The 113,688-nt window shown below is 67.8% G+C and carries 101 protein-coding genes, 3 tRNA genes and 3 pseudogenes (1 of these 107 only partly in view); 42 read left to right on the top strand and 65 right to left on the bottom strand.

Annotated features, from left to right (window positions below):
• The 4 genes from ACFPJ1_RS28675 to ACFPJ1_RS28660 form a co-directional block, all read right to left on the bottom strand.
• Positions 1-491 carry the 5' portion of an SDR family NAD(P)-dependent oxidoreductase gene (locus ACFPJ1_RS28675; protein WP_380108613.1) on the bottom strand. The gene continues 241 nt to the left of window position 1, outside the view, so 491 of the gene's 732 nt are visible here — the first part of the coding sequence; it begins with the start codon at positions 489-491; its stop codon lies beyond the left edge, outside the window.
• A gap of 217 nt (positions 492-708) precedes the next feature.
• A complete protein-coding gene (locus ACFPJ1_RS28670; RefSeq protein WP_380108611.1) occupies positions 709-1,149 on the bottom strand; it encodes a DUF1707 SHOCT-like domain-containing protein in 441 nt (146 codons plus the stop codon).
• Positions 1,146-1,847 (bottom strand): PadR family transcriptional regulator, encoded by a 702-nt coding sequence (locus ACFPJ1_RS28665; protein WP_380108610.1) that lies wholly within the window; start codon positions 1,845-1,847, stop codon positions 1,146-1,148. Before ACFPJ1_RS28665 ends, ACFPJ1_RS28670 begins: the two co-directional genes overlap by 4 nt.
• A 77-nt stretch (positions 1,848-1,924) precedes the next feature.
• A complete protein-coding gene (locus ACFPJ1_RS28660) occupies positions 1,925-2,647 on the bottom strand; it encodes an LmeA family phospholipid-binding protein (protein ID WP_380108608.1) in 723 nt (240 codons plus the stop codon).
• Positions 2,648-2,724: 77 nt separating this feature from the next.
• Between ACFPJ1_RS28660 and ACFPJ1_RS28655 the strand changes: the two genes are divergently transcribed.
• Complete coding sequence (locus ACFPJ1_RS28655; protein ID WP_380108606.1) at positions 2,725-3,114, top strand: VOC family protein; 390 nt, start codon at positions 2,725-2,727, stop codon at positions 3,112-3,114.
• Here ACFPJ1_RS28655 and ACFPJ1_RS28650 read toward each other — a convergent pair whose 3' ends face one another.
• Both ACFPJ1_RS28650 and ACFPJ1_RS28645 read right to left on the bottom strand, forming a co-directional pair.
• Positions 3,115-3,330, bottom strand: a complete 216-nt coding sequence (locus tag ACFPJ1_RS28650) for a hypothetical protein (protein ID WP_380108605.1) — start codon at positions 3,328-3,330, stop codon at positions 3,115-3,117.
• 26 nt (positions 3,331-3,356) lie between these two features.
• Positions 3,357-4,262, bottom strand: a complete 906-nt coding sequence (locus ACFPJ1_RS28645; RefSeq protein WP_380108604.1) for a LysR family transcriptional regulator — start codon at positions 4,260-4,262, stop codon at positions 3,357-3,359.
• A gap of 76 nt (positions 4,263-4,338) precedes the next feature.
• On the opposite strand from ACFPJ1_RS28645, the gene ACFPJ1_RS28640 reads away from it, so the two are divergent.
• From ACFPJ1_RS28640 to ACFPJ1_RS28630, 4 genes and pseudogenes are all read left to right on the top strand, one after another.
• Entirely contained in the window at positions 4,339-5,253 is a 915-nt protein-coding gene (locus tag ACFPJ1_RS28640; protein WP_380108603.1) for a DMT family transporter, read from the top strand.
• Between the two features lie 153 nt (positions 5,254-5,406).
• Positions 5,407-5,487 (top strand): annotated as a pseudogene (locus ACFPJ1_RS43350) (hypothetical protein); the annotation flags it as partial.
• Between the two features lie 61 nt (positions 5,488-5,548).
• On the top strand, positions 5,549-5,845 hold the full coding sequence (locus tag ACFPJ1_RS28635) for a YchJ family protein (RefSeq protein WP_380108602.1): 297 nt from the start codon (positions 5,549-5,551) through the stop codon (positions 5,843-5,845).
• 76 nt (positions 5,846-5,921) lie between these two features.
• Positions 5,922-8,699 (top strand): AAA family ATPase, encoded by a 2,778-nt coding sequence (locus ACFPJ1_RS28630; RefSeq protein WP_380108601.1) that lies wholly within the window; start codon positions 5,922-5,924, stop codon positions 8,697-8,699.
• Between the two features lie 28 nt (positions 8,700-8,727).
• On the opposite strand, the gene ACFPJ1_RS28625 is transcribed toward ACFPJ1_RS28630, so the two are convergent.
• Positions 8,728-10,857: a DEAD/DEAH box helicase gene (locus tag ACFPJ1_RS28625; protein WP_380108600.1), complete on the bottom strand. Its 2,130-nt coding sequence runs from the start codon at positions 10,855-10,857 to the stop codon at positions 8,728-8,730.
• A gap of 447 nt (positions 10,858-11,304) precedes the next feature.
• Here ACFPJ1_RS28625 and ACFPJ1_RS28620 point away from each other — a divergent pair, with 447 nt between their 5' ends.
• From ACFPJ1_RS28620 to ACFPJ1_RS28605, 4 genes are all read left to right on the top strand, one after another.
• A complete protein-coding gene (locus tag ACFPJ1_RS28620; RefSeq protein WP_380108599.1) occupies positions 11,305-12,603 on the top strand; it encodes a diacylglycerol/lipid kinase family protein in 1,299 nt (432 codons plus the stop codon).
• Positions 12,604-12,706: 103 nt separating this feature from the next.
• A complete protein-coding gene (locus ACFPJ1_RS28615) occupies positions 12,707-13,255 on the top strand; it encodes a phosphatase PAP2 family protein (protein ID WP_380108598.1) in 549 nt (182 codons plus the stop codon).
• A gap of 4 nt (positions 13,256-13,259) precedes the next feature.
• Positions 13,260-13,445 carry a SulP family inorganic anion transporter gene (locus tag ACFPJ1_RS28610; protein ID WP_380108596.1) on the top strand — a complete coding sequence of 62 codons (186 nt, stop codon included), beginning with the start codon at positions 13,260-13,262 and terminating at the stop codon, positions 13,443-13,445.
• A complete protein-coding gene (locus ACFPJ1_RS28605; RefSeq protein ID WP_380108595.1) occupies positions 13,438-14,175 on the top strand; it encodes a DedA family protein in 738 nt (245 codons plus the stop codon). The genes ACFPJ1_RS28610 and ACFPJ1_RS28605 overlap by 8 nt, the downstream gene beginning before the upstream one ends.
• A gap of 4 nt (positions 14,176-14,179) precedes the next feature.
• Here the strand turns inward: ACFPJ1_RS28605 and ACFPJ1_RS28600 are convergent, their stop codons facing one another.
• The gene (locus tag ACFPJ1_RS28600; RefSeq protein ID WP_380108593.1) at positions 14,180-15,133 is read right to left on the bottom strand and encodes an HAD family hydrolase; all 954 of its coding nucleotides are present in this window, start codon (positions 15,131-15,133) and stop codon (positions 14,180-14,182) included.
• Positions 15,134-15,144: 11 nt separating this feature from the next.
• The gene (locus ACFPJ1_RS28595) at positions 15,145-17,499 is read right to left on the bottom strand and encodes an arylsulfatase (protein WP_380108592.1); all 2,355 of its coding nucleotides are present in this window, start codon (positions 17,497-17,499) and stop codon (positions 15,145-15,147) included.
• A gap of 256 nt (positions 17,500-17,755) precedes the next feature.
• On the opposite strand from ACFPJ1_RS28595, the gene ACFPJ1_RS28590 reads away from it, so the two are divergent.
• Positions 17,756-18,316 (top strand): TetR/AcrR family transcriptional regulator, encoded by a 561-nt coding sequence (locus tag ACFPJ1_RS28590; protein ID WP_380108590.1) that lies wholly within the window; start codon positions 17,756-17,758, stop codon positions 18,314-18,316.
• On the top strand, positions 18,313-19,713 hold the full coding sequence (locus tag ACFPJ1_RS28585; protein ID WP_380108588.1) for an MFS transporter: 1,401 nt from the start codon (positions 18,313-18,315) through the stop codon (positions 19,711-19,713). Before ACFPJ1_RS28590 ends, ACFPJ1_RS28585 begins: the two co-directional genes overlap by 4 nt.
• On the opposite strand, the gene ACFPJ1_RS28580 is transcribed toward ACFPJ1_RS28585, so the two are convergent.
• The 10 genes from ACFPJ1_RS28580 to ACFPJ1_RS28535 all read right to left on the bottom strand — a co-directional run bounded on the left by ACFPJ1_RS28580 (position 19,706) and on the right by ACFPJ1_RS28535 (position 28,610).
• Positions 19,706-19,972, bottom strand: a complete 267-nt coding sequence (locus tag ACFPJ1_RS28580; RefSeq protein WP_380108587.1) for a GlsB/YeaQ/YmgE family stress response membrane protein — start codon at positions 19,970-19,972, stop codon at positions 19,706-19,708. The genes ACFPJ1_RS28585 and ACFPJ1_RS28580 overlap by 8 nt on opposite strands.
• 110 nt (positions 19,973-20,082) lie before the next feature.
• Positions 20,083-21,795, bottom strand: coding sequence for a SulP family inorganic anion transporter (locus ACFPJ1_RS28575; protein WP_380108586.1), 1,713 nt, complete (start codon positions 21,793-21,795; stop codon positions 20,083-20,085).
• Between the two features lie 14 nt (positions 21,796-21,809).
• Positions 21,810-23,315 carry a DUF2252 domain-containing protein gene (locus tag ACFPJ1_RS28570; protein WP_380108584.1) on the bottom strand — a complete coding sequence of 502 codons (1,506 nt, stop codon included), beginning with the start codon at positions 23,313-23,315 and terminating at the stop codon, positions 21,810-21,812.
• Between the two features lie 128 nt (positions 23,316-23,443).
• Entirely contained in the window at positions 23,444-23,671 is a 228-nt protein-coding gene (locus ACFPJ1_RS28565) for a hypothetical protein (protein WP_380108582.1), read from the bottom strand.
• A gap of 167 nt (positions 23,672-23,838) precedes the next feature.
• Positions 23,839-25,047 carry a cation:proton antiporter domain-containing protein gene (locus ACFPJ1_RS28560; RefSeq protein WP_380108581.1) on the bottom strand — a complete coding sequence of 403 codons (1,209 nt, stop codon included), beginning with the start codon at positions 25,045-25,047 and terminating at the stop codon, positions 23,839-23,841.
• A gap of 114 nt (positions 25,048-25,161) precedes the next feature.
• Complete coding sequence (locus ACFPJ1_RS28555; protein ID WP_380108580.1) at positions 25,162-25,506, bottom strand: carboxymuconolactone decarboxylase family protein; 345 nt, start codon at positions 25,504-25,506, stop codon at positions 25,162-25,164.
• Positions 25,507-25,614: 108 nt separating this feature from the next.
• A complete protein-coding gene (locus ACFPJ1_RS28550) occupies positions 25,615-26,739 on the bottom strand; it encodes an AI-2E family transporter (protein WP_380108578.1) in 1,125 nt (374 codons plus the stop codon).
• Positions 26,740-26,769: 30 nt separating this feature from the next.
• On the bottom strand, positions 26,770-26,967 hold the full coding sequence (locus tag ACFPJ1_RS28545; protein WP_380108576.1) for a hypothetical protein: 198 nt from the start codon (positions 26,965-26,967) through the stop codon (positions 26,770-26,772).
• Between the two features lie 136 nt (positions 26,968-27,103).
• Complete coding sequence (locus ACFPJ1_RS28540) at positions 27,104-27,631, bottom strand: ion channel (RefSeq protein WP_380108575.1); 528 nt, start codon at positions 27,629-27,631, stop codon at positions 27,104-27,106.
• Between the two features lie 19 nt (positions 27,632-27,650).
• Positions 27,651-28,610, bottom strand: coding sequence for an SCO6745 family protein (locus ACFPJ1_RS28535; RefSeq protein WP_380108573.1), 960 nt, complete (start codon positions 28,608-28,610; stop codon positions 27,651-27,653).
• 150 nt (positions 28,611-28,760) lie between these two features.
• On the opposite strand from ACFPJ1_RS28535, the gene ACFPJ1_RS28530 reads away from it, so the two are divergent.
• Complete coding sequence (locus tag ACFPJ1_RS28530) at positions 28,761-31,007, top strand: winged helix-turn-helix domain-containing protein (protein ID WP_380108571.1); 2,247 nt, start codon at positions 28,761-28,763, stop codon at positions 31,005-31,007.
• A gap of 6 nt (positions 31,008-31,013) precedes the next feature.
• Here ACFPJ1_RS28530 and ACFPJ1_RS28525 read toward each other — a convergent pair whose 3' ends face one another.
• On the bottom strand, positions 31,014-31,394 hold the full coding sequence (locus tag ACFPJ1_RS28525; protein WP_380108569.1) for a carboxymuconolactone decarboxylase family protein: 381 nt from the start codon (positions 31,392-31,394) through the stop codon (positions 31,014-31,016).
• A gap of 167 nt (positions 31,395-31,561) precedes the next feature.
• Between ACFPJ1_RS28525 and ACFPJ1_RS28520 the strand changes: the two genes are divergently transcribed.
• The 3 genes from ACFPJ1_RS28520 to ACFPJ1_RS28510 all read left to right on the top strand — a co-directional run bounded on the left by ACFPJ1_RS28520 (position 31,562) and on the right by ACFPJ1_RS28510 (position 35,639).
• Complete coding sequence (locus ACFPJ1_RS28520) at positions 31,562-33,130, top strand: DUF1254 domain-containing protein (RefSeq protein WP_380108567.1); 1,569 nt, start codon at positions 31,562-31,564, stop codon at positions 33,128-33,130.
• A 104-nt stretch (positions 33,131-33,234) separates the two neighbouring features.
• A complete protein-coding gene (locus ACFPJ1_RS28515; protein WP_380108565.1) occupies positions 33,235-34,803 on the top strand; it encodes a DUF1254 domain-containing protein in 1,569 nt (522 codons plus the stop codon).
• A gap of 335 nt (positions 34,804-35,138) precedes the next feature.
• The gene (locus tag ACFPJ1_RS28510) at positions 35,139-35,639 is read left to right on the top strand and encodes a DUF1269 domain-containing protein (protein WP_380108564.1); all 501 of its coding nucleotides are present in this window, start codon (positions 35,139-35,141) and stop codon (positions 35,637-35,639) included.
• An 82-nt stretch (positions 35,640-35,721) separates the two neighbouring features.
• Here ACFPJ1_RS28510 and ACFPJ1_RS28505 read toward each other — a convergent pair whose 3' ends face one another.
• On the bottom strand, positions 35,722-38,394 hold the full coding sequence (locus tag ACFPJ1_RS28505; protein ID WP_380108562.1) for a helix-turn-helix transcriptional regulator: 2,673 nt from the start codon (positions 38,392-38,394) through the stop codon (positions 35,722-35,724).
• Between the two features lie 88 nt (positions 38,395-38,482).
• Entirely contained in the window at positions 38,483-39,760 is a 1,278-nt protein-coding gene (locus ACFPJ1_RS28500; RefSeq protein WP_380108560.1) for an MFS transporter, read from the bottom strand.
• 370 nt (positions 39,761-40,130) lie between these two features.
• On the opposite strand from ACFPJ1_RS28500, the gene ACFPJ1_RS28495 reads away from it, so the two are divergent.
• Positions 40,131-42,665, top strand: coding sequence for a winged helix-turn-helix domain-containing protein (locus tag ACFPJ1_RS28495; RefSeq protein ID WP_380108558.1), 2,535 nt, complete (start codon positions 40,131-40,133; stop codon positions 42,663-42,665).
• A 17-nt stretch (positions 42,666-42,682) separates the two neighbouring features.
• On the opposite strand, the gene ACFPJ1_RS28490 is transcribed toward ACFPJ1_RS28495, so the two are convergent.
• The 6 genes from ACFPJ1_RS28490 to ACFPJ1_RS28465 all read right to left on the bottom strand — a co-directional run bounded on the left by ACFPJ1_RS28490 (position 42,683) and on the right by ACFPJ1_RS28465 (position 45,522).
• A complete protein-coding gene (locus ACFPJ1_RS28490) occupies positions 42,683-42,928 on the bottom strand; it encodes a hypothetical protein (RefSeq protein WP_380108557.1) in 246 nt (81 codons plus the stop codon).
• Complete coding sequence (locus ACFPJ1_RS28485; protein WP_380108556.1) at positions 42,925-43,167, bottom strand: hypothetical protein; 243 nt, start codon at positions 43,165-43,167, stop codon at positions 42,925-42,927. The genes ACFPJ1_RS28490 and ACFPJ1_RS28485 overlap by 4 nt, the downstream gene beginning before the upstream one ends.
• A 35-nt stretch (positions 43,168-43,202) precedes the next feature.
• On the bottom strand, positions 43,203-43,694 hold the full coding sequence (locus ACFPJ1_RS28480; RefSeq protein WP_380108554.1) for a DUF1269 domain-containing protein: 492 nt from the start codon (positions 43,692-43,694) through the stop codon (positions 43,203-43,205).
• Between the two features lie 356 nt (positions 43,695-44,050).
• A complete protein-coding gene (locus tag ACFPJ1_RS28475; RefSeq protein ID WP_380108552.1) occupies positions 44,051-44,671 on the bottom strand; it encodes a dihydrofolate reductase family protein in 621 nt (206 codons plus the stop codon).
• Positions 44,671-45,177, bottom strand: a complete 507-nt coding sequence (locus tag ACFPJ1_RS28470; protein WP_380108551.1) for an SRPBCC family protein — start codon at positions 45,175-45,177, stop codon at positions 44,671-44,673. Before ACFPJ1_RS28470 ends, ACFPJ1_RS28475 begins: the two co-directional genes overlap by 1 nt.
• Positions 45,178-45,180: 3 nt before the next feature.
• Complete coding sequence (locus tag ACFPJ1_RS28465) at positions 45,181-45,522, bottom strand: ArsR/SmtB family transcription factor (RefSeq protein WP_380108549.1); 342 nt, start codon at positions 45,520-45,522, stop codon at positions 45,181-45,183.
• Between the two features lie 103 nt (positions 45,523-45,625).
• On the opposite strand from ACFPJ1_RS28465, the gene ACFPJ1_RS28460 reads away from it, so the two are divergent.
• On the top strand, positions 45,626-47,047 hold the full coding sequence (locus ACFPJ1_RS28460) for a DUF2252 domain-containing protein (protein WP_380108547.1): 1,422 nt from the start codon (positions 45,626-45,628) through the stop codon (positions 47,045-47,047).
• Between the two features lie 34 nt (positions 47,048-47,081).
• Here ACFPJ1_RS28460 and ACFPJ1_RS28455 read toward each other — a convergent pair whose 3' ends face one another.
• On the bottom strand, positions 47,082-48,473 hold the full coding sequence (locus ACFPJ1_RS28455) for a chloride channel protein (RefSeq protein WP_380108545.1): 1,392 nt from the start codon (positions 48,471-48,473) through the stop codon (positions 47,082-47,084).
• 414 nt (positions 48,474-48,887) lie between these two features.
• Between ACFPJ1_RS28455 and ACFPJ1_RS28450 the strand changes: the two genes are divergently transcribed.
• From ACFPJ1_RS28450 to ACFPJ1_RS28440, 3 genes are read left to right on the top strand one after another with little or no spacing between them, the layout of a single operon-like run.
• Positions 48,888-50,357, top strand: coding sequence for a DUF2252 domain-containing protein (locus tag ACFPJ1_RS28450; RefSeq protein WP_380108543.1), 1,470 nt, complete (start codon positions 48,888-48,890; stop codon positions 50,355-50,357).
• Between the two features lie 52 nt (positions 50,358-50,409).
• Complete coding sequence (locus ACFPJ1_RS28445) at positions 50,410-51,234, top strand: MIP/aquaporin family protein (protein WP_380108542.1); 825 nt, start codon at positions 50,410-50,412, stop codon at positions 51,232-51,234.
• Positions 51,235-51,291: 57 nt separating this feature from the next.
• Positions 51,292-52,020 (top strand): hypothetical protein, encoded by a 729-nt coding sequence (locus ACFPJ1_RS28440; RefSeq protein ID WP_380108540.1) that lies wholly within the window; start codon positions 51,292-51,294, stop codon positions 52,018-52,020.
• A 69-nt stretch (positions 52,021-52,089) separates the two neighbouring features.
• On the opposite strand, the gene ACFPJ1_RS28435 is transcribed toward ACFPJ1_RS28440, so the two are convergent.
• From ACFPJ1_RS28435 to ACFPJ1_RS28420, 4 genes are all read right to left on the bottom strand, one after another.
• Positions 52,090-52,653: a hypothetical protein gene (locus ACFPJ1_RS28435; RefSeq protein WP_380108538.1), complete on the bottom strand. Its 564-nt coding sequence runs from the start codon at positions 52,651-52,653 to the stop codon at positions 52,090-52,092.
• 22 nt (positions 52,654-52,675) lie between these two features.
• Complete coding sequence (locus ACFPJ1_RS28430) at positions 52,676-53,920, bottom strand: DUF2252 domain-containing protein (protein WP_380108536.1); 1,245 nt, start codon at positions 53,918-53,920, stop codon at positions 52,676-52,678.
• 397 nt (positions 53,921-54,317) lie between these two features.
• Positions 54,318-54,581, bottom strand: coding sequence for a hypothetical protein (locus ACFPJ1_RS28425; protein ID WP_380108535.1), 264 nt, complete (start codon positions 54,579-54,581; stop codon positions 54,318-54,320).
• Positions 54,582-54,742: 161 nt separating this feature from the next.
• Positions 54,743-55,264: a hypothetical protein gene (locus ACFPJ1_RS28420; protein WP_380108534.1), complete on the bottom strand. Its 522-nt coding sequence runs from the start codon at positions 55,262-55,264 to the stop codon at positions 54,743-54,745.
• Positions 55,265-55,860: 596 nt separating this feature from the next.
• On the opposite strand from ACFPJ1_RS28420, the gene ACFPJ1_RS28415 reads away from it, so the two are divergent.
• The 3 genes from ACFPJ1_RS28415 to ACFPJ1_RS28405 all read left to right on the top strand — a co-directional run bounded on the left by ACFPJ1_RS28415 (position 55,861) and on the right by ACFPJ1_RS28405 (position 58,127).
• Positions 55,861-56,310, top strand: a complete 450-nt coding sequence (locus ACFPJ1_RS28415; RefSeq protein WP_380108532.1) for a hypothetical protein — start codon at positions 55,861-55,863, stop codon at positions 56,308-56,310.
• Positions 56,311-56,497: 187 nt separating this feature from the next.
• Entirely contained in the window at positions 56,498-57,796 is a 1,299-nt protein-coding gene (locus ACFPJ1_RS28410; RefSeq protein WP_380108530.1) for a S8 family peptidase, read from the top strand.
• 154 nt (positions 57,797-57,950) lie between these two features.
• Complete coding sequence (locus ACFPJ1_RS28405; protein ID WP_380108528.1) at positions 57,951-58,127, top strand: hypothetical protein; 177 nt, start codon at positions 57,951-57,953, stop codon at positions 58,125-58,127.
• Here the strand turns inward: ACFPJ1_RS28405 and ACFPJ1_RS28400 are convergent.
• From ACFPJ1_RS28400 to ACFPJ1_RS28390, 3 genes are all read right to left on the bottom strand, one after another.
• Positions 58,110-58,856, bottom strand: coding sequence for a ParA family protein (locus ACFPJ1_RS28400; protein WP_380108526.1), 747 nt, complete (start codon positions 58,854-58,856; stop codon positions 58,110-58,112). The two genes, ACFPJ1_RS28405 and ACFPJ1_RS28400, sit on opposite strands and share 18 nt — an antisense overlap.
• Complete coding sequence (locus tag ACFPJ1_RS28395; protein ID WP_380108524.1) at positions 58,853-60,358, bottom strand: CHAD domain-containing protein; 1,506 nt, start codon at positions 60,356-60,358, stop codon at positions 58,853-58,855. The genes ACFPJ1_RS28400 and ACFPJ1_RS28395 overlap by 4 nt, the downstream gene beginning before the upstream one ends.
• A 153-nt stretch (positions 60,359-60,511) precedes the next feature.
• Positions 60,512-62,641: a Xaa-Pro dipeptidyl-peptidase gene (locus tag ACFPJ1_RS28390; protein ID WP_380108523.1), complete on the bottom strand. Its 2,130-nt coding sequence runs from the start codon at positions 62,639-62,641 to the stop codon at positions 60,512-60,514.
• A gap of 156 nt (positions 62,642-62,797) precedes the next feature.
• Between ACFPJ1_RS28390 and ACFPJ1_RS28385 the strand changes: the two genes are divergently transcribed.
• On the top strand, positions 62,798-63,523 hold the full coding sequence (locus ACFPJ1_RS28385) for a hypothetical protein (RefSeq protein WP_380108521.1): 726 nt from the start codon (positions 62,798-62,800) through the stop codon (positions 63,521-63,523).
• Between the two features lie 148 nt (positions 63,524-63,671).
• Here the strand turns inward: ACFPJ1_RS28385 and ACFPJ1_RS28380 are convergent, their stop codons facing one another.
• The 12 genes from ACFPJ1_RS28380 to ACFPJ1_RS28325 all read right to left on the bottom strand — a co-directional run bounded on the left by ACFPJ1_RS28380 (position 63,672) and on the right by ACFPJ1_RS28325 (position 79,124).
• On the bottom strand, positions 63,672-66,410 hold the full coding sequence (locus ACFPJ1_RS28380; protein ID WP_380108519.1) for a helix-turn-helix transcriptional regulator: 2,739 nt from the start codon (positions 66,408-66,410) through the stop codon (positions 63,672-63,674).
• Between the two features lie 647 nt (positions 66,411-67,057).
• On the bottom strand, positions 67,058-67,420 hold the full coding sequence (locus ACFPJ1_RS28375; RefSeq protein WP_380108517.1) for a DUF1254 domain-containing protein: 363 nt from the start codon (positions 67,418-67,420) through the stop codon (positions 67,058-67,060).
• A 228-nt stretch (positions 67,421-67,648) separates the two neighbouring features.
• Entirely contained in the window at positions 67,649-68,128 is a 480-nt protein-coding gene (locus tag ACFPJ1_RS28370) for a hypothetical protein (RefSeq protein ID WP_380108515.1), read from the bottom strand.
• A 719-nt stretch (positions 68,129-68,847) separates the two neighbouring features.
• The gene (locus tag ACFPJ1_RS28365; RefSeq protein ID WP_380108514.1) at positions 68,848-69,606 is read right to left on the bottom strand and encodes a hypothetical protein; all 759 of its coding nucleotides are present in this window, start codon (positions 69,604-69,606) and stop codon (positions 68,848-68,850) included.
• Positions 69,603-70,313 carry an ABC transporter ATP-binding protein gene (locus ACFPJ1_RS28360; RefSeq protein WP_380108512.1) on the bottom strand — a complete coding sequence of 237 codons (711 nt, stop codon included), beginning with the start codon at positions 70,311-70,313 and terminating at the stop codon, positions 69,603-69,605. Before ACFPJ1_RS28360 ends, ACFPJ1_RS28365 begins: the two co-directional genes overlap by 4 nt.
• Positions 70,314-70,413: 100 nt before the next feature.
• On the bottom strand, positions 70,414-71,082 hold the full coding sequence (locus ACFPJ1_RS28355) for a response regulator (RefSeq protein WP_380108510.1): 669 nt from the start codon (positions 71,080-71,082) through the stop codon (positions 70,414-70,416).
• A complete protein-coding gene (locus ACFPJ1_RS28350; protein WP_380108509.1) occupies positions 71,079-72,290 on the bottom strand; it encodes a sensor histidine kinase in 1,212 nt (403 codons plus the stop codon). Before ACFPJ1_RS28350 ends, ACFPJ1_RS28355 begins: the two co-directional genes overlap by 4 nt.
• 451 nt (positions 72,291-72,741) lie before the next feature.
• Positions 72,742-72,918, bottom strand: a complete 177-nt coding sequence (locus ACFPJ1_RS28345) for a DUF7455 domain-containing protein (RefSeq protein ID WP_380108507.1) — start codon at positions 72,916-72,918, stop codon at positions 72,742-72,744.
• Between the two features lie 183 nt (positions 72,919-73,101).
• Positions 73,102-75,855, bottom strand: coding sequence for a helix-turn-helix transcriptional regulator (locus ACFPJ1_RS28340; protein ID WP_380108505.1), 2,754 nt, complete (start codon positions 75,853-75,855; stop codon positions 73,102-73,104).
• A gap of 201 nt (positions 75,856-76,056) precedes the next feature.
• A tRNA-Arg gene (locus ACFPJ1_RS28335) sits at positions 76,057-76,121 on the bottom strand.
• A gap of 307 nt (positions 76,122-76,428) precedes the next feature.
• Positions 76,429-77,823, bottom strand: coding sequence for a chloride channel protein (locus tag ACFPJ1_RS28330; protein WP_380108503.1), 1,395 nt, complete (start codon positions 77,821-77,823; stop codon positions 76,429-76,431).
• Between the two features lie 272 nt (positions 77,824-78,095).
• On the bottom strand, positions 78,096-79,124 hold the full coding sequence (locus tag ACFPJ1_RS28325; protein ID WP_380108501.1) for a hypothetical protein: 1,029 nt from the start codon (positions 79,122-79,124) through the stop codon (positions 78,096-78,098).
• 375 nt (positions 79,125-79,499) lie between these two features.
• On the opposite strand from ACFPJ1_RS28325, the gene ACFPJ1_RS28320 reads away from it, so the two are divergent.
• Complete coding sequence (locus tag ACFPJ1_RS28320) at positions 79,500-79,751, top strand: hypothetical protein (RefSeq protein WP_380108499.1); 252 nt, start codon at positions 79,500-79,502, stop codon at positions 79,749-79,751.
• A gap of 10 nt (positions 79,752-79,761) precedes the next feature.
• Here ACFPJ1_RS28320 and ACFPJ1_RS28315 read toward each other — a convergent pair whose 3' ends face one another.
• From ACFPJ1_RS28315 to ACFPJ1_RS28300, 4 genes are all read right to left on the bottom strand, one after another.
• Complete coding sequence (locus ACFPJ1_RS28315; protein WP_380108497.1) at positions 79,762-81,894, bottom strand: helix-turn-helix transcriptional regulator; 2,133 nt, start codon at positions 81,892-81,894, stop codon at positions 79,762-79,764.
• 700 nt (positions 81,895-82,594) lie between these two features.
• On the bottom strand, positions 82,595-83,893 hold the full coding sequence (locus ACFPJ1_RS28310; protein WP_380108496.1) for a hypothetical protein: 1,299 nt from the start codon (positions 83,891-83,893) through the stop codon (positions 82,595-82,597).
• 392 nt (positions 83,894-84,285) lie between these two features.
• Positions 84,286-84,747, bottom strand: a complete 462-nt coding sequence (locus tag ACFPJ1_RS28305) for a DUF6325 family protein (protein WP_380108494.1) — start codon at positions 84,745-84,747, stop codon at positions 84,286-84,288.
• A 205-nt stretch (positions 84,748-84,952) separates the two neighbouring features.
• Positions 84,953-85,204: a hypothetical protein gene (locus ACFPJ1_RS28300; RefSeq protein WP_380108492.1), complete on the bottom strand. Its 252-nt coding sequence runs from the start codon at positions 85,202-85,204 to the stop codon at positions 84,953-84,955.
• Between the two features lie 297 nt (positions 85,205-85,501).
• Here ACFPJ1_RS28300 and ACFPJ1_RS28295 point away from each other — a divergent pair, with 297 nt between their 5' ends.
• Positions 85,502-85,834 (top strand): carboxymuconolactone decarboxylase family protein, encoded by a 333-nt coding sequence (locus ACFPJ1_RS28295; RefSeq protein ID WP_380108491.1) that lies wholly within the window; start codon positions 85,502-85,504, stop codon positions 85,832-85,834.
• An 18-nt stretch (positions 85,835-85,852) separates the two neighbouring features.
• Here the strand turns inward: ACFPJ1_RS28295 and ACFPJ1_RS28290 are convergent, their stop codons facing one another.
• The gene (locus tag ACFPJ1_RS28290) at positions 85,853-88,096 is read right to left on the bottom strand and encodes a helix-turn-helix transcriptional regulator (protein ID WP_380108489.1); all 2,244 of its coding nucleotides are present in this window, start codon (positions 88,094-88,096) and stop codon (positions 85,853-85,855) included.
• A 377-nt stretch (positions 88,097-88,473) separates the two neighbouring features.
• On the opposite strand from ACFPJ1_RS28290, the gene ACFPJ1_RS28285 reads away from it, so the two are divergent.
• Positions 88,474-90,840 carry an arylsulfatase gene (locus ACFPJ1_RS28285; RefSeq protein ID WP_380108487.1) on the top strand — a complete coding sequence of 789 codons (2,367 nt, stop codon included), beginning with the start codon at positions 88,474-88,476 and terminating at the stop codon, positions 90,838-90,840.
• A 48-nt stretch (positions 90,841-90,888) separates the two neighbouring features.
• Here the strand turns inward: ACFPJ1_RS28285 and ACFPJ1_RS28280 are convergent.
• The 6 genes from ACFPJ1_RS28280 to ACFPJ1_RS28255 form a co-directional block, all read right to left on the bottom strand.
• A tRNA-Arg gene (locus tag ACFPJ1_RS28280) sits at positions 90,889-90,961 on the bottom strand.
• A gap of 159 nt (positions 90,962-91,120) precedes the next feature.
• A complete protein-coding gene (locus ACFPJ1_RS28275) occupies positions 91,121-92,386 on the bottom strand; it encodes a S1 family peptidase (RefSeq protein ID WP_380108486.1) in 1,266 nt (421 codons plus the stop codon).
• A 133-nt stretch (positions 92,387-92,519) separates the two neighbouring features.
• Complete coding sequence (locus tag ACFPJ1_RS28270) at positions 92,520-93,119, bottom strand: META domain-containing protein (RefSeq protein WP_380108484.1); 600 nt, start codon at positions 93,117-93,119, stop codon at positions 92,520-92,522.
• Positions 93,116-93,610 (bottom strand): SigE family RNA polymerase sigma factor, encoded by a 495-nt coding sequence (locus tag ACFPJ1_RS28265; RefSeq protein ID WP_380108483.1) that lies wholly within the window; start codon positions 93,608-93,610, stop codon positions 93,116-93,118. Before ACFPJ1_RS28265 ends, ACFPJ1_RS28270 begins: the two co-directional genes overlap by 4 nt.
• Before the next feature lie 92 nt (positions 93,611-93,702).
• A complete protein-coding gene (locus ACFPJ1_RS28260; protein ID WP_380108482.1) occupies positions 93,703-95,058 on the bottom strand; it encodes an alpha/beta hydrolase in 1,356 nt (451 codons plus the stop codon).
• 184 nt (positions 95,059-95,242) lie between these two features.
• A complete protein-coding gene (locus tag ACFPJ1_RS28255) occupies positions 95,243-95,806 on the bottom strand; it encodes a hypothetical protein (protein ID WP_380108480.1) in 564 nt (187 codons plus the stop codon).
• A gap of 243 nt (positions 95,807-96,049) precedes the next feature.
• Here ACFPJ1_RS28255 and ACFPJ1_RS28250 point away from each other — a divergent pair, with 243 nt between their 5' ends.
• From ACFPJ1_RS28250 to ACFPJ1_RS28235, 4 genes are read left to right on the top strand one after another with little or no spacing between them, the layout of a single operon-like run.
• Entirely contained in the window at positions 96,050-96,733 is a 684-nt protein-coding gene (locus ACFPJ1_RS28250) for a hypothetical protein (protein ID WP_380108478.1), read from the top strand.
• A 60-nt stretch (positions 96,734-96,793) separates the two neighbouring features.
• Positions 96,794-96,937, top strand: coding sequence for a hypothetical protein (locus ACFPJ1_RS28245; protein WP_380108477.1), 144 nt, complete (start codon positions 96,794-96,796; stop codon positions 96,935-96,937).
• Positions 96,938-96,978: 41 nt separating this feature from the next.
• Positions 96,979-97,548 carry an alpha/beta fold hydrolase gene (locus tag ACFPJ1_RS28240; protein ID WP_380108476.1) on the top strand — a complete coding sequence of 190 codons (570 nt, stop codon included), beginning with the start codon at positions 96,979-96,981 and terminating at the stop codon, positions 97,546-97,548.
• Between the two features lie 52 nt (positions 97,549-97,600).
• Entirely contained in the window at positions 97,601-98,083 is a 483-nt protein-coding gene (locus ACFPJ1_RS28235; protein ID WP_380108474.1) for a GNAT family N-acetyltransferase, read from the top strand.
• 67 nt (positions 98,084-98,150) lie between these two features.
• Here the strand turns inward: ACFPJ1_RS28235 and mscL are convergent, their stop codons facing one another.
• From mscL to ACFPJ1_RS28215, 4 genes and pseudogenes are all read right to left on the bottom strand, one after another.
• Complete coding sequence (gene mscL, locus ACFPJ1_RS28230; protein ID WP_380108473.1) at positions 98,151-98,552, bottom strand: large conductance mechanosensitive channel protein MscL; 402 nt, start codon at positions 98,550-98,552, stop codon at positions 98,151-98,153.
• A 146-nt stretch (positions 98,553-98,698) separates the two neighbouring features.
• Entirely contained in the window at positions 98,699-99,322 is a 624-nt protein-coding gene (locus ACFPJ1_RS28225; protein WP_380108472.1) for a CpaB family protein, read from the bottom strand.
• A 162-nt stretch (positions 99,323-99,484) separates the two neighbouring features.
• A pseudogene (locus ACFPJ1_RS28220) lies at positions 99,485-99,763 on the bottom strand (FmdB family zinc ribbon protein); the annotation flags it as partial.
• Between the two features lie 97 nt (positions 99,764-99,860).
• Positions 99,861-100,325, bottom strand: a complete 465-nt coding sequence (locus ACFPJ1_RS28215) for a DUF1203 domain-containing protein (protein WP_380108469.1) — start codon at positions 100,323-100,325, stop codon at positions 99,861-99,863.
• A gap of 89 nt (positions 100,326-100,414) precedes the next feature.
• Here ACFPJ1_RS28215 and ACFPJ1_RS28210 point away from each other — a divergent pair, with 89 nt between their 5' ends.
• Positions 100,415-102,943: a penicillin acylase family protein gene (locus tag ACFPJ1_RS28210; protein WP_380108468.1), complete on the top strand. Its 2,529-nt coding sequence runs from the start codon at positions 100,415-100,417 to the stop codon at positions 102,941-102,943.
• Here ACFPJ1_RS28210 and ACFPJ1_RS28205 read toward each other — a convergent pair.
• A complete protein-coding gene (locus ACFPJ1_RS28205; protein ID WP_380108466.1) occupies positions 102,940-103,500 on the bottom strand; it encodes a 5-formyltetrahydrofolate cyclo-ligase in 561 nt (186 codons plus the stop codon). The genes ACFPJ1_RS28210 and ACFPJ1_RS28205 overlap by 4 nt on opposite strands.
• A 70-nt stretch (positions 103,501-103,570) precedes the next feature.
• Between ACFPJ1_RS28205 and ACFPJ1_RS28200 the strand changes: the two genes are divergently transcribed.
• The 8 genes from ACFPJ1_RS28200 to ACFPJ1_RS28165 all read left to right on the top strand — a co-directional run bounded on the left by ACFPJ1_RS28200 (position 103,571) and on the right by ACFPJ1_RS28165 (position 109,392).
• On the top strand, positions 103,571-104,959 hold the full coding sequence (locus ACFPJ1_RS28200) for a UTP--glucose-1-phosphate uridylyltransferase (protein WP_380108464.1): 1,389 nt from the start codon (positions 103,571-103,573) through the stop codon (positions 104,957-104,959).
• Entirely contained in the window at positions 104,952-105,431 is a 480-nt protein-coding gene (locus ACFPJ1_RS28195; protein ID WP_380108463.1) for a GNAT family N-acetyltransferase, read from the top strand. The genes ACFPJ1_RS28200 and ACFPJ1_RS28195 overlap by 8 nt, the downstream gene beginning before the upstream one ends.
• Positions 105,428-106,654: a molybdotransferase-like divisome protein Glp gene (gene glp / locus ACFPJ1_RS28190; protein ID WP_380108462.1), complete on the top strand. Its 1,227-nt coding sequence runs from the start codon at positions 105,428-105,430 to the stop codon at positions 106,652-106,654. The genes ACFPJ1_RS28195 and glp overlap by 4 nt, the downstream gene beginning before the upstream one ends.
• A complete protein-coding gene (gene moaC / locus ACFPJ1_RS28185; RefSeq protein ID WP_132288888.1) occupies positions 106,651-107,133 on the top strand; it encodes a cyclic pyranopterin monophosphate synthase MoaC in 483 nt (160 codons plus the stop codon). The genes glp and moaC overlap by 4 nt, the downstream gene beginning before the upstream one ends.
• Positions 107,130-107,618 (top strand): MogA/MoaB family molybdenum cofactor biosynthesis protein, encoded by a 489-nt coding sequence (locus ACFPJ1_RS28180; RefSeq protein WP_380108460.1) that lies wholly within the window; start codon positions 107,130-107,132, stop codon positions 107,616-107,618. Before moaC ends, ACFPJ1_RS28180 begins: the two co-directional genes overlap by 4 nt.
• The gene (locus tag ACFPJ1_RS28175; protein ID WP_380108458.1) at positions 107,618-108,235 is read left to right on the top strand and encodes a GNAT family N-acetyltransferase; all 618 of its coding nucleotides are present in this window, start codon (positions 107,618-107,620) and stop codon (positions 108,233-108,235) included. Before ACFPJ1_RS28180 ends, ACFPJ1_RS28175 begins: the two co-directional genes overlap by 1 nt.
• Positions 108,236-108,333: 98 nt before the next feature.
• Entirely contained in the window at positions 108,334-109,158 is an 825-nt protein-coding gene (sepX, locus tag ACFPJ1_RS28170; RefSeq protein ID WP_380108457.1) for a divisome protein SepX/GlpR, read from the top strand.
• A 158-nt stretch (positions 109,159-109,316) separates the two neighbouring features.
• Positions 109,317-109,392: transfer RNA gene (locus ACFPJ1_RS28165), tRNA-Ala, on the top strand.
• Between the two features lie 697 nt (positions 109,393-110,089).
• On the opposite strand, the pseudogene ACFPJ1_RS28160 reads toward ACFPJ1_RS28165, so the two are convergent.
• A pseudogene (locus ACFPJ1_RS28160) lies at positions 110,090-110,566 on the bottom strand (recombinase family protein); the annotation flags it as partial.
• A 309-nt stretch (positions 110,567-110,875) separates the two neighbouring features.
• On the opposite strand from ACFPJ1_RS28160, the gene ACFPJ1_RS28155 reads away from it, so the two are divergent.
• Positions 110,876-111,964, top strand: coding sequence for an IS630 family transposase (locus ACFPJ1_RS28155; RefSeq protein ID WP_380108455.1), 1,089 nt, complete (start codon positions 110,876-110,878; stop codon positions 111,962-111,964).
• Positions 111,957-113,252: a hypothetical protein gene (locus ACFPJ1_RS28150; RefSeq protein WP_380108454.1), complete on the top strand. Its 1,296-nt coding sequence runs from the start codon at positions 111,957-111,959 to the stop codon at positions 113,250-113,252. Before ACFPJ1_RS28155 ends, ACFPJ1_RS28150 begins: the two co-directional genes overlap by 8 nt.
• The last annotated feature ends 436 nt before the right edge of the window (positions 113,253-113,688 follow it).

Raw genomic sequence — 113,688 nt, 5'->3', positions numbered from 1 at the left:
AGTCCCACGGCTCGGACCCACTGGTCCACCGCGGCCTTTCCGGCGCAGTAGCTCGACTCGCCCTCGTACGGCCGGAGCGCGGCGCCGGACGTCAGCATCATCAGGTGCTGTTCGAAGTCCCGGCCGTCCACCGCTCGCAGGAAGGCGTGCCCGAGGACCTGTGCGGCCGCCGAGTTGAGCAGCACGTTCCGCGTGTACTGCGCGGTGTCGACCGCGCCCGCCGGTCCCAACGGGGTCAGGGTGCCGGCGTTGTGTACGAAGACGACCCGGTCGCCGTCGAAGCGCGCCAGCCGGCGGATGAAGTCCTCCTCGACCAGCGGCCACGACGCGGGGTCTGCGAGGTCGACCGCTACGTGCTGGGTCCCCGGCGTACCACCACGTCGCGAGATGTCGATGATCTCCGCCTCGAAGGGGATCGTTGCCGCCAGGGCGGCTCCGATACCGGCCGATGCTCCGGAGATCCACACGAGCATCCGGCTGAAGGTGCTCATGGCACTACTCGAGTTTCCAGTTCAGCGGGGCGGCGTGCGGAAGTTGTCGATCAGACGGCAGGCATAAGTCGCTCATGATGCAGTTCCCCCCTGCAGCGTCTGGCGGTGCGCCAGTCAGAACGCAGCCTACGTCCCTCGTGCTCTCGATCGCACCTGGTTGAAGCCCTTGTTTTCTTGGAGTTTCCCCCGATCACAGCCGGGGACCGGCCCGCACCGCTCAGCGACGGTGCGGGGGCTGCCAGCGGCCATGGTGGTGCGGCCCGCCCAGCAGTGCGATCCAGAAGAACACCCACAGGAACCACGGCGCGGCGAAGGTGATGGTGGCGATGACCAGACCGATCATCAGCACCGGCAGCAACCAGAGGATGGGTGGCGGGGCCATCCGCTGCGGACCGGACCGGAAGCCCGGCGACCGCCTGCTCGGCCCCGACTGCGTCGCGGCGGGCTCCGGGAGATCGTCGAACAGCGGCGCCAGGTCGTTGTCGTACCGCGCCCGGGTCGCCTGACCGCTGCGCTCCTCGAACTCCTCCTGCGTCAGCCGCCCGGCCACGAAGTGATCACTGAGTACTGCGACCGCCTGGTCGCGTTCCGCGTCGCCGATCCGGAGCGGGCCTCGGCGCGATGACGAGCCTCTCGGGCTAGGGAGGTGCTGACTCATGAGCGGTCCTGCTGCTCGTCGTCGGCGAGGATCCCGTACAGCGTGCGGCGCAGTTCGATCAGCGCCTTGCGGGCCCGGGCCTGCTGGTCCGGAGTACCGGCGGCGATGATCTGCCACAACGCAGTACCGACTTGTCCCAGGACTGGCTTCAAGCCGTCGGCGTCGTCGTCGGCCGAGGCGGTCATCGCCTCCCAGGGAGCCGTCACCTCCTCGGCGTGCTCGGCGACGTAGGTGCGGCCCTCGTCGGTGAGTGAGAAGGTCCGCCGCCCTGTGGCGGCGTCTGCCGTGACCAGGCCCTCGTCCTCGAGTTGCGACAGGGTCGGGTAGATGGAGCCAGGGCTGGGCTTCCAGGCTCCGCCGCTGCGCGAGGCGATCTCCTGGATGATCTGGTAGCCGTTCATCGGCTGCTCGGCGAGCACCGCGAGGATCGCGGCCCGGACGTCACCGCGCCGTGCCTTCGGCCCACGCCAGCCGCGCGGCCCACCACCCTGCGCCCAGGGCGGCCCGAACATCGATCCACCGAACTTGCCCCACTCGCCGCCGAACGGATTCGGCCCGCCGTGGGTGCCAGGTCCACCGTGGGCGCGCAGGCCGCCCATGGCGGCGAACAACTCCCGCTTGATGTCTTCCACGATCGAGCAATGCTGTCCGACCCGCTGCTGCCAGGGCCACCCACCTACGTAGGCCGATCCGGTCATCCCAACCACCGTCCCTCACGAAGTACCGCTGCGATAGCTCAACGATATATCGCGACAGATCACCACCCAAGGGCCTTCTAAGCCCCGTTCAGCACGATGTCGGAGGCGGTTGCGGTGAGCAGGACCGACTGGCCGTCGACCGTGATCTCCTTCAGCGTCGCCCCGAACGGCAGTTCCGGAATCTCGATGCCCCGGGCGAGCAGATTGTTGATCGCGTTCCGTACGACGGACGGCACCGTGCTCGGCAGGTCGCCGACAGCCAGCCTGATCCGCCCGTTCTGCGCCTGCGGCTGGATCGTCGCGCGGGCCTCGACACCTCGGACCGTCACGCGTGCCTGCAACTTCCCGCCGACGATCTGCAACGAGAGTCCGTCCAGCCCGCTGGTCCGGGCGACCTTCGTGAGCGCGGCAGGTGACAACCGGAGGTGGACATCGGCCGTCCCCACGTTCACGGGCGCACTCGTGTCCCCGGTCAGCAGTTCGCGCGGTACCTGGATCGACTTCATCACCACGGTCAGGTCCTCCGCTGACACCTTGGAGATCGTCGGCTGATCCATCGTCAAGGTGATCTGGGAGAACTCGCCCCTGGCGACCTGCGGCAGGAATCCGAAGCCCCCCACCTCGACCGAGGTGTCCGCCGCCTGCACGTCGTACTGCGCGGCCTCGTCCGCCGCCATCGTCGCCAGTCGGCCCTCGGCGAACGACTCCGCCAGCCGATCGGCGACCACCAGCAAGCCCACCAGTATCACCAGCACGACGATCAGCGACCTGAACCGCCGACGCGGTCTCCTCGAACCCATCAATGCCTTCCCAAGGTCGCCCAGCGAACCCGGCCACAATAGAGCCTGGCCCCGAACCCTCGGCGTAGCGTGCCCTCATGGACCGGCTCGGCTACGTGATCCTCTACGTCTCCGACCTCGACGCGTCCGTCGCCTTCTACCGGGACATCCTCGGCCTGCCGCACAAGTTCACCGACGCGGGCTTTGCCGAGTTCGCCACCAAAGGCACCCGCTTCGCTCTGTACGAACGCCGCCGGGCCGAATGGCTGACCGCTCACCCGGTGACGCCGGGTCCAGCCGCCGAGATCGTGCTCCTGGTCGACGACGTGGACGTCGAGGCAGCTCGCCTGACGACACTGCGGATCCCGATCCTCAGCCCTCCAGCCGATCGCCCTTGGGGTCACCGGACCCTGCACCTCGCAGACCCCGACGGTTTCGTCGTCGAACTGGCCCAAGAGATCCCGCGCCGGCGAGTACGCAGTACCTGATCAGTCCTTTGTGGGTCGAGGGACGTCGTGCGCCAGGTCGTAGGAGTAGTCGCCCTCGTACTCCGGTGTCGCCGTGACCACCGGTTCGTGTTCCTCCTGGCTCGGCGGGGTGGCCGGGGCGGTCCCTTGTCGCGTCTCATGCGCGAGGTCGTACTCGAGATCCGTGCCGGGGTCCGAGATGTCCTGGGGTTCCTGACCGCTCACGACTGAGCTCACCGCCTTCACCTGGGTTTCTCCAGTATTCACGCTTGTCCGGGAGTCGCCTCATGGAGGGCGTTCGCGACGGCCTCGACCGCGGGTGTCCGGGTCGCCCGGGTGAGGAGGAAGACCTCGCGGTCGATAGATCCCTCGGCGAACGAACGCACCGCGACGCCGGGTGTGCCGTAGCCGACCACGAGGTCGGGCAGCAGCGCGCAGGCGCCCGCCGTACGGACCATCTCCACGAGGATCAGGAAATCGTCCGACGCGTAGCGCAGATCCGGTTCGAACCCGCCGAGCTCGCGGCACGCGCGGATCTGCATCTCGCGATGACCGGTACCCGGCTGGCAAGCGGCCCATCGCGCGTCGGCCAGTTGCGCCATCCGCACACGGTTCTGGCTCGCCTGCGGATGCGTTTCGGGCAGGACGAGGCGCACCTGCTCCCGCACCAGCGACTCCCGGGTGAGGTCGCTGTGGACGGGACGCGGCTGGCCGGAGTACTCGTCGCCGACCACCGCGTCGAGCTGCCGCAGGCGAAGGGCGGGCACCGACTCCTCGACCTCCGCTTCGGTCACCTCGACGCGGATGTCGGGGTGGCTCCGCGCCAACGCGGCGACGGCGGGCGCCACGATGCGCAGGAACGCCGACTGAAACGCCGACACCCGTACTACGCCGGCGGGCTGCCCGGCCGCGAGCGCGGCCACCTCTGCCTCGGCCGCCTCCATGCCGTCGAGCAGCACGGCCGCATGCCGTACGAGCACGCGGCCCGCGTCGGTGAGCCGCACGTTGCGCCCGGTGCGCTCGAGCAACTTGGCGCCGGCTTCACGCTCGAGCACCGCCAGCTGCTGGGAGATCGCGCTCGGGGTATAGCCCAGCGCCCGGGCCGCGCCGTGGACGGTCCCACGGGCGTCCAGTTCGCGCAGCAGTCTGAGTCGGCGGAGATCGAGCATCGTTCACAAAAGCTACCCGGTTTCGTGCACAAAGAGGAGATGGACGTGAACAGTTGCCTGCTGTCAGCATCGTCGCGTGGGACCTCTCCTCTGCCTTCTCTCGGCCGTCTGCTTCGGCGCCATGGCGATCTTCGGCAAGCTTGCGTACAACGCGCAGGTCGACGTCGGGGACCTGCTGCTCATCCGCTTCGCGATCGCGGCCGCTCTGCTGCTGGTCGTGGCCGGTGCGACCGGCGCTCTGCGTGGGCTGCCGCGCCGGTCGGTGGCAGCCGGGCTCGCGATGGGCGGCATCGGCTACGCGACGCAGTCCGGGCTGTTCTTCGGCGCCCTCGAGCGGATGGACGCATCCCTGCTCGCGCTGATCCTCTACGTCTACCCGGCCCTCGTGATGGTCGGCGCCATCGCACTCGGCCGGGAGCGAGCGTCGACCCGCAGGATCGCCGCGCTACTGATCGCCTCTGTCGGGACCGCCCTCGTCCTCGGCGGCGCAGCCTCAGGCAGCCTGAACGCCGTGGGTACTGCGATGGGCTTCGGCGCCGCGCTCGCCTACACCCTCTACATCCTCGCCGGCGACCGTGTCGGCCAGGGGATGCCACCGCTCGCCCTGACCGCCCTCGTCTGCACCGGCGCGACCTGCACGTTCGCCCTGGCCTCCGCTGTCCGCGGCGGCCCGAACCTCACCTTCGGCGCCGCCGGCTGGACCTGGCTCATCGCGATAGCGCTGATCAGCACAGTGGCCGCAATCCTCTTGTTCTTCGCGGGTCTGAACCGAGTCGGCCCCTCGACAGCATCGATCCTGTCGACCCTGGAGCCAGTAGTGACAGTCACCCTCGCGGCAACAGCCTTCAACGAGTCCCTGGGTACCGTGCAACTCTTCGGCGGCGCCTTGGTCCTGAGCGCGGTAGCGGTGATCCAGTGGCCCGGCCGTCGTCGTCAGGCGTCCACCTTGAACGGGTCATGCTCGGCCAGCAACTTGTCCAGCCTGGCCTGATCGACGCTACACGTGGGGCGTCTCCCGGTCGCCTTGGACGAGCTGAGCCGGGCCACCGGAACGACGGATCCGGCAAATTCGTTGCCTTAGGCAATTTATCGCGACTCACGGCCGGCAGTTGGTGGCGCCCGGGCCGTCCGCCACAATCGGGGGATGGCCAAACGTTCCGCCCGCCGGCCGGCGGTCTCTCCGCTGTCACCCGCAGCGCCCTGCCCGTGTGGCCTCGACGCCACCTACGGGGACTGCTGTGGCGCTGCACCAGGGCCGGAGTACGGCAGCGACTGCAGAGCGCCTGATGCGCTCCCGCTACAGCGCTTTCGTCGTCCGCGACGCGCGCTACCTGCTGCGCACCTGGTCCGCCGGGACCCGCCCGCCCGCGCTGCGGTTCGACGACAACATCGAGTGGACCGGCCTCGACATCCTGAGTACGAGTGGTGGCAGCGCCTTCCACACCGAGGGAACCGTGGAGTTCCGCGCCCACTTCACCCTCGACGGCCGGCCGGACAACCAGTACGAGAACAGCCGCTTCACCCGCGAAGACGGCCAGTGGGTCTACGTAGAACCACTACCAGAGCAAACCGGAAGCGCTTAGTCTGTTGAGGTTGCCGGGCGACCTGCGGAGCGGCGTACTCCGGTCGGTTGGCAACGACATCTAACCGCGGAGGCGGATGCCGGTGGAGAATCGCGGCGAGACGTCCGTCTGGGGAGGGCTTGGGCGATTGCGTGGTCGCCGCGCTGAGTGCGCGGTGATCGACGAGTTGGTTGCCGCCGTTAACTCTGGTTCCGGCCGGTCACTCGTACTGCGCGGCGACGCCGGCGTCGGCAAGACGGCTCTGCTGGGATACGCGGTGAACAAAGCGTCGGAGCTGCGAGTGCTCCACGCTGTCGGGGTCGAGTCGGAGATGGAGTTGGCGTTCGCGGCGTTGCACCAGTTGTGTACGCCGATGCTTGATCGGCTGGACAAGCTCCCGGGCCCGCAGCGGGACGCGCTGGGCACGGTCTTCGGCCTGAGGAACGGCGGACCGCCGGATCGCTTCCTGGTCGGCCTGGCCGTCTTGAGCCTGCTGTCCGAGCTCGCGGACGAGGGTCCGCTGCTGTGCGTGGTGGATGACGCGCAATGGCTGGACCGGGCCTCCGCACAGGTGCTGGGCATCGTCGCGCGGCGGTTGATGGCCGAGCCGGTGGGCTTGCTGTTCGCGACGCGCGGGTCCGGCCCGGAGCTGCTGGCGCTGCCGGAGCTCGAGATCCAGGGCTTGCGCAGAGGCGAGGCCCGCGCGCTGCTGGACTCGGCCGTTCGGTTCGTGCTCGACGAGCGGGTCCGGAACCGCATCGTGGCCGAGACCGGCGGGAATCCGCTGGCGCTGCTCGAGCTGCCCCGCGGGCTGACCGTGGCGCAGTTGGCCGGTGGCTTCGGGCTGCTGGGCGCGCAGGCGTTGCCCGGGCGGATCGAGGACAGCTTCCTAGCGCGGATCGGACGGCTGCCAGAGCAGACCCGGTTGTTGTTGCTGATCGCGGCGGCGGAGTCGGTCGGCGACCCTCTGCTGGTCTGGCGGGCGGCCGAGAGGCTGGGCGTTGGAGCCACGGCCGCCAGCAGCGCCGAGGCGGAGGGGTTGCTGGTCATCGGCGCCCGGGTGACCTTTCGTCATCCGCTGGTGCGCTCGGCGGTGTACCGCTCGGCATCGCCTCAGGACCGTCGCGCAGTACATCTGGCGCTGGCCGAGGTGACGGATCTGGCGATCGACCCCGACCGTCGGGTCTGGCATCTGGCCGCAGCGGCGACGGGACCCGACGAGTCGGTGGCAGCTGAGCTCGATCGCTCATCCGGGCGGGCGCAGGCGCGCGGTGGACTCGCCGCCGCGGCAGCTTTCCTGCAGCGCTCGGTCGCGCTGACGGGAGACCTCACGGCGCGTGCGGATCGCGCGCTGGCCGCCGCGCAGGTCAGCCTGCACGCGGGAGAGTTCGAGTCCGCCCTCGGGCTGCTGGCCACCGGGGAGGCGGGAGCGCTCGACGAGTTCCAGCGCGCACGTGCCAACCTGCTGCACGGACAGATCGCGTTCGCCTCGGGACACGGCAGCGACGCCCCTCCGCTGCTGCTGAAAGCCGCGAAGCAACTGGAGCCGTTCGACCTCGAACTCGCGCGGGAGACCTACCTCGATGCCTGGGGTGCTGCGCTGTTCGCCGGCCGGCTGGCCACCGCCGGCAGCCTGCGCGAGGCTTCACGGGCCGCGAGAGCCCTCCCGCCCGCGGACCCTCCGCGTCCGTCCGACCTGCTCCTGGACGGCCTGGCAACGCTGGTCACCGAAGGACGCACTGCGGCAGCGCCCTTGCTCAGAAGGGCTACGAGCGCCTTCGCCGCCGACGAGATCTCCGCGGCGGACAACTTCCGGTGGGGCTGGCTGACGACGGTGCCGGCCAACGTGCTCTGGGACGAGCAGAGCTGGAACGCGATCAACGTCCGCCAGTTGCGGTCGGCCCGCGCGGCAGGTGCGCTCGCCCGGCTGCCGATCGACCTGACCGCGCTGGCCATTCTGGTCACCTGGCGGGGTGGATTCACCGAAGCCGAAGCGGCGATCGCGGAGCTCGATGCCGTCATCGAGGCAACCGAGACCCACATCGCGCCGTACGGCGCGATGCTGCTCGCCGCTTTCCGGGGACGGGCGGTTGAGGCGTCCGCGCTGATGACGACTGGCGCCGAGGACGCGGCCGCCGGTGGACAGGGAATCGGCGTCCAGTACGCCGACTGGGCCTCCGCGATTCTGTTCAACGGCCTCGGTCGCTACCAGGAGGCGCTGACCGCGGCCCGGCAAGCGAGCGCGGACACCCCCGGGCTGTTCCTCTCCGCTTGGTCGCTGCCCGAGCTCATCGAAGCCGGCGTCAGATGCGGGGAGACGCGACTCGCCGCCGGCGCTCTCGAGCGCCTGGTGGAAGCGACGGGCGCGGCCGGCACCGACTGGGCGCTGGGCATCGAGGCCCGTTCGCACGCCTTGCTGGGCAAGGGGAAGATCGCCGAGGGTTTCTACCTGGAAGCGATCGATCGCTTGCAGCGGACGCGGATCCGTCCGGAACTCGCCCGCACGCACCTGCTGTACGGCGAATGGTTGCGTCGCGAGAGTCGCCGTGTCGATGCGCGGGGTCAGTTACGCATCGCGCACACCCTGCTCAGCACGATCGGTATGGAGGCGTTCGCCGACCGCGCCCGGCGCGAACTCCTCTCCAACGGCGAGACGATCAGCAAACGGAGCGTCGGTACCGAACGTGACGAACTCACCCCACAGGAGCAGCGGATCGCCCTGCTCGCTCGCGACGGCCTCTCGAACCCGGAAGTCGGCGCCCGCCTGTTCCTCAGCCCCCGCACGGTGGAATGGCACCTCCGCAAGGTCTTCGCGAAGCTAGCCATCAGCTCCCGCAAGGAACTCCGCGAAGCCATCCGCACCGCAGAGACCTAGGCACCGACGAGCGTCATCCCTCCGGTGACTACGGCAAGGCTGTGAGGGCGTTCGTCAGCAGGGCTGCGAGTGCCTCGAGCTGGAAGTCGGCCGACGAGGACACCTCTTCGTCGGAGCCGTCGAGTGCTCTGGCGGCGAGGCCGGCCTTGGTGTCGATGAGGTCCGCGATCCTGGTGTCGATGGTCTGCGCGGCGATGATGCGCCACGCGGTGACCGGCTCCTCCTGGCCGATGCGGTGCACGCGGTCGATGGCTTGGGTCTGTTCGGCGTTGGTCCAGGAGAGCTCGGCGAGGACGACGTTGGAGGCGACCTGCAGGTTGAGGCCCACGCCGGCGGTCAGCAGCGAGCAGACCGCGATCGAGACGTCCGGGTCGTTGACGAACGCGTCGATGTTCTTCTGGCGCGTCTTCGCGGTCTGGTCGCCCCGGATCGAGGAGTAGCGGATACCGCGCTCGGCGAAGAGCTTCTCGGCGGTGTCCATCACCTCGATGTGCCGGGCGAAGAAGACGACCTTGCCGACGTTGTGCGCGAGCTGCGCGGCGTAGTCGGCGGCCAGGCCGGCCTTCGCGTTGCCGATGCGGCGCACCAGGCTGAAGACGTTCTCGCCGGTCTTCTTGGTGTCGGGGTCGGACCGCTCCCACCCGGCGACCCGGCGTACGAGCTCGTGGTCGATGCCGTCCACCGGGGCGTCGGAGTTCCGAGTCGCGAGCGCGCTCTGGTACCGCGCCACGAGGCGGTCGGCGAGCTCGCGCTCGGCCTCGCGGATCGACCGGCCGGCGGCATCGTCGAGCTCGACTGGCAGGTCGGCAACCCGGCGGGCGGGGATGTCGGCGGCCACGTCCACCTTGCGGCGGCGGACGATGCCCATGTCGATCACGCTGGCGCGGGCGGCCGCGTAGAACCCGGGGTCGGCCGGGGTCAGACCGCTCCGCTCGAGCGACTCCATCAGCTCGGCGCGCGGCGCCTTGTCGTCGATCCAGCCGAGGAACTGCCAGATCGCCGTGAAGTCCTCGATGTCGTTGATCAGCGGGGTGCCGGTGAGCGCCATCAGCAGCGGACGCGCGGCACGGGTCCGGATCCGTTCGGACAGCTGGAGGACGTTCCGCGAGCGCTGGGACTTCTTGTTCTTGATGAAGTGGGCCTCGTCGACCACCATGCCGCGGAAGCCGAGGTCGCCGAGCCAGCCGACGTGCCGGTCGAGGACGTCGTAGTTGACGATGACGATGTCGGCGAACCCGTCGATCGAGTCTCCGTCGCCGTGGATCACCGTGGCGGTCCGCTTCGGCGTCCAGAGGTGGGCCTCGCGGGCCCAGTTGGTCTTCACCACGTTCGGTACGACGACCAGCAGCGGGTAGGCGTTCGCGGCCTGCGCGGCGAGCAGAGCCTGAGCCGTCTTACCCAGGCCCGGCTCGTCGGCCAGCAGGAAGGTCCGATGACCGGCGGCAGCGGCGGCAACCAGGCGCGCCTGGTGCGGCATCAGCGTGAGGCCACCCGCAGCGTGCAGGGAAGACGGCGCCGGCAGGGTCTTGCTCGCCGAAGCGGAGGCGTACTCGAACGACTTGAGCAGGGGACCGATCAGCTCCCAGCCGGCCAGGCGCCGAGCCTGCGGCTCACGTGGCGCGGCGGACGAGAAGTCCGGAGCGAGGAAGGGATTGGCAAGCTGCCGCGAGACGACCGACTGCGGCACGACCCGCCGCGCCGTCGTTTCGGGGGTGGCCGGTGGCTCACTGGGCGCGGGCTCCTCGGCGGGCGGCTCCGCACCGGCGGCGAGCAACATCTCGCGCTTGAGCGACACGGCCGCCTCGGACATCACAGCGTCCTCGGCAAGCAGGGCAAGCAGCGAGGTGTCGCGTGCAGCGGTCTTGGCGAGGATCGTCGCGATCCCGTCGAGCCGCCTGAGCTGCTCGGCCCGATAGGCGTCGGTGGAGCTCTGGTCGGCGTTCACCCGGGCGCGCTCCTCGCGCACCAGCAGGGCGACGACCTGGAACTTGGTCCGCACCGACGGCCGCACATTCGCGCGCTCGACGGCTCCCTCGACCTCCCGCACGGCCTTCGCGAGCACCGGCAGGATGCCGTCGACCTCGACATCGCGGACGCGACGCCGACGACGGGACGCAGTACTGCTGGCGCCGGACTGGCGCTGGCCTCGTCGGGCCAAAGAATCCTCCTCAAAACTGCCATGGCACCCCTTGCCATGGCGGAACGACAACACCGCAGGCCATCGACGCGGCCGACGAGACGTCGCGCGGAGCGGCCAGTAGCGGCCACTCGACAGCGCGGCTCGGCCTCACCGCCTCCGCAGGCGATCAACCTCTCGAACTCCGACGGAACCGCCCACCGTGTCGGAACGACCATCAGCAGACGGCCAGAGCGCCGATCACCAGAAACAATCGCCGCCGGGACAGGCCTCACCAAGGGTGCTGCCTAGCTATCGACCCCAATACTAGCGCGGCCACGGTCAACCGCGCCCCAGCCTCCTGTCGGGGCACCGCTCGCGGACCGGCAAATCATCCGGTCTGTGTGATGCCGGGGCCGATGCGGGCGAACAGGATGGCCTTGGCGTCGGGCCTCGACGCCGAGACGGAGACTCTGAGGACGGTGTTTCATGGGGCGGCGACTCGCGGCGGCCGTCGCGCTGCTGGTGGGGTTGGCCACGCTGGTGCTGGGCGTGGTCGTCTCCGTGGACCAGTTTCCGCGCGGACTCGGTCTGCTGGCCTGTATTGCGATCGCCGCGGCGGCGGCCTGGTACGGCCTACTGCGGCGGGGGATCGCGCGCGTGGCGGGGTTGACGTTGGCAGGCCTGGCGCTGGCCGGCGCTCTGGCCTTCCTCATTGCGGGCGGTGGACTCCTCGGCGTTCTGGTCGTCGTGGCGGGAGTCCTCGCCACTCTGGCAGCGCTGCGTGCCAGCTTTGCCAGCCACGTGGATCTGCCGGCTGCCCCGGCCCCGAAGCGAGCGGTGCTGTTCTACAACCCACTCTCCGGCGGCGGGAAGGCAGAACGCTTCGCTGTGGCCGAGCAGGCGCGCAAGCGTGGCATCGAGCCGATCGAGCTGAAGCGCGGGGACCAACTCGAAGTCCTCGTCCGTCGCGCGGTCGAGAACGGCGCGGACGGGCTCGCGATGGCCGGCGGGGACGGCTCGCAGGCGATCGTCGCCGCGATCGCCGCCGAGCTCTCGCTCCCGTACGCCTGCATCCCCGCCGGCACCCGCAACCACTTCGCGCTCGACCTCGGGGTCGACCGTGACGATGTCGTCGGCGCACTCGACGCTTTCGTCGACGGCGGCGAGCGGTTGGTCGACCTGGCCGAGGTCAACGGCCGCGTGTTCGTCAACAACGTGTCGCTCGGCCTGTATGCCGAGGCGGTCCAGCGCAGCGGCTATCGCGCCGCCAAGATCCGGACCATTCTCGACACCGTGCCCGACGCGCTCGGAACCAATGGCAGCGATCTCGACATGCGCTGGACGGGGCCGGGCGGGCACGAACATCGTGGGGGTGCGGCGGTGCTCGTCTCCAACAACAAGTATCGCCTCGGTCGTGCGGTCGGCTCCGGCACGCGGCCGCGGATCGACGACGGCCTGCTCGGGATCACCGTCATGGGGGCACCCTCCGGTGGCGATGAGGCAGGCCGCGCTGTTCAGCGTCCCTGGCGCGAGTGGTCCGCCACGTCCTTCGAGGTCGATGCTGATCGGCCTCTCCCCGCAGGCGTCGACGGGGAGGCGCTCGTCTTCGATGCGCCGCTGCGGTTCCGGATCCGGCCCGGCGTCCTGCGGGTGCGCATCGCGCCCCAGCATCCGGGCTCATCGCCTTCCGCGATGGCCCCCGAGGGCCTCCGCGAGGGCGTCGTCGAGCTCGTGCGCATCGCCCTCGGCCGTGAGTCGGCAACCGCACCGCGAAGGGCGCCGTGATGGACCTGAAGGAGATCGAACTGGAGGTCAGGGACGACGGCAACGAGTTCAAGGGCGAGCTCACGTGGTGACCGCCGAGGCGGTGCGAAGGCGGACTTCATCGGTGCAGCGCCGCCTCGCCGGCTACGACCGCGCCCTGTACCGATCGGTCGCGCGTCTGCCGACGCCAAGGCTGGATGAACCGCTGCGGCGCGTGTCCGATTTCGCCGACTACTCCAAGCCCTGGTTGCTCATTGCCGCCGCCCTCGCGCTGCTCGGCGGCCCTCGAGGTCGGCGCGCCGCGGTCACGGGGCTAGCGGCGGTCGGGACGGCGTCCTTCGTGGTGAACCAGCCCATGAAGAGGGCAGGGGAAACCCGCCGACCCGACCGGGAGGCTCTCGGCGTCCCAAAGCCTCGATGGGTGCGGATGCCCACCTCGGGATCCTTTCCCTCCGGACACTCCGCGTCCGCGGCGGCCTTCGCCGTTGCCGTCGGAGAAGTCCTGCCTCCGCTCCGAGTGCCGTTGCGGGCGGCAGCGGCGGTAGTCTCGTTCTCACGGGTCTACACCGGGGTGCACTACCCGAGCGACGTTCTGGTCGGCGTGGCCGTAGGAGCGCTGTCCGGAAGCATCGCCGCACGTGTGGCCCGCCTAATGACCGCTGGTGAGGATTGACTCGATGCGGGTGCCGACCGTGTTCCCGTCCTTATGCGGGTACCGGCCTGAATGGCTGCGCGCTGACCTGGTCGCCGGCCTCACGGTGTGGGCGGTGCTGATCCCGGAAAGCCTCGCCTACGCGTCCATCGCGGGGGTGTCGCCAGTGGTCGGCCTGTACGCCATCCGCCAAGGGGGTCCACGTGGCTGAACCGGTGGAGAACGCTGAGCAGAGCCGGGAGCGTCGGCAAGGGCTCAGGCATCCGGTGGTTGTCGTCTCGCTCGTGCTGGCCGCGCTACTGATCGTCATCGTGGTGCTGCAGATCCTGAGTGGCGGCGACGGCTTCTCCACGATCGACGAGAACAGTGGGAACTGGGCCTACCTGGCGGTCTTCCTGCTGGTCTTCGGCGATGCGTTGTGCGCGGTGTTCCCGGGGGAGACGACCCTGAACGCCGCCTCCACGCTGGCCGCCCAGGGGATGCTGAACCTGGTGCTGATCATGGTGGCCGGTGCCGCTGGAGCCGTCGCCGGCGACTCGGCGCTCTACTGGATCGCCCGGCGCAACAGGGCCAGGTTCCAGCCCCGGTTGGACGCGCTGATGAGGCACCAGAAGGTCGCGGCAGGCATGAACTTCATCGGTACGAGCGCCGCACCGCTGCTGATCTTCGGCCGCTACCTGCCCGGGCTGAGATTCGTCGTCAACGCGACTCTCGGGCTCGCGGCCTATCCGTACCGGCACTTCCTGTTGTGGTCGGCCATCGGCGGAACCATCTGGTCGGTCTACACCTGCGGCCTGGCCTACCTCGTCGGCACGGCCCTGGCCGGCTTCCCGCTCGCCTCGGTGATCCTCTCCGGCGCCCTCACCACCATCGGGATCGGCGTCGTCTTCCTGGTCGCCCGCCGGCGCCGTACCGCCGGCGGGGACCCCGTGCAGCCCTGACCCTTCAGAGTTCGGCGAAGACTGTTGCCCAGTCGTTCTTGACGCTCACCACCGTCCAGTCCTGTGCGCGCGCCCGCTCGAGCGATGTCTCGGCGCCGGAGGTGTAGCTGAACTCGCGTTCCTCGTCGTCGTGCAGGATCAGCATCCGTAGCCCGGGACGCGAGGGAAGCCCGGCGTACTGGAGCATCGGGATATCGCCGTTGGAGTTGCCGCCGGCGATCACGGGCCGCTGACCGGTCCGGCTCCAGATGCGGACGGGCTTCATCGGACCGTCGTCGAAGACATCCATCTCGGCCTGGTAGACGAGTGATCCTCCGCTGTCGTCCTCCTGATACCTGAGCCCGGCGGAGCTGCCGATCACCCGCTCGGCCGGAATGCCGTAGATCTCGGAGGTGACCGGTCGCATGAAGTCGCGGTCACCTCCCGACGCTATGTAGGTCGTGAATCCGTTGGCCTCCAGGTAGTGCAACAGTTCGACCATCGGGAGGTAGGCGCAGTCCCGGAGCCGACGGCCGAGCGTGGGGTGGTGTGTGGTCAGGAGGAAGCGCTCGGCCAGCTCCGCGTAGGTGTCGACACTGACCGTGGCGAACGCCTGCAGGATGCCGCCCAGCAGGACTTTCACGTCGCTGTCGTCACCGTGGTAGTGCTTGGTGAGCACGCCCCCGAGCCAGGCATAGTCCTTCTCCCGGGCGGCCTGCCAGGGCTGCCGGGTTCGGAGGCTCGGGTCCTGTTCGGCCATCTCCGCGAGCCGCTGCAGGACGAAACCGAGCTCGGGCGGCATCGGCTTCTCGCACCACAGCGTGCCGTCGTTGTCGAACACCGCGATCCGCTCGGAGAGCGGAACGTACTGCGCCCCGCCTTCCTGTACGGCGCCGTCGACGTAGTCCACCAACGCCTGTCGCGTCGGGGTGTCGTTCCAGGACGCCAAGTGGGCATCGGATCGCTGTGCTGTGCTCATTGCCGGGCCTCCTACTCGCGCATCAGCATCAGGGCGGCTTCGCGTTCGAGATCCATGTACGGCTCGCCGCTGACGTCGACCGCGACCCGGTTGATCGTGCCACCGGTGAACGTGTGCGGGGGCTCGCCCGGGTAGTCATCGGTGATCGGCTCTCCGTTGTGCCGTCCGACGTAGAGACCTGATCCGGCGATGGCGAAGGCTCCGAGCTGAGTCTTGATCTGTCCCTCGCCGACCTTCTCCTTGCCGTGGTACAGCGAGAGCGTTCCGGTCGCAGCCTCGGGGGTCATCCCTTCTTTCTCGAAGGACGCCGAAAGGATCAGGTTCTCGCCCGTCGGGATGTCCTTCGTACCGACCACCTGCTGCTCCAGCGCGCCGACGAAGCTGTTCACGTAGTGCAACCTGTTGTCCTTCACGTACAGGGCGTGGCCGCCGAACCGGGCCCCCATGGCGAACAGCACACCTTCGGCTCCCGGTGCCGGAGTGTCGACCAACGCACCGATCACGAACGAGCGGCCACGGGTGTTGACCGCCTGCCACTCCGAGACCGCGGCAGTGTCCGGGTAATACACGTACCGGTCCGCCGGAGCGCTGAGCTGGGGCCTGGGGGTACTCAGGATCTCCAGTGCGGAGCGATCGTCGAGCGGGAAGGCGCCGTTCGCGCCGGCCTCGGCGAACCAGATGTTCACCAGCTCGCGCAGCTTCTCCGGCTGCTCCGCCGCCAGGTTGTTGATCTCGGACCGATCGACGTCGACGTGGTACAGCTCCCACTCGTCGGCGTTGAAGTTGGCCCAGCCGGACACGGTCGGGTGGGTGGTGACCGCCTTCCAGCCCTCGTGCCAGATCGAGCGCGACCCCAGCATCGAGTAGAACTGCGTCTTTCGTCCGGACTCGGCAGTCTTGTCGTCGATGCTGCCGCGCATGCTGATCCCGTCGAAGGCGCTCTGGGTGTGTCCCTTGATCGCCTCCGGGGCTTCGACGCCGAGGACGTCGAGGATCGTCGGGACGATGTCGATCGCGTGGTGGTACTGGTGGCGGATCTCGCCGCGTGCGGGCGCGCCCATCGGCCACGAGATGATGCAGGGGTCCGCGGTACCGCCGTTGAACTCGTACCGCTTCCACATCTTGAACGGCGTGTTGAACGCCATCGCCCAGCCGTTCGGGTAGTGGTTGTACGTCCTCGTGCCGCCCAGCTCGTCGAGCTTCGCGAGGTTCTCCGCCAGGTCGTCGGGAATCCCGTTCGCGAACTTCATCTCGTTGACCGAGCCGTTCGGTCCGCCCTCGCCGCTCGCGCCGTTGTCGGACACGACGATGACCATGGTGTTCTCCAGCTGGTCGGTCTGCTCCAGGTAGGCGAGCAACCGGCCGATGTGGTGGTCGACGTGCCCGAGGAACCCGGCGTACACCTCGGCCATCCGGGCGAACAGGCGCTTCTCGTCGTCGTTCAGCGTGTCCCACGGGCGGGTGTAGTCCAGCTCCGGGAACGGCTGGCCGTCCGGGCCGGTGCGCGTCTGGGGCGTGCCGATCGGATTCACCGGAGGCAGTTCGGTGTCGGCCGGCACCAGACCGAGCTCCTTCTGCCGGGCCAGGGTCTGTTCCCGCATCGCCTCGTAGCCCTCGTCGAAGCGGCCCGCGAACTTCTCGATCCACTCCTTCGGAGCGTGATGGGGTGCGTGGCAGGCGCCAGGTGCGTAGTACAGGAAGAACGGCTTGTCCGGAGCGATCGACTTGGCGTCCTTGATGAACTCGATCGACTTGTCGGTGAGGTCGTCGGTGAGGTGGTAGCCCTCCTCGGGTGAGCGTGGCTGATCCACCGGGTGGTTGTCGTAGACCAGGTCGGGATACCACTGGTTCGTCTCCGCGCCCAGGAACCCGTACCAGCGTTCGAAGCCCCGGCCGCTCGGCCAGTTGCGACGGGTCGCCGCGAGGTTCATCTCGTCGGTCGGGCACAGGTGCCACTTGCCCACCATGTACGTGTTCCAGCCGCGCTCCCCGAGGATCTCCGGGAGCATCCCGTTCTCCGGTGGGATCGTGCCGCTCGCGTTCGGGAAGCCGATGGCCGCCTCGGTGATGCACGCCATGCTGTTGCGTGTGTGGTTGCGGCCGGTGAGCAGACACGACCGGGTCGGCGAGCACAGCGCCGTCGTGTGCCACTGGGTGAAGCGCACGCCGCGCGAGGCGATCGCGTCGATGTTGGGGGTCTCGATCGGGCCGCCGTAGCTGCTCATCGCCGAGAACCCGACGTCATCCAGCACGATGTAGACGACATTCGGCGCTCCCTCCGGTGCCTTCGGCGGCTCGAAGGGCGTCCAGTCCGGATCGGAGTCGCGGATATCGACATTGACCTTCCCGCGGAACGGCACAGGCATAGCTCACTCACTCCTCATTCTTGTCGCTGCTTGGCTCGGCGGGCTCGGCTCACCCCGCCGACGTGGCCGCCGGGGGCGGGCGGCAATTGCCTTCAGCTCAGCTTCGGTCGAGCCCGCTGCCCAAGTCGTCCCCCGCAACGGATGATCCGGCTTCTCGCCGGACAACCTGGATCGCACGGGTCAGCAAGCGGTGGTCCTCGGCTTGAGGTTAGTAGTTAGTGACTAGTAACCTCGGAGTGTGGAGCGCAGGCAAAGGATGAGTGGGTCGGACCGCAGGCAGCAGGTCCTGCGGATCGCGGCAGAGGAGTTCGCCGATGGCGGCCTGCATGGGGCGTCGACCGAGTTGATCGCCCGACGGGCCGAGATCACCCAGGCGTACATCTTCCGGATGTTCGGGACCAAGAAGGCCCTGTTCCTGGAGGTGGTGATCGCGGCCTTCGATCGCCTGACCGAAGGGATGCGCGACGCCGCCGGTACCGAGACCGGGCTCGACGGACTCGCCCTGATGGGTGCCCAGTACAACGAGCTGTTGGCCGACCGTACGTCGCTGCTCCTCCAGCTCCAGGGCTTCGCCGCGTGCGGCGATCCCGAGGTTCGCGATGCCGTGCGCGACAGCTTCGGGCGGATGTGGCAGACGGTCGCCGACGCCACCGGACTCGACGCGGTCACCATCAAGGCGTTCCTGGCCTTCGGAATGCTGCTCAACAACGGCGCCGCCCTCCAGGTCGCCGAACTGGACGAGCCGTGGGCAAGCGGCGTACGGACTCGCATTCAGGCCGGCCTGTTCGATCACATCACGACCGAGACGAACCAATGAACGTCCCGGAAAATCGATCCGAGCCTCGGTTGCTGGTGCCCTCGCTGTTCTTCATCGCTCTGGTCGTCGCCGCGGTCGGCAGTCTCGGGGCGCCCCTCATCACCAGCGTGGCGACCACGTTCCAGGTGTCTCTCGCCAGCGCGCAGTGGACGCTGACCATCACCCTGCTCTGCGGAGCAATCGCGACACCCGTCCTCGGGCGCTTGGGGGCTGGTCCGCATCGCCGTGGCACCATCCTCGCCACGCTGGCGGTTGTGGTTGCGGGAAGTGCGCTCACCGTCCTTCCCTTGCCCTTCGCCTGGTTGCTCGTCGGCCGAGGCGCGCAAGGCGTCGGTCTGGGTCTGACCGCACTGATGATGGGCGTGGCCCGGGACCATCTCCCCGAGCAACGGGGGGCAGCCACGATCGCGCTGGTATCGGTGGCGTCCACCATCGGTATCGGCGTCGGCTATCCGCTCGCTGGTCTGCTGGCGGAACTCGGGGGAGTGCGCGCCGCTTATGCGCTCGGTGGTGTTGTCACGGCAGTCGCTTTCCTGGCGGCCTTGCGCAGCATGCCCGTCCCGCCCGAGGGGCGCTCTGCTCGGGTGGACGTGCCCGGCGCCCTACTCCTCGCTGGTGGGCTGTTCCTCGTTCTTCTTCTCGCCAGTGAGACCAGTCTGTGGAGCCAACACGTCCGCCTCGCCGTAGCCCTGGCGGCTCTTGCGGTGCTCCTGCTCAGCGTCTGGACGGCGTACGAACGCCGCGCGACGTCGCCGCTCGTTGACGTCCGGCTGGTGCGGCACCGAGCGGTCGCCGTCGCCAACGTCGTCACGCTGGTCGGCGGCGTCGGCATGTACCTCCTGCTGACTCTCATCACCCGGTACGCCCAAACGCCACGCAGTACCGGCTACGGCTTCGGGCTCACCACTTTCGCCGCCGGCCTGGTGCTCGTTCCGTTCTCCCTGCTGGGTTTCATCGCGGGCAAGGTCACCCCTCGCCTTCGCGAGCGGATCGGCGCACCCTTGTCCCTGGCCGACAGTGCCATCGTCGTCCTCGGCGCCTTCGTACTCTTCGCCGTCGCCCGCTCGAACGTCGCCGACCTGCTGGTGGCGATGGCAATCCTCGGCTTCGGTGTCGGCAGCTTCTCTGCTGCCATGCCGGCGGTCATCCTGGCCGTGACTCCGCAGAGCGAGACGTCGAGTGCCATGAGCTTCAACCAAGTCGTGCGCAGCGTCGGCTTCTCCCTCGGAAGTGCCGTCGGCGGCCTAGTGCTAGCCGCAGGGACCGACACCGGCAGTCTCTTCCCGACCGACGCCGCCTACACCACGGCGGCATGGATCGGCGCCGCGGCAACAGCAGGAGCCGCGCTGACCACCATCGCCCTCGCCCGTGAACGTACGGCCGCGACGGTCAGGTGACCTTGCTCCGTCGACCCTGCCAGTAGTTCCAGGCGAGGGTCACCAGGATCGCGCCGCCGATCGAGCCGATGATGCCGCTCGGACGCAGCGAGAGGCCGTCGCCGGCCAGCAAGCTGATGAGCAGACCGCCGACGATGGAGCCGAGCAAACCGGCGACGATGGCGGTCGTCCAGTTGATGCCGTGTCCGCGGGTGCCGAGCAGAAGTTGCGCCGCGGCTCCCACGAGCATGCCGAACAGCAAGATCCCGATGATGAGCATGGCCCGACGCTACGGCCTCGGAGCGCCGATCGCACCAGCCACTACGGATGAGCCACCACCTTCACCCGTACTGGTGCTGAGTGGTCCAGGCCGCCTGTCCATGCGAACTCCTAGCCGGGGTCTGCTGAGCCCGGGGTCGCCACGGGCGCCGTGTCTGGGTCGGCGCGGTAGGCGTTGAAGGCTGTCCTGAGGGTCGGGTAGACGTTGTCCTCGCCGATCGTTTCCAAGATCCCGTACACGCGGAGCGTCGCGACCAACTGGGTGTCCGGTCGGACGAGCACGAAGCGGGCCTGGTGAGCCCGGCTGTAGTTGACCAGGTTGGCCAGGGTGATCCCGGCCGAGTAGTCGATGTCGTCGATCGCGCCGCAGTCCAGCGCTACCCAGCGGACCGGGTCGGGAGCGGCGGAGATCACCGACTCGAAGTGGTCGGCGAAGCGGTTGGCGTTGGCGTAGAAGAGTTCCGCGTCGTAGCGGAAGACAACCAGCCCGGGCAGGCTCTGCGCGCCTGGCACTGCCGGCAGGTACGTCGGTTCGCCGGCCTGGTTCTGACCGATGACGAAGTCGCCTGGGTTGTACTGCCGCCGGACGAGGTCGAGTAGCGAGAGCACGATGGCGAGGATGATTCCCTCTTCGACGCCGACGGCGAAGACGGTGACCGCCGTGATCAGAGCCACCACGAACTCGTTCTTGCGTCGCATCCACAGCCGCTTCATGCCGGGCAGGTCGATCAGGCTGACGCCGATGAGGAAGACGATCCCGGCGAGCACTGCCGCGGGCATGTCGGTCAGTAGCCCGGTGAAGAATAATGTGAACAGCAACGCGACGGCCGCCATCGTCAGGTTGGCGAGCTGGGTGCGCCCTTTCTGCTCGTCGAGGATCTGCGTCTTGGTCGGGCTGCCGTTGACCACGAAGGTGCCACTGAGGCCGGCGGCGAGGCTGGCGCCGCTGAGCCCCACGATGTCGCGGTTGATGTCGACGGCGTCTCCGTGTTTGAACGCGAAGCTGCGGGAGGTCGCGGCGCTCTGGGCGACGATGAGCACGAAGCAGGAAATGGCAGTCGGCAGCACCTTGGGCACGTCAGACCAGGAGACGCCCGACGGCAGGCCGATCGGCGGGAATCCGCCCTGCACCGCGCCCACCACGGCCACACCATGCGCGCGCGCGTCGGCCAGGGCGGAGATGGCGGTCAGCAGCACGACGGCGACGATGGCACCCGGGACAACCTGGATGAAGCGCTTGAAGACCAGGATGATCACGATCGTGCCGAGCCCGAAGGCGAACGCGCCGAGGCTGATCGATGACAGCGAGGTGATCCAGTGCCACTGCTGTTCGAACCAGCCGCCTTTGCCCTTTGGGATGCCGAGCAGGTCCGGAATCTGCCCGGACAACACCTGGATGCCGACGCCGGTGAGGAACCCGATCAGTACCGACGCGCTCAGGAAGTCCCCGATAAAGCCCAGTCGCAGCAGGCGCGCCACGACCAGCAGCACACCGCAGATCAGGGCCGTCAGACTGGCGAAGGCAAGCCAGTCAGGCGATCCGGGGTTGACTCCGGCGATGCCGAGACCGCTCAGGCCGGCGGCGAGCACCGCAGCGGTGGCCGAGTCCGCGCCCACGACCAGCAGCCGCGACGAGCCCAGCAGGGCGAAGATCAGGGTGGGGAAGATGATGGTGTAGAGCCCGGTCACTATCGGCGTACCGGCAATGGACGTGTAGCCCATCACCTCGGGGATCGCCACCGCCGACAGGGTCAGACCGGCGATGACGTCCCGAGCCAGCCAGGCCCGGCGGTACCCACGCAGCGACTCGGGGATCAGCTTCATGCCACCTTCCCGGTTCAGACATTCTGGATGGCTTCGATCCGGTTCGAGCTGATGGCCTTGGTGAAGTCTGCGAAGTCCAGGTCGTTCTGGGCTGCGTAGCGTTCGGCGAAGTCGGTGATCGACTTGTCGAAGGCATCGTCATCGCCGAGGTAGGCAGCGATGGAAACCGGGTCGCCGGATCGTGCGTGCGCACGGGCCAGGGTCCACCCGCAGGTGCGGCCGTAGAAGGCCAGCTCCGCGGGCACCATCAGCTCCACGAGCGCTGAGCCCTTCATGTCGCGCAGTTGGCGCCAGTAGAAGTAGCGGTCGGCCTGAACACCCTTGGACCAGCCCAGGAAGATGTCGCTGCTGGCCTGCATCAAGCGCTGGCCCTGGACCACCCGCTCGCCCGGTTGCCTGAATGCGCTCTTGCGCAAGGGTCCTTCGAGAACCGACCTGGTGGCTTCCTTGACCTGGAGGAACAGCGGATCGCCACCGTCACGGCCCTGCAGGAGGACGATGAACGCTCGAGTTCCGACACTGCCGACGCCGACGACCTTCCGTGCCCAGTCGACGACCTCGAACCGCTCCAGTAGTTGTCGAATGTCGAGCCGAAGGGTGGAACGATAGTCCCGGAACAGCTTGAAGACGACTTCGCCGAGCTCGTCGGGGTCTACGCCGTACGTCGTGTGGAGCTCGCGCACGGGGACGATCACTGGCGGGACACTGGCGATGCGGTAGCGGCCGTCGACCTTTTCGCCGAGCTTGGACAGGGCCTGGTCGCTGGTGCGGGAGTGCGTCTTCTGTGCGTTCTTCGCAAAGCGCTTCTGGGCCTCTTTCACCTGCTTCGACGTCATCCCGCTCATGCCGTCCTGCTCGCCCGTGCCCTTGCTCTTGCCCTTCTTGGATCCCTTGTCCTTGTCTTTGCCCTTGCCGTCGGTTCCGGCCAGGAAGGCGGTCACCGACTGCTTGATCTGGTCCTCGGCGAGGTGGGCGTACCAGATGTCGAGGGTCTTGATGGCGGCGAACTCGGCCATCGTCTCCCGGTAGGAGGTGACACAGGCCCTCGTGATCGCACGAGCGTCCGAGTCCGAGCAGCCGTTGTTCTGTGCCGCCACCATGAGACTCGCGGCCAGCCGTTTGACGTCGTACTCGAACGGGCCCGGAAGAGTCTCGTCGAAGTCGTTGACGTCGAACACCAGGTGTCGCTCCGGCGATGCGAAGACCCCGAAGTTCGACAGATGGGCGTCCCCACACAGTTGGACCTGGAGACCGGCCGTGGGTGTCTCCGCGAGGTCCGCGGCCATGATCTTGGCGGCACCGCGGTAGAACGTGAACGGCGAGGCCATCATCCGGCCGTGCCGCACCGGAATCAGGTCTGGGTCACGCCGGAGGTTCTGCTCCTCGATGAGCGCCACCGGATCCGCCCGGTCCGCTGCGGGCTTCCACCCTGCGTGACTGTCCGGCTTCGCTCGATCGCGAGCCTCCAGACCGCGTGCTCTGCGATCCTCCAGAGTCAGATGCTCAACCTTCGTCGCCATGATCGGCCGCCCTCTCTCTGCGTTGCAGGCGCCGCTCGTCGAACGAGCCGGAGTCACCACCCTGCAATCCGCGTACCCTGCCGACGATTCAGCAGGACCCGGGCTGCCGCATCACCCCTGCAGGAGGATTAGGCGCCTGGATAGCCAGGCACCTGTCGTCGCTGCGTATAACCGGCACCCCAGTGCACGAGATCGAAGAAGCCGGCCAGGACCACCCAGAACCAGTCGAACCCGTTCAGGCCGCCCCCGGTGTAGAGGATCACGTACATGAGAGTCGCGAAGGGAAGGAAGACGATGCCGAGCAGCGGCCAGAACCACGTGTCGAAGGCCGCGTCCACCAACTTGGGTCGTGCCACCCAGACGATGAACAGAGCCAAGCGCGGAAAAACCCCCGCAAGCAAGGCGAACAAGCACCCCATGACACTCCTATCGCGCACTCTTGGCCCGTAGCTGTCGACTTGGATCGTTGCGCGAGTCACCGATGGCGGACATCATCCGCGCGGGGTGAATTGCCGAACCACGGCTACGCGTCGGTACGGCGTACCGGGGCAGCCGGTGACGCCTGGAACCTGTTCGCCAGCGGCCCGGCGCTGAGGCCGTGAACAACCACGCTGATCACGACGGTGAGAGAGATGACCGCCACGATGTCGGATCCGGCCTCGTCGAGGGCCTCCAGGGCCAGCAAGGCGAAGATGACCGAGGCGAGGCCGCGAGGGCCGAACCAGCCGATGAAGACCACGGCATACCGGTCGAAACCGGCACCGAGCAGGGCCAGCGCGACCGGAATCATCCGCACCAGGGTCAGGCTCAACGCCACGTAGAAGAGCACGCTCCAGCTCCACGCGTCGCTGATCACGGGCACCGCCAGAACACCGAAGACGAGCCAGCTGATCATGGAGGCCAACGCACCGGACTGCTCGACGAAGTAGACCTCCTTCTCGCCGCCGCGTCCCGCGACATTGCCGAAGACCAGTCCGCCCACGAAGGCTGCGACGAAGCCGTTGCCGTCGACCAGCAGTGCTCCGGTGTAGGCAAGCAGGGCAAGGGCCAGCACGGCCGGCCCGGCGAGCTCCTCGGAGAGCCAGCCCTTTCCGCGCGCCAGCTTTGTCAGGGCGCCGCCGAGCCCGCCGACCACGACACCCGCCAACACGCCTACCACCAGGGCCAGCACGGCTCGCCCCGGGCCCTCCACACCGGCGATCCCCTGATCCGCGGCGACACCGGCGATCGCCACAAGCACGATCGGGGTGGCGATGCCGTCGTTGAGCCCGCTCTCGACGTTGAGTGCGCTGCGAACCTTGTCGGGGACCCGAGGGTTCGACATCACCGTAGCTCCGAGCGCCGCGTCGGTCGGAGCCAGCGCGGCTCCGATCAGCAGGGCTGCCCACGGGTCGAAGTCCAGGACCACGATCGCGACGGCGGCTCCCAGCGCTACCGTCAGTGGAAGGCCGACACCAAGCAGTCGCACGTAGCTGCTCAGATCCCGGCGAAACTGACTCAGCCGAACCTTTGACGCGTCGCCGAAGAGGACCCACACCAGTGTCACTTCGGCGATGACCTTGACCAGCTCGGGATCGACACCGGCGTCGAAGAGCCCGAACAGCTCGACGAAAATGAAGCCGGCAGCCACGAAGACGATCGGGGCAGTGAGTCCTGGCCGCTCGAGGCGATTGGCCAGGACACACCAGCCGAAGATCGTGGCAAGCACCAGGACCAGCGACAGGCCTTCCATCCAGCTACCCTCCGATCAACCTCAGAGCGGGTCGTGGGCCGGCGGCCGCGGGGCACCTGGTGTCGTGGCCAGGACCGGCTGCTCAGTCATCGGGGTCGCTCAGTGTGAGTGCGCTCACTCACTGGCGGCGAGGTCGGCATCCATTTCTGCCGAAGCCACCTCGATGGCGACGCCGATCGCTGTCACGATGCGGCCGGTCGCCGCGGCAACCCGCGAGGTTCCGACGATGGGTGCGATCGCGGCGAGGACACCGCGAACGTCCTCGGGGCCGAGGCCAATCTCGGCGTCGACGGCCAGGTTCAGGGCGTAGGACACCGCAGGTGCGTCGCTGGCCACCAGGGCGGCGAGCCTGACGAGCGCGATGGATTGGGCATCGAGGCTCGACGTGGCTACGGAATCCACGGTCATGCGCTCGAGGAGGTCGAGGACCGGGGTGTCTGACGAGGTGGGATCCGACATGGCTTCTCCTAAGAAAGTGTGCTGTGACGGCGAGTCCGACCGCCACAGCCCACCCTGCGCCTGCTGCTGGTTCGAGGCATCATCCAGATTGAATGAACCATCTCGAGCTCATCCCAACGGTTCCTCTTGGAGAGGTTCGGTCGCCGCCTTGGATTCCGGCTCCTTGCCCGGCGCCGGCGTACCGGCGATGAGAGGGATAGCCCACCGTGTACGGGGGTCGGATTCGACCAGCAGAGCCTTGGTGAGGAGTGTGAGCGGTACGGCGAGCAGCGCGCCGACCGGCCCTATCACCCAGGTCCAGAACACCAGGGAGAGGAAGGTCAGCATCGCCGAGAGTCCGACGGCGTCGCCGACCACGCGTGGCTGGATGACCGACTGGATCAGGAAGTTGATCACGCTGTAGACGATGATCACGGCGATCATCGTCCCCGGGCCGCTGTCCAGCAGCGCGATCAGCGCGGGTGGGATCACGCCGATGACGAAGCCGATGTTGGGGATGAAGTTGGTGACGAAGGCGAGCACAGCCCACACGAACGCCCCGGGCACGCCCATGATCTGCAGGGCGATGCCGTCGAGGACCGCGACGATGAGTCCGAAGCCGGCCGAGACGCCCATGTAGTTGCGAGTGCCCCGCGCGAAGTTGGCCAGTGCGGCCACGGGATAGGGGAAGCGTTCGCCGAGTGTCGCCAGGCTGCGGCGGGTGGAGTCGGTGTCGAAGGCCATGAAGAGCAGGACCGTGAACAGGAAGAAGAGATTGCTGACGACTCCCAGCGTGCTGGACAGCACCGACATCGCGAGGTCGACGAGCTGCGCCGGGTCGACCGCATTGACCACGGCATTGATCTGATCCTGCTTGACCCCGAGATCGCGCAAGGTGTTGCCCACGCTGGCGACCGCCTCGTTGATCTGGGCGGTGTAGCCGGGGATCAGCGCGGCCAGCTGCGCCACCGAGACGATCAGGGCAAGGGTGAGGAGGAAGAGCAGCAGGTAGGCGGCGAGCAGCATGATGATCGAGGCCACCCATTCGGGCAGCCGGTACCGCTCGAGCCGGCGGCGAATCGGGTGCAGGGTGACCGTGATGACCAGGGCCAGGAACACCGGCCCGATGATGTCGGCGATGGAGCTGACCCCGGCCATGGCGATGGTGAAGGCGGCGGCCCCCAGCAGGAGGGTCAGCGCGAACGGCCGGGTCCGCTCGTAGACGTCGCGTGCCGAGCTGGGCGTGTTCGTCATCTGTTTCTCCTGTCGCCGCCGGTACGAGAGTCAGCGGCCGTAGGTCACCCGGCGATGTCGCGTCCGTGGGCGGCCAGGGAGTGCGACCAGGCCGGCGATGGCTTGGAATGCGCCGGACATGATCATCATCACGCCGGCGAACACGATGAATCCGGTCGCGACGCCGCTGGGCGCTCCTGCCTGCTCGCCTGCCGCCCGGTAGTTCTGCTGTGTGGTTTGCTCGGTCATCTGCCTAACCCTCCTTGACTTGCCGCGCGGTCCCTGCCGCCGCGACGGGCATGCTTCATCCAACCGGCGCAGATTCGATGCCGAATCACCTACATCGTGTGAAATCCCGGGGCTCACCTGGCCGGTGAGCTTCCCCTCAGGTTTCGGTGTCGGCGTTGGCCTTGCCCTGTTTCACGGCTCCGAGGATCACCTGGATGCCGAGTCCCAGCACCACGAGGTCCAGCAGCATCTGGGCGGTGACGACGAGCCGGGTGGTCTCCGCCTTGGCAGAGATGTCGCCGAAGCCGACCGTGGTGAAGATGGTGACGGTGAAGTAGAGCGAGTCCGACCGGGTCAGAGGCTCGGTGAACATCGCGGCATCGTCGAGGCTCAGGATGAAGTACGTGGACGCGAACAGCAGCAGGAAGAGGGGAGTCGTGGAGGCGAGGGCCTGAACCGCGCGGATGCCGGGATAGTTCGAGCGGACGATGGCCCGCGCCTGCCAGGCGATCATTCCGGCCAGCAGCGCAACGCCGATCACGAGCTCGACGAACACGTAGGTGTCCGATCGGCGATCGAGTGGCAGGACGTAGTAAAGGGCAACCATGACCACCGCGGTGACGAGTGCCCGGAGCAGGCCCCGCGTGATCAGCCACCGCCGCCGCCGGGCGGTCAGCGGCCTCATGGGCGCACTTCATTCATCGTCAGGCTTTCCCGCCGAACAGCTCGGCTGCGGTGTCGATGGTCAGTCCCGAGCCGAAGTGTGGTCCGCCGCCGACGTTGTAGACCCCCGCGATCCGCTTGGGGTAGGAGCCGGCGTCGATGATCGCCTCGGACCAGGCGTCGAGGTGCTCCAGCAGTTCGTCCAGGTCGTCGCCGAGGGCGTCGAGGAGGGGTCGTTCGAGCTCGTCGGTGCGGACCTCGATCTCTTCGCGGAAGGCCCGTCCGGCGTCGGTGAGCCGTTCATCGGCGGTCATCAGGTCACGTTGCCGGAGCCGGTCGAACCCGGCGTCCATGTCCGCGTCGGTCCAGCCGCGGCTCGGGGCGTAGGCGCGGGCCGGGACTCCCCAATACTGTTCGGTCAGCAGCAGGATCTCCAGGGCGTCGACGCCGCCGACCGCCCAGGAGATGACGTGGCTGTCGCCCCGGTGCTCGCGCACCAGGTCCGCGGCCCGCCACATGTCACCGATCGGGGTCCCGGGGAAGCCGAGCGAGCGCAGTCCTGAGTGGATGACGCGGCCGGCCCACGGTGCCGCGTCCGCCGCCCGCCGCAGCAGTTCGGTGACCCGGTCCAGGCCCTCGGGCTTCTCACCGAGCACCCGCTGCAGCATCGCGGTCGCGCCCTGCAGCCGGGCCTCGAGGACCGCCTCCCGGTCGGCGATCTGCCAGCCGGCCTCCACGCCAGGCACGACGACCTTCGGGTTGAAGCAGCCGAAGGCGGCAGCCACGACCTCGCCCGGCACGTGGCCCATGCTCGCGCCCCGACTGGTGAAGTACGCCTTCATCTCTGGCCGGCTGATGCCGTCCTTACCCACCACCTCGGTGGAATCGAACCCGAGCTTCCCGTACGCCGCGTGCGCCTCCGGGGCGAAGTACACCCCGGCCGCCACCGGCTCCACCGCGTTCCGCAGCCGCCGGGCCCGTTCGTTGTAGTCGGTCGCCATGGTGACCTCCCTCGTCAAGTGATCGCTCGATGCTCCGATCACACTCGCAACGAGAGGGGACCGCATCGTGCAGATCGCGTGAACCTGCGGTTCGGCTTTCATTCGCCGGGGATGAGGTCCGCACGCCCCGGCAAACGTAGGTTCTGGGTCGTGTGGGAGGGGACTCGCCCCGCGGCTCCGGCCGCGGTTCAGCTTGACCAATCCCTGCTCGAGGCCAAGCTCTCGATTCCACAGCCTCGCCAGGGGTCGGTCAGTCGCGCCGAAATCATCGACGCGACCCGAGCGAGCGGCTGCCGCGTCGTCGGTGTGACCGCGCCCGCGGGCTACGGCAAGACGACCCTCCTGGCGCAATGGGCGCTCGTTGAGGATCGTCGGGTCGGCTGGGTGTCCCTGGACCGCTACGACGACGACCCCGCGGTGCTGCTCACGTTGCTGGCCTCGGCCTACGCTCGGGTCTCCCAGGACAACGCCGGCCTGGCCGCCGACATGGGCGGCTTGTGCGTGGATGTGTTGGGACGTGCCGCGCCCCGCCTCGCCTCGGCATTCAGGTCGAGTCCGGAACCGTTCGTGCTCATGGTGGACGACCTTCATGAGCTCCATGCGTCGGCCTGTCACGACGCCCTCGGCGTGGCGATCTCGGGGATACCCGAAGGCTCCCAACTGGTCGCGGCAAGTCGGTTCGAGCAGCCCCACCTGCCGCGGCTTCGCGCGTCGGGCGACGCCGTGGAACTCGAGGCCGGCGACCTGGCCCTGGACGAGACCGGCGCCGAGCAGATCTTCGCCGAAGCCCGCGTCGGCATCTCTGCCGAGCTGGCGGCCGCAGTGACCGAGCGGACCGAGGGCTGGCCGGTCGGTCTTTACCTCGCTGCATTGATCGCCGGCCACGACCGAGACCGGGGGCTGAACGTTTCCGGCGACGACCGTTTTGTGGCCGACTACTTGTACCGCGAGTCGTTGATGCTGCTGCCCAGGAAGACCCAACGCTTCCTGCGGCGTACGGCGGTGCTCGATCAGCTGTGTGCGCCACTGTGTGATGCCGTCGTGGGCGAATCCGGCGGGCAGGCAAAGCTTCGCGCTCTGGAGGCATCGAACTCGTTCTTGATCCCGCTCGACCGGCGCCGGGAGTGGTTCCGCTACCACGCCCTGTACCGGGAGTTCCTCCTCTCGGAGCTGCGGCGCGTCGAGCCCGAGGTCCTCGTCAAACTGCACCTGCGCGCCGCCGACTGGTACGAGTCGAACGGATCTCCGGGCCTGGCCGTCGAGCACCTGTTGAACACCACCGTGGGAGACCGGTGCGTCCAGCTGGTCACGTCCCTGGTGTTGCCGACTTACAACGCCGGCCAGATGTCGACCGTCCAGCGATGGCTCTCGACGCTGGGCGACTCCGCTGTCGAAGGGTATCCACCGCTCGCCGTACTGGCAGGCTGGGCGACCGCTTTGACCGGGCAGACCGCGGCGGCTGAACGGTGGATGGCGATGGTGGACGCCGCGTCGTTCGACCAAGTGCCGGTGGACGGTACGGCGTCGTTCGACTCTGCCCGGGCCATGCTGCGTGCCGTCATGTGCGCCTCAGGACCCGAGCAGATGATGGCCGACGCCGACGTCGCGATAGCCCAGGAGCCGAAATGGAGTCCCTGGCTCGACACAGCGGTTCTCCTGTCCGCGCACGCGCAGTTGCTCGCTGCCGACCTGGACGAGGCGCGGGTGCTGTTCGTCGAGGCGGTCAGTATCGGGGCGACGCTCGGCAACACCGACACGGTCGTCGACGGCGAGGCCGAGCTCGCATTGCTGGCGATGGATCACGGGCGCTGGGCCGAGGCGGCCGAACGCGTCGAACGGGCGCTCGCGGTCATCGACGCGCATCGGATGCAAGACTATGCGGTCAGCGTGCTGGCCTTCGCCGTGGCGGCTCGCCTCGCGGTGCACCGGGGCGATCTGGAAGGGGCGGACCGACAGCTCGCCCGGGCGATGCGAGCACGTCCGTCGTGCACATTCGCGCTGCCCTTCTACGCGGTGCGCGCCAGGCTGCAGCTCGCCAAGGCGTACTCGACACGAGGCGACCAGGCCACCGCTCGCCATCTCCTGCGAGAGATCGACGAGGTCTTGCGCCACCGACCGGCCCTGGGCGCGCTCGTCGACCAGGTATCGGAGGTCCGCCAAACGGTGACGGCGAACGCCCAAAGCGGATCGTCCCGCACAGCGCCCCTGACCGGAGCGGAGCTGCGGCTGCTGCCCTACCTGCAGACGCATCTGACGATCAGCGCGATCGGGGAGCGGCTGTTCGTCAGCCGCAACACCGTCAGCTCCGAAATCGCCTCGATCTACCGCAAGCTGGGCGTCTCCTCACGCAATGACGCGGTGCAGCGGGCCACGAGCATCGGTCTGCTCGGCGGCTGACCGCGATCACCCACTGGGCAGGATCCCGAAGGCTTCGTCGACGTCCTGCCCCAGCGCCAGCGCCAGCTTCGGCGCCGCCGCAACCACGCACGGCAGTCCGACGACCGGAATGACTGCTACCAGCACCTCGACGATCTCGGCCGCCGTCGCGCCGGCATCGACCGCCGCGTCGGCCTGAGCGCCGTACGACGGAACCGCTCCGCCGACCGCGACCAGAGCCGCGAGCCGCACCAGCGCCACCGTTCTCGGATCGAGAATCGGATCAAGTCCCGCGGGCTGGGTGTCCGCACCTCCGAGAACATCCGCAACGACCCGGTCGTCGTGGAGGGAGAGGCGGCGTAGGACGGCGGTGTAGTCCAAGGGAAACGCTTCCTTTCCGGCCAGCACGCTCGACTCGTCGTCGGACTAGTCCCGGTTCGGGACAGTGCCATTGAACGGCGGAGCTGCACCTCCCGCATCACTCACATGATGTGAATTCACACAGTCAGCGTGATGACCGGGGCAAGGGCCAGAACTACGTTCCAGCCATAGGAACCGATCTGGAGGAGGCCGCGATGCCCGCCGATGTGATCAAGACCCCCGTGCCCGCAGCGATCACGACTCCATCGAGGGTGGAGGCAGGGATCGGGGCTCTGGAGTTCACCGACGGCTACCCCACGGGTGGCACCGCAGAGAAGCTGCGCGACCACCTGGACTACCTGCACGGCGTCGAGACATACCTGAACACCTTCCAGGGTGTGTCGACCTACGCCCTGCGGCAGGGGTTCCTCGAGGTCGGGATCGCGGACGGTGACGTGCTGATCTGCTCCGAGCTGATGGACTCCCGATCGCTGTTCCTCACCGGCAACGCCGACACGGTCTACTTCTGGGCCTTCCTCGACCTGTCGCAGGGACCGCTGGTGGTGGAGACTCCGGCCGACACGCTGGGCCTTTTCGACGACATGTGGTTCCGCTGGATCAGCGACTTCGGCCTGCCCGGTGCGGATCGCGGCCAGGGCGGCACCTACCTGCTGGTCGGCCCCGAGTACGACGGGCCGCTACCCGAAGGCGGGTACTACGCCCGCCACTCGCGCACGAACCACCTGACCATGGTCGGGCGTGCGTTCATCAACGAGAACCCCGGCGACGACCCCGGCGCGACCGTCGCCAAGGTCAAGGAGCAGCTGAAGATCTACCGCTACCAGCCGGGAGGTCTGGGCAGCAGCATCGGTGCATTCCTGACGGGGAAGGGTCGTCTCGGTCAGCCGGCCAGTCCGCAGAGCCCCCGCTTCGTAGAGGGGACGGGGCTGGCGTTCAACACCATTCCACCCGCCGACTTCGGCAACTATGAGCTGCTCGACGCCTTGGTGCAGCTGGAGCCGGCCGAGGCGCTCGACACCGAGATCGCCGGTCAGTTCGCCGCGATCGGGATCGTCAAGGACGAGAAGTTCGCCCCTGACAAGCGGATGCGGGCGATCCTCGACGAGGCGGCGGCCGTGGGCAACGCCGCATCCCGGACCCTCGGGATGGGGGCCCTCCCGAGCGACGACTTCCGGTACTACGAGGGTGGCTCCGCATGGTGGAACATGCTGTGGGTCGGTGGGTTCGAATTCAAGAACCCGCCGCCACTGGTCACCGCGGACGGGATCAAGCCCTTCCCGAACAAGGGCGCCCGCCGGTTGCACGGTCGCACGTCGTTCCTCTACACCGCGACCTGCATCACCCCCGCCATGTGCATGCGGCTGACCGGCGTCGGCTCGCAGTACCTGGTCAGCAACGTCGACCCCGACGGGGAACCCTTCGACGGTGCGAAGACCTATCGGCTCAGGTTGCCCAAGGACATTCCCGCCGCACGCTTCTGGTCGCTCACCCTCTACGACAACCAGACCCGCTCCATGCTGCAGACCGAGCAGCTCTATCCCCGTGCCGGTAGCCAGGAGTACCCCTCACCCGCCGCCGAGGCCGAGGCCGACGGCTCGACCGTCGTCTACTTCTCGCCCGCCAAGCCCGATGGCGTGGCTCCGGGCAACTGGATCCAGACCGACCCCGAAAGGGGCTGGTTCACCCTCCTCCGCCTCTACAGCCCGCTGCAGTCCTTCTTCGACAAGTCCTGGCGACCAGGCGAGATCGAAGCAGCAAAGTAGCGCGCCTGCCGGCGCAGCGCGATCTTCACCCAATCAGCGTGATGACCCTGCCTGGGCCCGAAAACTACGTTCCAGCTAGAAGAACCGATCTGGAGGAGGCCGCGATGCCCGGTGCTGTGACCAAAACGCCCGTACCCGCAGCGATCACGACTCCATCGGCCGTTGAGACGGCGATGGGCCCCCTGGAGTTCACCGACGGTTACCCGACGAGTGCGACTGCGGACAAGCTGCGCGACCATCTGGATTACCTGCACGGCGTCGAGGCTTTCATGCACTCGATCCAGGGCGTGTCGACCTACGCCCTGCGGAAGGGGTTCCTCGAAGCCGGCATCAATGACGGCGATGTACTGATCTTCTCCGAGCTGATGGACTCCCGGTCGCTGTTCTTGACCGCGAACGCCGACACGGTGTATTACCTTTCCTTCCTCGACCTGTCCGACGGTCCATTGGTGGTGGAAACACCCCCGGACGCCTTGGGTGTCATCGACGACATGTGGTTCCGCTGGATCAGCGACTTCGGGCTGCCCGGTGCGGATCGCGGCCAGGGCGGCACCTACCTGCTGGTCGGCCCCGGGTACGACGGGCCGCTGCCCGAAGGCGGGTACTACGTCCGCCACTCGCGCACCCACCTCGCGATCCTGCTCGGTCGCTCGTTCATCAACGAGAACCCCGGCAACAACCCCGGACCGACGGTCGACCAGATCAAGGAGCGGACCAAGATCTATCCCTACGCCCCCGGCGGCGTCGGCAGCAGCATCGGCGCCTTCCTGACGGGGAAGGGTCGGCTCGGTCAAGCCGCCAGTCCGCAGAGCCCCCGGTTCGTGGACGGCACGGGGCTGGCGATGAACACCGTCCCGCCCAACGACTTCGGCCACTATGAGCTGCTCGACGCCTTGGTGCAGCTGGAGCCGGCCGAGGCGCTCGACACCGAGATCGCCGGTCAGTTCGCCGCGATCGGGATCGTCAAGGACGAGAAGTTCGCCCCTGACAAGCGGATGCGGGCGATCCTCGATGATGCGGTTGCCGTGGGCAACGCCGCCTCCCGGACGCTCGGGATGGGCGCCCACCCGACGGAGGGCTTCCGCTACTACGACGGCGACTCTGCCTGGTGGATCTCGCTGTGGGTCGGTGGGTTCGAGTTCACCAACCCGCCGCCCGAGATCACCAAGGACGGGATCAAGCCCTATCCGAACAAGGGCGCCCGCCGCCTGCACTCACGGACCTCGTTCTTCTACACCGCAACCGGGATCACGCCCGCCATGTGCATGCGGCTGACCGGCGTCGGCTCGCAGTACCTGATCGGCAACGTCGATGCCACCGGCAAACCCTTCGACGGTGCGAAGACCTACCGGCTGCGCCTGCCCAAGGACATCCCGGCGGCCCGGTTCTGGTCGGTCACGCTCTATGACAACCAGACCCGCTCGATGCTGCAGACCGAGCAGCTGTATCCCCGTGCCGGCAGCCAGGAGTACCCGTCACCCGCCGCGGAGGCCGAGGCCGACGGCAGCACCGTCGTCTACTTCTCGCCGACCCGGCCCGATGGTGCTGCCCCCGGCAACTGGGTCCAGACCGACCCGGAGAAGGGCTGGTTCATCATCCTGCGCCTGTACAGCCCGCTGCAGCCCTTCTTCGACAAGACCTGGCGAGCGGGCGAGGTCGAACCGGTGACCTAGCCCGCTGGGCCTCCAGAATGCCCGAGGCGTTCGAGCACGGCGGCAAGCTGGCCGGGGTCGTCACCACGCTCGGTTTCGCGGTGGCCTACACCATCCACGCCCTCGATTGACCGATCGCAACATCATCCTGAACGGGCGGTGGGTGCGCCTAGTCCGCCCGGGGTGAGGCCATCCGCCGGAGCCGGAGGGATTGTGAGGGCGAGAGGTACCTCGTACGTCGTGCGGTCCTCGGTGAGTCACTGGCCGCGCGCTCTGCGTGGTATCCGCGCGACGGACAGTGTTTTGAACATCGTGTGGCCGGTCCCCGTGCCGGTCGCCGGATCAGAGGAGAAATCGTGGGATCTGACAGCAACGTTCCAGTCGACCTGTACATCGCCGCCTACCCGGACGCGAAGGGAGCCCAGGAGGATTGGGACGCCATCAAGCAGCTCGCCGAGGACGACGTGATCAAGGTCGACGGGCTCGTCCTGGTCAGCCGTGACGCCGACGGCAAGATCAACGTCGACGACGACTTCCACACAGCCCGCAAAGGCGCCGCCTGGGGCGCGGTCGGTGGTGCGATCATCGGCCTGATCTTCCCACCCAGCCTGCTGGCCGGCGCACTGGTCGGTGCGGGGGCAGGACTTGGAATCGGTGGCCTCAAGTCCCACCGGGACAAGAAGGAGATCAAGGCTGACGTCGAAGACACCCTCCCGCCCAACAGTTCGGGGATCGTGGCGCTGTTCGAGGAACAGTGGGTCGCGGACGTCGACAAGGCGCTGTCACATGCCGACAAGGTCATGAAGCAAGAGGTCGACGCGGACAGCGCGACTGAGGTCAAGAAGGCCGCCAAGTAGTCCGCCGGCCGCCGCTGGTCCCCTGCTCGTCGTACCGATGGCTTGCGGTACGACGCACTCCGACGACTTCAAATGCTCCAGCTCAGCCGGGGACCAGGCTGAGATCACGGGCACGTCGTACGGCGTCGTTCCGGCGTGAGACCGCGAGCTTGCGAAGGATGCTGCGGACGTGCGAACGGACGGTGTTCACCGAGATGAACATCACCGTCGCAATCTCCTCGGTGGTCAGCAACTCGGACAGGTGACCGAGCACTTCCAGCTCCTTCGCCGTGAGTGGCTCGATATGGGACTCGTAGCGCACCTCGTCGGTGCTCCTTCCCGCCGGAACGCTTCGCCGGGTGAGGGCCTTGGGACCCGACTCCACCTCCGATCCGATCAGTGCGTTCCGATCGGACGGCGTGGTGTCGGTTTCCAGGAATCGCCGGACGGCCGCAGGAGCCTCACGGAACGGCCGGCGCAGGTCCTCCGGCTCAGCAAGACGCAGAGCGCGGTTGAGCGCGACCCTCGCCCGTCCTGGCTGGTGACGGTGCAGCTCGTAAGCGACTTCCAGCAGTCGCCCACCCACGAGGGACTGCAGCGAAGTCTCCTCCTGGCCGCCGTGGTCCAGGATCGCCGACACCGACTTCTCGACACCGACCCAGTCTTCCAGTTCCACCTGTGCGTGACCGAGGACCAGCGACCTCGTGGCCTCATCCCAGCCATTCGGCTGGTCGATCATGCGTACCGCGACCTCGGGTTCGCCTTGCACGACCTTCAGCATCGCCAGTTCGAGCAAGAGCAGCCCGCAAGGCCAGTCGGCATTGCCTTCCGATCGAGTGTCGATCGTCTCGAGGAGGGCGATCGCCTGGTCCACTTCCCCGCGCGCGCGGAGCAGGCGGGCCTGCACGATGGCCGACGACGCCTGAACTACCGGATCATCGCTCACGTCGTACGAACGGAGTGCTGCTCTGAGGTGTTCGCGACTGGCGCGCAGGTCGTAGCGTTCTGTGCTCACCTGGGCAAGAGCGATCTCTGCCGCCGACGGCCAACCCACTGACGGAAGGCCGGTCTGTTGGGCGACGGACGCCGACTGCGAGGCCCAGTCGTGAGCACGACGAAGCTGCCCTTGGTGGGATTCGATCAGGGCCAGGTACCCGAGGCACGACACCGTCAACGCCTCGCATCCCGGTGCCTGCACGCGGGCCGCTGACGCGAGGGCTGCCCGCGCGGCGCCGATCTCACCGCCGCGCAACAGCGCCTTTCCGTTGCTGGCCTGGACGAGCGCGGTCAGCTCAGGATGTGCGATGACCCTCTCGTGCTCCAGCCTGCTGAGCTCGTGTTGAGCCAGGTCCGCATGGGTGACGGTCTCCGGATCGTTGAGCAGACCTGATCTGACCGTTCGGACGATGGCGGCTGACAGCTTGACAGCGCGACTGTGGGCTGACTCGGGTGCAGCTGTCTCGCCGATACTCCCCAGTGCCTCTGCGCAGCGGTCGGTCTTGTGGTCAGCCAGGGCCAGCGCAGCCCTGACGACCGACGCGGCGGGATCTCTGATGTCGCGAGGCATCTTCCTGAGGTCGTCGTTCAGACCGTCCGGGTCGTTGCCCAGCAGGACCTTTCCGATGGCGAGGTCGTCGATGACGTACGCCGAAGCATCGCTCCAAGCCTCGACGGCAGCAGCCATTCCCACGGCGCAGCGGAGGAATCCGTGGCGCGCGTACCACTGAGCGGCCTGCTTGTGCAGGCGCACCAGACCGGTGGGCGATCGGTGGACGAGTTCGGCGCGCAGGAGATCTCGCAGGAACGGGTGGTAGCGATACCAGCCAGGGTGATCCGTCAGCGCCTCGACAAGCATGTTGCCCCGTGCCAGCGAAGCGAGCGTGCGTGCTGCTGACCGTCCGCCGAGCTCATCGATCAGCCCGGGCTGAAGAACGTCGACGATGCTGGTGCGCAGCAGCAATGCCCGCACCGGCGCGGGTTGTGTCTGCAAGATCTCGGCCATGAGGTATTCGGCGATGTTGCCCGTGTCGCCGACCAACTGGTCGACGGCCTGGTCCGGATTGCCGCTGCTCTCGAGGAACATGCTCGCGAAGCGGAGACCTGCGGCCCAGCCTCTGGTGCGACGGGCTACTGCGCTGATCGAAGTCGCGCTGAGGTTGATCCCCGACTGTCGTACCAACCGCGACGTCTCCTCCTCGGTGAACGCGAGATCCGCCATCCGTACCTCGGTCATCATCTCGGCCAACCGATAGCGGTGCAACGGGAGCACCGGGTCGACACGAGTCAGGAGCACGACCCGCAGGCGCTGACCACTGTGCCGTAAGAGGAAGTCGATGTCGCTCGACTCCTCCGTGGTTGCGAGCTCGTAGCCGTCGAGTACAAGGGTCAGCGGATGCGTCTGCCCGGCGAGCGCATCGGCGAGCCTGGTGAGCATCCGGGAGTGCGCGCGCGGGGTGTCGTAGCGCGCGACCGGCAGAACCACGCCTAGCCGGCGGAGTGACTCATGAACGTGCGACCAGAACGACTTGGCCGACGCATCCCGCTCCTCGAAGGTGATCCACGCCGTGCCGCCGGGTGCTTGGCGTTTCGTCGCCCACGAGGCGACCAATGCGGTCTTCCCACTGCCTGCGGGAGCGCTGACCAGGGTCAGCGGGAGCTCGGCGCCCCGGTCCAGCCGCGCCGTCAGTCGCCGGCGTTCGACGTACGCCCTCGGAGGCCCTGGGATTGCGTACCTGACCGCGCGCAGAGGGTCGTCTCGGCCCCCCTCGGCCCTCATCGCGGCAGCTCGCATCGCGTTCATCAGCCCCACCAGACTTTCTCGTCCGCCCTGGGAGCTACCTTCTCGCGGCATTCGATCTACGGCATCACCCGATCCGGGTGCCGCTGGTCCAGGTGTCCGCGGATGCCACGGCCGGTGGGGCGTGCAGCGCTGCGATGAGTCCGGCCGCGCTGAGGCCGAGCAGGTAGAGGGGGATGCCGAGGGAGAATCCGTGCTGGGCCAGCAGGCTGGCCACGACCGGGGCCGTGCCGCCGATCAGCGCTGTCGCCAAGCCGTACGTCAGCGCGATGCCACTCGCACGGACGGTGACGGGGAACCGCTCCGCGATGTGCGCGGAGATCACCAGCGTGCCAAGGAGGATCCCGATCGCAAGGTCGGCCACGAGCAGCCGGAGGATCGAGCCCTGGACCACCAGCTCGTACACAGGCACTGCGAGCAGGCACAGGAGCAGGGTGCCGGCCACCAGTAGCGGGCGCCTCCCGACCCGGTCGGACAGCATCCCCCACAGCGGGGCTGCTACCGCGGCCGCCGCCAGCCCGGCTACTGCGCAGGTCAAGGCCACGGGCAGGGCGTGGATGTCCTCGGCGACGACGTACGACGGTAGGAAAACGAACCAGATGTTGAATGCGCCCGCGAGAACGCTCACCAGGACGAAGCCCGTCCAGACAGCCGGAGTGTGCTCGCGCCAGGCGATCCGGATGGTCGCCGCACTCCTTTCGGCCTGCTCGAACGCAGTCGTCTCGTCCAGGCGCAACCGGATATAGATGCCGGCCAGACCCAGTGGGAGAGCGACGAGAAAGGGGATCCGCCATCCCCAATGCTCAAGATCGGCCGTCGACAGCGTGGCCGAGACGACCGCGGCGGCCGTCAGCCCAGCGGCGACCCCGAGCGCGGTGGTCGCCGTGTGCCAGCCTCCGTAGTAGCCCCAACGACGTCCAGGTGACGATTCGAGAAGGTAGGCGATGGACGCGGTGACCTCGCCTCCGGACGCGAATCCCTGCACCAGGCGAAGGATCACGAGGCACAACGGTGCCAGGACTCCGACGGCTGACCAGGGCGGAAGAAGACCGATCGCAGCAGTAGCGCCGGCCATCAGAAGGATCATGGCAGCCAGCACGCGGCGTCGCCCGACTTGGTCCGCACGCGTTCCGACCAGCAATGCCCCGATCGGTCGCGCCAGGAAGGACGTCGCGAACACGGCGAAGATCGCCGTCAGCCCGCCGTCCCCCTGGCCCGGCGGTAGCAGGACGGCGACGAGGACCGACGCGAGTGCCCCGTAGACCGCGAAGTCGTACCACTCGATGGCATTGGCGATGCAGGTCGCGATGATCGGCCGACCGCCACCTTTGACTCGGAAGGTCACGCCATCATCGTGAACCGAGCCGCCCGAAACGGCCTGGCCCGTTACGGGTGGTATCCGGCGGACCTCACGTAGCATGTGTACCGATCAGGCTGACCCTGGGGGCGCGCAGTCCGGTCTACCGTGCCGGACTGGCGACCGGCAGCAGCACCCGCGACCCGACCTGTCCGGCGACGGCAGTTCGAGCAGGGAGCGGGCGGTCGACAGGTCGGGGGATATGGCAATCGGTGCGGCAGGACGTCTACCGCCGCCGCCTCCGGAGGCGGCGGAGTTCGAGTTGCGGGCGACGAAGCTGGCACGACCACGGGTCCCGTCGTCGTATGTCGCCCGCCCACAGATCAATCGTTTGCTGGATGCCGGAACCCGCAGGCCGATGACGGTCGTGAGCGCCGGCGCGGGCTGGGGGAAGACGCTGGCAACCGCTTCCTGGGCGGCCTCCGGACCTTCTGCCGGCCCGGTGGTCTGGTTCTCCCTGGACGAGAGCGACAACGATCCAGGGTCGTTCTGGTCGTATCTGGTGACGGCCATCCGCAGCGCGGTGCTGATTCCCCGAGGCAACCCACTGGCTGAGCTGGCGCCGGGACTCGGCAGCGAGGACGAGAGCTTCCGCCTGCTCCTCGCGGGCCTGAACGGGCTGCGCGCCCCGGTCGTGGTCGTTCTCGACGACTTCCAGGTCCTGCAGGAACCGGTCGTGCTCTCGCGCCTGGCCGAGTTGCTGCGGCACCCGCCGCGTCAGCTGCGGATGGTGCTCCTGACCCGGGCAGATCCCGCCCTGCCACTGCACCGGCTCAGGATGACGGAAGATCTCGCTGAGATCCGATCCACGGATCTCGCGTTCAGCGTCGCCGAGGCGTCCTCGCTGCTTGCCGCGGAGGGTGTCCTGGTTGCTCCACACGAGGCCCAGCTACTCGTCGACCGCACCGAAGGGTGGCCGGCCGGGGTGCGGTTGGCCGCGTTCTTCCTCAACGGGCTGGGGCCAGGCCGGACCCCGGCCGACTTCGCCGGCGACGACCAGGCGGTCTCCGACTACCTGGCCGCGGAGGTGTTCGACAACCAGCCACCCGCGCTGCGGAGGTTCCTGCTGCGGACCTCTGTCGCGGAGCGGCTGAACGGCGGACTGGCCGAAGTGTTGTCCGACGAGCCGCGCGGTCTGCAGTTCCTGGAGATGCTCGAGAAATCCAACGCTTTCGTGGTCGGTCTCGGCCCGGACCGGCAGTGGTACCGGTACCACCCGATGCTTCGCGAGATGCTGCACCATCGGCTGGCGGTCGACGATCCTGGGCGCCTGCCCGGCCTGCACCGGCGCGCCGCCCTCTGGTTCGCTGAGAACGGACACCCGCTGGAGGCGCTGCGCCAAGCTGCCGAGGCGGCCGACTGGCAGTTGCTGGGCCGTCTCTTCGTCAGGCAAGCCATGCATTTGCTGGTTTCGTCCGAACGGACGGAGCTTGACGCCATCCTGGCTCGCATTCCCAGCCACCTCCTCGCTGACAGCCCAGAGATGGCGCTGTGCGCCGCCGGGCGCCTGCTGTTCGCCGGCCGCCACGAAGACATGCAACGGCAGGTCGACTTCGCTCAGGCGCGATTGGACACAGCCAGTCCGGAGTCACGGATCCCCACGTATATCGCGATCAAGATGCTTTCGCTGCCTTCCGCACGGGCACGTGGCGACATCGCGGCCGTGATGTCGGCCGCTTCGGACGCCTGCGACGCGCTCGCCGGGCCGGGGATGTCAATGCCGGCCGCGAATCAGTATCGTGCCGTCGCGCTGGGAAACCTCGGTACTGCGTTGCTCTGGTCCGGTCGCTTTGCCGACGCCGAAGCATGTCTGCTGGATGGCCTTCGCGTTGCCGAGGCGACCCGGATAGACGTCGCCCGGATCAACGTACTGGCGCATCTCGGGCTGCTTGCCGCTTCATCAGGTCGGCTGCAGCAGGCCTTCGGGTTCGCCGCTCAGGCAGTCGCTGCCGTCGAAGCTCGCGGCTGGGCACCCATGCCACAGGCGGCGACCGCATACCTGGCCCTGGCCATGGTCCACTTCCAGTGGAACAACCTCGACGTCGCCCGCAGGTTGCTGGGCGAGGCCCGGACGGCTTCGGCGGAAGTCACTTCCACGTACGCGATCGGCCTTGCACAAGCTCGACTGGACGCCTCGGTCGGCAGAGTGGACGCCGCACGAGAGGAGTTGTCGCGCCTGAGGAACAAGTTCGCCGAGTGGGCGCCACCGGTCTTCCTCGCACGATGGCTCGCGATCACCGAGGCCGAGATCGACCTCGCGGCCGGTGACCCGGGCACCGCCCTGACCAGGTTCGGGTCTCCCACCGACCGGACGACGCCGTTCGCCAGCGAGCAGGTCTGCCTCGCGCGAGCGTTCCTGGCCCGCGGTGCGCCACACCGCGCCGAGGAGGTTCTCGCGCGCCTTCGGGACGAGTCGGTCGAGCGCAGTGCCGTCGTCGAGGTGTGGCTCCTGACGACCTTGGTGGCCGGCCGGTTGCGTGAAGACAATCGCGCCGCGGGAGCGCTCGCCCTCGCGCTGGAGGCCGCTCGGCCGGAGGGGGTCCGAAGACCGTTCCTCGTCCTGGACCCCGAACAGCTACCTCGTCTGCTGACGTGGCTGGAGCACTCGGGGCCGGATCTCACCGACTTCGCGGACGAACTCCTTGTCGACATGGGCCTGCTCAGGTCACCCGGCGCACCATCCGGCGTACCGGCCGAACCGCTGACCGACCGTGAATTGATCGTTCTTCGGTACCTGCCGACGATGATGACGAACGCGGAGATCGCGTCGGAGCTGTACGTATCCGTCAACACGGTAAAGGCGCATCTCAAACGGATCCATCGGAAGCTCGACGTCGGCACTCGTCGGCAGGCCGTCCACCGGGCCCGCGAACTCGGACTCCTGGCCGAGTAGTCAGCCGATGCTCCTCCTCAGGCCGGTGTCTCGGCTTCCAGCGGGCTGACCCGATAGAGGTCCTGGACGACTACGCCCGCGGACTCGAGCAGGCCGACCAGATCCACCAGATCCAGGTCGCGGTCAGGAGAGACCTGCATCCGGATGACCGTGCACGCCTCGATCGCGGCGAATCGCTGCCCGGGGAACGCGGCGCGCAACAACGGACCCATCGGGCCGGCGACGGTGAACTCGTACGCCGTACCGCACTGGTGCTCGATCATGGTGACTCCTCGCCCTGTGGCTCTTCGTCTTCGGGTGAGGCCACCGATCGAACCTCCACGAGGTCGAGACCGAGTGCACGCAGGCGCTGCAAGAACCCGTGCAACGCAGCCTGATCGGTGAACCTGCCGGTCAGCACTGTCCTCAGCTCCAGCTCCGCAACGGTGACATCGCCGAGCTGGGCGAGAAGCCCGGCCGGCACCTGGCCGACAATGCGGATCTCGTAGGTAGTCAGTGCCATCTGGGCCTCCCTCCGGTGTCGTCCTCGGCGCCGGGTTACTGGGGGAGCATCTCGCGGAGGGCTGCTTCCTGGTCAGCTGAGAGGTTCGAACTCACGAGCTCGGCGTGAAGACCGCGGTCGGCGAAGGCGGCCTTGATCTTGTCCTGGACGGCATCGCTGGTCATCAGGAACACCGCCGACGTACCCGGCGCGATCTGGTCGCGCGTGCTCTTGATGAATTCGTCGTCGATCCCGACATCGCCCATCGAGCCGGCCAACGCACCAGAGGCGGCGCCGACGGCCGCGCCGAGCAACGGAACGAAGAAGATCAGTCCGAACAGCATTCCCCAGAACATGCCACCCATCGCCCCGGCGCCTACCAGGCTGTGCAGTTGCCGGGTCTTGGGCTTCTTCTTGCCCTCTTCCCACGAGACCGTCGCCGCATCGTGGACCGTGATGAGCTCCTGCTTGGCCAACGACTCCAACGTCCCGACCACCTCGTCGGCAGCCGTGGGGCTGTCGAACTTCCACACAGTCAGCGTCGCCATCGTGTCCTCCTCGGATCGGTCTGTACGTCGACTGCAGCCTCGGCCCATGGCGACGCGACCGCCTCATCCCCACTGGGTGAACGGAGCCTGCCCGGGTCGGCCGTGCCGCCCCGACACCGCAACTGATTCGGCGAATCATCCATGCCGGGTGATGCGACGTACAGAGCTGTGCTCGAGCAACGGTGACCGGCGCCGCCGCACATCACCGAGGGCGGGTTCAGTGCGAGCCGACCTGCGAGGATGCCGGGATGGATCTGCATCTGCAGTTGGGTGAGGAGGGCGGGCTCTGTCGCCCGAAGAGCTAGTCCCACGTCACCCGGCGGTGACCGGATGCCGGCACCTGCTGCGATCCGGCCCTACCGCTCCCGGACGGCGTAGGTCAGGTGGGTCACCCTCGGGGAGGGCTCCGCGCGGACCGGCTCCAGGGCCACGCGGCCCGCGTCCACGCCCTCGAACAGGCGGATTCCGGCGCCGAACAGCACGGGCGACAGCGCGATCGAGAACTCGTCGATCAGGCCGGCGTTCACGTACTCCAGGATCGTTGCGCCGCCGCCCGCGATGCGGACGTCCCGGTCGCCGGCGGCCTCGCGGGCCTGGTCGAGCGCGGCCTCGATGCCGTCGTTGACGAAGTTGAAAGTCGTGCCGCCGGGGCGCTCCCAGGGGTCACGCTTCTCGTGGGTCACGACGAAGACCGGCGTGTGGAACGGCGCCTCCTCCGGCCACATCTGCTCGCCGGCGTCGAACATGCGCTTGCCCATGACGCTCGCGCCGGTGCGCTCGAACGTCTCGCGGGCGATGTCGTTGTCGCGCCCTTCCTCGCCGCCCTCGCCCAGGTTGAGGTTCTCCCGGAAGAACCGCAGCGGGAAGATCCACGCCTGCAGTTCCATCCACTGCTGCCCCATCAAGTCCCCGAGGGACTCGGGCGCGATGAAGCCGTCCAGCGACATGGACACGCTGAAGAACACCTTCCCGGCCATCAGTCCTCAACTCCCTTCCGAACGATCTCGGTGACGTAGGCAGCCAGGTTGCTCAGGGTCTGCCGGCCGCCCTCGATCGCGTGGTACTTCTCGACCGCCTCGTCGCGCAGTTCCTTGGTGGGGAACACCGTGTGCATCTCGATCCGGGTCGCCGTACCGTCGGGCTCGAACGTCAGGACCGACTCGAAGGCGTTCGCGTCGCCGCGGGACTCACCGTGGAGCAGCGCGATCCGCTCCGGCGGGACGATCTCGGTCCAGGTGATCCACTCGGTGTAGTCCGTCCCGTCCGGTCCGTGCAGCACGAAGTCCCACTCCCCGCCGACGCGGAACTCGAAGGACCGCGTGGTGGTGGTAAACCCCTCTGGTCCCCACCACCGCGACAGGTGCCGGACCTCGGTGAACGCCTCGAACACCAGCTCCCGTGGGGCACTGATGACTCGGGAGATCACGATCTCGCGGTCGGCCGTCGCCGGCTCCGCCCGCGTTTCTTGCCTTGCTCCTGCCATCGGTCATTCCTCCTGCCGTGTCTGCTTCAGGTCCTGCACGTAGGTGTCCAGCCGGTCGAAACTCTCGTTCCAGAACCGCTCGAACCCGCCGGTCCACTCGTGGACCGGCCGCAGCCCACGGGCGTCCAGGCCGTACAGGCGCTGCTTGCCTGCCTTGCGGTCCCGCACCAGCCCCACCTCCCGGAGCACCCGCAGGTGTTTGGACGCGCGCGGCTGGGTCATCCCCAGCTCCCGGGCCAACTCGGTCACCGGCCGCTCACCCGCCTGCAGCAGCGCCAGGATCACCCGGCGCTGCGGCTCGGCGATCGCGTTGAAGACGTCCGACGTCGTCGCTGCTCGTGCCATGGGCGCTATCATATGCCCATATCGGCATGCGTCAAGCCGGAGGAATCAGGCGACCGCTTGCCGTCACCTGTCGTCGGGCAGGCGGACCTGCGACCCTGAGGTCATGGACGAGAGCGCGGCCGGTACGCGCGACCTGAGTTCGCAGGCTCGGCGGGCGGTGGGGAAGGCCGCTCGGAAGCGGCAGCCGCGGCGGATTCACTCGGAGTGGGAACCGGCGCCCGATCGGCCCGACCCCGTCGAGATCCTCGAGGCACAGGCCGAGACCCGGGCGAAGGATCTGCTCCCGATTCGCTACGGCCGGATGCTCTCCTCGCCGTTCGCGTTCTACCGCGGCGGCCCCGCGATCATGGCGAACGATCTTGCCGGGAGCCCCACGACCGGCATCGCGGTACAGGCGTGCGGTGATGCGCACCTGGTCAACTTCGGACTGTTCGCATCGCCGGAGCGTGACCTCGTCTTCGACGTGAACGATTTCGACGAGACACTGCCGGGGCCGTGGGAATGGGACGTGAAACGCCTGGCGGCGAGCGTTGCCATTGCCGCTCGACAGAAGGGCCTCCCGCGCGACCGGCAACGTGAGGCGGCTCGGTTGACCGTGCGCGGCTACCGAGAAGCCGTGCTGAGCTTCGCCCAGTTGGCGACGCTCGAGCTTTGGTTTCTCCACATGTCGTCGGACCAAATAGCAGACATAGCCGGGCAGTTGGAGGCGGAGTACGGGGTCGAGGCGCCAAAGCTTGCTCCTGATCGCCTGGCGAGGATCTTCGCGAAGGCGAGGGCACACAACAGTCGGGTCGCTTTGGCCAGGCTGTGCCAGAGCGACGGCGCGACGGTACGTCTGGCCAGCCACCCGCCGCTGCTGGTCCCAGTCCGGCAACTGTGGGCCGCTGCCGACGCGGATCGGGTTGACGCGGGCATTCGGTTGGCCTTCGACAGCTACCGGGCGAGCCTCGGAGACGACCGTCGAGCGCTGCTAGACCAGTACGAGATCGTCGACATGGCGCGGAAGGTGGTGGGTGTCGGCAGCGTCGGCACACGCTGTTACGTGGTCCTCCTGCGCGGCAAGCGCCGGGACGACGTGCTGTTCCTTCAGGTCAAGCAGGCAGAGGCGTCCGTTCTCGAGCCTTACCTGGAAGGCAGCAGCTATCCGAATCACGGGCATCGAGTGGTGGCCGGCCAGCGCCTGCTTCAGGCCTTGCCGGACACACTCCTCGGCTGGTCGACAGCGCCGGACGGAAACGACTACTACTTCCGGCAACTCTGGGACATGAAGGGCGAGATCGATCCGTCGAAGCTGACTCCCGGCGGCCTTGGCATCTACGGCGCCTTGTGCGGATGGACTCTTGCTCGCGCGCACGGCCGAGGCGGCGACGAGGTCGCCATCGCGGGCTACCTGGGGAAGGCCGACGCCTTCGACCACGCGATCGCAGAGTTCGCCGTTGCGTACGCCGACGTCAACGACCGCGACCACAAGAGACTCGCGGCGGCGGCCGACGCGGGGACAGTCAAGGCCGCTACCGAACTATGACCCTGCGTGTTCCGGGTCGAGCAGGACGCGGAGATCAGCCCGATTGCGGGGACCCGGATCGCTTCGGCGTCTCGTGACTTGGATCCGGGAGCAGGTAGGTGATGACGAAGGACACCACCACGGCCACGACGACCTGCGGTGTCACCGACACGCCGTCGGCACCGAGTAGGAGGGTGGCCAACAGCGTCGAGGTCAAGGGCAGCCGCAGCATCGCGGCGCACATGGCTCCGATGCCCGTGGCGATCGCCGGCGCAAGACTCATGCCGGGCAAGCCGCTTGCGGCGATCCCCAGCACCGCACCGATGAACATCGAGGGAAAGACCGGTCCGCCCCGAAAGGCGCTCAGCGAGAGCCCGTAGGCCAGGGCCTTGCAGGCCCCGAGCAGGATCAGTACGCCGACCGAGTAGTCGGCGGCCTGATCGACCAATGCAGGCAAGGCATCCTGGCCGGAGAACAGCACTTGGGTGAAGCTTCTGTCGGAGACGAGCTGGTATGCCATCGCGGTGAGGCCGATCGCCAGGCCGAGAATGGTCGTGACCAGCACCCGGTTCAGGTGTACGACCGGGCGCAGCGACAGCCCGATCCACCGGATCGCCCAGCCCAGCAGCGCGCCCGCCGCTCCCATGGCCAGGGCCCACGCCATTGTCGCGATGGTCGGATGTGTCGCCGGCGGGACCGTCGTGAGGGCCAGCGAGAAGTTCCCGAGTCCTGTCCAGTTGTCCAGCCCGACGAAGACCAGAGCGCCGATGCCGGAGGCGAGCAGTCCTGGCAGCGCCACCAGACTCAGCGTCGCGCCGCCGATGCCGGCGACTTCCATGATCAGGAACGCGCCGAGCACCGGGGAGCCGAGCAGCGTGCTGATTGCGGCGAAGCTGCCGGCCGAGGCCAGGATCGTCAAGGCCATCGGTGGTGCGTCCTTCTTCACGAGGTGGACGGTCAGCGCGGCGAGGCCACCACCGATGGCGATCAGGGGTGCCTCGGGTCCGAGGACAGCGCCCAGACTGAGCGTGGTGAGTGCGGCGAGGATGATGCCGGGGAGCTCCCGATCCACGGGGGGACCGCCGGTCTTGAACCCGAAGGCGGGTGAATGGCCCGCGTTGCCGGGCAGGTACCGGATGGTCAAACCGGTGAGGAGGCCGCACAGCGCCAACCAAGGCACCGGCCACCAGGCGGGGACGCCGCCGGTGAAGACATCCTGCGGCAGGTCGTCGAACAGGAACTGCTGGATCTTGCTGGTCAGGGCCAGGAAACCGTAGGCCACAGCTGAGATCGGGATACCCAGGATCGCGGCGAGCAGCAGGGCTGACAGGTACGGCTTGGAGCGGATGACTGCCACCGGGTCCATCGCCGGTGGTCCGGCCGGCGGCGAAGCAACAGCCCGCCCCTCCGCGGGGGATTTGCCCGATGGGACCTGCGAGTCGGTCATCGGTCTCCCCTCCCTAGTCCAACAACCTGACCTGGTGCGGCCGCGAGACGACTGCGCCGCGCTGCGAACCTCGCCCGCACCAGTCACCGATCGCTCGGTGGGCGCGCCGACAGCGCAGATCTCGATTGTGTGCGCAACGAGCGGCGGCAACCTCCTCCCGCCCGGATGAACCCGACAGTGCCGACAACGACTGCTAACCGAGCGTGACAGTGGAGGGTGGCCGCTGCTGACCAGGCCCGTTCTGTCTGGATCGGCCTCTTGTTACCCAGCAGGGGTGATGACGCGCGCCCTTCTCGGTATCAGAGTAGGGGCGTGGTCCAGGGAACGATGCTGCCCCGCGGTCCCCGTTCCAGCAGGCGCGATCCGCTGGATCTGGTTCGGCACTTCTCGATGGCGTGGGCGGAAGGGGTGGCTATGACTGTGAAGACTGAGAGTGACAGATTGGCGAGCCCGGCCGCGCGGGCGTTCCGTAGAAATTCGAAGCAGTCCGGGACACGCGGGCAGTTGAGCCATGCGGACCGGGTCGCCCGGGGGAAGGATGCCCAGAGGGTCACTCCGCGGGAGTCGCACGCGGAGTTCCAGCCCGGCGGGTCGCGAGATCCGGTGGGGCTGCTGCTGGAGCAGGCGAAGTCGCGGGTGCCGGAGCTGGTGCCGATTCGGCACGGGCGGATGTTGGTGTCGGCGTTCACGTTCTACCGGGGGGCTGCGCTGCCGATGGCGGCTGACCTGGCCACGACGCCCACATCGGGGCTGCACGTGCAGCTGTGCGGAGATGCGCACCTGAACAATTTCGGCGTGTACGCCTCACCGGAGCGGGAGCTGGTCTTCGACGTCAACGACTTCGACGAGACGCTGCCCGGGCCGTTCGAATGGGACGTCAAGCGGCTGGCGGCGAGCCTGGCAGTGGCGGGACGGGAGAACGGGTTCCAAGGCAAGCACCGCCGCAAGATCGTCCTCGCGGCGGTGCAGGGGTACCGGAAGGCGATGCGCGGGTTCGCGGAACAGACGTTCCTGGAGGTGTGGTACACGCACTTGGACATCGAACAGGCCTTAGGGCAGTTCCGGTCCCAGCTGAAGGCGAAGAGGTTCACGGCTACGGAGAAGATGCTGGCCAAGGCCCACACCCGCGACAGCACCCAGGCCCTGCGCAAGCTGACCACGCTGGTCGAGGGCCGTCGGCGGATCATCAGTGACCCCCCGATGGTCGTCCCCATCGAGGAGGTTTTCGCTGACGTGCAGGCCAGCGAAGTGTATGAGCAGATCAGCACGCTGCTGGGCAAGTACCGGCGCACCCTGCAGTCGGACCGTCGGCACATGCTCGAGCAGTTCACGCTGGTCCAGGCGGCCCGCAAGGTTGTCGGCGTGGGCAGCGTCGGCACCCGCGCCTGGATCGTGCTGATGGACAGCGGAGACGGAGTCGAACCCGTGTTCCTGCAGGCCAAGGAGGCGCAGCCGTCGGTCCTGGCGGACTACTGCGGGCGCAGCCAGTACGCCAACCAGGGCGAGCGCGTGGTCGCCGGACAGCACCTGATGCAGGCCGAGAGCGATATCTTCCTCGGCTGGACCCACACGCTAGGCCCGGACGGAGTGGACCGCGACTATTACGTCCGCCAGCTCAAGGACTGGAAGTTCTCCCTCCCGATCGAGCGGACGGTGCCCTCGGGCATGGTGGTCTATGCCCGCGTGTGCGGATCGACCCTGGCCCGCGCCCACGCTCGCTCCGGCGACCGCGTCGCCCTGGCCGCCTACCTCGGCGGCTCGGACGCCTTCGACCAGGCAATCGCCGACTTCGCCGAAACCTACGCCGACCAGAACGAACGCGATTACGCCGCACTCCAGAGCGCAGTCAAAGACGGCAGAGCCAAAGCGACCACCGACATCTGAAACCGAACCCGGGCGGTCCAGCCCGGACAGCCGAGAAGGAAAGAGGTGCGCCATGGCAGACCCCGCTATCGATCCCGGTCCTGAGCACACGGAGTCACTTGGGCGCCGGTACTTCATCCGGTTCGAGGAAGACACCCTGCGGCAACGGCCGTTGTGGATCCGGCTGATCATCGAGTTTCTGGGCACCTTCGTACTGGTGACGGTGGCGGCCGGATCGGGCGTGATCAACCACTACGTGGGCAACGAACCGATCAGCAGGACTGCGGCGGTGATCGCGCCTGGGGCGGTGGTGATGGCAATGATCTACGCCTGGGGCCCGCTGTCGGGACTCCACATCAACCCCGCTGTGACCTTCGCCTTTGCCGGCCGGGGAGTGTTTCCCACCAAATGGGTGGTGCCGTACTGGCTGGTCCAGTTCGCCGGGGCGATCTGTGCCGCGCTGCTCCTGGAGTTGATGTTCGGCGACGTCAGCACGGGCGGGAACTACCCGATCAACACTTCCGGCGGGGAGTGGAAGTCGTTCGTGATGGAAACCGTTCTGACCGCGATCTTGGTCAGCATCATCCTCAACACCGCGACCGGGGCCCGCAGCATCGGCCACAACGCGGCCATCGCGGTCGGCTCGACGGTCGCGCTGCTCGGCTTGTTCGCCAGCCCGATCAGCGGCGCCTCCATGAACCCGGCCCGTACGCTCGGGCCCGACATCGTCGGCAACGACTACACGGGATGGTGGGTCTATATTGCAGGCCCCGTGCTCGGGGCCGCCATCGCCGTGGCGATCATCGGAGCCGTGCGCGGACGGCCCGACAAGGACGAGCTTGAGGCCGCTGAGGGCGGTGCCCTGCCGATGACTGGCACCCCCACACGCGACAAGTGACTGAGTAGACAGGCCACAGACATGTTGGCATCCGGCCAGCGTCAGGAGCGTGTGTCGATGACGGCTGAATCGCCTGAGGGCCGGGCCGCCGAGGAAGTCCGCAGCCTGGAGGTGCGCTGGATCTTCGCGGGCCGGCTGGAGACCGCGGTGACCGGATGGTTCGGGCGGTTCCCGATCGAGGCGGAGTCACGCGAGGACAGCTACCTGTTGGATCCGCGGTTGCCTGGGCTGTCGGTGAAAGTCCGCGGGGGAAGGTTACTCGAGGTCAAGATGTACCACGGGAGCCCGGGGATCCTGGAGGTGGCGGGCCGTGCCCGCGGACGCCTGGAGTCCTGGCAGAAGTGGTCCTTTCCGGCCAGCCCGCCCGACCAGTACAGCGGCATCCCGCCCGGCTGGCGGCCGGTACGCAAAAGGCGGCGTATCAGCCGTTTCGCACTGACCGGAGGACAGGTCGTGGCGCGCGCCTCGGAGCTGGACCAGGAGCCACAGTGCGACGTGGAACTCACCGAGGTCAGCACCATCGGCCAAGACTGGTGGACCCTGGGGTTCGAGGCGAGCGGTCCTGCCGATCTGCTCCGAAGCGCGCTCGAGGCCACCGCCCGGCTCGTATTCAACCGCCCCCTGCCCGGTGGTGCGGAACCCGATCTCGATGAATCCAAGTCGTACATGCAGTGGCTGTCCCAGCGGCCCGGCCCCGAGACCGAAGTCTTTGACGTACAAAGGTCGGCATCGGATTCGCTGCTGCCCGCTTCGAGTGAGGCGGACGAGCATCGTTCAGAGGATTGATCAGATCCCGATAGCCCGCTCAGCGCACGCGCATTCCCGGGCCGCGATCGATGGGATCGACGCGAGGGTTCACGAGGTCGCTGCCGGGTTCGACGCCGCCACGGGCGAACTCCTCCGCGAACGGTCCTCGACCCCAGCCGCGCGATCTTCGAGACGCCGCCGAACGGGCCCCCGATCGTGGACTGCGCGCCAGGCATGAAGTTGTTGGCCGACCACATGTTGCCCTCGCCATCGATGGCGATGCCACCCAGCGAGTTCATCCCGCCGCCGGCATAGACCAGCGAGAGCGTCCAGGCGCTCCGGGGCGAAGCTGAGATACGGGACGAAAGGCACTTCGCGCCAGAGTTTTCCGGCCGGGACGGGATAGAACTCGTCGAGCAGAGCGTAGAGCTCCTGGGCTTGATGCGACGGATTGCGCGCGATGTTCTGTGCCGCCGTCAGCGTGTCGGTCGGCACCGCGCCACCGGGAGGCGTGGCGGCTGCGAAGAGCTTGTCGCACGCGTCGCCGCGGACCCGCGTCGCACACCCCGCCAGCAAGTCCGCCAGTGTGTTGAATGCCGCCAGCGTCGTCGTCGCCGAACTGTTCAGGGGATCCTGGATAACAGTCCTCAGGCCGCCGGTCGTGACGTCCACCCGTCGTAGGATGTGCAGCGGCTCAGATTCCGGTCTGGACCTGGATCTTCCCTTCGGTGATGGCCTGCTGGAGTTGTCCGTAGTCCTGTTCGGCTTGGTCGGCGTACACCTCGGCGAACTCCTCGAGGGCTTCGGCGAAGGAGTCGTCGGTGCCGAGGTAGGCGTCGATCGCGACGGCGTCGCCGCCTCGGGCGTGGGCCCGGGCCAGGGTTGTGCCGCACAAGCGGGCGTAGGCGGTCAAGCCGATCGGTTGGATGGTGGTGGTGTCGACACTGCCCTTCATGTCGTGCAGCTGCCGGACGTAGAAGTCTCGGCCGCCCTCGCCGCGCACCCAGCCGAGGAAGATGTCGCTGGCGGCCTGCATGTAGCACTGCCCTTGCACGACCCGCTCACCGTGCTGGGTTGCCGTGCTGGCGCCCAGGTACGGCTCGAGCACCGACGACGTGGCCTCCTTGAACTGCATGACCAGCGGATCGGAGTCGTCCCGCCCCTTGAGCAGCACGATCCCGGCTCGGGTGCCCACGCTGCCCACCCCGACCACCTTCTGGGCCACGTCGATCATGTCGTAGCGCTCCAGCAACCGGCGGCGGTCCTCGGGCAGCGTCGCCCGATAGTCGGAGAAGCCCACTTCCACCAGGCGGCGGTCGTCCTCGGTGGCCGCCCGGGACAGCAGCGGCGGGTCCTCCCGGAACCGGTGCTGGCCGTCCACGACCTCGGTCAACTTCCGCGCGGCCTTCATCGAGGTCTTGCGCCGCGCCGCGTCGAAGTTGGCCGTCGCCGTCTTGGTGACCTTCTTCCGAAGCTTCTTCTTCCCCTTGCCCTGCTGGTCGCCCATCTGGGCGATCGCGTCGAGCAGCATCTGCTCGTCGATCCTGGTGTACCAGACGTCCAGCGTCCCCAGCTGAGCCATCTCGGTGATCGCCGACCGGTACGCCTGCAGCGCTGTACGCACCGCGGTCGCGGCCTCCTTGCGCTTGAAACCACGATCCCGGGACGCCAACACGAACGAGGCGGCCAGTCGCTTGACGTCCCACTCGAACGGGCCGCGCAGCGTCTCGTCGAAATCGTTGACGTCGAAGACCAGGTCACGCTCGGGGGAGCCGAACACCCCGAAGTTCGACAGGTGGGCGTCACCACACAACTGCGTGTGACCTGGAGTCCACGGCTGACTCGACAAGTCGTAGGCCATGATCGCCGCCGACCCGCGGTAGAACGCGAACGCCGACGCGCTCATCCGCCCGTACCGGATCGGCACCAGATCCTGCACCCGGGCGTCATCCTGAGCCCGCAGGATCCCTACCGGATCCTTCCGCTGACGATTGATCTCGTAGTTGGCGTGCCCCTCGATCGGCGCCGCCTCCCGCCACGCCCGACCCCGCGCGGCCCGCTCGTCAACGGTCCGGTAGGGGTGAGCCCGCGCGGCACCCCCGGACGAGGCAGCCCGACCCGCCCGAGCCGCAGTTGAATGCTTTGCCGGTGTCCGCTTTGCCGGTGTCCGCTTTGCCGGTGTCCGCTTTGCCTGTGTCCGCTCCGTCATGGGGAGCTCCCTCCGCCGGATTACGTCGGACCCGAACATGAGGATCGGGCCTGATCGCGGCATTCTTCGCCCCGTTGGGCCCAGCTCAGGTGAGGTCAGGTCGAGCACGGTCGGGCTGGATACGGCGCTACGCGGTCGTAGCCGGCGGATTCTTCGCGACCGCGGCCTTGACCTCGTCTGCGCTGTCCCCGTCGACCTGCTCCTTCGTCACGTTGCTGGCACCCGAGAGCGCCTTGTCGATAGCGTCCGTCCATTGCGGCTCGAACATCGCCACGATGCCGGAGCTGTTGAGCGGCAGCGTCTGTTCGACATCTGCCTTGATCTCCGCCTTCTCGGCGTGCGACACCCCCGCGGCAGGCGGAGGCCGCCCGGGCAGTTCGCCCGGGCGCACGGGAAAGCTGTCCCGCTGGTTGGGGGCCACTCGCTGTGAGCTGTTACCTGCGGCGGGAGACACGCCGCGCGGTGCGGCGCCCGGTCCGGCGCGCGACCCTGCGTGATCCAAGCATCCGGTTCTTCCTCCTCCCTGTGCTGTGGCGAACGCCGGCCGCCCGGTCAGCTGGCGGCGCCCGCTGTTTCCATCTCGTGCAGTTCCTTGGCTTCGTCAGCCGATACCAGCCCGATCTCGATCAGGTCCAGTGGGCTGATGAAGCCGTCGCTGATACGGAACCCCCCGGCCCGGGCAATGGCATCCCGGAGCGGTACAGCCCAGTGGTGCTCCAGCAGGATGAGCGCCGCGGCGGAGTCGTTCGGGATTTCCTCGAGCACATCCCAGGCATCCTCGCCGGTGAACACGCCCACACCGCCACGCTCGGCGACCGCCTCGGCGCCGGCTTCCGCGCCGGACACCATGCCCTCCTCGCCCTCGAAGCCCAGGCCGATGAGCGCCCCGATCTTGCTGCCCAGCTCGATCGCTTCCTGCTCGGACAGGTTGCTGAGATGCTCCGCCTCCAAGTCGCCGTCCGCGCTCTTGTAGACCGCCAACGAGTCGATCACGCGGACGGTGTCGCTCGACCGGAGCCGTTCGAGTTCGGCAATGATCTCACCGTGGAAGTCAGGGTGCCGGAACCCCAGCACGATGAGCTGTACTGGCCCGATTGCCATGTTCCACTCTTCCTCTCCTCTCCTGAGCACTCGCTCAAAGCCGCAAAGTCATCTCGGGTCGCGGTCCGTGAGTACTGTCAGGAGGCGTCGATATGCCTGCCCCCACACTGGTGCGCGCGTCACCTCTACGCGTCATCCACCACGGATGAGCGTGGGCCGAACCGGCGCGCAAGGGCCGATCAGGCGCTGCGACCTCGGTCTGCACATGAACTCGGCTGAGGTCATGGCCGCGAACCGGCAGCCCGCACGCTGTAGCCGCTCAGCCAGGCATGCACCGACTGGCGTGACACGCCCATTGCTCGGCTACCTGGCACTCGCCCTCTTCATCCTCATGCCTGTTCGTGCAATCGGGCAGCGGTCGAGGGGTGCCTGACCCACCTCGCCCCGGATCATCCCCTCGGGGTGATGACGCATCGCGGGGATCGACGGCACGGTGTCACGTGGAGTCCCGCTCAGGAGCCTGACTCGACGCCATGGCAATGCCCAGGGCCGGCGGTCTTCGGCGCCGCCACCTCGCGCGGAGCTCTGATGGCGGAGCCAGCAGTGGGCGAAACGATCCGGAGAACACCATGACCACCTCGACTGACAAGACCACAACCAAGCAGGGTAACCGGCGGATGAGGTCTTCCGTGGTCCGTGCTGTGGCGGCTCTCGTGCTCGGCGTGTCGCTTGTGGGCTGTAGTTCCGACAACGCCGCCGTGTGCGATTCTGTCGACAATCTCAAGACGTCGGTGGACAACGCCAAGAAGATCGATGTCACCTCGTCGACTGGCGTCAGTGACCTGCAGAACGGACTAGCGGCAATCGACACCAACCTGGCGCAGGTCAAGAGCGATGCGAAGTCGGACTTCTCGTCCGAGCTCACCGCGGTTGAGACGGCCTACAACGCACTGAAGACCAGCCTTGCCACGGCCAAGTCCGCCCCGGCGGCCGCCACCCTGGCGACGGCCGTTTCGGCGTCTCAGGCTTTCGTCGCCTCAGTGGAGACTTTGTCCACCAAGGTCAAGTCGACCTGCTGAGCAAAGCTTCACGAACCTCCTCGCCAACCAGCCCGTGACGCCAACAATAACCCCGTGGGATGTCGGCGTCGGCGACCTGGCTGAGGCGTTGCAAGACTCCCCGTGCGGATCGATCATGAGGCATTGATTGGGCGGTGTGCCGGTTCGGTTCCGAGTCGTCCGCGCCTCCCTGGGGAAGGGGATTCAGATGAGGAAGTTCGTGCTGCTCGTGGGAGCCGTGCTCACACTGACGCTGGGGTTGCTGACCTCAGCGAATGCGGCCACACCCGGAGCGCTGACACCGGCGGCGGCCTCTGCCAACTGCCAGGCCTTCTTCGGCGTCGCAGCCGGACCTGAGCCGCTGTCCGCCTGTCAGTGGGACATGCGTGCGATCGGAGTCGGTGCGGCGTCGTACGCCAACGCCACTGGTGACGGCGTCGACGTGGGGGTGATCGACAGCGGGGTCGACTTGACCCACCCCGACCTTATCGGCAGCATCGACGTCGCTCGGTCGTGCTCGTTCATCTTCTCGACCACGCCGACGGCCGACCCGCGGGAGGTCGCCAACGGTGACTGCAGCAACAAGGCCGCAGTGCAGGATCTGCAAGGCCACGGCACGCACGTGGCCAGCACGATCGCCGCCCGGGTCAACGGCGTCGGCATCGCCGGCGTGGCACCCAGCGCCAAGATAGTGGCCATCAAGGCCTGCACCATCGCGGGCTTCTGCTTCGCCGACTCGGTGGCTGCCGCGCTTCGGTACGCCGGTGACCAGCGCCTCGACGTCGTCAACCTGAGCCTGTTCGCCGACCCGTGGCTCTACTTCTGCGGCAACGACGCCGAGCAGCGAGCGATCCTCGCGGACCTCCGGAGTGCTTCACGGTACGCACAGCAGCGCGGCGTCGTGGTCGTGGCCGCGGCCGGCAACGAGGCGCAGGACCTGGGGCACCCGACCACCGACACCATCAGCCCGGACTGGCCGCCGGACACAGCCGTGACCCGCGAGGTACGCAACAACTGCCGAGTCACGCCTGCTGAACTCCCCGGTGTGGTCGCGGTGTCGGCCTCTGGCGTGACCACCTTGGCCAGCTACTCCAACACCGGAGGTCCGACCGTGGACGTGACGGCGCCAGGTGGCGACGCGGCGCAGACTCCTGGTACGACGTACGGCCGGGTCCTTGCCGCCTGGTCGAGCACTGATGACACCGGCCAATGGGAGGCCCTGGCCGGCGCCGGGCGCGGGGTCGAGGACGCCAACGGCGCCCGCTGGGTCTGGATCAGTGGGACGTCCATGGCATCGCCTCACGTGGCTGGAGTGGCAGCGCTGATCCGTCAGCTCCACCCCAACTGGAGCCCGGGTGCCGTGGCAGCGCAGATTCGGCGTACTGCGACGCCGACGGCATGTCCGGCCGTCTGGCCGGCCGATGACGTCCGCCAGTGCACCGGCGGGCCGTCGAGCACCACCTTCTTCGGCGCCGGCATGGTGAACGCCTTGGCGGCCACCTCCTGACACCGAAGCGCTGAGTGGGGCGGGCACCAGCCCGCCCCACTCTCGCCGTCTGTGACTCGAAGTCCCGCGCTCGTTGCGTGTGGACTCGCTCAGATACGAGTCCTTGTCAGTGACGGACCGGTACTGCGAACCCGGGCTGGACCGTCACCGCGACATGGCGGCCGTGAATCTGAGTGGCGACGGGTACGGCCGCCGCCGCACGGTGAGCCCGCTGGAACGGGTCGCGGATTCGTCCCAGGTGGCGGCGATCGTCTACCTGGCATCTCCAGAGGCCGAGTTCGCGGTGGGGACCGTGCTCGACTTCAACGGGGGCTCATACCTTCGCATGTAGCCGGGCTTCGTCCCACAGGCTGCGGTAGGCGACCGATGCCGGGGAGGTGCGGGCCCAGGCCACCACCGGGGCGCGGCGTACGCCCATCTGCTCGACGACCGAGGCCATCGGGATCGTGGTGCCCGAGACGTCTTGGTGTTCCTTCGGGAGTTGCTCGGACAGGTCGCGGTGCAGCCGGCGACGGCGGTCGACCATGGACAGGAACGCGAGCAGGTCTGGCGCGGGCCCCTTGGCCTCGGCGATGAACGACCGCAGTTGGTCGAGTGTGCGCACCGACAGGGGAGCGGGCACCAGCGGAGCGAGGACCAGGTCCGCGGCGCGCACGATGCCCTCGGACACGAGCGACACGCTCGGCGCACAGTCGAGTACGACGACGTCGTAGTCGTCGGCCATGCTGTCGAGGAGCCGGCCGAGGCGGCGAGTCGGCCTCTTCTGCGCGTCCAGCAGCAGGTCGAGGTTGCGGTAGGAGAAGTCGGACGGCAGCAGGTCGAGGTTGTCGAAGTCACTGGCTTTGACGGCGTCGCGGAGGTCACGCTTGCCGGAGACGAGCGCCCCGCCGCCGCCCTTGACCTTGGGCCGGATCCGGAACAGGTACGTCGCACCGCCCTGCGGATCCAGGTCCCACAACAGGACCCGGTGTCCGCTCTCGGCGGCTAGCCAGGCCAGGTTCGCCGCCGCGGTCGTCTTCCCGACACCGCCCTTGATGCTGTACGACGCGACGATCCTCATCTGCTGGTCACCATCCTTGCGTAGAGACGCTGGTTGTGTTTCCGGCTGAACCGATGCCAGCGGTCCGCCACCTCGGCACGAGCGGCGTCCTGACGAAGCTGCAGGTGGTGTTCGAGGCGACCCATCGCCATCAGCGTCGCCGGGGGCGCCCCGGACTTGGCGAGTTCGACGGCGTACTGGTGAACGCTGATCCGTTGGGCCTCGGCGTCCTGGAACGCGCCGAGGACGTCCTGCAGGAGCTTGAGCTCACTCACGGCCTCGCTTCGGGCGTCGGCGCCGTACAAGCTGCCGAAGAACTCGAGCAGGTAACGCAGCTCCTTGCAGCGCTTGCGCAGATCGTGCACGGCTTCCGCCGCAGACGCGTCGGTGATGGCGTCGCCGCGCTTGGCGGCTCGCTTCCAGGCGCGGCTCAGCAGCTCGTCGGCGACCTCGATCACCGGGCGCTCGACAGGCTCCGGGACCGTCAGCTCACGTTGCCATCCGTCGAGCAGCGCGGCGAATCGTTCGGACCGCAGTGCGCGGTTGAGTGCGGCGTGCGCCCTTGTGCAGTGCCGCGTGAGCTGCTCGCGGAACGGTTCGAGCTCGCTCGATGCGGACACGTGGCTGACCAGGTCGTCGAAGCCGAGCAGGTACACGTCGAGATCACGGCTCAACGAGGTCTGATCGGCGAGCCACTTGAGCTCGACGGCGTACCTGGCCCGGACGTCCTCGTCGATCGTTCCGTGCGCGAACTTCAGCACGGCTCGGGTACGGCGCACCGTGACCCGCAGATCGTGGAGGAACTCGGTGTCCAGTTGACCAAGCGTGCCCTCGACGTTGTCGAGGACGATCTCTCGTAGTTGCGTGAGCGTGCCGGCGAACGCCTGGGTGGCCGGGATCCGCGGGGTGAACTCCAGGTCGGGCTTCGACCGGAAGCTGCGCGGATGGAGACCGGCGGCCCGGAGGACCGACTCGAAGAGCAGCTCCTTGGCCGGCCCGAACCCGGGGATGGCGTCCAGCGTCCGGCACACTTTGGCCGCGTCCTTGTCGTAGCCGCGGAGAGACTCGATCCTGGCCCGCAGGCCGACGGGCACGCCGTCTCGGACTGTTGTGGGACCTTCGACGATGATCCGGGCGACGGTCTTGTCCTCGGGGCCGAGCACCGAGAGCACCTGAACAGGACCGCTCGCGACTACGCGCGGCAGCAGCGCCCGCACACCGATCAGTTCGAGGACGCGGTCTCGCGTCACACCGTCCGGAAGGGAGTTCGCGGTGACCGCTGCAGGGCCGGTCGGCTGTCGGGAGATCCACTGCCCTTCGAGGTCGCTCAGCACAAGCCACGACTCGCGCTTCCGCACGTGGTGCTCGAGCAGCAGCCCTGCCCGGAACAGCCGCCAGTCATGCGTATCGAACCAGACTCTGCGCTCGGTGTGGTGGACGTCGACGCGCACCGGCAACGCGTCGGTCAGCACGTCGACGCACGACGGCCCGACCGCCTCGTCGACCACGAACTCAACCGCCACCCTCGGCTCCCGGAAACGCGACGCGAACGATGAATGAACGCAGGGATACGTCTCACACCAGTGAACTACGGCATGCCCCTGTCGCGATGCGGGCGCGCGGACTACCGGTCTGCCGGTATTCGGTCGGCAGGACCGCCCGCGTGACTCGCCTTCTCAGCCGATGGCGTCGGCCAGCGCTTTCGAGCCGCCGACCACCGGGATCGTGAGCGAACTGTGGGCCAGGTCGAGGGTCAGCTGGGTCCCGGCCAGCGGCCGGATCGTAAAGTCGCGGTCGCTGGAAACGACCATCACCGCGAGCCGATTCCCGGCTGGTACGACGGTGTCCTTTGGCTGCAGGTCGAAGTCGATTCCGTACATTCGGCCCGGCTTGATCGGGACGTCGGCCCGATCGGAGTTGCGGTTGGCCGGGTCGATCCAGCCCCGCGTGAGGATCGTGCCGTTACCTGTCGGTGGATAGCTCACCAGCGCTGCGGTCAGATTCGCTCTCGACTTGCTGAACGCCAGCTGCAGCGAGACCGTCGGCGTTCCGCTGATGCGGACGGGCTGCGTCAGCGGCGGCGTCTGGTAGATCAGGCGCACGTTCGAGGAGGCCGTATTCGCTGAGGTGAGCGCGGCGATCGACGCGTCATCGGTCAGCGTCTCCGTCGGGCTGCTCGGGACCGGTCGTGCGATCGTCAGGCCGCCGCGCGACGGGGCCCCAGGTGTGAGGTGCAGTGCGACCTCGCTCGATGTGGGGTCAGGCCACTCGGCGTACGGGGTTGGGTTGGCAGTGCCGCAGACGAGACTGACGATCGCACCGCCGGCGACTTTCTGGCCAGTCCCGCCGGCCACCGCTGACGCCAGCACCAGGTGCGTGGCGTCCGGGATGTCCGTGATCAGGCGCGTTGTGTTCGTGATCGTGCCGTCGGCGTTTGTTTGCGGGACCGTCAGCACGAAGCCGATCCCGAATGGGCTGGTGTCCGCCACCGTCAGCGTCGCGGTGTTCGACTGATCGCCGATGACCGTCGTCTGGCGCGGTGGACACGACGCGGCCTCGCGAACAACCCAGGAGCGCGGCAGCGACTCGACGCCATTCTGTACGCCGTAGAGGTAGCGAGTGAACCAGTAGTTGATCAGCACGTCGGGCGGCATTCCTCCATGACCGCCCTGGTGGAAGTAGAACATGTGCGGCACGTCGCGCTTCTTGAGCGCGGCGTAGAACTGCGCCGCGTTCTTCGTCATGACGTTGAAGTCGTTGTTGCCATGGGCAAGCAGGGTCGCGGCGTGGACGTTGTCGACGTCCTTCATGTAGTTGCGCTCCTGCCAGAACCCACTGCGGTTGCCGGTGGCTCGATCGATGTGCGCCTTGAGGTAGTCGATCTCGGGCTGACAGATCGTGCGCGGCCCGGCCTCGTCGAGACGTGAGTACACGACGTCCGCCAGTACGTCGAGATCCTCACCCTGGAACGCGTTGTTGTTGCCCGTCGGGTTGGACGAGGAGTGTGGCGCCCGCACCATGCCGTTGGCGCGGTAGTAGTCGTACCAGTCGGAGATGGCCGAGATCGGCACGATGGCCTCGAGGCCCTCGACACCGGTCGTCGCCACGGCCTCCGGGATCGTCCCGTTGTAGGAAGTGCCGATCATGCCAACCTTGCCGGTCGTCCAGGACGCGGCCGCAGGAGTGTCGCCGCTGCGCGTCGTATACGCGGCCACCCGGCCGTTGAGCCAGTCGATCACAGCCTTGGCGGCCAGTGTCTCGTTCGTGCCACCCGAGGTCGGGCAACCGTCGGAGTGGCCGGTACCCGGTGACTCGGCGTGGACGACGGCGAAGCCGCGCGGCACCCAGGTCGACTCGTATCTGGTACTGATCGTGGGGCTGGTGTTGAAGGCCGGCCAGAGCGGTGTTGCCGGCCGCGTCGCCGGAGGTGCGCCGAGCTCGTGGTCGACGGCCCAGTTGCTGTACTCCGACGCCGTTCCCGCGTAGTACGGGCTGTCTTCGAAGACGACCGGCACCTTCAGGCCGTCGGTGAGAACCTCCTGCGGCGCGGTGAAGTCGGCGTGGATCCGGTCGAGCTTGCCGTCGTTGTCGCTGTCGAACGACGCCTGGACCCACACCTCACCGCTGTACCAGTCGGCGGGGTTGGTCGAGAAGACGGCTTGCGCAAGGCCATTGACAAACGTCGGGACCGCAGGTTGAGGAGCCTCAGTCGTGAGAGTGCGCGTCGCCAGCGCCGACGCAGGGCTCGCCGCTACTGCGGCCGCAAGGGCGGTCGCCGCCACGGCCGCCAGAAGTCGAGTTCTCATCGCTGCTCGCCCCTTTGCATTCGCCCAGCACGTCGAACCCTCAGCATCATGCGGCGCAAGAGTCGGAACCGCAACAGTCTGGCCTTGGAGGCCCGCGCGCTATCGCTATGCCCTGTCGTAGGGGCGACGGCGCGGCCACATGAAGGAGTCGACGGTGTGACGGCCGCAGCCAAGCAGGTGGTGCCGTTCGACGAGGACGCGTGGGAGCTCTACGACCTGCGCAACGACTTCGGCCACGCCACCAACCTGGCAGCACAGCACCCGGAGCGGCTCGCGAAACTCCAGGCGCTGTTCGACCGCGAGGCGCGCACCTACAACGTCTACCCGATGGTCAACAACGCCTTCGAACTACTGACCGCCAAACGGCCGCGGCTCGTGTCCGGCAACCGGGCCAGCTACAGCGCCGGCACGATCCGGCTCCCCGAGGACGGGGTGATCGACATCAAGAACCGGTCCTTCTCCGTCATCGCGGACGTGGACAATCCCGACGGCGACGCCGAGGGCATGCTCGTCACCCTGGGCGGCGAAACCGGTGGATTCGCCTTCTACGTGCTCAGCGGCACGCCGACCTTCCAGTACAACTGGCTCGGGAAGGAGCACTACACGATCACGTCGTCGCAGACCTTGCCCAAGGGGCCGTCAACCATCCGCTTCGACTTCGCCTACGACGGCGGCGGCCCGGGGAAGGGCGGCACCGGCACACTACGGCTCGACGGCGAGGCCGTCGGCAACGGCCGGATCGACAAGACGGTCCCGGTGTACTTCTCGACCGACGACACCTTCGACGTCGGCGAGGACTGGGGCACACCCATCTCGCCGGACTACAAACCACCGTTCCGATTCACCGGCACCCTCAAGACCGTCACGATCGAAGCCCATTAGGCCCCACGACCACCCAGCCAACCAACCCCCCACACGCCGACGGCTGTCTCGGCGGAGCCCGTGCGCGGACTTGCTCGGAGCGGCGTGGCAGGCGATGCGGCAGATGACCGTTGTTCGAGAGGTCACCGGCGGATCGCGGCGACTGGGGTCAGCGGAGGTCTTTGCGGGAGGTGATGCCCAGCTTGGTGAAGACGTTGCCCAGGTGCCACTCGACGGTGCGCGGGCTGATGAACAGTTGGCTGCCGATGTCTTGGTTGGTGCGTCCGTCGCGGGCCAGCCTGGCGATCTGGGCCTCCTGGGGGGTGAGATCGGTGAGCGTGTCCACGGTGCGCTTGCGCACGGTCTCGCCGGTTGCCAGTAGCTCGTGGCGGGCGCGGTCGGCGAAGCCGTCCATCCCCATATCTGTGAACAAGTCGTGGGCGGTGCGAAGCTGCTCGCGCGCGTCGGTACGGCGATTCTCTCGTCGTAGCCATTCGCCGTAGACGAGATGCGCGCGGGCCAGCTCCGCGCGCATGCGGGTGCGGCCGAGCCGCTCGATCGCCTCGAGGTAGAGACGATCGGCGGTCTCGCCCTCGCTCAGCAGTGCCCGTGAACGCGCCTCGACCCCGAGCGCCCAATCGGTGCCGCTGGCACTTGTGGACTCCGACAGCCGCCGCAGGGCGTCGGTGCCGCGCTCGGGCGACCCAGTCCGGGCGGCCGCCTCGATCAGCTCGACCAGACCCCAGTTCGCTGGGCCTACGGCGACATATGCGCTGGTATGTTCTGCTGCCGCCACTGCCTTGTCGTAGTGGCCAAGACCGTTGTGGAGCAGCGCGGTCGCCCAGTCGGTGGCAATGATGGCGATGCCTTCGCCCCGCAACTCCACGTCGTCCTTGGTGGCGGTGACCAGGGTGGAAATCTCGGCTTCGCGGCCCCGCAAGGCGGCGAGGGCCAGGGCGCCGTACGGCGCGATGCGGCTTCCCGTTGCCTCCGTAACGACCTGCGCCTCCTCAAGTAGGGAGGCCGCGGCGGCCAGCTCGCCGGCGAACAGGAGCGCATAGGCGCGTTGGCTCAGGGCGAGGGGAAGCTCGCTGAGCGCGCCGGCGTCGCGGGTGAGACGTACGTGTCGGCTGGAGAAGGTGTCCCACCGGTCGTCGTCCCACACGTCGACCGCAGCGACGCAGGCCGTCCACAGCCAGCGAAGATCTTCCGCCGCCGACGTCTCCTGGTCGAAGGCGCTCAGCGCACGCCGGATCAGGGGCACTCCTGCCGCGTATCCTTCGCTGAAGGTCGCGGCCAGGCCGTCCAGGAGGAGATCGGGCCCGCGAGGCGGGTGCGGCGGCCGCGGCGCCGTACGCGCTGCCGCGGCCACCTCCGGCGGCCGTCCGCCCGGACTGGCCGGGCGGCCTACGAACACCGCGGCGTTCAACGCGTCCAGGTAGGTCTCGCGGGCAAGACCGGCGTCGATGGGCTCGAGCCGCTGGGCGGCTCTCAGCAGCAGTGACGGGGCATCGCCGCCCCGGTTCGCCGCGAACGCGAGCTGAGCCCGCAGGAGATCGACGCGAGCACGCTGGAACTCGTCCAGCGGTGCGGCCTCGGCCATCCCCAACAAATGCCCCGCGGCATCGAACGCGCCCGCGCGGATCTTGGCCTGGGCCGCGGCCAAGGCACGCTCACCGCGCTGCGTAGGGGCCGGGGTCAGGACCGCGGCCCGCTCGAGGAACGCGGCCGCCGCGGCCAGTCCACCCCGCGCCTGAGCCCGGCCGGCCGAGCGCTCGAGCTCGGCGGCCACCTCCTCGTCAGGGCCCATCGCGGCGTGGGCGCGATGCCAGGCCCGCCGGTCGGGATCAACCTCGGGATCGGTGGCCGCGGCCAGCGCGCGATGCGCATCCCGCCGGTCACCGGCAGAGGCCGCCCGGTAGACCGCGGAGCGGACCAGGGGATGGCCGAAGTGCACCCGGGCACCGAACTCGACCAGTCCAGCAGTCTCGGCCGCCGCTGCGGCGTCGGCCGGGATCGCCTGCAGCTCGGCCCCGCGCCACAACAAGGTCATGGAGCCGGTCGGATCGGCCGCGGCGGTCAACAGCAACCGCTGGGTCTCGGCAGGCAGCGACTCGAACTGGCGGTGAAAGCTGTCCTCGATCCGGCTGGCCAGCGGACGCGGGTCGGGAAGCCAGAAACCGCCGGCCAACTCGGCTGGTCCCAGACCGCGGGGCAACTGCAGCAGGGCGAGTGGGTTGCCGCCGGTCTCGGCGACGATCCGGTCCCGCACCTCCGCGTCCACCCGTCCGCTGATCGCCGAGGCCAGCAGCGTGCGCGCGTCGGCGCCACCGAGCCCGGCGACGGTCAGCCCGGGCAGGCCGGCCAGCTCTGGATCGTCACCGGGCCCGCGCACGGCGAAGATCAAGGCGATCGGCTCGGCTAGCAACCGCCGCGCTGCAAACACCAGGCACTGCACCGAGGCCCGGTCCAGCCACTGCGCGTCGTCGACCACGCAGGCCAGCGGCTGGTCGTCTGCGGTCGCGGCCAGCAGGTTCAACACGGCCAGGCCGACCAGGAAGCGATCCGGAGCCTGTCCCTCCCGCATGCCGAACGCGACCCCCAGCGCGTCCCGCTGCGGCTTCGGCAGTCGTTCCAGCCGGCCGAGCATCGGCAGGCACAACTGGTGCAGCCCGGCATACGCGAGCTCCATCTCCGACTCCACGCCCCACGCCCGGACCACCCGCAGGTCCGATGCCGAGGCCCGGCTCACCGCATAGTCCAGCAGGACCGTCTTGCCGATCCCGGGCTCGCCGCGCACCACCAGCACAGCGCTGTCACCCGCCCGCGCCCGGTCCAGCACCCGGTCCACCGCCGCGCGCTCGCCGCGCCGGTCCAGCAGCACCGTACCGAGATCACCGCTAGACACGCCCATGCTCGATGGCCCTGCCCCTCAACTGGCGAGAATCGCCGATACCAGCAGCCTAGGCCACTAAAGCCCGGGGTTCGTGAGGGGCAACGTCGGCCGCGTCGGAACTTCTGCGAACTGTACGGGAAGTGCACTCGTCTGCCGCCAGTCGCGCTTGGTGCTTCACCAGCAGCGGAACCGAACTGTGGACCCGCGCGCCTTCCTGGTTGGGGATCTCGAAGGCTCACGGGCGAACGAGGCCGTCGCGAAAGCGGTTCATATCCGACATGCACTGCTGATGGTTGTGGTGACGAAACGCGGACGGGGAACCGGGCGTGAGTGCGTCGTGGGGGCCAGCCAGATTCCGCGCCTCTGCTAGTAACTGTGGCGCGGTACTGCCGCTGAGTTGTGCCCTATCCGTTCGGCGGCGCCTCGATGTGGCCGTGGCTGGACAACCGTTTGCTCGAGGCAACCACGGTATCGGCTGTGTGTTCCCATGACGTATCGAGCCTCGTGCGCGGTGTAGAGCCCTCGCAGGTCAGAGCGGCTTTCTGGTGGCTAGTTCGAGAAACTGACGCGGTTTCGGAAACCGACGCACCCCGCCGATATACGCCCCACCAGGCGTGTTCAGGCAACTCCAGTTCGGGTGATCCCGACTCTGGTTGCCTTCAATTGACGCCTCTTTGTTCCCAGACTGTTCCCACGCTGAACTGATGAGCGTGGGCAACCAGTTGGCGCCCGCCATCAACTGAACTGGGCTCCTGCGAGACTCCAATCAGCACATGCACGCCCGCCTCTTGTGGTCGCGGTCGCCGGCCGCCTCTATCAGGAGGGCTGGATCTCCTCGTCGTCAGTAGGGAGTCCAGACCGAGCAGGGCGCGGATCACCTGCCAGTTCGAGTACGTCGGCGACTGGAACACGAAGTATCCGTCCGGGACGTCGCCTTGATGGTCGGGCGGCAGGAACAGGTACTTGCCGCCCTGGCCCTGTCCGGTCCCGCGTTGCGCATGTCGGCGACGTAGCGCTGCCACAGGTCGTCGACGAAGCACAACGAGTTCGGCGGCGCCTCGACCGATACCAGGACCCCGTCGGCCGGTGTGCACGGGCGCGCGTTGGAGCGACCCTTCGAGCGCACATTCTGGCCGGTTCTGAACGAATCGATGACCTGGCCCGTCCACTCGCCGCTCGTGCCGCTCGTGCCTCGTGCCCACCGCCAGCGCCCGGCGCGGGAGCTGGCGGGGCGAGTTCCCCCGGAAGGTCTAGTGGCAGTGGAAGAACTCGTTGACCGTGCCGTCGGGTCGGACGTTGAAGTGATCGACTTGGTGTGTGTTGATCGTCGATCCGTCCGAGCCGGTGGCGTGGAGGTTGAACGTGAACGTTCCGTTCACGGTCGCCCCATTGGCGTTGAAGCCTCCCCAGATCGTGACCTTTCCGGTGTAGCTCGGCAGAGTCGGGTCCTCGAGCGGCACCGCGACAAAGGTGCCGGTCTGGGTGAAGGTCTCGTGCACGCGGCCGTCATCGAAGGTGGTCGTGTGCTCTATCAGGTTGGTTGTGGTGGTGATGGTGTAGAGCGGTCCTTCTTCCAGACAGTTGGAGTTGGGAACAATGTCGACGAAGGTCTCGACAAGGTTCTTCTGGGTAGTGGTCTCGGTGACCGGTGGCGCGCCGAACGCGGGCGCTCCGGTGAACAACAAGCCCGCGATCAGCAGGCCGACCATCAGCAGCAGGCGACGAAGCATTCCATGCCCCCTCTTGCGATATGGAGCTCTGTGCGCCGGGCGGTTGCGACGTTACTCGCGCCAGGCCGAGGGAACCAGCGCTGAATCGGGGGCGAGCCGCGGCCTGCCGGAAGTCCACCGGACCATTCCACACGAGTGCAGACCTCTCGGAGGCTGAGTATCGCCCGCCGTCGATGCGCGGCCTCCTCTCGAGACGTTTGGTTGGGTTGATGCGTTTGGGCTAGGGCACAGGGGAGAGGTCAGCTGGCTCGTTCTCGAGCGGGGAGCCAGCTCGCGCTGGCGTGGTTGGACCAGCGTAGGGCCGCAGATCCTTCCGGCCGGCCAAGTAGATCTGGGGCCTACGGGGGAGTCGGCCGGGAGGATTTGCGGTTGACGGTTGGGCAGCGATTGCGGGGCGTAGCGTTGGATATGGCTGGTGCGTGTCCACCCCGATGCGGGGCCAGTCAGACTGACCTCGTGCCATTCCCCGGCCGGCGTCAGTCGTGACGAACGATCGGACAGGGGATGTGGGGGCGGGTTCGAGTTCGGGCGTGCTTCGCCTGTCGGCTGGCCGAGCGCAGGAACTCCTGTGGTGCTGGGCTGTGCGCGGGTTAGTAGTGCTGGCTCTGCGGACTTGCCGAACCCCGGTCGCGGAGGCGGCGACCGGGGGCAGCAGGGTCGCAGCCAGCGCGACTACAACCAGGTACTGGAGTCTTCGGACCGCGGTTCGGTGCGAAGCCTCAGCCGACATCTCGTCGCTTCGTGAGGAGTACCGCCGGTACGGCGGTGGCGGTGACGTAGGCCGCGACCAGCAGTCCACCCGTGGCGGCGGCGACGGTTCCGTCCACGGCCGGGACACCTGCTTGGATGAGCGCTCTCGCAGCGGCGGCCGGAAGGTACTTCGCCATCCCGGGCTCGCGCAGCGCACCGGGGAGCAGACCCTCGATCACGAACCACCACGCGACTGCCGCGATGATCGCGAGGGCCTCGCTGCGCACGAGCGCACCCAGACCGGCTCCCGCCAAGGCGAACAGGCCGGCTGCGATCGTGACTCCGAGCCCGGTGAGAACGGCGTCCGCGGTCAGCAGGTCGACGGGCAGGTCCTTGGCGAGCACCACGATCGCCGTTGCGACGTACGACGCGGTCAGCGTGACACCGGCGAACGCGGTCCCGACGACGGCGGCAGCGGCGTACTTGCCGGCGAGGAAGTGGCCCCGACGCGGGGTGACGAGCAGCGATGCGGTGATGGTGTGGTGCCGGTACTCACCGGCCGACGACAGCACGCCGAGCACGAAGACGATGCCGGCGACGAGGAGGCCGGGGACGGCGAGCACGCCGCGAAGGTCGTCGCGGCCGAGCGGGGCGGAACCGTGGCTGCCTGCCACGATGGCGATCGCCGTGGTGAGGCCTGCGGACAGGGTGATCGCGATGGTCAGCATTACCCAGGTCAGGCGGAGCCCGAGATGCTTGATCAGCTCGGCTCGGAACAGTGCGGTCATGATGGTCTCTCAGTGGTGAGCTCGAGGAATCGACTCTCGAGGCTGGTGGTCGCGTTGGTCAGCTCGGCCAGTGAGGCGTGCTCGACGAGCCGGCCGCGGTTGATGATCAGGACGTCGTCGACGGTGTTGGTCAGCTCGGCCAGCAGGTGACTGGAGACGAGCACCGTGCCGCCGCCGGTGGCGTACGTGCGGATGAAGCCGCGCAACCAGTGCACGCCGTGCGGGTCGAGCCCGTTGGTCGGCTCGTCGAGAACCAGTACGTCAGGCTCGCCGAGCAGTGCGGCCGCGAGCGCAAGCCGCTGCCGCATGCCGAGCGAGTAGCCGCCGACGCGTCGCCCGGCGGCGCGTCCCAGCTCGACCGTGTCGAGGACGGCGTCCAACCCGGCGGTGCCCAGGCCGGCGGCGGTCGCGTAGACCCGCAGGGCGTTCCGGCCGGTGCGTGCCGGGTGGAACACCCCTGTATCGAGGACCGCGCCGACGCGACGAGTCGGTGTGGCTAGGTCACGGTAGGCGACCCCGTCGATGGTGGCTGTGCCGGAGGTTGGACGGGCCAGCCCGAGCAGCATGCGAAGGGTGGTCGTCTTGCCAGCGCCGTTGGGTCCGAGGAAGCCGGTGACCCTGCCACTGCGGATGTCGGCGCTGAGATTGTCGACGGCGATCACGTCGCCGTACTTCTTGGTGAGGCCCCTGAGGGCGATCTCTGTCATGGCCTCGAAGTTACGGATCGTGAAGTCGTCCGTCGTCGGCCTTGGCTCCGAACCTGACCGTACGCCGTAGGGTCCACGACTACATCCGCAGATGTACGCCTCAGGCGTCGCGCGGTACGACCAGACCACTTTCGTAGGCGAGCATCACCAGCTGAGCGCGATCCCGAGCGGCGAGCTTGGCGAGGATTCGGCTGACGTGGGTCTTCACCGTTGCCGGGCTGACGACTAGGCCGTCCGCGATCTGGCGGTTGGACAGGCCCTGGGCGATCAGGCCGAGTACGTCGCGTTCGCGGTCGGTCAGTTGCGCCAGCTCCGCCGGGCGGCCCCGAGGCGTCTCGGGGCGGCGGACGAACTCGGCGATCAGCCGGCGGGTCACGCCGGGAGCCAGCAGCGCGTCGCCGGCCGCGATCAGGCGGATCGCGGCGAACAGATCCTCCGGCAGGCTGTCCTTCAGCAGGAACCCGCTCGCCCCGGCCCGCAACGCGGCGTACACATACTCGTCGAGGTCGAACGTCGTCAGCACCAGCACACGCACACCGCCGCACAGCTCGTCCGAGGTGATCCGCCGGGTGGCCTCGATGCCGTCCATCACCGGCATCCGGACGTCCATCAGCAGTACGTCGGGCCGGCAACTGCGGGCGATCTCGATCGCCTCGGCACCCGTCGTCGCCTCGCCCACGAGCTCGATGTCGTCGACCAGAGCGATCTGGGCGCGAAAGCCGTCGCGGACGAGTGGCTGGTCGTCGGCCAGCGCGGCACGGATCGTCATGGCTCGTCCTCCGCCCCGATCGGCAGCCGAGCCTCCACACGGAACCCTCGCACCGGTCTGGGGCCGGCCGTGAACTGTCCGCCCAGCGCGGTCACCCGTTCGCGCATCCCGACGATGCCAAGACCTGGGTGGCCGTCAGAGGACATCGCTTTCCCGGCTCCGTCGTCGGTGATCTCCAAGACGAGTTGGTCGCCTTCGTACCGCACGAGGACCGTGGCCGCCGCCGGGTGCCCGGCATGCTTGACGACGTTGGTGAGCGCTTCCTGCACCACCCGGTACGCGACCAGGTCAAGGCTCCTGGACAGCGGCCGGCGGTCGCCTTCGACGGCGAGCCGCAGATCCGCGCCGGCATGACGCATCGTGCCGACGAGATCGTCGAGGTTCGCCAGTCCTGGTGGCGGATCCAGCTGTGCCGGTGTGTCGCCGCCCTGTCGCAGCACACCGAGCAATTGCCGCATCTCCCGGCTGGCGTCCCGGCTGGTCGTCTCGATCGCCGCCAACGCACGCTGCGCCATGTCCGGATGCTGCGGCAGAGCCAGCCTGCCGGTGCTCGACTGAATGGCGATGGTGGTGAGGCTGTGCGCTACCAGGTCGTGGAGCTCTCGGGCGATGCGCAGTCGCTCCTCAGCGGCAGCTTGGCGGGACAGCGCCTCGCGCTCCCGCTCGAGGAACTCGGCGCGGTCCCGCAGCGCCGCGCTCCGGGTACGGCGGTCCGCCACGACGAAACCGACGATCCCGACCACCAAGGTGACGACAACCATCGGCAGCGCATCCTCCAATCGCAGCCGGTCGCGGCCGACCTGTGCGAGTTCGAGTGCCGCGACCACGGCAGTCGCAGCCGCCGCGCCTACCTCGGCCGTACGCCGAGTCGCGTGCACGATCGCCGAGTACAAGGCGACCCACAGCCCGAACGGTGCCGACGGCCCGAACACCACCTGGGCAACGACCCACCCGGCCGGAACCAGCACGAGCACCACCGCAGGACGCCGTCGTCGCCAGAGCAACGGCACACTTTGAACGAGTACAAGACCCAGCCAGACCGCGCCCAGCAGGATCGACGTACTCTGCTCCGGTTCGCCGGGACCGATCCGCGGGTTCAGCACGTGGAGCAAGGCAACCGCCGCGACCAGCATCCAGTCGCCGAGCGGGTGGATCCGCCCCGGCCGGCCCCGGATGCCGGCGCGGGCGACACCGGCGGTGTCCTGCATGACTTCATCGTGCACCCCCGCGACCTGCGCGGGGGACCGGGCATCTCTATCGGCAGTGCCGCTGTTGCGATGGTTCGCCGCCAACACTTGTCCCGAACGCCGCCATCAGGCCGTGCGCCGAGCCCACGAGGCCAGGCCGTCGCCGAGGCTGCCCTGGCCGCCGACGCTTCCCAGACTTCGCCTGCGCCGCCGAACAGCAACTCCCACCAGGCGGGTCTGGCCCACTCTAGTTCGGCCGGTCTTGACTCCAGTTGGCTCGGATCGACGCCTCTTTGTTCCCACGGTGTTCCCACGCTGAACTGCTGAGCGCGAGCCCAGTTCACGCCACTGCTAGCAGCTGAGATGAGCGTGAGCTGGTTCGCGACGCTAGCCCGATACCTGGCGGGAGTCGTCGTATGGCTCGGTGCGGCGGTGCCGTCGCAGCGGACCGGGCATTCGGGCTCGGTGTCGGCTAGGTCGCCTGAGGGGCGAACGCATGCTCGCTGACGGGCGACATGGTCCAGCCTCGCGCGTTCAGCGCCGGCCAGAGCCGGCTGCCGCAGTGTCGGCACAGGTAAAGCGCGCCGGCGCGCTCGGCGCGGACCGCCGCGCGGACCGCTGGTCCGCAGCGGTCGCAGGTTTCGTTCATGTAGTCACTGTCGCGCTGGTCGGCGCGTGTCGTCCCCGGAGCAGACCCGGGGCGAGTCCCGTGGTTGTGCCCGGGCACGGGGACCGGCGGAGCCTGTGTGCGGGCTTGCTCCCAGCGGCGTGGCAGGTGTGCGGCGAGCTGGCCGTTGCTCGAGAGGTCACCGGCGGATCGTGGCGACTGGGGTCAGCGGAGATCTTTGCGTGAGGTGATGCCGAGCTTGGTGAAGACGTTGCCCAGATGCCACTCGACGGTACGAGGGCTGATGAACAGCTGGCTGCCGATCTCTTGGTTGGTGCGTCCGTCGCGGGCCAGCTTGGCGATCTGGGCCTCCTGGGCGGTGAGATCGGTGAGCGTGTCCACGGTGCGCTTGCGAACGGTTTCCCCGGTTGCCAGTAGCTCTCGGCGGGCGCGGTCGGCGAAACCGTCCAGGCCCATATCGGTGAGCATCTCGTGGGCGATGCGAAGCTGCTCGCGCGCGTCGGTACGGCGATTCTCGCGGCGTAGCCATTCGCCGTAGACCAGATGCGAGCGGGCCAGCTCCACACGCATGCGGGTGCGGCCGAGCCGCTCGATCGCCTCACGGTACAGCCGATCAGCGGTTTCACCCTCGCTCAGCAATGCCCGTGAACGCGCTTCGACCCCGAGCGCCCAGTCGCTGCCGCTGAGACTGGTGGACTCCGACAGCCGCCGTACGGCGTCGGCGGCGCGCTCGGGCAACCCGCAGCGTGCGGCCGCCTCGACCAGCTCGACCAGGCCCCAGCTCACTGAGGGGCTTACGTTAGAGAGGTATGCGCTGGCGGTTTCGGCTGCTTGCATCGCGTTCTGATAGTGACCAAGACCGTTATGGAGCACCGCGGTCGCCCAATCGGTGAGGCCGATCCCGATACCCTCGCCACGTTGGACAACTTCTTCCTTGGTGGCGGTGGCCAGGATGGACACCTCGGCTTCGCGGCCCCGCAGCGCGGCGAGGGCCAGGGAACTGTAGGGCGCGAGGCGGCTGCTCCCTGTCGCCTCGGTCGCCACCTGCATTTCCTCGACGAGCGAGGCGGCGGCGGCCAGCTCACCGGCGAAGAGGAGCACGTAGGCGCGTTGGCTCAGTGCGTTGGGAAGCTCGCTGAGCGCGCCGGCGTCGCGGGTGAGACGTACGTGCCGGCTGGAGAACCTGTCCCACCTGGCGTCGTCCCAGAGGTGGATGGCCGCGACACAGGCCGGCCACAGCCAGCGAAGCTCCGCCTCCGCGGACGTCTCCTCGTCGAAGGCGCTCAGCGCACGCTGCAGAATAGGAGCACCTGCCGCGTGTCCCTCGCTGAAGTTCGCGGCCAGGCCGTCGAGGAGGAGATCGTGTGGGCGGGGCGGGTGTGGCGGCCGTGGCGCCGCACGCGCTGCCGCGGCCACCTCCGGCGGCCGTCCGCCCGGACTGGCCAGGTGGGCTGCGAACAGCGCGGCGTTCAGCGCGTCCAGGTAGGTGTCGCGGGCAAGAGCGGCATCGATGGGCTCGAGTCGTTTGGCTGCGCTCAGGAGCAGTGACGGGGCGTCGCTGCCCCGGTTTGCCGCGAAGGCGAGCTGGGCGCGCAGGAGATCGACGCGGGCGCGCTGGAGTTCGTCGAGCGGTGCGGCCTCGGCCATGCCCAGCAGCTTCACCGCGGCATCGAACGCGCCCGCCTGGATCTTGGCCTGGGCTGCGGCCAGCGCCCGGTTGGCGCGCTGCGCCGGGTCCGGTGTCAGTGCCGCTGCGCGCTCGAGGAACGCGGCCGCCGCGGCTAGGCCCCCGCGCGCCTGTGCCCGGCCGGCCGAGCGTTCCAGCTCGGCGGCCACCTCCTCGTCAGGGCCTATCGCGGCGTGGGCGCGATGCCAGGCTCGCCGGTCGGGATCAGCCTCGGGATCGGTGGCCTCGGCCAGCGCGCGATGCGCATCCCGCCGGTCATCAGCCGAGGCAGCCCGGTAGACCGCGGAGCGGACCAGGGGATGGCCGAAGTGCACCCGGGCACCGAACTCGACCAGTCCAGCAGTCTCGGCCGCCGCTGCGGCGTCGGGCGGGATCCCCTGCAGTTCGGCCGCGCGCCACAACAAGGGCGTGGCGCCACTCGGATCGGCCGCGGCGGTCAGCAGCAACCGCTGTGTCCGGTGCGGAAGCGACTGGAACTGCCGATGAAAGCTGTCTTCGATCCGGCTGGCCAGTGGCCGCGGGTCGGGCAGCCAGAAACCTCCGGCCAGCTCGGCTGGTCCCAGACCGCGGGGCAGCTGCAGCAGGGCGAGTGGGTTGCCGCGTGTCTCCGCGAGGATCCGGTCGCGCACCTCCGCGTCCAGCCGCCCGCTGATCGCCGTGGCCAGCAAGGTGCGCGCATCGGCATTGCCGAGCCCGGTGACGGTCAGTGCGGGCAGGCCAGCCAGTTCCTGGTCGTCGCCGGGCTCGCGGACCGCGAAGATCAGGGCGATCGGCTCGGCCAGCAGCCGCCGCGCCGCGAACGCCAGGCACTGCACCGAGGCCCGGTCGAGCCACTGCGCGTCGTCCACCACGCAGGCCAGCGGCTGGTCGTCTGCGGTCGCGGCCAGCAGGCTCAACACGGCCAGGCCGACCAGGAAACGATCCGGAGCCGGCCCCTCCCGCATCCCGAACGCGACCCCCAGCGCGTCCCGCTGCGGCTTCGGCAGCTGTTCCAGCCGGCCCAGCAACGGCAGGCACAACTGGTGCAGCCCGGCGAAGGCCAGCTCCATCTCCGACTCCACACCCCACGCCCGGACCACACGCAGGCCCGATGCCGACGCCCGGCGCAGCGCATAGTCCAGCAGGACCGTCTTGCCGATCCCTGGCTCGCCGCGCACGACCAGCACAGAGCTGTTGCCGACCCGCGCCCGGTCCAGCACCCGATCCACTGCCGCGCGCTCGCCGCGCCGGTCTAGCAGCCCCGTGCCGAGATCACCGCTAGACACGCCCATGGTCGATGGTCCTGCCGCTCACCTTGCACGTCTCGCCGATATGCGTTTCAGTGTCGCAGATCAGTTGGCGGACGTCTGTTGTGCATCAGCGGACGGAGGACACCATGCCTGCCGAGTTGACCTCGCTTATGGATCAAGCGTGGGCTGCCGCCGCGACCATCGCCGCATCACAAGGTGCCCGGCCCCGAACGATGGGTGTGCCCCCGGCAGGATTCGAACCTGCGACGCACGGTTTAGGAAACCGACGCATCCCACCGACTTGCGCCCCTCCAGGCGTAACAAGCCAACACCAGTTCGGCTGATCTTGACTCCACTTGACTGGGGTTGACTTCTCTTTGTTCCCAGGGTGTCCCACGCTGAACTGCTGAGCGTGGGCGAGGTCCCATCATTCTGAATGCCGGCAATCAGCGCGGACAGGCACCCTCGTCGCTCCTTCACTGTCCCGGTCTTCGCCACGTGGAATTCGGGACATCGTCGCGCAGAGCAACACCATGAGAGTGCTGGTGGCGGTTCAGACTCGGCATCAGGCTGTACGCCTCCGGCGGCTCGACGCGGCATCCTGCGATGCGGAGATCAGCCCGACTGCGGCGAGCGAGAATGCTTCGGCGCCTTAGAACTTGGATCGGGGAGTATGTAGGTGATGACGAAGGCCACGACTACAGCGACTATGACCTGTGGTGTTACCGATACGCCGTCGGCGCCGAGTAGGAGGGTGGCCAACAGCGTCGAGGTCAGGGGCAGTCGGAGCATCGTGGCGCACATGGCTCCGATGCCCATGGCGATGGCTGGTGCGAGGCTCATGCCGGGTAGGCCGCTTGCGGCGATTCCCAGTACGGCGCCGGTGAACATGGCGGGGAAGACTGGTCCGCCGCGGAAGGCGCTCAGTGAGAGTCCGTAGGCCAGGGCTTTGCAGGCGGCGAGCAGGATCAGTACGCCGACCGAGTAGTCGGCGGCGTGTTCGACGAGTTCGGGCAAGGCGTCCTGGCCGGAGAACAGTACTTGGGTGAAGCTTCTGTTGGAGATGAGTTGGTATGCCATGGCAGTGAGGCCGATGGCGACGCCGAGGATGGTCGTGACCAGTACTCGGTTGATATGTACGACGGGGCGCAGCGATAACCCGATCCACCGGATCGCCCAGCCCAGGAGTGCGCCGGCGGCTCCCATGGCCAGGGCCCATGCCATGGTGGCGATGGTCGGGTTTGTCGCGGGCGGCACGGTCGTGAGGGCCAGTGAGAAGTTTCCGAGTCCTGTCCAGTTGTCCAGTCCGATGAAGACGAGTGCGCCGATGCCGGAGGCGAGTAGTCCTGGTAGCGCGACCAGGCTGAGTGTTGCGCCGCCGATGCCGGCGGCTTCCATGATCAGGAATGCGCCGAGGATCGGGGAGCCGAGCAGTGTGCTGATTGCGGCGAAGCTGCCGGCCGAGGCCAGGATCGTCAAGGCCATCGGTGGTGCGTCTTTCTTCGCGAGGTGGACGGTCAGCGCGGCGAGGCCGCCACCGATGGCGATGAGGGGTGCTTCGGGGCCGAGGACGGCGCCAAAACTGAGGGTGGTGAGTGCGGCGAGGATGATGCCGGGGAGTTCCTTGTCGACGGGTGGACCTCCGCCGGTCTTGAACCCGAAGGCGGGTGAGTGGCCGGCGTTGCCTGGCAGGTAGCGGATGGTCAGCCCGGTGAGGAGGCCGCACAGCGCCAGCCAAGGCACCGGCCACCAGGCGGGGACGCTCCCGGTGAAGACATCCTGCGGCAGATCGTCGAACACGAACGACTGGATCTCGGCGACCAGGGCCAGGAAACCGTAGGCCACGACCGAGATCGGGATACCCAGGATCGCCGCCAGCAGCAGCGCCGAGAGGTACGCCCTGGAACGGATGACTGCGACCGGGTCCGTCGCCGGTGGTCCGGCCGGCGGCGAGGCGGCAGCCCGACCCTCTGCGGGGGATACCCCCGAGGGCATGTGCGAGTCGGTCATCAGCCACGCCTCCTCAGGAGAACGAGCCCGGGATGCCGGGCCACCTCGGACGGCCGATTTGGCCGTTCCGAACTAGGTCACGCGATCGCTCGGTCGGGGCTGTTCATGCCCTCTCGTGCAGCTCGGCCGCGGTGTCGATGGTCAATCCGGAGCCGAAGAGCGGCCCGCCGCCGAGGCTGTACATACCTGAGACGCGTTTCGGGACGGCTGGCGTACTGGTCCCTGTCGATTCCGCCTCACACCGCACTCGATTGTTGAGCTGCTGCTGCGCGCTACTGACTCTCAGGTGGCAGCTTGGCCACCTCGTGAGTCTCGGGCGTTCCGCCCAGTTCCTTCAGCTTGTCTGCCACGGCGTCGGCCTCGAAGTTCCAGGCGAGCACCCCTACTGCGGCATGACCTGCGTCGAGCTCGCTGCTGATCCGCGCGGCATCCTCCTCGCTCAGCTTCAGACCCTTGTTGAAGAAGTGGCCGATGACGCCGCCCCCGACCACGCCTCCGGCCGCACCCCCGAGCAGGGAGAGACCGCCTGTCGGTATCGCCGCGACCACGCCCAGGGCGACGCCGATCCCCATGCCTTTCTTCCCGGACCGCTTCCCGAGCTTGTGCTCCTTGATCTCACCGTTCTCGTCCTTGACGAGTACGCCGACCCCGTCGACTTTCATGTAGTCGCTGGCGTTCTCCCAGTTCTTGACCACCATGGCCGCCTGGTCGGCGAGGTCCTCGCTGGGGAAGAACGCGAGCACCAGGTGCTGCGTATCCCCTTCGCGGGCTTCTCTGTTATTCCGCGGGGTCACCGCTTCTTCTCTGTTGATTCCGTGGCGTTCGAGATAGGCGAAGACCTGTGCGGCGTCGTCGGAGTTTCCGTCCAGCTCGGACTTGACCCAGTCCCGTAGCGCGGGCTCGTGCACCATCAGGTCGTCAGCGAAGGCCTTCAGCTCGTGGTTTTGGGTGTGCTTGCCCATCTCCGCGTACAGCTTGTCGGCGTACGGGGTCTCCTTCATCAATTCCTTCGCCACGTCTTCGAACGACTTCTTGTGCGCCATATCCGTACCTTGCCGACCGAGCTTCTCGGCCTCCTTCAAGGTGACGCTCACGCCGGCGGCGTGGCCGAACTCCTCGGCGCGGTGGACGTTGTACCACTCCATCGTTGCGGCGGCCGTCGCGTTGTCGGCGTGCTCGGGATACTTCTCGGCGATCGCCTCGAACAAGGCAGTACCGAAGATCTCTCCCTCCCAGCTGATCTTCAGAAATTCCTGCTCGGACCGACCGCCAATGAGGCGGTCCTTCTCCACAAATGTCATTTAGCTGCGCTCCCTCGATCTCTCGGACTGGGACTCTCGCCGAGTTCCAGATATTGCTCGCGCTAGCGTCCGCTGCGTCGTGGGCAGGGCAGGGCCGGTGCGCCTTTCTGTCTGGCCATGGCAGCGCGGAGTGTTCCTCATAGTTGATGGAGGCGCGATTCAGGGTGCCTTCGGCGGAGGCGCCGCTGTCGAAACAATGTGTGGGACACCCAGGACTCCCTGAGACCACTGAATGCCGTCGTCCTCGTTCCCTGCCCTACGCCGTTGAGCCTAGGTCTGGCCATCCCCCGAGTCGTCACCCGTGGCGTGATCTCCCCTAGGGGAGATCCATCCACGGGCGATGACTCGAAAGGCGGCCGCGTGGATGCTTCGCGTATGGACTCCGGATTCGCCGACCGCTCAGGTCACCGCCCTGTCTCCTACCGGATCGTGGTCCGCGGCGAGCTCACCGAGCGCTTCACTGAGGCCTTGGAGGGAGTCGTCGTCGAGTCGGCCGGCACTGAGTCGATCCTGCGCGTCGAAAGCGCCGACCAGGCCAAGCTTCAGGGCATCCTCGGTTGGCTGTACGACCACGGCATCGAGCTTGTGAGTGTGCACCGGGCCGTGGAAACGAAGCCGCCCGGGTGATCCTTGTCGCTCAGGTGAGGAGGCCGAGCTCGCGTACCCGGGCGACGGCCTCATCCCGGGACGTGCAGCCGAGCTTGTGGTAGATCGACTTCGTGTGCGAGTGGATCGTGCTGTGCGAGACGAAGAGCTTCGTGGCGGCCTCACGCTCAGTTGCCCCGGCCGCGAGCACTCTGAGCACCTCCAACTCGCGCTCGGTGAGTTTCGTGTCCTGATCGGCGCGGCGGTAGGCCGGTACCAGGGCGTGTGTGGCTTGTTTGAGGCGGTCCCTGAGGCTGCCGGGGTCGTGGCAGGCGTCGATCAAGGCGCGAGCCTCATCGAGCATCGCGCGCGCCTCCCCCCGTGCACCGAGGGAGTGACGAACGGCCGCGAGAGAGAGGAGAGCCTGCGCGACATGAAGGGGCTCCCACGAGCCGCGCATCTGCCGGAGACCGATGCTGATGAGGCGGTCCGCCTCCTCGTCGTTGCCCCTGCGGGCGTGGATCGTGCCGGCCACCACGTGGTAATGGCCGACCTGGGGAAGGTCGGCGTAACCGTGCCTGGTGGCCATTTCGAGGGCGTCGTGGATCCACGCCTCGGCCGGCTCGAGATCGGCTGCTGCGGCTGAGATCTCGGCGAGCAGCGCCCGCGCATCGCCGGCCGCCACCCATTGCTCGCTGCGGGAAGCGAGCGTGACGGCCTGCATCAGCGGCTCGCGTGCCTGATCTGGTGCGCCCGCGAGGATGAGTGCCCAGCCGAGGTCGAGTGCGGCCAGGGCTTGCCAAGGTGACGCCCGCTCGCGCTGGCGTGTGTGCGCGGACCGTGCGGCCGACAGCATTGCACCCACGTCCGACCAGGGGAACGTGGCTCGGATCAGTGCCGCGCTCTCCTCGACCGTGCCGGAACCATCGGGAAGCTCGCCGTCATGGCCCACGCGCTGCGCGGCCGACACCGCGTGCAGTCCGCCCTCGGCATCCCCTTGGAGACCCGAGATCCATGCCTCGACAAGAAGCAGGCGAGCGTCGGCCTCGACGATGGGCCGCGGGAAGGTCGCTAGCCAGCCGCTGACGGTCGCCAGTCGCCCGAGGTTGAGAGAGTCGATCGAATGGGTGGCTACCAGCGCGGCGGCTGTGTCGAGATCGCCGCCGGCGAAGGCGTGCCGGATCGCCTGGCCGAAGTCACCTCTTGCTTCGAACCACTCGCCGGCACGCTGGTGAAGTATCGGCCGCCGCTCGGGATGCTCGCGGCTCAGTTCCTCGTTCAGGGCCTGGGCGAACAGGTGGTGATAGCGGAACCAGTCACGCCGGTCGTCGAGCGCGACGATGAAGAGGTTCTCGTGCTCGAGCCGGGCGAGAAGAGTTGTCGAGTCATCCCGTTCTGTGACGGCATCACAGAGCGGCCCGCACAATCCGTCGAGGACTGACGTGTCCAACAGGAAGGTGCCTAGCTCGTCTCCTTGCTGCTCGAGCACGACCTCCATCAGGTAGTCGATGACCAGGCGGGTCGCCCCACCGAAATCCGCAACGAGCGCCGCGGGGTCGCTCGAGCCACGAACTGAGAGGCAGGCGAGGTAGAGCCCGGCGGGCCAGCCTTCGGTGCGTTCGTGGAGGATTGCGATCGATTCGGCGCTGAGATCCAGTCCCCAGGTTCGGTTGAGCGCCTCCGCGGCCTCGGTGTCGGTGAAGCTGAGGTCCGCCGCTCGCAGCTCGGTCACGCGCCCGTTCGCCCGCCATCGCGCCACTGGCAGCGGCGGGTCCGATCGTGTCGAGATGATCAGCTGCAGGGTGGAAGGCAGCCGCTCCAGCAGCAACGCCAGGGTGTCGTGGCACTCACGGTTCGTGATCCGGTGGTAGTCGTCGAGGACGAGAACGATCTGCTCGTCCAAGGCATCCAGCTCGTTCAGGATCCGCGCCACCACGGCATCGAGAGCCAGGCCGCCCATCGAGCTGAGGGCCGGCACCACAGAGTGTGCGAAGTCAGGAACGACGCGATCGATCGACGCGACGAGGCACGACCAGAACGCGACCGGATCGTTGTCAGTGTCGTCGAGCGACAGCCAGGCAAAGGGGCGCTCGCTCGACGCTTGCCATTGGACGAGCAACGTCGTCTTGCCGAAGCCCGGCGGCGCGACGACGACACCGATAGGCGCGTCAGAGGCGGCAAGCATCTCCACTAGCCGTGGACGCGACACAATCGCCGTCCGAAGGCTGGGAGACCGAAGCTTCGTCTCGATGAGGACAGTAGTCACGAGGAGCCGACAAGGTTCGCCAGAACGGCAGCCTGAAGCCGAGATCGTCCCTCGAGGAGATCTCGCGATCGGTGATCGGTCGACGGCCCGATCGAGGCTAGACGCCGAACGCGCTCGGATTCCGCCAAAGGATCGGGTCCAGTCGTCTCGCAGCGTCGCGGGTCGTCACGCTACCTCCAAACTCCAGGGCGGTGCGGCCGCGTACACGCGGCCCACAGCACCGATCTCGATTCTGTCCGCAACGAGCGGCGACGGCAACCTCCTCCCGCCCGCATGAACCGACAGCGCCGGCAAGTAGACGCCAACCGATCGGGACAGCGCAGAACTGTCGCCTCGAACCACGTTCTTGTGGCTACAGTGGGTGCCCCCGGCAGGATTCGAACCTGCGCCGCGCGGTTTAGGAAACCGACGCACCACACCGCCATACGCCCCACCAGGCGTGTCTGGCCAACTCCAGTTCGGCCGATCTTGACTCCAGTTGCCTCGGATCGACGCCTCTTTGTTCCCATGGTGTTCCCACGCTGAACTGATGACCGACTGGCGGAACCGGTCTGCGGCTGATGGTCTGGCCAGGTTGGGAGAGGATCCGCAGCCGGGCCCGGCCGCGGACTATGCCCAACTATTGGGCGCCGCTGGTGGCGGCTTCGGCTTCTGGCCGGGGAGCCGCCGGCCGGCGGCCTGCGCCGACCAGGACCTGGACGACGGCAAGCAGGGCGAGCACGATCGCCAACGACCAGAACAGCCGCGACAGTGAGATCTCGTTGCCCCAGAGCAGGACCACGACACCCAGCAGGCCAACGGCAACGCGCAACCATCGGGCATTGGCTGCGACCCATCCACCGGCGCTGCCGACCGGGCTGTCGGCCATCGCCGCGCCGACCGACTCCAACCCACCGGCGACAGAGCTCCGCACGGCGGTCCCGTACCTGTTGGATCCGGTGAACCAGCCGGTCACGACGAGGATCAGTCCGAGCCAGAGGAACACCTGCCGGCCGCGATCGAGGTAGACAAGCAACGTGTCGTAGAAGACTCTGCTCGCCGGGCCGAAGGTGGTGCCCGCCAGTTGGTCGATGAACAACTGCCGTCCGACCGACAGTGCCAGTGCCAAGAGCAGCGCGTTGGCCGCCACGACGGCCCCGATCCAGACCGTCATGCGTGGACGCCGGCGCGCGAGCAGCAGAGCCGCCAGATAGAGCGCCGCCACGACCACGATCAGCCACTGCGCCACCGGATTGGCGAATGCGTAGATGGTCCGGAGCTGCTTGAGTTGCGGGGCCTCCATCAAGACGACCTGCCGATCCGATTCCGGGATCGGGACCTTCTCCACGATCGTGAGCCCGCGGTCGACCAGGCGTTGCTTGACCTGCTCGATGACGTCGGAGACGTCCAGCACGACCTGGTCGCCCTGCAGTGAGACGGAGCCGGACTCATCGCCCGACAGCACGCGCTGAAGGCCCTGCTGTGCCCTGGTGTTGACCGCGACCCAGATGTCGTCAAAGGCGTCCGAGGCGAGGAAGGCCCGGACCTGGTTGTCGATCAGGCTGTTGATCGCGGCCGACAACGGTCCGACGAGTTGCTGCAACCGGGGCCGGTCGGTGATGACCCCGGCGAACACGTCGTTGAGGATCGCCTCGATGTCGACCTGCTTCTCGATCGCGTCGGTGACCTTCGTCGCGATCACGTCCTGCACCTGCGGCGAGTTCACCAGCGGGCTCACCGTATCCACGTAGCGCTGCGTGTCGTTCAGCGTCCGCTGTCCCCAGTACGCGACCGCCGCCGGCGTCGTCAACAACCCGGCCAGCACTACACAGAGGACCGCGAAGACGGAGCGGGTCTTCGACGGCCGCCCGCCTTGTGGCGCTTCAACGGGTACGGCGGGTTCCGGGCCGCTCGGCAAGTTGGCTGCTGGGTCAGACATGCTCTGTGTCCTCGTCTCCGGCGCTACCAGTAGCGCCGTTCCTCAGGTCCTTGGAAGCCGGCGGTTGCTGCCCGCAGCCGCCGCCATCGAGCGTCCTGAATCTGAATCGCCTGATGCCAAGCACCGCTTTCCCCCTCCAGTTGCAGCTCGATGCACCTCGCGGGATAGCGAAGCTCGTCCTCCGCGTCGGTACCGAGGCGTTGGTCCCCTTGACTCAGCGGCGATCGTCTCGCCGGTCTCCGCGGTCGTCTCGGCGGTCGTCTCTCCGGTCGGATCGCCGGTTGACTCCGTGGGCCACCACCGCAGCCGTGGCGACCGTCGTAGCGGTGCGGGCGACGGGTGCAGGTCCAATCGCGGAGGCGCGGCGCGCGCGTCGTCTGGCCATTGGCATGTCAGGCTCCTTCTCGCTCTACTGTTTCCTCGCTCTGTTCATCGTCCGCTTCGAGTGCAGCGAGCAGAGCCTGGGTCGGGATACGCCCACTGGCCACGAGCAGAACGCCTGAGGCCCGCACCGTCGAGGCGAATGGGGCTGCCCATTGGTTCTCCCACACCAGTACTGCTGCCGAGCTCCCGGGCTCGATAGCAGTCACGTCGTCCTCGCTGAGCAGCAGCGCCAGTTCAGCCTCGTACCCGCGCAGCTCTCCGACCTCCCCCTCGTCGAGGTCGGAGAGCTCGAACGACTCGAGCGACCCGTCGGAAGCCTTCTTCGGCACCAACAGGTCCAGTACCCGGATGAGGCCGCGGTCGACGAGGTCACGCAAGGCCGGCGCGATCTGTCCGTTGAACCTGCTTCCCGGGAACTCGGCCACGACCCAGTCGACCGGTCCCAGTTCACCATTGCTCGTGTCGTCCATTGGCACGCTCCTCACGTACGGAGGAAGCTGGCGCGGATCCAGTCCCTCAAAGTTCGCTGTTTCGCATGTGTGAGCCCCAGCTTTGGGCCGGTTGATCGGCGTCGCATCATGTCTTCTGCGTGAAACCAGTCAGCTGCCCCCTCACGGCGCTCCAGGACGCCGAGAGATTGCCACGGCCCGGCTGCGAGCACGTGCAACTCACCGTTCAGCGGTGTGCGGGGAGCTCCCGCAGGTCAGCGATTCGCCGATCACCGCAACGGCCAGCGCGCCCGAAACCGTTCCCGTCCACCAGCAACGCTCCGGTGTGGCTGAGCAAAGCCAGGACCAGGACGCCGAGGATCCCGAGCGCTTCGGCCAGCACGAATCCCGTGGAGACGAACACGATGGGAGCGGTGAGCCCCGCCCGTTGAAGCGGTCGCGCGAGCATGCACCAGCCGACGATGCTGGCCAGGACCACCGCCGAAACAGAGCAGTCATCGACCTTTGTCCAATCATGGTCGCGAGGTGTCGGCTCGCTGAGCTGCACGACTTCAACGTGATCATCCGGGCGGGGATGAAGGGGTGTCGTCACGCAGAATGCGTGAAGGTGGCTGTCTGTCCATCCACGAGCGCATCTGTGCCGGTTTCTCGGGGGCGAGGAGCCCGTTCACCTGATCTGCGTGATGCTGGCCGATGTCTCCTCGTCCAGTGTGGTGAGAGCTTCTCCTGGGACAGATTCATGGGGTGCCAAGCGGGTGGAAGGATGGTGTGACCGTTGGACCACATCGACCTGCTGCGCCGTCTTGCGATCAATGACGAACGCATGCTCGAGAGGCTCGTCGGCGCAGCCACGCCGGAAATCGACCCTGTGCTGGACCCGCGGACGCTGGCGCTGGTCCGGCTGGCGGCGGTGGCTGCGGTCGGCGGCGCGGTTCCGACCTACGGAGCACAGGTCGATGCCGCGGTGGATGCGGGCGCGAGCGCGGCCGAGATCGTCGACGTGCTTGTCGGTGTACTTCCCGTTGTCGGGATTCCGCGGGTTGTGTCAGCGGCCCCGAAGCTGGCGCTGGCGCTGGGATACGACGTCGAAGACGCCGTGGAGCTGTAGTCGGATGGGCGACTTCGGCTACTCGCCGAGCAGCCCGATCGCGGTCGCTTGATGCACTGCGGCGTCGCGTGATGATACGCCGAGCTTGCGATAGATCGACGAGACCTCCGAGCTCACCGTGTTGCGGGAGACAAACAGCCGCTGGCCGATCTGGCTGATCGTGAGATGCGTCTGGAGGTACGGCAGCAGCCTGAGTTCTGCCGGGGTGAGGGGTTGCCGGGCAGCGGCTCCGGTCTGCGTTCTCACGGTAAGGAGCTGACGTAGCGCGGAGACCTGATCGACGAGGCTGCCAAGATCAGGTCGGTGCAGCAGGACGTCGTCGATCTCACGCAGGAGGTGACGAGCGGTCGCATGGTCGCCTCGCGCCAGGTGAACCTTGGCGAGCTGTAGCCGGGTGCCTACAGCGAGAAAGGGCAGCACGAACGTGCACGATGGGCGTGCCCGCATGGCCCGCGTGATCTGGCGGTCCGACTCGCCCAGGTCACCGCTGTGCAAGGTGAGGCGGGCCGCCGCGGCAAAAGCGAGCACGCTCGTGGCGTAGTCGTGCATCCGATGCTCGTCGATCACGACGAGGACCCGTTCGAGGCGTTCGGCAGCCTCCGCCCATCGCCCGCGATCCATCGCCACCAATGAGAGCTCGGATTCGCTGAGAACGAGCGAGTCGGCGTTGGACATCATGGCTGCGGCCGACGACGACTCGGTGAACAAGTCGCACGCCTGGTCAACCTGGCCGGTGAGCAGATGCGCCTCGGCGGACAAGAAGAGCGCCGTATCGCGCCACGGGCTGGTTGGAGGCTCGTTGGCCACCGCGAAGCTTGCCTCCGTCATCATGTGCTCTGGGCCGGACGCACACATGGCGGCCCGCAACATCGACCGCGCGAGGTCGAAAGACGTGCCCCCCACGGACGCAAGGTCAAACGAAGCAGCGTCGAGGATCGCCGCCCACCGCTGCGCCTCGGCGGTCTGCCCGGTCAACGCAGCGACCCAGCCGGCGAGCACGGCGAGCGGCGGATAACCTTCGATAGCGGAGTCACCGAGCGCCGCGAGCCACCGCTGCACAGTCGACATGTGGCCGGCCTTGTAGGTCGGCAGGACCAGTTGTGCGGTCAGCTGGACGCACCGGTCTCGCTCGGCGGTGTTCAGCAAGTGCTCGAGGGCGAGTGCCGGGGATCCGTTGGCCTCGTACCAGTCGGCCGCCCGGAGGTGCAGTTTCGTGATGACGTCGGGCTCGACGCGACGCAGCTCACCGAGCAGAAATTCCCGGAACAGTGTGTGATAGCGGTACCAACCCCGCCCCCGGTCAAGCGGGATCAAGAACGAGTTCGATGATTCGAGGGCACGCAGCCGCCGCTGCCCGCCCGACTCTCCGAGGACGGCATCACACAGCGGGGCATTGAGCTGGTCGAGCACCGCCGTGCGCCGCAGGAACCGCTGCGTGGTCTGGGGCAGCTGGCTCAGCGACTCGCGGTACAGGTAGTCGGCAACGAACCGGTCGTCGCCGGACACCGCCTGCCTCCCGCCGTGGTTGTCGCGCGCGATCACTGCGGCGAGGTAGAGGCCGGCTGGCCAGCCTTCGGTCCGCTCGGTCACCGCGGCCGCCGCCTCGCGAGAGATGCTGACGTGCGCCTGCGCAAAGATCTGCTCGGCTCCGTCGGCATCCAGGGCCAATTCGTCTGGCAGCAGCTCCACCGCATCGCCCAACGCGCGCAGCCGTGGTAGGAGCGGCTGCTCCGAACGACTCGCAGCCACCAGCTGTGAGCCGGCAGGAATCCCCGAAATCACCACCCCCAGTACGTCGTGACAAGCCGGTGACCGGAGTTCCTGGAGGTCATCCAGCATGAGCACGAACGGAGCCGGGCTAGCGCTGAGCGTCGAGGCGAGGTGCGGCGCTGCGCGGCCCAGAGCGGATACTCCCAGTCCACCCATTGCGGCAACGAGTCCGGCGTTGCCCGGCGAGACTCTGGCGTACGCCGACGCCAGCAAGGTGAGCAGCGCCACCGGGTCATCGTCGAAGCGGTTGAGAGACACCCACCCGACTCGACGATCTTCTGCGAACGCCCACTGAACCAGCAGCGTTGACTTGCCGTAGCCAGCGGGCGCGGTGACGCCGACAACGCGGCAGTCGCTGCTCCGAGCCCGCTCGATGAGCTCGGCCCGACTCACCCAGCCCGGGCGAGGCTGCGGGATCGAGAACTTGACGTCGAGCAGTAGCCGATCCAGCCCCCCGGCTGTCGGCGCATCCCCCTGAGGATCTCCGCCCACGGTCCAAGCGTATACCGATCACCGCCCGCTCAACCCTCACTCAGGTTTGACAACGCGCGAGCACAACTGGGCCGCGGTAGCAGCTGAGATGACCAAATTTCACGCGAAGTGTGCGATGCGGGGGCTTCACCGCCGCGGTGGGATGAGGTGAAGCGACATATCGACGTCCGACCAGGGATGTGTCCGATGACGGCTGACTTCGGGACACGAGCACGCCGGTTCCGCACTGGCGTGGCGCCGGTCGCTGTCTGTGCCTACCTCGCAGCAGAGGCAGTCGCCTCCCCGGCCGCTGGATCCGGGGCGAACTCGGGCAGTAGTCGAGTTTCGCCGGGGGTTCGCGTCGGGGGTGCGGATCAAACAACAACAGGAGGTACCTGATGAGTTCCGACCGGCATGCGCGCGCGATGTTGCCGATTCCTGACCGTCCGTCGCCTGGTCTGACTACGTACGACGCGAAGGACCCGGACACGCGGTTCCCTCCGATCGAGCCGCTGCTGCCACCTGAAGGCGCCCCGAACGTCTTGATCGTGTTGCTGGACGACGTCGGGTTCGGTGCGTCGAGCACGTTCGGGGGTCCGTGTCGCACGCCGACGGCGGACCGGCTGGCGGCGGGTGGGCTGCGCTACAACCGGTTCCACACCACGGCGCTGTGCGCGCCTACCCGAGCAGCACTGCTGTCCGGCCGTAACCATCACTCGGTCGGGATGGGCAGCATCACCGAGACCGCGACCTCGGCCCCCGGGAACAGCTCGATGCGCCCGAACACCAAGGCGCCGCTGGCGATGACATTGAAGCTGAACGGGTACTCCACGGCGCAGTTCGGCAAGTGTCACGAGGTCCCGGTCTGGCAGGCGTCTCCGATGGGCCCGTTCGACGCGTGGCCGTCGGTTGGTGGGGGGTTCGAGACGTTCTACGGTTTCATCGGTGGCGAGAACAACCAGTGGGACCCGGCCTTGTACGACGGAACCACCCCGGTCGAGCCTCCCGCGACACCTGAGCAGGGTTACCACCTGACCGAGGATCTGGCCGACCGGGCCGTGAACTGGGTGCGGCAGCAGAAGGCGCTGATGCCGGACAAGCCGTTCTTCGTCTACTTCGCGCCGGGTGCGACCCACGCCCCGCACCATGTCCCGACGGAGTGGGCCGACCGGTACGCCGGCCAGTTCGACGACGGCTGGGACGTGCAGCGCGAGCGCACCTTCGCCCGGCAGAAGGAGTTGGGTGTCATCCCGGCCGACGCCGACCTGACGTCGCGGCACGCCGAGATCCCCGCCTGGGACGAGATGGCCGACGAGCTCAAGCCGGTACTGGCCCGGCAGATGGAGGTGTACGCCGGGTTCCTCGAGCACGTAGACCACCATGTCGGCCGGCTCATCGACACGATCGAGGATCTCGGGGTTCTGGACAACACCATCGTCTACTACATGATCGGCGACAACGGTGCGTCGGCCGAAGGCACCCTCAACGGGGCCTTCAACGAGATGGCGAACTTCAACGGGATGGCCGCGCTGGAGACGCCGGAGTTCTTGGTCAGCAAGATCGCCGAGTTGGGCTCGCCCAGCTCGTACAACCACTACTCGGTCGGTTGGGCCTGGGCGATGAACGCCCCGTTCCAGTGGACCAAGCAGGTGGCCTCGCACTGGGGCGGCACCCGCAACGGCACGATCGTGCACTGGCCGAACGGGATCGAGGAGCGCGGTGGGCTGCGGACACAGTTCACCCACGTCATCGACGTCGCCCCCACGATCCTCGAGGCGGCCGGGCTACCCGAGCCGACCATGGTCAACGGCGTACAGCAGTCGCCCATGGAGGGCACCAGCATGCTGGACACCTTCAACGATGCCGCCGGGCCCGAACGGCACGACCTGCAGTACTTCGAGATGTTCGCCAACCGCGGGATCTATCACCGGGGTTGGAGCGCGGTCACCAAGCACCGCACCCCCTGGGTCATGGTCGGCGGCAGCCTGCCGGCGTTCGACGACGACGTCTGGGAGCTCTACGACGGCACCGACGACTACAGCCAGGCCCATGACCTCGCGGCCAAACAACCCGAGATGCTCGCCAAGTTGCAGCGGCTCTGGCTGATCGAAGCCACGAAGTACAACGTGCTGCCGATGGACGACCGCACGTCCGAACGTCTCGAGCCCTCGATGGCCGGCCGGCCGACCCTGATCCACGGCAACTCCCAGCAGTTCTTCCCCGGGATGGGAAGGCTCTCGGAGAACAGCGTGGTCAGCATCAAGAACAAGTCGTTCTCGGTCACCGCCGACGTGGTCGTCCCCGAGGGCGGAGCCGACGGCGTGATCATCGCCCAGGGCGGCAGATTCGGAGGATGGACGGTCTACGCCAAGCAGGGCAAGGCCAAGTTCGCCTACAACGTGCTGGGCATCCAGGAGTTCGCGACCGAGGCAGATTCCCCGATCCCGGTGGGCAACCACCAGGTGCGGATGGAGTTCGCCTACGACGGCGGCGGCCTCGCCAAGGGAGGCAACGTCACCCTGTACTACGACGGCACAGCCGTCGGCACCGGCCGGGCCGAAGCAACCCAGCCGATGATCTTCTCAGCCGACGAAACCACCGACATCGGCTACGAATCAGGCACCACCGTCACCCCCGACTACACGCCCGCCACCAGCCGCTTCACCGGCAAGATCAACTGGGTCCAGATCGACCTCGGCGACGACAACCACGACCACTATCTCGACCCCGAGGAACGCCTCCGGATCGCGATGGCACGACAGTAGGCGGAGGTCCGCACGAACCCGACTGCGTATGAAACTGTTTTCGATGGGTGCCCCCGGCAGGATTCGAACCTGCGACGCACGGTTTAGGAAACCGACGCTCTATCCCCTGAGCTACGGGGGCGCACGATGGACCCTGGTGGCGGGCCGTGGGACAGCCTAGCGGAAGCGAGCGGACTGACGTCACGGAGTTACCCCGCGCTCGGTCCACTGGATGGGCCCGGGCTTTGACCTGTGGACGGGCTTGCCCGGTCGTGATGGGGCGAGGTCGCCGCCGGGGCGGTTAGCCCGTGATGGCGGAGACGCCTAGGTGGCCGGAGATTGAGGCGTAGCGTTCGGCGTACAGGGTGGTGCAGCGGGAGGCGGAGCAGCCGGAGCCGGCGAAGGTTATGCCTCGGATGGTGGCGCCGGTGGAGGACGGGCGGGTGTAGACGGGGCCGCCGGAGTCGCCGCCGATGATGGCTACGGAGCCGCCTCGGGTGGCTCGGATGACGTAGGTGGTGCAGCCGTCGGTGTCGCAGTAGCTCGCGCTGAGCGACTGGACGGTGATGCCGCAGAGGGACGTGCTGTAACTGCCGGACTGGCAGACGACGGTGCCTATGGCCGGGTCGCCGCCGCCCTTGACAGTGCGGATGTCGACGGAGTCGCCGGGGCCGTCCGTCCAAATCTTCGCGCCGTACGAGCTACCGGTCACCAGGGACTGGTCGTAGTCGGGGTAGTTCGTCCGGATAGTGGTCGTGCCGTAGTAGTTGCTGCCGGAGCGCCAGATGGTGCCGACGCCGCCACAGTGGCCGGCGGTGACGGATCCGCGCTGGCCCGTGGAGCGGCGGATGACCGAGAAGCCGGCTGTGCAGTTCTTGATCGCTGAGGTGATCCGGGCACCACCCCAATGGCCGCCCGTCGGGGTGTCGTTGAGCCTGGTCAGCCGGGCCGCGCCGCTAGCGACGACCTGTACTCCGTCCATGGCCTGCAGGGCCGCGAGGGACGCCGGCGTGGTGGTCGCCTTGTCGTATTCGACGAGGATGTCCTCGGTGGCCGGGTCCAGGTCGACCGTGTAGGTGGTCTTCGTGGCGTCCGTCCAGGAGCGTCCGCCGACCTCGTTCCACGCGGCGGCGATCGAGCCTGCGGAACGGCAGCTCCGCTCGACCTTCAGCATCTTCATCCCCGCGGCAGGCACGTTCTTCGCGACAGCGGCCTGGTACTTCTTCTCGTCGACCACCGAGTCGTCGACGACGACCTTGTACCCCGTTGTGGCTGTGCCGAGTACGCCGACGATCCCCTGGCTGAGGCCATACGGCAGGCCGGAGGTCGGGCGGCCGGTGGCGTCGAGCGGCTCGATCGAGCGCATCGCGGCGGCGACGCCTTCGCCGATGGCCTGGCCGAGCGGGCGGGAGTCGGTCGAGCTGGTCGGCTGGGACAGCCGCACGGAATCAGTCGAGGTGGTCGTCGGGTCCGCGTGGTTGCAGACCACGGGCGACGTCGCGGCGGCCGGTGGGGTCACCGCGGCGGTCGACGGGAGCGCCGAGACCGACAAAACGGTCAGTGACACTGAGCAAAGAGCGAGCAGGGGGACGGTAGCTGAGAGTCGCACAAAGCTCCCCAATCGGTGGACGGCCTCCGTGAATCGTCCGGTCAGGACCGCTCATAGTCAATAGCCGATCACCGTACGCAAGCAAATTTGACTACCGTGCGCGAGCGTATCTCGCAACTTCAAGCCCGTCGCCGGCGAAGAACTGCAGCGTCGTCTGGTTGCTCACGATCCGCTTCGCCGCCTGCAGGATCGCCGTGTGCGGCACGTTGTCGCAGCCGACCAGGCGCTGAGCGCCGATGCGGGCGGTGAACTCGCCGCGCTGGCCGATGGTGAACGTGCCCTGGAGCCCGTTGCAGCCGTCGGAGCCGGTCCATGTGCCGTCGGAGTTGAAGGTCAGGATCGGGTCGTCCGGGCGAGCCGCCTTGAGGGCGGTGAACCCGTCCAGCCGGACCGGCCGCCAACTGCCGGCCAAGGTCTGCATGGTTGTGACGGGCGTCGTCGCGGCAGGTGTGGTGGCAGCCGCGCTCGGGCTCCCTGCAACCGGTGCGGGCGACGACCCGTTCAGGCTGAACGCGACGCCCGCGATCACGGCCACCGCCGCGGCGGCAGCGCCGGCGGCGAGCCACGTACGGCGCTGGGCTCGCCGGACGCCGGTGGTCACGCGGCTGGCTAGATCGGGAGCCAGGGGCACGGAAGCAGCGGCGCGTTCGAAAGTGGCGCGCAGGTCTTCCTCGAGCTCTGTCTTACTCACGACAACCTCTCATCAACACGGTGGGACTGCCTCGATTTCCGCAGCGCGGCGAGCGCTCTGCTCGCGGTCGCGCGGACGGAGGACGGCTTGATGCCGAGCAGGTCGGCGATCGTCCGGTCGTCCATGTCCTGGTAGTAGCGCAGCACCAGGACGACCCTTTCCCGGGCCGACAACCTGGCGAGGGCCCGCCAGAGGTCGTCGGAGTTCACGATGTCGGTGGCGGGGTCGGGCACCGTGGTGTCGGTGTCGAGCTCGGCCGCCGGGGCCTCGGTGAAGGACCGCCGGCGCGTCATCGACAGGTAGGAGTTGATCAGGATCCGCCGCACGTAGTTGTGCGGGTCGTCCGCCCGCTGCACCTTGCGCCAGGCCCGGAACGCCTGCATCAGCGCGATCTGGGCCAGGTCCTCGGCTCGCTGGTAGTCGCCGGAGACGGTGAACCCGAGACGCACCAGTTCCTGCCCGCGTGCGGACGCGTACTCCTCGAACTCCACTCGCAACTCCCCAACTGGACGTACAACACCTCACACCTAGTAGACGCAGTGAGCTACCCAGGGTGCTGCAGAGATTCACGCACAGTTGCGTCTCACCCCAGCAGGAACGCCTTGACCTGGTCCCGCCCGGTCGTGTCCGAACGGCTGCCCTGTACTCCGTGCCCACTGCCCGGTACGACGACCAGTCGCGCCTCGCGAGCGTGGTCCTTCGTCCAAGTGGCCCATTCCGGCGGGCAGAACAGGTCGTTGCCGCCCTGCAGGATCAGCGTGCGCGGGGTCAGCACCTGTCCGGCCGGGTACTCCGAAGCGCGCGACGTCCACCGCAGGCACCCCTCGATCATCATCTGGTTGCGCGCGGTGCGGACGTCGTACGGAGAGAGCCGGGCCGGGTCGAGACGCCGTACTGCGGACTCCAGGGCGGCGGGGCGGGAAGCGAGTGGGGTGGCGGAGTCGCCCCAGGGGAAGCGGAGGTCCGAGCACAAGGTGGCGAGGTGGAGGCCGGCCGAGAGTTCGTCGAAGGCCGCGCCTCGACTGGTCGCCTGCTGGAAGAGTTCCTTGAGCGCGGCGGTATCGCCGGAGCGCGCGTCGTTGAGCACCTTCGCGATGCCCTCGAACGATGGGTTGACCGAGTTCAGGCTCAGGATCGACAGCGACTCCATCAGCGCGGTCCCGTTGAGCGGGGAGCCGTCGATCTGGCCGTGCCGCACCAACCAGGCCAGATCAGCCACCGGGTCCGTAGTACAGGCGGGGTCGTGGCGGCAGGAGGCGGCGAGCACTGTGCCGGTGGCGGCCATCAAGTCGACGCCGAACGGGTCTATACCGCCGTGCGGCACCACGGAGTCGAGTACGAGCGACCGCACGTGGCTGGGGTAGCGGAGCCCGTACTGCGCTGCGGTGAAGCTTCCGTATGACGTGCCGTTGAGCGTGAGCTTGTCCTGCTTCAGGAACTGGCGCAGGTCTTCGGTGTCCTCGACCGTGTCGGGTGTTCCGTAGAAGTCCTTGCTGGAGCCGAGTTTCCTGGCGCAGGCAGCCACGGCATCAGCCGGGGGAGTCAGGAAGTCCGAGCCGCCGATAGCCGTCTGGAGCTCGGGGCAGTCGATGCCGGTGGAGCCGGTGCCGCGCTGGTCGAACATGACGAGCCTGTACTCGCGCAGGACCGCCGGGTCCAGGTAGTTGCGAACCCGCGCGAGCAGAGAGACACCAGGTTGGCCCGGGCCTCCTGTGAGCATCAGGAGCACGCCGCGCGGGGCATCGACGTTGTCGGCCGCAGCTACGGCGAGTTCCAGCATCGGGCCCGAAGGCTTGCGGTGATCCAGCGGCACGCGCAGCGTCGTACAGGTGAAGCCGGGGGTTCCGGCGCAGGCGGGTGATGGGCTGTCTGCCGGGCCCGCGCAGGCAGCGGACGTGCTGATCACCAGCAGAGCGACGGCCAGTCGCACCAGCCGCATTCGGCCTCCCGGAGCGGGTTATGCCGATCAGCGTGCAGCCAACGCGAGGCAGTGGCAAGGGTCCCGTCACCGGCCATGCCTGAGGCACCTTGCCACCCACCTTGCGGGTCGACCCAGAGGTGACCCGCAACGTGGGTGGGTGACCCCGGCCCGGACGGCTTCGGGGGGCGCGTCCGGGGCAGGGTCAGCGCAGGCCGAGCGACTTCACCAGTTCGGGCGAGACCTGCCGCGGCGACGCGAGTTCGCCGGGCTTGCCCTGGCCCTCCAGGGACGTCGCCACCAGCCGTCGACAGCCGAATGCCTCGGCCGTGTACGAGAGCACGCCGCGGTCGTTGTCGGTGAACCGCAGGACGTACGTGGGGCCCAGTTCCTTGGTGCACATGTTCGGCTTGTTGGTGACCGGCTTCGCGCTGTTCACCAGGGCGAAGAGCTCGGTGGCCTGCTTGCCGTTCCGCTTGGTCGTGACAGTGGCGTAGTCCTGGCCGGTCGCCTGCGCGTCGTACTGGCAGATCGTCACGCTGACGGCCTGGAACAGCGACTTGGCCGATCCCTTGCCCCAGACGGTCTTCTCGACGGACGCGCGGACGGCGGCGATGGTCTCCGGGCAGTCCATGCTCGGCGTACCGCTGGGGGAGGGGGTGGGCAGAGTTGGCGGGGTGCCGGGGGTGGTCGGCGTTTCGCTGGGCTGGGCGGCGGATCCGCTGGAGTCCTCGTTACCGCAGGCGGCGGTGAGTCCGAGAACTGCCACGACGATCGACGCTCCGATGAGGCCCCGTGTCCTTGATGCACTCACGACTCGGTCCTTCCGGGTTGGGCAAGGCCCCATCATGATCGAGGCAGATCTCACTGGTCGTGGCAGAACTGTCACGGTGGGGCGTCTATCAGGTCACGAGGCGAATCGAGTGCCAAAAGTGGCAGATCTGTAACGCGCGCGGACTGTACCGACCGCTGGAATGGGATGATCTGCCGGGCAACCGGAGAAAGGACGGACGTGGGCAAGAGGAAGAACGCCACCGAACTCGCTCGCAGAGAACGCGAAGAGTGGCAGTTGGGTCAGGACTGGGCGCGCTGGCTGATGGGCGGCAACACTCCGCAACCCCTCACGCTGTACGGGATCGTCCTGGAGCCCGGGGAGACCGCCTATCTGCAGACGTCCGTGCACTACGCGCGGCTGTACGGCGGGAGCGGGCGGTACTCGACCACCGGTGGTGTCTACTTCGGTCGGCCCGGCATGGTCCTCGGACTGATGGCCGCGACCGCCGCCGTGAACGCCAGCAAGAAGGCAGCGGCCCGCCGGGACATGCAACTGCTCTGGCGCGATCTGCAGGAAGTGCCGCTGATCGCGACGAACTACCGGCTGATGTGCCATCTGCCGGCGCGCGGCTGGCTGAGCTTCTACTACACCGCGGTGCAGGAGTTCTATCCCGATCCGGCGAACTGGACCCTCACCTTCGGCTTCCAGAACGCGGAACCACTGCGGCTCGGTGGACTTCCGATGCCGACCCTCTCCGTCCTGACTGCCTGGACCGTGCTCGGCGACCGCTGGCAGACGGAGCCCGGGATCGCGCCGTTGGTCCAGGGGGCGACCGCGCCCCAACAGTTGCCCGAGAGCCAGGCGCAGGGTCAGTTGGAGGGTCAGCAGCAGGACCTGCCGCGAATTCCCGGCCAGGACTGATTCCCCTCCGGACTGATTGCGCAGCCGGACTGATCAGGCGGCTCGCGTAATCTTGCAGGCATGACGAGCCCGTACGAAGACGACGAGCCGCTGCTGCCCGACCAGACCAGCGACGACGACCCGCGCGGCTGGGGCGAGAGCGGCTCCGACCACAACGATGACGACGAACGCATCCTCCGCGAGGTCCCGCCCCACCACCAGTGATGGCCTCGCTCTTCCTGGTCCATGGCGGTCTGTGGGACTCCATGGATGCAGAACATTTCTGGCGTACTCCGGGGATCGTGGCGGGCCTGGAATCGCACGGCCTCACGGTCCTGGCGCCTGATCGCCCACGGTTCCCCAGCGGGTGGGATCAAGAGGTCGTCGAGCTCGGGGCACGCCTTCCTTCAGAGCCAGTCACGGTCGTCGGGGCGTCCAACGGCTGCACGGTGGCTGCGCTGCTGGCGCTGGCGTATCCACAAGTAGTCGAACGGCTTGTCCTGGCGTGGCCGGCGACGGGTGGGGACACCTTGGTGGACATCCGGACCCAGACGGGATTGCTAGAGCGCGGAGCCTCCGAGATCGTGCTCAAGGGATTGCTCCGTGCGGAGACCTTGCGTGGTGTGAAGGATTCCGAGCTGGCCGGGCTTGGAATCCCGGTGGCCGTGTTGCCCTCGGTGCCGGAGAATCCATCGCATCAGCGGAAGACAGTCGACGCATTGCTGACGCTGATTCCCGGAGGCCGGGAGTTGTCTGGCTGCCCGGAGCCGCCCACTCCGGATTTCCCGCCGCATCGGGACGAGTTGGTCGCGACACTGGCGTCCTTCGTGAACTGATCGGGGTTCGCCGGGCGTAGTGGGTGGTCAAGGTGTCGGAGGGGAGTTCGTGATGGAGTTGCGGGCGTTCGAGGGTGAGCACTCGGCTTTGGTGGCGGGGTGGGCGAGCTCGGCGCAGGAGGTGTCGCTGCTCTCCGGGCGGAATGAGTTTCCGTTCCCGGCTGAGCTGATGACCAGTTGGCGGAAGGTCGCCGACGACATTCGTGCCTACTTGTACTTCGACGGGGAGAACCCGATCGCGTACGGCGAACTGTGGCTCGATGACGACGAGGACGAGGTCGAACTGGCCAGGATCATCGTCGCTCCGGAGTTTCGGGGGAAGGGGATCGGGACGGAGTTCGTTCGGGCTTTGCTCGTTCCGGCCCTGGATGCGGGGTACGCGGATCTCTTCCTTCGGGTGCGTCCTGACAACGAGCCGGCGATCCGCACCTATCTGCGCGTCGGCTTCACTCCGGTCGACGAGGCTCTCGTCGCCGAGTGGCACGCACCTCAGCCGATCGACTACGCCTGGCTCCAGTACCCCACCAAGCCGTAGAGACCGCAAAACCGCCTGGACCGACGACTCGGGACCTGCTCCGCACCCCGGCCCAGGCGGTGGCGGCTCAGCTCCGGGCGCGCAGGGCGTCGCGGATCTCGGTCAGCAGTTCCTGGTCGGTGGTGAGGGTGTCGGCCTCCGGCTCCTCCCCGCGCCTGCGGCGCTCGTTGAGCTTGTTCAGCGGCAAGACGATGACGAAGTAGATCGCGGCGGCGACGAACAGGAAGTTGATGATCTCCTGCAGGATCAGCCCGATGCTGAACTGGGCCTCGTTGATGGTGAAGTTGCCGACCCCGGTGAGGTCCGGCTCGCCGAAGATCGCGGCGACGAGCGGGTTGATCAGGCCGTCGACCAGGGCGGTGACGATCCTGCCGAACGCGGCGCCGATGACGACCGCGACGGCCAGGTCGACGACGTTGCCCCGCATGATGAACTCTTTGAAGCCCTTGAGCATTTCTGTTGCCTCCACGATGCGGGGCCCACTGGACCCGCGGCGGTCAGTACCCGCAAAAGGTAGGACCATCGCAGGGGTCAGGCGGGCTACCGCGCCGCACGGCTACGGATCGCCGTCGGGCGTGTCCGACACGTGATCATCCGGCGCAAGAACGGCTGCCGCTAACTCGTGTCGGGAGTCAGTGCGACGGTGATCCGGGTGTTCGCGGTCGCTTGGGCGACGCGGCTGACGACGTCGGAGCGGGCCGCGATCACCACCAGCGCGCCCGAACTACTGGCAGCAGACCTGGAGGGCAGGGCGACCACCGCGACGGCTCGGGCCAACTGGTTGGCGGAGTCCGCGGCGGTACTGGTCGCGGCGTACAGGTCTATTCGGTCGCCGACGTGGAGGAGCGAGACGATCTCGGCATCGTCGAGGCGCAGGGGATAGGCGAGCAGGTCGCCGGCGAAGGCGCTGGGGGATAGGAAGCGCGCGTCAGTCAGCGGTTCGCCTGAGCGCACAGGGCCGGCGAGAACGCGTTTGGCGACCTCGGCTCCGGGGCGTAGAGCGCCGGAGGGCACGACTGGCGCAGGGAGTTGCAGCGTTCGTAGGTCAGCCGCGGCCGGTCTCGCTCCGCCAGGCAGATCGCGGGCGGCGCCGAGGACGGCGACGGTAGGAGGAGGGGCAGGGGACAGGGCGACCAGCCCGAAGTAGACAGCAGCCGCGGCGGACAACCCGGCGAGTAGCCGGCGGTGCCAGCGGGCGGCCTTCAGGACATCGCGCAGTAGAGAATTCGTTCGGCTCATGCCAGAGAAGGTACGAGCCTTCGAAGGCCTGATCCCCGTTGTCCACAAGGGGATTTCAGGCCGGCAGGATCAGGCGGCGCTGCTCTTGCTGCTCGACGACGACCCGTTCGAAGACGAGCCATTCGAAGACGAGGCGCCCGATGACGAGCTGCCCGAAGAAGATCCACCCGACGAGGAACCGCCGGAGGACGAAGATCCGGAGTCCGACGAGGACGAAGAAGAAGAAGCCGACTCGCTCTTGGCAGGCACTGTCGAGGTGCCGGATGAGCGGCTGTCGGTGCGGTAGAAGCCCGAGCCCTTGAAGACGACGCCGACCGCGTTGAAGACCTTGCGCAGCGTCCCCTCGCAGGACGGGCACACCGTCAGCGCGTCGTCGGTGAAGCTCTGGCGAACCTCGAGCGAGTTGCCGCACTCGGTGCACTGGTACTGGTACGTCGGCACGTGATTCCCCTTCAGGCTTCTGGCACTCCTACTACTCGACTGCTAATAATGCGCCACGGGCCCGAAGTATTCCAACTTCGGGCCCGCAGTTTGTGGTCTAGGCCACCTGGCGCCTCACGGAGAAGTTCCAGCACCCGGCGATCACGTTCCGCACCTGGACCACCGCCACCGAAGGATCGTCGAAGAGCCGCTTCAGTTCCCCCTCACTCTCACCCGGCTCGGCGAGCACGCCGTCCAGCATCAGCCCGGCCGCGTCGTACGGGCGCAGTACCGCACGTCGGTCGGCGAAGTCCGCCGGGAACGACGATCCGGAGTACCCGGGGCACTCGTCGGCGTGCACGAACACCGGGCCGACCTCGGCGTACGGGCCGCCGAGGGACGACGGGCGGTAAGCGATCAGCGCGACCTGGTCACCGTCGCGGGAGAGCGTCAGGCAGCAGCGCAGGGGAGCGCCGGCGCCGGCCGATCTCACCACCAACGGGTTGCCGAAGTCGTCGTGGCCGTTGCAACGGATCCGGTCCAGGTCGGCCGGCGGGACAGGAACGAACTCGAGCTCAGTCATGCCCGTAGAACGCCGATCCGGCCGGTTCTGTGAGGGGTCAGCCGGGATCAGCATTTGGGGTGCGGGGCGGCATTCTCTAAGTTTGGTCCGTGCGTCGCCTGCTGAGGGTCATCATCCTGTCCGGAATTGTGCTCACCGCCCTGCTTCTGGTGGTGGCCGGCACCGGGATCTTCGTGGTCCGTCACTCCTTCCCCACGTACGACGGAACGGTGGAGCTGCCGGGTCTCGACGCGGACGTGGAGGTGGTCCGCGACGCCAACGGCATCCCGCAGATCTACGCGGACAAACCCGGCGACCTGTTCGCCGCGCAGGGCTACGTCGCCTCGCAGGACCGCTTCTTCGAGATGGACTTCCGCCGCCACGTCACCTCCGGGCGGCTGGCCGAGCTGTTCGGCAAGGACGCGCTCGAGACGGACAAGTTCATCCGCACGCTCGGCTGGCGCCGGGTCGCGGAGAAGGAGCTCGGCCTGCTCACGCCGGCGACCCGGCAGTACCTCGACGACTACGCGCGCGGCGTCAACGCGTACCTGAACACCCACTCCGGCTCCGGCCTCAGCCTCGAGTACGCCGTACTGTCGCTGAAGGGTACGGACTATCGCCCCGAGCCGTGGACCGCGGCGGACTCGCTCGCCTGGCTGAAGGCGATGGCGTGGGACCTCGGCGGCAACATGGACGAGGAGATCGCCCGGACCAAGCTGGCCGCGTCGTTCCCCGCCCGCAACATCGCGAGCCTCTACCCGCCGTACCCGTACGACCGGAACGAGCCGATCCTGTCGACCGCGGCCGTGGACCAGGACGGGCAGTTCACCACCAGTCCGGTGGAGTCCGTGGCCAGGCGCGGCATGCTCACCAAGGACCTGCTGAAGTCGCTCGACTCGGTGGAGAAGGTCGCCAGGGGGCTGCCGCAACTGCTCGGTCGCGGCGACGGCATCGGCTCGAACTCGTGGGTCGTGTCCGGTGAGCACACCACCACCGGCAAGCCGCTGCTCGCCAACGACCCGCACCTCGGCGCGACCATGCCGGGTATCTGGACGCAGGTCGGCCTGCACTGCAACCAGGTGACCGCCCGCTGCCCGTACGACGTGTCCGGGTTCAGCTTCTCCGGCCTGCCCGGGGTGGTGATCGGGCACAACGGGGCGATCTCGTGGGGCTTCACCAACCTCGACCCCGACGTGACGGATCTGTACCTGGAGAAGTTCAGCGGCGACGGTGTCGTCTACAACAACCGGGTCGAACCGCTGAAGACCCGGAAAGAGACCTTCAAGGTGGCCGGCGAGGACAAGGAGGAGACGATCACCGTCCGGGAGTCCCGGCACGGGCCGATCATCTCCGACGTCGGCGAGGACGAGCGCGAGGCCGGCAAGCTCGCCGCGAAGGACAAGAACCCGCAGCCGTATGGGGTCGCGATCCAGTGGACCGCGCTCACCCCGGGCCGCACCGCTGACGCGATCTTCGCGCTCAACCGGGCCCAGAGCTGGAAGGCGTTCCGCGCGGCCGCGACCCTGTTCGAGGTGCCCTCGCAGAACCTCGTGTACGCCGACCGCGAGGGCCACATCGGCTACCAGGCGCCCGGCCGGATCCCGATCCGCAACCTCGGCATCGGCGACTGGCCGGCGCCGGGCTGGGACCCGCGGTACCACTGGAAGGGCTACATCCCGTTCCAGGCGATGCCCACCGAGTTCGACCCGGCCGACGGGGTGATCGTGACGGCGAACCAGGCCGTCGTACCGAAGTCGTACCCGTACTACCTGACCAACGACTGGGACTACGGCTACCGGTCGCAGCAGATCCTCGACCGGATCCGCGCGGCGGGCAAGCTCGACGCCAACGCGATGGCGTCGATCCAGCTGGACACGAAGAACCGCAACGCCGAACTGCTGGTGCCGTACCTGCTGCAGATCGGGATCGACGACGACTTCGACAAGCAGGGCCAGGACACCTTGCGCGGCTGGGACTTCACCCAGCCGGCGGACTCGGCGCCGGCGGCGTACTTCAACATCGTCTGGCGCAACCTGCTCGCGCTGACCTTCCACGACCAGTTGCCGGAGGCGACCTGGCCGGACGGCGGCTCGCGCTGGTTCGAGGTCGTCCGCACGCTGATGTCGCAGCCGAACAGTTCTTGGTGGGACAACACGACCACGCCGCAGCGGGAGAACCGCGACGACATCCTGCGCGAGGCGCTGATCGACGGTCGCGCCGAGATCACCACGAAGATGGCGCGGGACCCCTCGCAATGGCAGTGGGGGCGGCTGCACAAGCTGACCCTGACGAACCAGACGCTGGGCAAGTCGGGCATCGGCCTGGTGGACAAGCTGTTCAACCGAGGCCCGTGGGAGTTGGGCGGCGGCTCGTCCACGGTCGACGCGACCGCTTGGGACGCGGCCGACGGCTACACCGTGACCGCGACCCCGTCGATGCGGATGGTGGTCGACCTGTCCGACTTCGACAAGTCCCGCTGGATCAACCTGACCGGCGTCTCCGGGCACGCGTTCACCGAGAACTACGTCGACCAGACGGACCTCTGGGCGCGCGGCGAGACCCTGCCGTGGGCGTTCACCAAGGGCGCCGTCGAGGCCACCCGCCAGCACACCCTCACCTTCACCAGACCGGAAGGTTAAGCGCCGAGGCGGACGAGTCGGGACGGCGTCAGAGCCGCGTGGACCGGCCGGTCGTGTGGATCGGACGGTAGGGAATCAAGGATCTCCCGCTCGTGTACGACGGCCCAAAGCGGCGTACCGGGGGAGACGCGGGCCAGCGCGCGGTCGTACGAACCACCTCCACGACCCAGCCGTACTCCGCTGAGGTCCACCGCCAGCGCGGGGCAGATCACCAGTTCCGCACTGGTGATCGCGTCGGCGCCCAGGTCCATCGGCGGCTCCGACAGCCCGAGCCGCCCAGGCACCAGGTCGGCCGCGCCCGGGGCCAGACCCCAGCCGAGGTCGTTGTCGGCGTACAGAACCGGGAGCAGAACCTCGCGGCCGGAGGCGAGCAACCAGTCGATCAGTGGCCCGGTCTGCGGTTCTGGGCTCATCGAGAGGTACAGCGCGATCCGGCGGGCCGCGACGACCTCGGCCTGCTCGCGCGCTACAGCGAGTAGCCCTTGGCCTGAGGCGATGGCCGATGCCCGGCGTGCGGCCAGCAGTTGCTGGCGGAGGGCGGCCTTGGGGGAGAACACAGAGTGATCCTACGGACCGGGAGTGACGCAGTTAACGTCGCCTTTGCACTCAGTCCCCTAGTGTTGGGACATGAGTGAGGCAGGACTTCGGCAGGCCCAGGAGAAGATGCGCGCCGCGGGGGCAGCGGATGCCGCGATCAAGGTCTTCTCGCACTACTACCGGTTGCTCGAGTCGGGCCAGCAGGGCACGATCCGCGAGGACGACATCGAGCCGGTGGGGGAGCTGCCGCACCTCGAAAACCTGGACACCGACGCGGACTCGATGCGGGCCGCGCTCGCCGAGACCGTGGTGATCAAGCTGAACGGCGGCCTCGGCACCGGGATGGGCGTCACCGGGCCGAAGTCGGCGCTCCCGGTCAAGGACGGGCTGAGCTTCCTCGACATCATCGCGCGGCAGATCCTCAGCACCCGCAAGACCTACGGCGTCGACCTTCCGCTGGTGCTGATGAACTCCTTCCGCACCAAGGAGGAGTCCCTCGCGGTGCTGAGCGAGTACCCCGACCTCCCGGTCGACGGGTTGCCGCTGGACTTCCTGCAGAACATGGAGCCCAAGCTCCTCGAGGACGACCTGACCCCGGCCGAGTGGCCCGCCGATCCCGAGCTCGCCTGGTGCCCGCCGGGGCACGGCGACCTCTTCACCGCGCTGGTCGCGTCCGGCACGCTCGACGCGCTGCGCGAGAGGGGCTTCCGGCACGCGTTCATCTCGAACGCGGACAACCTCGGCGCCACCCCGGACGGTCGGATCGCCGCCTGGATGGCCGAGCACGACGTGCCGTTCGGGATGGAGGTCTGCCGCCGGACCCGCTCGGACCGCAAGGGCGGCCACGTCGCGGTCCGGAAGTCCGACGGCCGGCTGATCCTGCGCGACAGCGCGCAGGTGCACCCCGACGACACCAGGTCCTTCCAGGACGTCACCCGGCACAAGACGTTCAACACCAACAATCTGTGGATCGACCTGGACCGGCTGGCCGAGCTGATGGACGGCCACGACGGCATCCTCGGCCTGCCGATCATCGTGAACCACAAGACGCTCGACCCGGCCGACCCGGACTCGCCGAAGGTGATCCAGTTGGAGACCGGGATGGGCACCGCGATCGAGACGTTCGAGGGGTCCCAGGCGGTGATCGTGGACCGCAGCCGGTTCAAGCCGGTGAAGACCACGAACGACCTGCTGGTACTGCGCTCCGACGTGTACGAGCTCGACGAAGCCGGTGACCTGACCACCACGCACGAGGGCGACGACCCGTACGTCGATCTGGACCCGGAGTACTTCAAGATCCTGGCCGACTTCGAGGCGCGGTTCGAGGCCGGGCCGCCGTCCCTGGTCCGGGCCGACCGGCTCGAGGTCCGCGGTGATGTTGCCTTCGGCAAGGACGTGGTCGTCGTCGGGGACGTCGAGGTCGAGGCTCCGGCCGGCCGGCGGAAGGTGATCGCCGACGGGACCGAGCTTCGTGGATGACGTCTGGATCCGGCCGCTCGAGCCGTACGACACGGACGAGGCAGCCGGCGTCTGGTGGCGTTCGCGGCACGCGGTGGGATCGCAGTTGCCGCCGGCGATCCACAGCGAGGAGCAGGTGCGCGGGTGGTTCGCCGACGTGCTGCTGCCCGACGGACAGACCTGGGTCGCAGTGGACGACGGGCGGATCGTCGCCGTCCTCACGCTCGACGGTGACGACCTGGACCAGCTGTACGTCGAACCGAAGGTAGCGGGGAAGGGAGTCGGCTCGACGCTCGTGGACCTCGCGAAGGACCTCCGGCCGGGCGGACTCGCTCTGTGGACGTTCCAGAGCAACACCCGGGCCCAGGTGTTCTACCAGCGACACGGGTTCACCGAGGTACGGCGTACCGACGGGGCTGCCAACGAGGAGCGGGTGCCTGACGTACGCATGGTCTGGGGCGCCCACCCGGAACGACTAGAGTCTTCTGGGTGAGACGGAGCGTTGACGAGCATCTGGAAGTTGTACTCGGCCGGGTGAGCCCGCTGCCGCCGTTCGAGCAGCCGCTGATGGAGGCGCTCGGGCTGGTGCTGTGCGAGGACGTCTTCTCGCCCGTGAGCCTGCCGGGCTTCGACAACTCGGCCATGGACGGGTACGCCGTCCAAGCGGCCGATCTGGCCGGTGCCTCCCAGGAGAACCCCATCACCCTGCCCGTGGTCGGCGAGATCGCCGCCGGGCGGAGTGAGCCGATCGTGGTGACAGGCGGCACCTGCGTACGGATCATGACGGGCGCGCCGATGCCCCGCGGCGCCGACAGCGTCGTACCGGTCGAGTGGACCGACGGGGGAGCCGCCACGGTCCGGATCACGCAGACCCCCGCGCTGGGAGCGTCCGTACGGTGGGCCGGCGAGGACCTGCGGGCGGGTGACAAGGTGATGGACGCCGACACCGTGCTGGGCCCGCGGCAGATCGCAGTACTCGCGGCGGTCGGCCGGGCCCGGGTCAAGGTCCGGCCGCGGCCCCGGGTGGTCATCGTGTCCACCGGCGCTGAGCTCCGCGAACCGGGCTCCCGGCTGGGCGAGGGGCAGATCTACGACTCCAACAGCTACACGCTGGCCGCGGCGGCTCGCCAGGCGGGCGCGGTGGTCTACCGGGTCGGCATCGTCGACGACGACCCGAAGAAGATCATGGACACGCTGTCGGACCAGTTGGTCCGGGCAGACCTGGTGATCACCTCCGGTGGCGTCAGCAAGGGCGTGTATGACGTGGTGAAGGAAGTGCTGACCAAGCTCGGCACGATCGACTTCCCCGAGGTCGCGATGCAGCCGGGCAAGCCGCAGGGGTTCGGCGTGATGGGCGACGACGAGGTGCCGATCTTCACGCTGCCGGGCAACCCGGTGTCGGCGTACGTGTCCTTCGAGGTGTTCGTCCGGCCGGCGCTGCGCAAGCTGATGGGGGCGATGCCGTACCGCCGCCAGGCCGTCCAGGGAGTGGTGATGGACGCCTTCACCTCACCGCCGGGGCGGCGACAGTTCGTGCGCGCCGCGGCCACCTCCGGCGACGAGGGGTGGATGGCCAGTACAGTCGGCGGCCACGGCTCGCACCTGCTCGGCGGGTTGAGCCGCTCGAACGCGCTGATCGTGGTGCCCGAGGACGTCACCGCCGTCCGGGCCGGCGACCAGGCGGAGCTCTGGCTGCTGGACGAGGAGACCGGATGACGGAATCAGCTGGTGGGCTGACCCATGTGGACGCCACCGGTGCCGCGCGGATGGTCGACGTCTCGGCCAAGGACACCAGTGCCCGCCGGGCAGTTGCCTCAGGCAAGGTCTATGTCTCGGCCGAGGTGGTCGCCGCGCTGCGCGGTGAAGGCGTGCCGAAGGGCGACGCGCTGGCGGTCGCCCGGATCGCCGGGATCATGGGAGCGAAGCGGACGCCCGACCTGGTCCCGCTGTGTCACCCGATTGCGATCACCGGCGCGAAGGTCGACCTGGAGGTGGCCGACGACGCAGTACTGATCGTCGCCGCCGTGAAGACCACCGATCGGACCGGGGTGGAGATGGAGGCCCTGACCGCCGTGGCCGTGGCCGGACTCGCCGTCATCGACATGGTGAAGGCGCTCGACCCGGCGGCCGTGCTGTCCGACGTACGGGTGGAGCTGAAAGAAGGCGGTAAGACCGGGCACTGGGAGCGGCCGTGAGAGCCCTTGTCGTCAGCATCTCGAACCGCGCCGCCGCCGGTGTCTACGAGGACACCACCGGCCCACTGATCGCGGAACGCCTGTCCTCGTGGGGTTTCGCCGTCGACGGCCCCCAGGTAGTGCCCGATGGCGCTCCTGTCGGAGAAGCCTTGGTCGCGGCAGTCGCAGCGTCGTACGACGTGGTGGTGACCACCGGCGGCACCGGGATCTCGCCTACGGACGAGACACCGGAGCGTACGAGGGCCGTGCTCGAGCTGGAGATCCCTGGTATCGCCGAGGCCATCCGTGCTTATGGAGTAGCCCAGGGAGTGCCTACCGCTTCGCTGTCCCGCGGTATGGCCGGTGTGGCCGGCAAGACGGTGATCGTGAACCTCCCTGGTTCGCGGGGCGGCGTGAAGGACGGGCTCGTCGTACTGGAGCCGCTCCTGCGCCATGCGGTCGAACAGGTGCACGGCGGAGACCATCCGAGGACGGACCAGGACTGATGGCCGTCGTGCACTGGCCCGTGGAACTCCAACACGGGCAGGTCGGCCTTCGACCGCTGAAGGCCTCGGACGGCGCCGAGTGGAGCGCCGCCCGGCAACGCAACATCAGCTGGCTCCGCCCCTGGGACGCCACCCAACCGCCCGGCGCCGAAGACGGCGCGCGCACCTTCCGTTCCATGGCTCGCGACTGGAACCGCCAAGCCCGCTACGGCCGGATGCTCCCCTTCGTCATCACGTACGCCGGCGCCGCCGCTGCGGGGAGTCGCGCCAAGCGGCCCCTGGTCGGGCAGTTGACGGTGTCGGGGATCACCTATGGCTCGGCGCGCTGGGCCAACCTCGGCTACTGGGTGGACGAGCAGTACGCGGGCCGCGGGATCGTGCCGACGGCTGTCGCGATGGCGGCCGACCACTGCTGGTTCAACCTCGGTCTGCACCGCATCGAGGTAGCCATTCGTCCCGAGAACAAGGCGAGTTTGCGAGTCGTGGAGAAGCTGGGCTTCCGCTATGAAGGCGACCGGCCGCGCTTCCTGCACATCGACGGGGAGTGGCGCGACCACCGGATCTTCGCCCTCAACGCCGAGGAAGTAGGCCCTGGTCTGGTAGCGCGCCTGCGCTGATCACCCTGCGTGCTTATTCACACCAGTCACACGAGTCTTCTTGCGACACACCGGCGCACGTACCGGAACTGACCCTCCCCTGGTCTTAGCGTCGTCGCATGGGGACGACAGGGCTGATCTATGTGGCGATCGTCGCCGCGTGGGCTGCCTACCTCGTCCCGATGCTTTTGAAGCGCAACGACGAGGTGAGCAGGCGCCGCTCGGCGGAGATGTACTCGTCGTCGGCTGCCCGCGTGCTGTCGCGGCAGACCGACGTCCAGGCTCGCGCGCGCTACGTAGTACGACCTCCGTCGGCGCCCGGTACCACGGATGAAGCGGTCACGGCTGATCCATCGCCGCCGACGCGATACGTTCCGAACCGAGCCCGCCGGGTGGCCGCTATGCGCCGCCGGCGGGTGCTGTCGATCCTGACCCTTTCACTGTTGTCGGTGACCGCGCTGGCCGGCCTGGGCATGCTGCTCTGGTGGACCGTCGCGATCCCGGCCACGCTGATCGTCACCTTCGTCGTACTCACCCGGGTCCAGCTCCGTCGCCAGGCCCGCGAGCGCGTCGCCCTGGCCGCCGAACGCCGTGCCCGCGCCGAGGCCCACCACGACCGCGGCCCGGCAACAGCCCCGGCGTCGTCCCCGGACCACGAGATGACGATCGAGGTCAAGCTCCCGGTCGCGCCCGAGCAGCTCGTCGTGGAGAAGAAGCCGGAGCCGCCGGAAGGCCTGTGGGACCCAGTCCCGGTGACCCTGCCGACGTACGTGATGAAGGAAAAGGCCCCCGACCGGTCCGTCCGCACCATCAGCCTGTCCGGCCCAGAAGTCTTCTCCTCAGCCCGTACCGCGGACCCCGACCTCGAGTCCCGTCCCGTCGTCCCCGAACCGGCCCCGGCCCCCGTCGAACAACCCGAAATCCGCCGAGCCGTAGGCGACTGACCCACCCACCACCCACGAGCTGACCGCCCTCCCGGGCCGGTCGGCTCGCGGCTTTCCGGACCCGCCACGTGCCCTCGGGACGCAGGCGGGCCCAGTTTCAGAGAGCGACCATCTGCGTGTTAGAGTTTCGCGGTCGCAAGGCACCACCGTGACAACCTGGGGCTGTGGCGCAGTTGGTAGCGCGCCTCGTTCGCAACGAGGAGGCCAGGGGTTCGAATCCCCTCAGCTCCACCAGGACGGTCTTACTCGAACCGACGGCGAAATAATCGCTGGCGGAATCGAGCCGGTCCGTCCCGGTAACGATCCGAAGACGCCCAGTGTCCGCACTGGGCGTCTTTTGTGTTGTCGGGGTCTCGGTGCCCCGTTGGGTCTGTGCGGCCGTCTCAGGGCCATCTGGCGGCGTCGATCGCAGGTATTGGGCGAACCGGTGAAGATCGTCGACCGGTGGTTGGCGTTCGTCGGTCACCAGGCCGTGTTCGTCACAGTAGAGCCGGGTGTAGAAGGCTTCAGTTAGTAGTCTGCGCACTTCGTCGGTCGTCCGCCTGTACAACTCCTGGGGATCCCGGAGTAGCTCAAGGTACTGCCGCAGCACTTCAGCGCCTTCGACGAGATGTTGGGTGGTTCGCTCCAATCGATCTTCGGCACTCGCTCGATCGATGCGGATCTTGCCGAGTCGTTCTGCGATCTTGGACCGTGGTAGGTCGCCCGACTCGACGAGATCCAGCAGTCGTTCCTCTCGTGTGTCGAGATCTTTGAGTTGCTTTTGGAGCCGCTTGTGCGTGAGCAAGACAGTGGTCTGTTCCTCGTCCATAACGGCTCGAAGCTGGGTTGCGATCTGTTCGATGTACTCCTCAGCAATCTGGAGCTCGGTGTAGTGGTCGAGGATCGCGCGTTCGATCGTCTCAGCGTGCAGGTGGGGGAGGTCGCAGATGCCTTCTTGTCGCCCACGGCAAAGGAAGTAGCTGTAGCGGTTGCCACTTCTGCCAGTTGCCTCTGTGTAGATGAGGCGAGAGATGCGGCCGCCGTTGTGACAACGTCCGCAGAAGAGGAGCCCGTTCAGGTAGTGATCAAGCACGCGGTCGCGCTGTCCTGATCCACTTCGCGCCTCTAGGGCATCTTGGAGTTGATCGAATAGCTGCTTGCTGATCAAGGGGTCGTGGTTTCCCTTGTGGATCTCGCCTTTGTACGGCAAGAGCCCCACGTAGTAGGGATCGCGCAGCATCCGGTGGAGTTTGCTCGTCGATACCGGCTGGAGTCTTGGGTGTCTGGTGGATGGCCGCGTACGAAGGCCGAGGTCTTCCATCGTCTCGTACAGGTGCTCGATCGAGTACTTCCCCGTTGCGTAGTACTCGAAGGCAAGTTTCACGAGCGGTCCTCGCTCGGGATCGATGTCGATGCTGTTGACCATGCGGCCGTCCATGTCGATCCGGGTGTTGAGGTAGCCGAGGCGTGCTCTGCCTACGGTGCCGCCGTTCTTGGCTTTGTGCAGCATCTTCATGCTGATGTCTTGGCCGGAGAGCTTGTTCTGGACATCGTTCATGATGTCGGTGAAGCCCTCCATGGCTCGTGCCATGATGCCGTCGCCGAAGTCTTCTCGCGCCGACACCAGCTTGACGCCGAGCTGGTCTAGTGCCTCGTCCAGAAAGGTTGGGGTCGTAACCCGTGTCGGGTTGACCGGTTCGGCGGTGGGTGTGGAGGCTTGCTGGCGGAGGTGGTGATGGCTCGACAGCCTGAGGTGTTCGTCCGTTCGCTGGAACCGGAGGAAGCGCAGCGTCTGGTGAAGATCACGCGGACCACGAAGGATCGGGTGCGGCTTCGCCGGGCCGGGATCGTGCTGGCGTCGGTTCAGGGTCGGAGCGCCGCGGAGGCGGCGGCGATGTTCGCGATGAAGCCGCAGTACGCGCGGGAGGTGATCCACGCGTTCAACGAACAGGGGTTCGCGGCGCTGGACCCAAAATGGAGCGGGGGCCGTCCGCCGAGGTTCGGCCCCCCGGTTCGTGAGACGGTCTGCCGGGTCGCCAAGACCCCGCCGACCAAGCTCGGCCGCCCGTTCACGACGTGGAGCCTGTCCAAGCTGGTCGAGTACCTGGCCGAGGCAAAGAAGATCACCATCAGTGTCGAGTCGGTGCGCCAGATCCTCCGCAAGGCCGGTATCAGGTGGCAGGCGACCAAGACCTGGAAGGCCAGCCGGGACCTCGACTTCGCGGCGAAGATGGCCCGTGTCCTCGACCTGTACGACCATCCACCGGCCGACGCCCGGGTGATCTGCGCCGACGAGTTCGGCCCGTTGAACCTCCAGCCCCGCCCCGGCCGGGGATGGTTCCCCACCCGACGCCCGGCGCGGCCGCGCGCCACGTACAACCGGACCGGCGGGGTGCGGCACATGTTCGCCGCGCTGGACCTGGCCACCGGGCAGATGTTCTACCGGTTCCGCGACCGCAAACGCTTCACCGAGTTCCTCGCCTTCCTCAAACGACTCCGCGCCCGGTTCCCGGCCGGGAAGCTCTACATCGTGTGTGACAACTACTCGCCGCACAAGAAGGCCGAGGTCGTCGACTGGTGCGACCTCAACGGGGTCGAGCTGGTGTTCACCCCGAGCAACGCGTCCTGGTTGAACTGGATCGAGTGCGAGTTCACCGCCCTGCGCTACTTCACCCTCGACGGCAGCGACTACCAAAGCCACACCGCCCAGGAGACCGCGATCGCCGGCTACGTCCGCTGGCACAACAAACGCGCCCAACCCAAACGACACTTCGCCATCGACTCCAAGATCCGCCGACCCGATTACCTACCCAACGTTGCTTGACGAGGCACTAGAGCAGATCGTCCACGAGGGACCATGGACGGTCGAAGAGACCTGCCGGGCGTTTGAGGTCCGGGCACAGCAGATGCATGAGTCGTTGTCGCCGCGCCAGCTGGCGCGGTGGATGCGTGGCGATGTCGGTCAAGCGAGGCCGGTCGCGCAGCGCGTTGCTGAAGCGTTCTGGGGTCACCGTTTCGAGGTTTTGCTTGGCTCGCCGCAAGAGTTGTCTGAGTTCGAGCACCGCAGCGGAACGGCCGCGCCCGGCCTATCCGTTGACGTCGAATCGTTGGAGGCAGCGGCAGTCATGGCCGCCCACGAGAGTTTTGAACACGCAGCCCGAATCGCCGGCACTGTTGACTCGGACGACATTTCGTTGCTCCAAGAGTCAGTCCTAGAACTCGCCCGCGGTTACCAAACCAAACCCCCGTTGCAGTTGCTAACCGAAGCTCGGCATATTCGCAACGTCGCGTACCTGTTGCTCGACAAGACCAGACGTCCCGCACAGACCAGCGAGCTCTACCAGGTAGCAGGACAAGCATGCGGGCTGCTCTCGGTCGTCGCATTCGACTTGGCACGGTGGGATGCCGCCGAAGAACAAGCCCGCTCGGCGCGAACCTACGCCGAGCTGATCGGGGACGCTGACCTAGAAGCGTGGTCGCGGGGCACGCAGGCGCTCATCGCCAACTGGCGCGGACAGAGTCGTCGGGCGATCGACCTCATCGCGAGCAGCATCGACAACGCACCGGCTGGTGTTTCGACGGCGCGACTGCGAGCAATCGAGGCACGGGCGTGGGCAGAGCTTGGGCGTCCGGATCAGGTGAAGGAGTCTTTGCGCCTGGCGGACGTCGAGATGGAACAGCCGCGAGACAACGAGTTGTACGGCGCAAAGGGCGGTGAGTTCGGCTGGGGTGCTAGCCGCCACGCCGCCTGCGCGGGCACCGCGCTTCTGACGGTCGGCCAAGGTGAATCGGCCGTGACCCGGATCAGCGACGCGATCGCTCTCGTGTCTGAGGATCCGCTGGGCGGGTTAGAACCAGCCCGTGCACAGGTTGATCTGGCAACGGCCGAGCTCCTGGCCGGACGGCTCGACGCAAGTGTTGACGCTCTCGACACTGTGTGGCCGATTCCCGCGCCGCATCGCCGACACGGCATAACGGGACGCATGGAGCAACTCGCTCGGCGCCTCACTGGTCGGGACTGGCGCGAGACGTCTGAAGCCGTCGACCTGCGAGATCAGATCGAGGTCTTCAACGCCGAGGCGGTTTCTCGTTTGGCGCTACCGAGTGCCTGACGCTTGGGCCTTGTCCCAAGCGGCGAGTAGTTCCGATTCTCGCTCTGGCCGCATGCCGTGATCGGCTTGCCGTGGGTGCTCGACTAGGCCGTCCCGATCCAGTGCCGACTTGAAGTCTCGCAGCGTGTCTGCGAGAGGTCGACATACGAGGCCAGCCCCTGCCGCACGCCGGCCGTCGACCCGCCACGTACCTTCGGGCATCCGCCACAAGGGGATCTCAGTCCACTGTCCGACGCCGTGCTCATCTAGCCACTGGGGATCTGCCCAGACCGGTTGAGCGCGGTGGGTCAAGTCCAGCGGGGTGGTGTAGCGGTTGTGTCGCGTGATCCTCTGGTTGGTTAGGCGCTGAGCGCCGGGATGTCGGTGTCTGTGGTGGTCTCCTGTGTGGTCTCGATGAGGGCGAGTCGGGACTTGGCGAGGACGTCGAGGCCGAGGT

The organism is Kribbella qitaiheensis (genome assembly GCF_042657745.1).
Classification (GTDB): Bacteria; Actinomycetota; Actinomycetes; order Propionibacteriales; family Kribbellaceae; genus Kribbella; species Kribbella qitaiheensis.
Note: the sequence above shows the minus strand (reverse complement) of the source record. Positions and strands in the feature narration are given on the sequence as shown.

Excerpts from the sequence above, each read along its gene's own strand:
- ACFPJ1_RS28245 (WP_380108477.1), top strand. The coding sequence starts at position 96,794 with ATGACGAGCCCGTACGAAGACGACGAGCCGCTGCTGCCCGACCAGACC.
- ACFPJ1_RS28350 (WP_380108509.1), bottom strand. The coding sequence starts at position 72,290 with ATGCAGGACACCGCCGGTGTCGCCCGCGCCGGCATCCGGGGCCGGCCG.
- ACFPJ1_RS28325 (WP_380108501.1), bottom strand. The coding sequence starts at position 79,124 with ATGACATTTGTGGAGAAGGACCGCCTCATTGGCGGTCGGTCCGAGCAG.
- ACFPJ1_RS28370 (WP_380108515.1), bottom strand. The coding sequence starts at position 68,128 with ATGCTTCGTCGCCTGCTGCTGATGGTCGGCCTGCTGATCGCGGGCTTG.
- ACFPJ1_RS28465 (WP_380108549.1), bottom strand. The coding sequence starts at position 45,522 with ATGGCACGAGCAGCGACGACGTCGGACGTCTTCAACGCGATCGCCGAG.
- ACFPJ1_RS28570 (WP_380108584.1), bottom strand. The coding sequence starts at position 23,315 with ATGGCGACGAAGGTTGAGCATCTGACTCTGGAGGATCGCAGAGCACGC.
- ACFPJ1_RS28175 (WP_380108458.1), top strand. The coding sequence starts at position 107,618 with ATGGCCGTCGTGCACTGGCCCGTGGAACTCCAACACGGGCAGGTCGGC.
- ACFPJ1_RS28655 (WP_380108606.1), top strand. The coding sequence starts at position 2,725 with ATGGACCGGCTCGGCTACGTGATCCTCTACGTCTCCGACCTCGACGCG.
- ACFPJ1_RS28315 (WP_380108497.1), bottom strand. The coding sequence starts at position 81,894 with ATGCTTGCCGCCTCTGACGCGCCTATCGGTGTCGTCGTCGCGCCGCCG.
- ACFPJ1_RS28620 (WP_380108599.1), top strand. The coding sequence starts at position 11,305 with ATGGGGCGGCGACTCGCGGCGGCCGTCGCGCTGCTGGTGGGGTTGGCC.
- ACFPJ1_RS28560 (WP_380108581.1), bottom strand. The coding sequence starts at position 25,047 with ATGGAAGGCCTGTCGCTGGTCCTGGTGCTTGCCACGATCTTCGGCTGG.
- ACFPJ1_RS28225 (WP_380108472.1), bottom strand. The coding sequence starts at position 99,322 with ATGAGCCGAACGAATTCTCTACTGCGCGATGTCCTGAAGGCCGCCCGC.
- ACFPJ1_RS28440 (WP_380108540.1), top strand. The coding sequence starts at position 51,292 with ATGACGGCTGAATCGCCTGAGGGCCGGGCCGCCGAGGAAGTCCGCAGC.
- ACFPJ1_RS28535 (WP_380108573.1), bottom strand. The coding sequence starts at position 28,610 with ATGGCGACCGACTACAACGAACGGGCCCGGCGGCTGCGGAACGCGGTG.
- ACFPJ1_RS28460 (WP_380108547.1), top strand. The coding sequence starts at position 45,626 with ATGGACGAGAGCGCGGCCGGTACGCGCGACCTGAGTTCGCAGGCTCGG.
- ACFPJ1_RS28410 (WP_380108530.1), top strand. The coding sequence starts at position 56,498 with ATGAGGAAGTTCGTGCTGCTCGTGGGAGCCGTGCTCACACTGACGCTG.
- ACFPJ1_RS28555 (WP_380108580.1), bottom strand. The coding sequence starts at position 25,506 with ATGTCGGATCCCACCTCGTCAGACACCCCGGTCCTCGACCTCCTCGAG.
- ACFPJ1_RS28450 (WP_380108543.1), top strand. The coding sequence starts at position 48,888 with ATGACTGTGAAGACTGAGAGTGACAGATTGGCGAGCCCGGCCGCGCGG.
- ACFPJ1_RS28575 (WP_380108586.1), bottom strand. The coding sequence starts at position 21,795 with ATGAAGCTGATCCCCGAGTCGCTGCGTGGGTACCGCCGGGCCTGGCTG.
- ACFPJ1_RS28445 (WP_380108542.1), top strand. The coding sequence starts at position 50,410 with ATGGCAGACCCCGCTATCGATCCCGGTCCTGAGCACACGGAGTCACTT.
- ACFPJ1_RS28645 (WP_380108604.1), bottom strand. The coding sequence starts at position 4,262 with ATGCTCGATCTCCGCCGACTCAGACTGCTGCGCGAACTGGACGCCCGT.
- ACFPJ1_RS28240 (WP_380108476.1), top strand. The coding sequence starts at position 96,979 with ATGGATGCAGAACATTTCTGGCGTACTCCGGGGATCGTGGCGGGCCTG.
- ACFPJ1_RS28670 (WP_380108611.1), bottom strand. The coding sequence starts at position 1,149 with ATGAGTCAGCACCTCCCTAGCCCGAGAGGCTCGTCATCGCGCCGAGGC.
- ACFPJ1_RS28365 (WP_380108514.1), bottom strand. The coding sequence starts at position 69,606 with ATGACCGCACTGTTCCGAGCCGAGCTGATCAAGCATCTCGGGCTCCGC.
- ACFPJ1_RS28310 (WP_380108496.1), bottom strand. The coding sequence starts at position 83,893 with ATGTCTGACCCAGCAGCCAACTTGCCGAGCGGCCCGGAACCCGCCGTA.
- moaC (WP_132288888.1), top strand. The coding sequence starts at position 106,651 with ATGACGGAATCAGCTGGTGGGCTGACCCATGTGGACGCCACCGGTGCC.
- ACFPJ1_RS28580 (WP_380108587.1), bottom strand. The coding sequence starts at position 19,972 with ATGCTCATCATCGGGATCTTGCTGTTCGGCATGCTCGTGGGAGCCGCG.
- ACFPJ1_RS28550 (WP_380108578.1), bottom strand. The coding sequence starts at position 26,739 with ATGACGAACACGCCCAGCTCGGCACGCGACGTCTACGAGCGGACCCGG.
- ACFPJ1_RS28470 (WP_380108551.1), bottom strand. The coding sequence starts at position 45,177 with ATGGCAGGAGCAAGGCAAGAAACGCGGGCGGAGCCGGCGACGGCCGAC.
- ACFPJ1_RS28520 (WP_380108567.1), top strand. The coding sequence starts at position 31,562 with ATGCCCGCCGATGTGATCAAGACCCCCGTGCCCGCAGCGATCACGACT.
- ACFPJ1_RS28595 (WP_380108592.1), bottom strand. The coding sequence starts at position 17,499 with ATGCCTGTGCCGTTCCGCGGGAAGGTCAATGTCGATATCCGCGACTCC.
- ACFPJ1_RS28455 (WP_380108545.1), bottom strand. The coding sequence starts at position 48,473 with ATGACCGACTCGCAGGTCCCATCGGGCAAATCCCCCGCGGAGGGGCGG.
- ACFPJ1_RS28330 (WP_380108503.1), bottom strand. The coding sequence starts at position 77,823 with ATGACCGACTCGCACATGCCCTCGGGGGTATCCCCCGCAGAGGGTCGG.
- ACFPJ1_RS28505 (WP_380108562.1), bottom strand. The coding sequence starts at position 38,394 with ATGAGGGCCGAGGGGGGCCGAGACGACCCTCTGCGCGCGGTCAGGTAC.
- ACFPJ1_RS28495 (WP_380108558.1), top strand. The coding sequence starts at position 40,131 with ATGACGGTCGTGAGCGCCGGCGCGGGCTGGGGGAAGACGCTGGCAACC.
- ACFPJ1_RS28475 (WP_380108552.1), bottom strand. The coding sequence starts at position 44,671 with ATGGCCGGGAAGGTGTTCTTCAGCGTGTCCATGTCGCTGGACGGCTTC.
- ACFPJ1_RS28630 (WP_380108601.1), top strand. The coding sequence starts at position 5,922 with ATGCCGGTGGAGAATCGCGGCGAGACGTCCGTCTGGGGAGGGCTTGGG.
- ACFPJ1_RS28345 (WP_380108507.1), bottom strand. The coding sequence starts at position 72,918 with ATGAACGAAACCTGCGACCGCTGCGGACCAGCGGTCCGCGCGGCGGTC.
- sepX (WP_380108457.1), top strand. The coding sequence starts at position 108,334 with ATGGGGACGACAGGGCTGATCTATGTGGCGATCGTCGCCGCGTGGGCT.
- ACFPJ1_RS28665 (WP_380108610.1), bottom strand. The coding sequence starts at position 1,847 with ATGACCGGATCGGCCTACGTAGGTGGGTGGCCCTGGCAGCAGCGGGTC.
- ACFPJ1_RS28235 (WP_380108474.1), top strand. The coding sequence starts at position 97,601 with ATGGAGTTGCGGGCGTTCGAGGGTGAGCACTCGGCTTTGGTGGCGGGG.
- ACFPJ1_RS28215 (WP_380108469.1), bottom strand. The coding sequence starts at position 100,325 with ATGACTGAGCTCGAGTTCGTTCCTGTCCCGCCGGCCGACCTGGACCGG.
- ACFPJ1_RS28390 (WP_380108523.1), bottom strand. The coding sequence starts at position 62,641 with ATGAGAACTCGACTTCTGGCGGCCGTGGCGGCGACCGCCCTTGCGGCC.
- ACFPJ1_RS28540 (WP_380108575.1), bottom strand. The coding sequence starts at position 27,631 with ATGAGGCCGCTGACCGCCCGGCGGCGGCGGTGGCTGATCACGCGGGGC.
- ACFPJ1_RS28635 (WP_380108602.1), top strand. The coding sequence starts at position 5,549 with ATGCGCTCCCGCTACAGCGCTTTCGTCGTCCGCGACGCGCGCTACCTG.
- ACFPJ1_RS28320 (WP_380108499.1), top strand. The coding sequence starts at position 79,500 with ATGGACTCCGGATTCGCCGACCGCTCAGGTCACCGCCCTGTCTCCTAC.
- ACFPJ1_RS28415 (WP_380108532.1), top strand. The coding sequence starts at position 55,861 with ATGACCACCTCGACTGACAAGACCACAACCAAGCAGGGTAACCGGCGG.
- ACFPJ1_RS28155 (WP_380108455.1), top strand. The coding sequence starts at position 110,876 with ATGGCTCGACAGCCTGAGGTGTTCGTCCGTTCGCTGGAACCGGAGGAA.
- ACFPJ1_RS28305 (WP_380108494.1), bottom strand. The coding sequence starts at position 84,747 with ATGGACGACACGAGCAATGGTGAACTGGGACCGGTCGACTGGGTCGTG.
- ACFPJ1_RS28590 (WP_380108590.1), top strand. The coding sequence starts at position 17,756 with ATGAGTGGGTCGGACCGCAGGCAGCAGGTCCTGCGGATCGCGGCAGAG.
- ACFPJ1_RS28260 (WP_380108482.1), bottom strand. The coding sequence starts at position 95,058 with ATGCGGCTGGTGCGACTGGCCGTCGCTCTGCTGGTGATCAGCACGTCC.
- ACFPJ1_RS28480 (WP_380108554.1), bottom strand. The coding sequence starts at position 43,694 with ATGGCGACGCTGACTGTGTGGAAGTTCGACAGCCCCACGGCTGCCGAC.
- ACFPJ1_RS28355 (WP_380108510.1), bottom strand. The coding sequence starts at position 71,082 with ATGACGATCCGTGCCGCGCTGGCCGACGACCAGCCACTCGTCCGCGAC.
- ACFPJ1_RS28545 (WP_380108576.1), bottom strand. The coding sequence starts at position 26,967 with ATGACCGAGCAAACCACACAGCAGAACTACCGGGCGGCAGGCGAGCAG.
- ACFPJ1_RS28360 (WP_380108512.1), bottom strand. The coding sequence starts at position 70,313 with ATGACAGAGATCGCCCTCAGGGGCCTCACCAAGAAGTACGGCGACGTG.
- ACFPJ1_RS28610 (WP_380108596.1), top strand. The coding sequence starts at position 13,260 with ATGCGGGTGCCGACCGTGTTCCCGTCCTTATGCGGGTACCGGCCTGAA.
- ACFPJ1_RS28515 (WP_380108565.1), top strand. The coding sequence starts at position 33,235 with ATGCCCGGTGCTGTGACCAAAACGCCCGTACCCGCAGCGATCACGACT.
- ACFPJ1_RS28285 (WP_380108487.1), top strand. The coding sequence starts at position 88,474 with ATGAGTTCCGACCGGCATGCGCGCGCGATGTTGCCGATTCCTGACCGT.
- ACFPJ1_RS28600 (WP_380108593.1), bottom strand. The coding sequence starts at position 15,133 with ATGAGCACAGCACAGCGATCCGATGCCCACTTGGCGTCCTGGAACGAC.
- ACFPJ1_RS28405 (WP_380108528.1), top strand. The coding sequence starts at position 57,951 with ATGGCGGCCGTGAATCTGAGTGGCGACGGGTACGGCCGCCGCCGCACG.
- ACFPJ1_RS28485 (WP_380108556.1), bottom strand. The coding sequence starts at position 43,167 with ATGGCACTGACTACCTACGAGATCCGCATTGTCGGCCAGGTGCCGGCC.
- ACFPJ1_RS28490 (WP_380108557.1), bottom strand. The coding sequence starts at position 42,928 with ATGATCGAGCACCAGTGCGGTACGGCGTACGAGTTCACCGTCGCCGGC.
- ACFPJ1_RS28400 (WP_380108526.1), bottom strand. The coding sequence starts at position 58,856 with ATGAGGATCGTCGCGTCGTACAGCATCAAGGGCGGTGTCGGGAAGACG.
- ACFPJ1_RS28200 (WP_380108464.1), top strand. The coding sequence starts at position 103,571 with ATGAGTGAGGCAGGACTTCGGCAGGCCCAGGAGAAGATGCGCGCCGCG.
- ACFPJ1_RS28660 (WP_380108608.1), bottom strand. The coding sequence starts at position 2,647 with ATGGGTTCGAGGAGACCGCGTCGGCGGTTCAGGTCGCTGATCGTCGTG.
- ACFPJ1_RS28585 (WP_380108588.1), top strand. The coding sequence starts at position 18,313 with ATGAACGTCCCGGAAAATCGATCCGAGCCTCGGTTGCTGGTGCCCTCG.
- ACFPJ1_RS28340 (WP_380108505.1), bottom strand. The coding sequence starts at position 75,855 with ATGGGCGTGTCTAGCGGTGATCTCGGCACGGGGCTGCTAGACCGGCGC.